The sequence below is a fragment of the Nocardioides marmorisolisilvae genome (assembly GCF_003725775.1).
In the GTDB taxonomy this organism is placed as follows: Bacteria; Actinomycetota; Actinomycetes; order Propionibacteriales; family Nocardioidaceae; genus Marmoricola; species Marmoricola marmorisolisilvae.
In genome coordinates this window covers 1,894,729-2,010,071 of the sequence record NZ_RJSG01000002.1, presented here as the reverse complement: position 1 = coordinate 2,010,071, position 115,343 = coordinate 1,894,729, and the positions used below count along the sequence as shown (strand labels likewise).

Sequence of the window (115,343 nt, the reverse complement as noted above, 5' to 3'; positions counted from 1 at the left end):
GGTCGCCGGTGCCTACGCCCCGACGATCACCGCCACCGCCACGTCCACCAGCACCGGGACCTCGCTCAAGGCCACGATCAAGAACAAGGCGAACGGCACCGCGACCGACGCGACCGGCACCCTGCAGTTCGCCCAGGTCATCGGTGGCGTGGACCAGACCCCGACGTCGGTGCCGGTCTCGGGCGGAGCGGCGACCCTGTCGCTGTCCGGCTTCACCACCGGCTCGCGCACCTACGACATCACCTACGTCCCGGACGCGCCTGCGCAGGCCACCTACCTGACCAGTGCTCCCAAGCGCGTCACGGTCAACCCGACCACGGTCTCGCTGAGCATCACCGGTGGTTCCACCTCCGACACCCTGAAGGCCACGGTCTCCCCGAAGACGGCCGGCAAGGTCTCGTTCAAGGACGGCACCACCACGATCGGCACGGCCACGGTGAGCACCTCGACCGGGATCGCCCAGTACAAGAAGCTGCTCAGCGCGAAGAAGCACACCATCACCGCGACCTTCACGCCGACCAACACCTCGTACACGGTCTCGACGGCGAGCAAGAGCGTCTACAAGCCGACGATCTCGATCACCAAGTCGCCCTCGACCGTCCGGCACGGGACTTCTCCGAAGCTGACGATCAAGGTCGTGGCCACGGGTACCTCGGTGAGCGGGACGATCAAGGTCACCTACGACCCGGCATCCGGGAGCACCAAGACGTACACCCTGACGCTGTCCGGTGGCGCCAAGACCTTCACGCTGCCGAAGGCGGTTGCCGGGACGACCAAGATCACGGTGACCTACAACGGCCACAGCCCGGTCCTGGCCGCGACGAAGACCTACTCCTACAAGGTCACCTGATTCTCGGCGCTGGTGCCGGACGACCCCCAGAGTCCGGCACCAGCGACATCCCCACGAAGTGACTTCCAGTTCTCGGCCGGCGTCACAGTTCGAACGAAAGGCTGGAATGTCGACCACCCTGGTCCGGATCCGCGTCGTCACGGCGCTGGTCGGCCTGGCGATCGCTGCTGCCGGTCTGCCGGCGTGGATCGGCACCTCGAGCGCGGCGGCGGCCGGCGCCGCCGGTGACGGTTCGGACTGGTCCTCGACCGGTCTGTCGAAGAGCTCCAGCGCCGTCACGGTCCGCTGGGACGACCCCGACGACAAGAACCCGGGCGCGGATCGCGTGCCGCGGGACGGTCGTCAGCTGCTGCCGCACACGGGCGGGCAGAACTACGACGCCATCTCCGGCTCGGTGGTCAGCCAGTACTTCGACTACTTCGGCAAGGACAACGGGCTCGGCGGTCTGAAGATGACCGTCTCCCAGACCCGCGACCTGGTGAACCAGTCGGTGAACCTGGACATCTCCGGCGTCAAGGGCGGCGCCCCGTTCGGCATCCCGTCCCCGGTCTCGCTCCAGGTCTTCCAGTGCTGGGGCGGCCTGACCGACAGCGGCAAGCCCGACCCGGGCGCGGCCGACCCGGACCCGGCCACCTGCCAGGTCGGAGCAGGCGACCCCGCCTCCCACGGCCAGGCGTTCGCGCTGTCCAACTCGCGCTACATCAACTCCGACCCGCTGGTGCCCGGAGGCGACTGGGACAAGTACTTCAACAAGGGCGGCAAGAACGACGTCCCCTTCACCGCCCTGACCGGCACGAAGTCGGGCAGCACCAACGGCTCGGACAACCAGTTCTTCAACCCCGCGACCACCAACGAGGTCTCCTCGATCCAGGTCTCCGCCAACGGCACCGCGACGCGCCAGTTCGAGGTGCAGACCTCGCTGGAGTCGGCGGGCCTGGGCTGCGGCCTGCGACGCGGGGTCACCAGCACCCGGTCGTGCTGGCTCGTCGTCGTCCCGCGGGTCTCCGGCGTGCTCGACCAGAACGGGCCGATCGCCCCGTCCCTGTGGGCGCAGCGGCTGCAGGTCAAGCTCGGGTTCCGTGACATCGTCGCGGGCTGCCCGGGTGGCCAGAGCCGCACCCTGACCGTCGGATCCGAGCTGCTCTCGATCGCGGCGGCGTCCTGGACGCCGGGTCTGTGCGCCGCGAAGAACATCGCGCTGGGCTACACCCAGCTCGGGGACCCGGTGGCGCGGACGGAGTTCCAGAACGGCGCCGCGGACGCGGTTCTGACGACGCAACCGGCGGACAAACCGGCGTACTACGTCCCGGCCGGACTCTCGGCGCCCGTCATCGCCTACGCGCTCAGCTACCAGCCGAACTGTGCCGCCCAGGTCGAGCCGTACACCGAGGAGCAGGCGCACACCTGCGGGTACGCGAGCGTCGCCGACCTCGACGCCGACATCCTGCGTTCAGGCACGCTGGTGCGGAACCTCAAGCTCGACGCCCGCCTGGTGGCCAAGCTGCTGACCCAGAGCTACGCGTTCTCGATCTTCGACCAGGAGGGGTTCCGGCGCAGCGGCTGGATGGTGCACCGCCCGGTCTCGATCGCCAAGGACCCCGAGTTCCTCCGCCTGAACCCGGACCTGGCCCACATCAGCCCGACCACGAGCTCGGTGAACAGCCTCGACCACCTGGTGCTGGCAGCGCTGCGCTCGGACGCGGCCTCGGCGGTCTGGGACTGGATCCTCAAGGACCCCGACGGTCGCGCGTTCCTGAACGGCTGCCCGGACCCCGACGGTCTGGTGATCAACCCGTTCTACTCGACCCGCACCTACCAGGGCTGCGAGGACCAACGGGCGGCGCTGGCCGCGCAGGCCGACGCCGACCGGCACGACACCCCGAAGCCGGCCAGCTACGCGGACCTCCCGGTGACCTACCCGCCGGACGGCTCACCGTTCCCGCTCCCCGGGTGGCAGGAGGCGGACGTCCAGGACAACCCGCCGTACACGGTCTTCGACTTCCTGCCGCGCGTGGACTCGATGCCGGTCGCAGGGCGCGACGTCGCGATCGGCTACGTGCCGCGCAGCACGAACCTCTGCCTGACCGTGCTCGACGTCAGCTGCCAGCCGGCTCCGGGCAAGTGGACGGACCCGAAGAGCCGCCAGTCCGGCGACCGGCTCGGCGTCATGGCGATCACCACCGCTGCGACTGCGGCCCGGTTCCAGCTGCCGACGGCCCAGCTCTGCAGCTCGGACGGGTCGCACTGCGTCGGCGCGGACGCGGGCTCGCTCACCCGGGCCGCTGCCCGGTTCGTGGACGGCGACGCGCCCGGGGTGGAGAAGCCCGGGAGCACCGACTACGCCGCCGGCGCGTACCCGCTGGCCCAGCCCGTGTACGTCGGGGTGTCCAAGACACTGCCGCAGGCCGAGCGCGAGGCGTACGCCGACGCCCTGAACTACGTCGTCACCACCGGGCAGAAGCCGGGCTTCGCGCCGGGCAGCCTGCCGCCCGGCTACGCCCCGCTGCCCAAGTCCATGCTGGCCCAGGCGAAGGCGGCGATCGCCGCCCTGCGCGCGGGATCCGGCCAGACGTCCACGCCCGGCTCGAGCGACGGTCCGGGCGGCACCCAGACCGACGCGCCGGCGGACGCACCCTCGGCCCCGGCCGGCGGCCCGACCGCAGCTCCGGTCACCGACGGACCCCAGGCTGCGCCGCAGTTCGTCACCCTCGCGGCCGGCACCGAGCACTGGCCCAAGTGGCCGCTGCCGCTGGGTCTCGGGATCGCCCTGATCGCCGGCCTCGCCGGGCCCCTCATCCGTTTCCGCAACGCTTTCCAGATCGGCTGACCCGTGACCACCGCTACCTACCTCCCGGACTACCCCGTGAACGGGCTCGACGATGCCCAGCCGCGCGAGATCACGGTCTCGCACGCGCCCGTGGACCAGGCGTTCCGCCAGATCACCCGGCTCTCGGGCTCGTTCGTGCTGCTGATCATGCTGCTGGTCGGCACCTTCCTGACCATCAAGGCGGTCCGGGCGATCAAGTCGGTCGGTCTCTGGGACTTCATCACGACCCAGGCCTGGTCGCCGGAGACCAACCACTTCGGCATCGCCGCGCTGCTCTTCGGCACGGTGACCGTCGCGCTGATCGCGCTGGTCGTCGCGCTGCCGCTCTCGCTGGGTGGTGCGCTGTTCATCACCGAGATCTCCAGCGGCTGGGCCAAGAGCATCCTGACCGGGGCGATCGACCTGATGGCCGCGGTGCCCTCGGTCGTCTACGGACTCTTCGGTCTGGTCTTCCTGCAGAAGCACATGGTGCCGTTCGCCTACTGGCTCTCGACGTACTTCGGCTGGATCCCGCTGTTCAAGGTGGACGGGGCCGACCCGAAGAACCCGCTTCCGAACGACGCGCTCTACACGTCCTCGTCGCTGATCGGTGGCGTGATCGTCAGCATGATGATCATCCCGATCATGACCTCGATGATGCGGGAGTCGTTCTCCCGCGCGCCCGCTGGTGAGCGCGAGGGCGCCTACGCCCTCGGTGCCACCCGCTGGGGGATGATCCGGTCGGTCGTGCTGCCCTTCGGCCGCGGCGGCATCATCGGCGGCACGATGCTCGGCCTGGGTCGCGCGCTCGGCGAGACGATCGCGGTCTACCTGATCCTGTCGCCGATCTTCGACATCAACCTCCACGTCCTCCAGAACGGTGGCAACACGGTCGCGATGACCATCGCGCTGCGCTACGGCGAGGCCAACGACTTCACCATGAGCGCCCTGATGGCCGCCGGCCTCGCGCTGTTCCTGATGACCATGGCGATCAACTTCACCGCGTCCGCGATCATCGCCCGATCGCGCTCCGGCGCCGACAGCGAGGCATGATGACGACCGCGACCCCGGACCCCGAGTACATCGGATCCACCGTTATCCCGACGGCGCACCTGACGCCGCGCACGCACGAGCCCGAGCGGGTCCGCTTCTCGGCTCCGATGCACGAACGGCTCGCGCTGCCGGGCGCGATCATCGCTGCCATCGCCTTCGGCCTGCTGGTCGGACCTGTCCTCGGGCTCATCGGTGGCGGCTGGGTCCCGATCACCTCGTTCCTGTGGATGTTGGTCACCTATGCCGTGCTGACCGGCCTGACCGAGGACTTTCAGGCGGTCAAGGACCGGTTCTCCGGCGTGATGATCTCCTCGGCGGGATTCGTCGTGGTCGGCATCCTCGCCCTGGTCATCGGCTTCGTGCTGTTCCAGGCGGCGAAGATCCTGGGCTCGATCCGGTTCAGCTTCCTGACCACGGACATGGGCCTGACCGGCCCGCTCTCGCCACTCACCCAGGGTGGGGTGAAGCACGCGATCGTCGGCACCCTGGAGCAGATCGGCATCGCGCTGGCGATCAGCATCCCGCTGGGCATCTCCACCGCGCTGTTCCTCAACGAGATCGGCGGCAAGTACGCCCGCCTGGTGCGCACGGTCGTCGAGGCGATGACCGCGCTGCCCTCGGTGGTCGCCGGTCTGTTCATCTACGCCTCGGTGATCCTGCTCTTCACCAAGCAGTTCAACGGCTTCGCCGCTGCGCTGGCGATCACCGTGCTGATGCTGCCGATCATGATCCGGTCGGCCGACGTCGTCCTCCGTCTGGTGCCCGGCAACCTGCGCGAGGCCGGGCTGGCACTCGGTGCCGGTCAGTGGAGCACGGTGCGCCGCGTGGTGCTGCCGACGGTGCGCTCGGGTCTGACCACCGCGATCATCCTCGGCACGGCGCACGGCATCGGTGAGACCGCGCCGGTGCTGCTCACCTCGGGTGTCACCAACAACCTGAACTTCAACCCGTTCAACGGCCCGCAGATCTCGCTGCCGCTCGCGGCCCTGGAGTTCATCAAGAGCCCGCAGCCGGACATGCGCACCCGCGGGTACGCCACCGCCGCGCTGCTGCTCCTGCTGGTGCTGATCCTGTTCGTGATCGCCCGCGCGATCGGTGGTCAGCAGGCCGGTGTCCTCAGCGACCGCCAGCTGCGCGGCCGCGCCGACAAGTCGGTCCGGGACCTGTCCCGGATCGAGAACAACCACGCCTACATCAAGGCGCAGCTCGAGGAGCGGCGCCGGTTCCACAACCCGACCGAGGGAGCACCCCGATGACCCGCCGACCCACCCTGGGCCGACTGAGCCTGCGCCGACCCACGCTCCGTCGCTCGACGGCGGCCACCGTCGCCGCGACGCTGATCATCAGCGCCGGAGCCCTGTTCGCGGCCGCGGCGGCGGTCCCGACCGCCCGCATCAGCGGCAACGGCTCGTCCTGGGCCGGCAACGCGATGTCCGACTGGGTCTCTGCGGTGAAGGCGCAGGGCGTCACGGTCGACTTCACGCCGGACGGTTCGTCCTCGGGTCGCAAGAACTTCGCCCAGGGTCTGGCCGACTTCGCCGTCTCCGAGATCCCGTACACCGGTGACACCGCCGACCCCCAGGACTCCGCCCGCCCGAACTTCAAGTACGGCCTGGTCCCGGCTGTCGCCGGTGGTACCTCCTTCATGTACAACCTGCCCGTCGGTGGCAAGCGCTTCACCAAGCTGAACCTGTCGCAGGCCGCGCTGGCGAAGATCTTCTCCGGCCAGGTCACCAAGTGGAACGACCCGGTCATCGCGGCGACCAACCCGGGTGTCGCGCTGCCGGCCCAGCGGATCACCGTGGTCGTCCGTTCGGACGGCTCGGGCGCGACCGCGCAGTTCACGCTGTGGATGCTGCGCCAGTTCCCGGGCGACTACGCGAAGCTCTGCGCCAAGACCGGCTGCAACAAGAGCCACGCGACGTCCTACTACCCGTACCAGGGCTTGTCGAACTTCACCGCCCAGTCCGGCTCGAACGGTGTCACGACCTACACCTCGAACACGCCGTACACGATCAACTACGACGAGTACTCCTACGCGCTCGGTGTGGGCTTCCCGGTCGCGAAGATCAAGAACGCGGCCGGCTTCTACACCGTGCCGACGGACTCGGCCGTCGCGGTCGCGCTCAGCCAGGCCAAGATCAACATGGACAAGACCTCGCTGAACTACCTGTCGCAGGACCTGTCCAAGGTCTACGCCTACAAGGACCCGCGCACCTACCCGATCTCGGCGTACTCGTACCTGATCGTGCCCAAGCAGACCCACGGCAGCTTCAACACCGGGAAGGGCGCCACCCTGGGCTACTTCTCGACGTTCTCGCTGTGCGAGGGCCAGCGGACGATGGGTGCGCTCGGCTACTCGCCGTTGCCGATGAACCTGGTGCTCGCGGCGATGGACCAGGTGCTGGCCATCCCGGGTGTCGACGCGGCCACGAAGAAGCAGATCAACAACACCAAGGCCGGCGTGAAGTCGGGAACCTCGAACCCGTGCAACAACCCGACCTTCAAGCCCGGCGACAGCCCCTCGCACAACATCCTCACCGACACCGCGCCCTTCCCGGCCGGGTGCGACGACGCCTGCGCAGCTCCGTGGGCGCACAAGGGCATCGTCGTGCGCGGTGGTGGTGCCGGCGGTGGGAACACTCCCGGTGCGAACCCGACCGGTGGTGCCTCAGGATCGGACCCGAACAACCCCGGCGTGCCGGGCGGAGGGGGGACCCCGGGAGCGAATCAGGGCTGTGACCCGAACACCGGGGTCTGCAGCGACCCGGCGCAGGCTGCGGGAGGTCCGCTGCCGCAGAACACCTCGGCGGTGATCGACGGGCAGAGCACCTGGGGATCCGTGCAGTGGGCGCTGATCCTGTGCGCGGTGTTCGTCTTCCTGCTGGTGCTGGCCCCGCCGCTGCTGGCCCGCTCGCTGGATTCCCGCCGCAGGTCCGCTGCGCCCGCCGCGCCGGCAGGCTCGATCCCCACCCAGCCGCACGGTCCGGGTCAGGCCTGATCGATGACGACCACGTTCCAGGAGAGCAGGTCCCGGTGGGGGAGGAACAATCCCCTGCCCGGGCTGACCCGCAACCTGCCCAGGGTGACCCGGATCCCGGAGTCGGAGCGGCGGCCCTCGGCCCTCGTCGACGCCTCCTACGGCCTGACCGTGCTGGCGCTCGTGCTCTTCACCTTGCTGCTCAACCTCACGGTGATCAGCCAGATCCAGCACTTCACCGCCCAGCACCGCCTGTACGGCGAGCTGCGCAGGTCGCTGGCCGAGGGTTCGACCCCGATCGGCCAGCTGGACGACAAGAACAACCCGATCAAGCCCGGTACGCCGATCGCGCTGCTGAAGATCCCCGAGCTGGGGATCTCCGAGGTGGTCGTCGAGGGCTCGGCGTCCCGCCAGACGAAGCTCGGGGTCGGCCACCAGCCCAACACCCCCTTCCCGGGCCAGGGCGGCAGCCCGGCCGTGCTGTTCGGTCGCAAGGCGGCCTACGGCGGGGTGTTCGCGAACCTCGACCGGCTGCGGGCCGGGCAAGAGTTCACGGTGCTCACCGGTCAGGGGAAGTTCACCTATCGGGTCATCGGACAGCGCACCGGGGAGAAGGTGCCGGCGATGACCCCGACGAGCGGTCGGCTCACCCTGGTGACCGCCAAGGGCGCAGCGTTCATGCCGCACGGCGTTCTCCAGGTCGACGCCGACCTGGTCTCGAAAACCGTCCCTCGTCCGCCGATCGCGTACTCGAGGGTCGACGCCAACCAAGGGGCTCTCGGCAGCGACCACAGCAGGATGTTCTCGCTGTCCTGGCTGCTGGAGCTGCTGGTGCTGATGGCGGTTGGCTCCGTGTGGGCGTGGAAGCGCTGGAGCCACCCGGCGATGTGGGTCGTCTTCGTCCCGGTGCTCGCCGCGACCGGGTTGGCCTGCGCCGACCGGGTCTGCGACCTGCTGCCGAACTTGATGTGAGCTGAGAGGAACTTCTGATGGTCGACCTCATCGCGAAGCCGCGCGGACGACGTGCCGCCGGCCCGCCGCCGCGCCTGGACGCGCTGGCCGGGTACCTCGAGACCAAGCCTGCGGCCGCCCTCCAGGCCGACAACATCTCGGCCTGGTTCGGGGACCGCAAGGTGCTCGACCGGGTCTCGCTGACGATGCCCGCCGGCCAGGTGACCGCGCTCATCGGCCCGTCCGGCTGCGGCAAGTCGACGTTCCTGCGGATCCTCAACCGGATGCACGAGCTGATCCCGATCGCGAAGCTCAGCGGTGAGGTCAGGATCGGCAACGAGGACATCTACGCGCCGGGGATGCGCGTCACCGACGCGCGCAAGCGCATCGGCATGGTCTTCCAGAAGCCGAACCCGTTCCCGGCGATGTCGATCTACGAGAACACCATCTCGGCGCTGCCGCTGACCGGTGTGAAGGCCAGCCGGGCCGAGAAGGACTTCCTGGTCGAGGAGGCGCTGAAGAAGGCCTCGCTCTGGGACGAGGTCAAGGACCGGCTGCACCAGCCCGGCGGCGGGCTTTCCGGCGGACAGCAGCAGCGCCTCTGCATCGCGCGCGCGATGGCGCTGACCCCCGAGATCCTGCTGATGGACGAGCCCGCCTCCGCGCTCGACCCCAGCTCGACCCGGCGGATCGAGGACACCATCGCCGAGCTGCGCGGGGAGGTCACCATCGTGATCGTCACCCACAACATGCAGCAGGCCCACCGGATCTCCGACCAGTGCGCGTTCTTCCTGGCCTCGCACAACACCCCGGGCGTGATCGTGGAGCACGGCGCCACCGAGGCGATCTTCAACGCGCCCCGTGACCAGCGCACCGAGGACTACGTCAACGGTCGCTTCGGCTGACCGAGGCTCCCGGCCGCGGCGAGCGCCTCGACGATCGCCCGTACGGCGGGGGAGCGGTCCTGGCTGCGTCGCCAGATCGCGATCGCCTCGCGCTCGGGCACGGGATCGGTGACCCGGACCGCCTTCGTCCCGGGCGGCAGCTCCGCCCGGCCCAGGCGTGGGACCAGGGCGATCCCGAGGCCGGCGGCGACCAGCTCGGTGTGCGAGGCGAACTCCATCGAGACGTGCTCGATCTGGGGCAGCCGCCCGGTGCCGGCGTACATCCGGTGCAGCCACTGGCGGCAGATCGTGCTCTCGGGGGTGGCGATCCACCGCTCGTCGACGAGGTCGTGCGGCGTGACCGATCGACGCCCGGCCAACGGGTGGTCCCCGCGCAGGATGACCTCGGCCTCGTCGCGGTGCACCACCCGGCGCTCGAGGTGGTCCGGGATCTCCAGGACGACGTCGCCCCAGCGGTGCACCAGGCCCACGTCCGCCTGCCCGGCGGCGACCTGGTCGACGGCGTCCCACGGCTCGAGCTCGACGAGCCGGATCCGCAGGTCCGCGTGCTCGGTGTCGAGCCGCGCCACGACCGGGCCGATCAGTCCGCGCATCGCCGTCGAGAAGCCGACCAGCCTGATCTCACCGACGACCTCACCGGCATGGGCGTGCAGGTCGCTCTCCAACCGTTCGAGGTCGGCGCTGATCCGGTCGGCCTCGGCGACGAGGAGCCGTCCTGGCCCGCTGAGGATCACGCCCCGGCCGACGCGCTCGAGCAGGTCGACGCCCGACTGCCGCTCGAGGCGCTTGATCTGCTGGGAGACCGCGGAGGGTGTGAACCCGAGCTCGACGGCCGCCGCGACCACCGAGCCGTGCTCGTCCACGGCCTTCAGGGAGCGCAGGGCGACCAGATCGATCATGAAGCGAGAGTACATGGATCTGTGCACTTAATATCGCTGGTGCTTCATGGAGATCGAACCCAGACTGGGTGCCATGACCCGTCGTGACACGCTCCTCGCCGTCCTGGTGCCGGTGATCTGGGGCTTCAATTTCGTGGTCATCGAGTGGGGGATGCACGACGTCCCGCCCATGCTCTTCGTCGCGCTCCGGTTCACCGCGGTGGTGCTGCCGGCGGTGTTCCTGGTGCCGCGCCCCGATGCCGGCTGGCGGACCGTCGCCCTGGTCGGGGTGTTCATGTCGCTGGGTCAGTTCGGGTTCCTCTACACCTCGATGCACCTCGGGATGTCTCCCGGCCTGGCGGCCCTGGTGCTGCAGGCCCAGGTGCTCTTCACGGTGCTGATCGCCGCGTTCTGGTTGCGCGAGCGGCCCACCCGCGGTCAGGTGGTCGGTGTCCTGGTCGGCGCGGCCGGCCTGGTCGTGGTCGGGATCGGGCGCGGCGGCCACATCCCGCTCAGCGCCCTGCTGCTCTGCCTGGCCGGCGCGCTGTCCTGGGGCGTCGGGAACGTCGTGAGCCGGAGCGCCGGGGTGAAGTCGGGCCTGTCGCTGGCGGTGTGGTCGTCCCTGGTGGTCCCGGTCCCGCTGCTCGGGCTCAGCCTGGTGCTCGACGGACCGCACGAGGTCGGCCACGCGCTGGCGCACCTCGGGCCGGAGGCGCTGCTCTCGACGCTCTACACCGCAGGCCTGGCGTCGCTGGTCGGGTACTCGATCTTCAACGGCCTGCTGGCCCGCTACCCGGCGTCCTCGGTGGTCCCGTTCGTGCTGGTGGCGCCGCCGGTGGCCATGGTCAGCGCCTGGGCGCTGCTCGACCAGGTCCCGAACGCCGCCGAGCTGGCCGGCGGCCTGGTGGTGCTGCTGGGCGTCGTGGTGACGACCCGGTCCGCAGCCGGGTCAGCCCCGGCCGCTCTCGGTGTACCCCGGTCCGGGGGTGTCGGTGAGGTTGATGAGGGCCGAGACGATCCGGCGCGCGGTGAAGTCGGCGCAGAGCTCGTGCACCTCCTCGACGGTGCAGAACCGCGCTGACTTGATCTCGCGCTTCTGACGCACGATCTGCTCGACGAGCTCGGGGGCATGCGTGCCGCCGTCGAAGACCAGGCAGACCGCGTCGTCCCAACCGCCCCAGGCGGGCAGCCAGTCGGTCAGCACCAGTCGGCCCGTGTCGAGCTTGAGACCGAGCTCCTCCTCGACCTCGCGGCCGACCGCCAGCTGGGGGGACTCACCGACCTCGACCACGCCGCCGGGCAGGTCCCAGTCCTTCTTGTAGGTGAGCTGGCAGAGCAGCACCCGCTCCTGCGTGTCGCGGATGAGCATCTGGCTGATCGCGCGCTTGCGCGGCAGGAACGAGTTCAGCAGCCGCCGGAACCCGATCGGGTCGTCGACCGGGGTGTCGTCGGCCAATCGGGCGTAGACGATCCGGTCGAAGCCGCTCTCCACGCTCCGCGCCACGCCCTCGCGCATCAGGCCGGAGAAGGTCGCGATCCGCTGGGCGGCTTCGTCGTCGGGATCGACCAGCGCCTCGACGCGCTGGTTCCCGGCCTCGAAGCCACGCACCAGGGCGCCGCGGACGGCCTCGACGGACGGGCCCAGACCCTCGGCCTGGAGCTCCGGTGACCAGCTGACGCGCACGACCCCGGGGGAGACGGGCGTCAGTTCGGTGGCCATGCGTCCACCCTATGCGGTGGCTTCGCGGCTCGGGCTAGCGCGCTCGAACCTCAAGCACCCGGGGACGACGGCCGGAGCCACAGCACGCCCAGCGGCGGGAGCCGGAGCTGGGCGCTCGCCGGCTGGTCGCCGTACGGCTGCTCGGTGGCGGTGACCACGCCGAGGTTGCCGACCCCGGAGCCGCCGTACACCTCGGCGTCGGTGTTGAGCACCTCGTCCCAGGCGCCGGCGAAGGGCAGCGGCAGCCGGTAGGACTCGTGCGGACGTCCGGAGAAGTTGCAGACGCACACCAGCGCCTCGCCGTCCTCGCCCCAGCGCACGAACGCGATCACGTTCGCGCCGCGGTCGTCCGCGGCGAGCCAGGTGAAGCCGGCCGCCACGGTGTCCTGCGACCACAGTGCCGGGTCGGGGACGTAAAGGGCGTTGAGGTCGCGCACGAGGCGCTGCACCCCCTGGTGGTCGTCGTGGTCGAGCAGCCACCAGTCCAGCTGGCCGGACTCGGCCCACTCGTTGTCCTGGGCGAACTCGCAGCCCATGAACAGCAGCTGCTTGCCGGGGTGCGCCCACTGGTAGGCCAGGAACGACCGGACGCCGGCCAGCTGCTTCCACCGGTCACCCGGCATCTTGCGGAGCAGCGAGCCCTTCCCGTGCACGACCTCGTCGTGGCTGATCGGCAGCACGTACTGCTCGGAGAAGGCGTAGACCAGGCTGAAGGTGAGCTGGTCGTGGTGGTGCGTCCGGTACATCGGGTCGCGGGCGACGTACCCGAGCGAGTCGTGCATCCAGCCCATGTTCCACTTGAAGCCGAAACCGAGACCGTCAGCGTCGACGCGGCGGGTGACGCCGGGCCAGGACGTGGACTCCTCGGCGATCACCGTGGTCCCGGGGAACCGCGCGCCGACCGCGATGTTGAGCTCCTGCAGGAAGGCCACCGCCTCCAGGTTCTCCCGGCCGCCGTGCACGTTCGGCGTCCACGACCCCGCGGCACGGGCGTAGTCGAGGTAGAGCATCGAGGCGACGGCGTCCACGCGCAGTCCGTCGACGTGGAACTCCTCGATCCAGTACAGCGCGTTCGCGATCAGGAAGTTGCGCACCTCGAGCCGACCGAAGTCGAAGATCAGGGTGCCCCACTCCGGGTGCTCGCCCCGGGTCGGGTTCGGGTCCTCGTAGAGCGGGGTCCCGTCGAAGCGCGCCAGCGCGAACTCGTCCTTCGGGAAGTGCGCCGGCACCCAGTCCAGGATCACGCCGATGCCGGCCTGGTGCAGCCGATCGACCAGGCGGCGCAGCCCGTCGGGGTCGCCGTAGCGGGCCGTGGGGGCGTAGTAGGAGGTGACCTGGTAGCCCCACGAACCACCGAAGGGGTGCTCCATCACGGGCAGGAACTCGACGTGGGTGAACCCCATCTCGACCACGTACGCCGTCAGCTGGTCAGCGAGGTCGTCGTAGGAGAGCTCCTTGCGCCAGGACCCGAGGTGCACCTCGTAGATCGACATCGGCTTCGTGTCGGGACGGGTGCTGCGCCCGGCGATCCAGTCGTCGTCTGCCCAGGCGTGGGCGCTGGCGAAGACCACCGAGTGCGTCTCGGGCGGGACCGCGGTGTGCTGCGCCATCGGGTCGGCCCGGTCGGTCCAGCGGCCGTCCGCACCGTGCACGACGTACTTGTAGCGCTGACCGGGCACAGCCTCGGTCACGGTGCGCTGCCAGACCCCGGAGCCTTGCAGCCGGGTCATCGGCATCGTCGCCCGGTCCCAGCCGTTGAAGTCGCCGACCAGGCGGACCTCCTGGGCGCTCGGTGCCCAGACGGAGAAGTGCACGCCTCCTTCGGGGAGGACGTGCGCGCCCAACGCCTCCCACAACCGGTGGTGGCGGCCTTCGCCGATCAGGTACAGGTCGACGTCGCCGAGGCTGTCCCGGGTGCCGCTGGTCATCGGTCCTCCTCGGTCAGCCGGGCCAGTGCGGAGAGCGGGATGTTGCGCCACCCGGGGCGGTTCCGCGCTTCGTACACGACCTCGTAGACCGCCTTGTCCGCCACGTACGCCGCCAGCAGGATCTCCTCGCCCGGGGTGAGCGGGTGGCCGCGCTCCTCGGTGTACCCGGCCAGGAAGGCCTGCGTGTTGTGCTCGGTCCACTCACCAGCGCGGTAGGCGATCTGGGTGGCCTCGTCGCCACCACCGAGGTCGCGGGCCACCGCGGAGGCTGCGTAGTCGAAGGACCGGATCATCCCGGCGACGTCGCGCCACGGCGAGTCGGGGCGCCGCCGCTCGGTCAGGTCCTTGGCCGGCTCGCCCTCGAAGTCGACGAGCTTCCAGCCGAGCGAGGTGCGCAACGTCTGGCCCAGGTGCAGGTCGCCGTGCACCCGCTGGACCTCGCCGGTGAGCTCGGCGATCGCGGTGAACCGGTCGGCGAGCGCGAAGTCCGCGAGCTCGGGCACCACCTCGGTCGCAGCGGCCAGCCGTTCCTGCATGACCCGGGCGGTGGCCGGCCCGTCGAACTCGCCGGACCCGAAGGCTTCGACCAGTGTCGCGTGCACGCTGGCCAGCGTCTGACCCAGGCGGTGGGCCTCGGCGGCGAAGTCGCCGCCACGTATCTCATCAGACGCAGCGTCGGCGGGCAGGTCGACCGTTGTGAACAGGTTGCGCGCGCTCGCCAGTGCCAGGTCCCAGCCGTCGCTGGCGGTGCGCAGGAACTGCTGGAGGATCGCGAGCTGGAGGTCCTCGTCGTCAGCCGCGAGGTACCCGTAGAGCGCGGCCACGTGGGTGTTGCCGGCCGTCGTGAGCGCCTCGTGGATCTCGATGTCGGGGTTGGTGCCGCTGGTCAGCCGACGGAAGAACTTCAGCAGGCTGTCCTCGCCGAACGCCAGCGAGGAGTTGCTCTGCTCGCCGCCGAAGAGCGTCGAGTGCGTGCCGGTGTCCAGGTCGTGCCCGGGCAGCCGGTGGAACCGGACGCCCTTCACGTCGGGGCTCTCGTCGAACGCGGCGAGGAAGACGGCCATCGCGTCCTTGTCGTGCACCGCGTCGTAGGTCCACTCACCATCGCCCTCGCGGACCAGCGCGTGGGCCAACCGCTCCTGCGGCTCGTCGTACGCCGAGACGGGCATCTGGTAGGTCTCGGTCGCCGGCACGCCGTGGGCGTAGCGGACCTCGACCAGCTCGACCCGGACGTGCTCGTCGAGCTGCGCGACCACCCTGACCTCGGTGATCGCGAAGTCACGCCCCTTCCCCGCGAACCAGCGCTGGTTCGCCAGGAAGGCCTCCCGCTGGGGGTGGGTCACGCCGGGTTCGCCTCCTCCTCGGGCTGCACGTCCGGCAACCGGATCCAGTAGAAGCCGTAGCCGCCCAGGGTGAGCAGGTAGGGGAGCTCGCCGATCTGCGGGAAGCGCACCCCGCCGAGGAGCTCGACCGGGACGACGCCCTCCCAGCGCCGCAGGTCGAGCTCGACCGGCTGCGGGAAGCGGGACAGGTTGTTCACGCAGAGCACGGTGTCGGCGTGGGAGTGGCCGTCCTCGTCGGTCCAGCGGTGCGTCCGGACGTAGGAGAGCACCGAGGGGTTCGAGCCGCCGAGGTCGTGGAACTCGCCGAGGCCGAAGGCGGGGTGCTGCTTGCGGGTGTGCACCATCCGACGGGTCCAGTGCAGCAGCGAGGAGGAGTTGTCGAGCTCGGCTTCCACATTCACTGACTGGTACCCGAAGACGGGGTCCTGAATCACCGGCAGGTGCAGGCGTCCCGGCGTCGCGGTGGAGAAGCCACCGTTGCGGTCCGAGGTCCACTGCATCGGCGTCCGCACGCCGTCGCGGTCACCGAGCCAGATGTTGTCGCCCATCCCGATCTCGTCGCCGTAGTACAGCACCGGCGACCCGGGCAGCGAGAGCAGCAGCGCGGTGAACAGCTCCATCCGGTTGGTGTCGTTGTCCAGCAGCGGTGCCAGCCGGCGGCGGATGCCGATGTTCGCCTTCATCCGCGGGTCCTGGGCGTACTCGCCCCACATGTAGTCGCGGTCCTCGTCGGTGACCATCTCCAGGGTCAGCTCGTCGTGGTTGCGCAGGAAGATGCCCCACTGGCAGCTCGACGGGATCGCGGGCGTCTGCTCCATGATCTCGGAGATCGGGAACCGGGACTCGCGCCGCACGGCCATGAAGATGCGCGGCATCACCGGGAAGTGGAAGGCCATGTGGCACTCGTCGCCACCGACGGCCGGGTCGCCGAAGTACTCGACCACGTCGGCCGGCCACTGGTTGGCCTCGCACAGCAGCACGGTGCCGGGGTACTTCTCGTCGACGAAGCGGCGCACCTTCTTCAGCATCTCGTGCGTCTCGGGCAGGTTCTCGCCGTTGGTGCCCGGCCGCTCGTAGAGGTAGGGCACGGCGTCGAGCCGGAAGCCGTCCAGGCCCATGTCGAGCCAGAACGCCATCGCGTCCAGCATCGCCTCGTGCACCTTCGGGTTGTCGAAGTTGAGGTCGGGCTGGTGGGAGAAGAAGCGGTGCCAGTAGTACTGCTGGCGCACCGGGTCCCAGGTCCAGTTCGACGGCTCGGTGTCGACGAAGATGATCCGGGCCTCTTCGTAGAGCTCGTCGGTGTCGGACCAGACGTAGAAGTCGCCGTACGGGCCGTCCGGGTCGGACCGGCTCGCCTGGAACCACGGGTGCGCGTCCGAGGTGTGGTTCATGACGAAGTCGATGATCACGCGGATGCCGCGGGCGTGCGCGGCGTCGAGGAAGGCGTGGAAGTCCTCGACGGTGCCGCACTCGGGAAGGATGTTCGTGTAGTCCGCGACGTCGTAGCCGCCGTCGCGCAGGGGAGAGGTGAAGAACGGCGGCACCCACAGGCAGTCGACGCCGAGCCACTTGAGGTAGTCGAGCTTCTCGGTCAGCCCGCGGAAGTCGCCGACGCCGTCCCCGTCGGAATCCTTGAACGAGCGGACCAGCACCTCGTAGAAGACGGCGGTCTTGAACCACTCCGGCTGCTCGGCCAGGTGCTGGGCCTCCTCGGCGAGGCGCTCGAGCTCGGTGGTCTGGTCGGCAGCGGTGTCGCTCACGCGGTCCTCACGCTCAGGATGTGCGCCACCGCGACGTTCGGGTCGAGGCGGACGTAGTTGTCCCGGCTCCACTGCCAGGTCTGGTCGGACAGCTCGTCGTGGACCTCGAAGCGGGCGTCGTCGGGGAGCCCGAGCGCCGCGAGGTCGAGGTGCACCACGGTCTCGTGGGCGGCGTGCGGGTCGAGGTTGAGCACGACGATGACCACATCGTCGTCGTTGGGCGGGCCGTCGTTCTGGGTGGTTGAGCCTGTCGAAACCCTCTTCGAGAAGCAGACGATGTTCTCGTCGTCGCCGCCGTGCACCGTGAGGTTGCGAAGCTGCTGGAGGGCGGGGTGCCGTCGGCGCAGCTCGTTGAGCTCGGTCAGGTACGGCGCCAGCGAGCGGCCCTCGGCCTCGGCGGCGTCCCAGTCGCGGACCTTGACCTCGTACTTCTCCGAGTCCAGGTACTCCTCGCTGCCCGGGCGCACCGCGATCCGCTCGTAGAGCTCGAAGCCGGCGTAGACGCCCCAGCTCGGGGAGCCGGTCGCCGCCAGGGTGGCCCGGACCCGGAAGGCCGCCGGGCCGCCGTACTGGAGGTACTCGTGCAGGATGTCGGGGGTGTTGGTGAAGAAGTTCGGTCGCAGGAAGCTCGCGCTGTCCCGGGCCAGCTCGACCAGGTAGGACTCGATCTCCGGGCGGGTGTTGCGCCAGGTGAAGTAGGTGTAGCTCTGGTGGAAGCCGACCTTGCCGAGCGCGTGCATCATCGCCGGCACCGTGAACGCCTCGGACAGGAAGATCACGTCCGGGTCCTGGGTGCGGACCTCGGCGAGCAGGCGCTCCCAGAACGCGACCGGCTTGGTGTGCGGGTTGTCGACGCGGAAGATCCGCACGCCGTGCTTCATCCAGAACCGGACGACGCGCACGACCTCGGCGTAGATGCCCTCGGGGTCGTTGTCGAAGTTGACCGGGTAGATGTCCTGGTACTTCTTGGGCGGGTTCTCGGCGTACGCGATGGTGCCGTCCGCCCGGGTGGTGAACCACTCCGGGTGCGCCTTGACCCACGGGTGGTCAGGAGCAGCCTGCAGTGCGAGGTCGAGAGCCACCTCGAGGCCGAGGTCGGCGGCCCGCTTCACGAACGCGTCGAAGTCCTTGATCGAGCCCAGGGCCGGATGGACCTTGTCGTGGCCGCCGGCTTTCGCACCGATCGCCCAGGGGGAGCCGACGTCGGTCGGGCTCGGTGTCAGGGTGTTGTTGCGGCCCTTGCGGTTGACCTCGCCGATCGGGTGGATCGGGGGCAGGTAGACCACGTCGAAGCCCATGGCGGCGACCGCGTCGAGACGCTTGGCCGCGGTCGCGAACGTCCCCGGGACGATCACGCCGTCCTTGTCGACGTACGCGCCCTCCGAGCGGGGGAAGAGCTCGTACCAGCTGCCGGTCAGCGCCCGCTCGCGGTCGGCGAAGAACGGGTACGGGCCCTCGGTGGTGAGCAGGTCGCGCAACGGGTGCGCGGTCAGCACCTCGACCAGCGCCGGGTCCTCCGCGGCGGCCAGCCGGGCCTCGACCGGGCGGTCGGTGTCGCGCAGCGCGCTGATCGCGTCCAGCACGCGCTTGCGCTCGGCCTTGGACGCCTGCACTTCGCGACCCCAGCGCTCCAGCAGCAGGGTGCCCTCGAGGAACATCAGCTCGACGTCGACCTCGGCACGGATCTTGATGGCCGCGTCGTGCAGCCAGGTGCCGAGGGTGTCGCTCCAGGACTCGATCGAGAACGACCACGCCCCGACGAGATCCGGCGTCACCGGCGCACTGCGGCGGGCGGTCTCGAGCGGGAGCGACCGCATCCGCACCGGGTCGCGCCGCTGGCCGGCCGGGTCCACGAGCACCACGTCGGCGCCGAGCTGGTCGTGACCGTCGCGGAAGACCAGCGCGGAGACGTCGAAGGTCTCACCGACGCAGGCCTTGGCCGGGTAACGCCCGTGCTCGACCACGGGCGCCACGTCCATCACGGGGATGCGACCCACCATGGGACAACCCTTGCGGGTCTGCAGCCCGGACGCAAACCCGGTCGCCTCGCTGGTTGAGCTTGTCGAAACCCGGGTAGCTGTGTTGGTTGAGCTTGTCGAAACCTGGTTCCGCGTCGCGCTCAGTCCGGCGTCGTGCTGGTTGAGCTTGTCGAAACCTGATCCGGGTCGCGCTCAGTCCGGCGTTGTGCTGGTTGAGCCTGTCGAAACCTGATCCGTGGACGGTTCGGCGGAACACCGCGACAGTCCGGGCAGGTCCGCATACCTGCCGTCGATCACCGCTTGCCGCTTGGCTCGGGACCATCCCTGAAGCTGTTTCTCGAACGCAAAGGCGTCCGGCATCCGTTCGAATTCGCCGGCCCACGCCAGCCGGACAGGACGGCGTTTGGCTGTGTACCTGGCGCCGACGCCCAGGTTGTGCTCGTTGAGGCGCCGCTCGAGGTTCCACGTGCTGCCGACGTAGAGCGACCCGTCGGAGCACTCGAGGATGTAGGTGAAAGGCATGCCTGGAACCCTCAACGGTTCCGCCTTCAGCCCGCACAGCTGCCGGTCGGACCTGTGGACGAACCGGGTTTCGACAAGCGATACCCGATCTGGGGAGCGGGCGCCCAGCACGAACTGGCGGGCGCCCAGCACGGACTGGCGTCCAGCGCCTGGCCGTACCCCGTGCTGGTCACCTGGTTTCGACAGGCTCAACCAGCACGGGGTCTGACCTAGGGGAGCGCCAGCGTCGCGGTCTCCAGGTCGCTGCGGTTGTCGTGGGACATCACCATCACGCCCTTCGGCGGCGCCAGCAGGTACTGGGCCGGGTCGAGCGTGACGACCTGCTTGACCGTCTTGTACGGCGCCACCGTGTTGAACATCCCGGTGCTGATGGCCGGGTGCAGCACGTTGAACGTCGCCATCTGCTCAGGTGCGTCCGTGGTTCCGTCGGGGCCGAAGGAGACCGTGTAGTAGCGGATCTTCCCGCTGCCGGCGGTGAGGCACGGCGAGCCCGGGTCGCAGAGCTGGTCGAACAGCACCGGCACCGCCATCGACTGGCTGTCGGTCGGGGCGTCAGCGAGGAAGTCCTCGGTGCCCTCCCCGGTGGCGAGGTTGAAGACGAACACGGCTGCGACACCGTTGGCGTCGCCCGCGGTCACCTGACCCTCGTCGGCCACGACCACCACGTAGTCGTCGTTGCCGTCACCGTCGACGTCGACGTAGGTGTCGAACTCGTTGGCAGCGGCGTTCGACCAGCGCTTGTAGGTCGAGATGCCGAACGCCAGCACGCCGTCGTCCGGGAACGTCTGGACCCCGGTGGCGCGGATGTCGTCGGAGCCGAGATCGGCTTCCTTGACGTCCGAGGTGCCCCAGGCGTACCAGTCCGCGTTCCCGGCGATGGGCGCCGGGTTGTTGGTGATGCTCGCGGTGGAGGTGTGCTTGGTCTTCAGCGTGGTCATGTTCAGGCTGAGCTTCAGGTTCGAGTCAGCCCGCGGGACCAGGTAGTAGGCCATGCTCAGCGCCACGTTGCCGTTCTGGCCCGTCGTCGGCGTCAGCCGCACGATGCCGGAGGCGTCGCGGAAGTCGGTGGCGTCACCGACGGTCTTGGCCGGCACCTTGAGGGTGACCCCGAAGGACTTGGTGCCCTTCGCCGGGACGGTGACCGAAGCCATCGACGAGGTGAAGGTGTGCGGGCTGCCCGCGTCCAGCAGGTGGGTGACCTTGAAGGTGACCGCAGTGCTGCCGAAGTTGCGCAGGGTGATCAGCCGCTGCCGGCTGAAGTCCTGGGCGAGGTCGGCGAAGCCGTAGCTCAGCGTCGCGGTGCCGTCGTCGGCCGCCGTGGCGATCACCTGGGTCTTCACCGCCTTCTGCACCTGGGCGGCACCCGTTCCGTTGCTGCGGGTGCTGTAGTCGGACACCAGGGTCGGGTCTCCGGTGTTCACCAGCGCGGCCTTCCAGTAGGCCACCTTGCCCCAGGTCGGGTGCGCCTGGCGGACCAGGGCAGCAGCTCCGGCCACGTGCGGCGAGGCCATCGAGGTGCCGGAGATGGTGGCCGGGCCGTTGCCGGTGCCCATGCCTGCGGACACCACGCTCACGCCGGCAGCGGTCACGTCCGGCTTCAGGGCGCTGTCGCCCGACCGCGGGCCGGCCGAGCTGAAGCTCGCGGTGCCCAGGAAGGTCGGGTTGGCGATCTGGTTGTCGGTCGTGGTCGCGATGGCGCCGTCAGCGGCCACCAGGGCACCGGCGTCGCTCGACTTCACGCCCAGGAACGGGATCGTCACGTCGTACGGCACCCCGGTGTCGGGGTTCGAGGTGATCTGGCCCTCGGCCGGCGGCAATGCGTCGACGTTGTTCACCATCACGACCGCCGCGGCACCGGCCTGCTGGCCGAAGATCGCGCGGGCCACGCGGGCGCAGGTGCCGCGCTTGACCACGACGATGGTGCCGGTCACGTTCGCTGCGGTGTACTCGGCCGGGTCGCAGCCCAGCGAGATGTTCGCGGCGGTGTGCGGACCGGGGTTGTAGAGCACCTTGATCGGGGCGCTCAACCCGTTCGCCGCGACGTCGTTGGCCAGGATCGCCTGGACGTGACCGCCCGGCAGCGCCAGGTCGACCCCGGCGTAGGACGGGGTGGCGTCCTCGGCGGCGACGCTGATGGTGCTGGTCGCGCTGCCCGGGCTACCGGTCATGTACGGGTTCGGTCCCTCGTTGCCGGAGGAGGTGACCACGATCGTGCCGGCAGCGGTGGCGTTGTCGACCGCGACCGCGTCCGGGTCGTCCGGTCCACCGAACGGCGAGCCGAGCGACATGTTGATCACGTTCATGCCGTGGTCCACGGCCCACTCGATGGCGTCCACGACCACGTCGGTCGAGCCCGCGCAGCCGAAGACCCGGATCGCGTACAGGTCGGCCTTCGGCGCGACGCCCGGTCCGACCTTCCAGCTGTTGTTGGCGACCGTGGTCGCGTTGTAGGTGCCGTTGTAGGTGCTGCCGTTGGCGAGCACACCGGAACCGGCCGCGGTGCCGGCCACGTGGGTGCCGTGGTCGGTGCAGTCCAGCGGGTTGCTGTCCGGGTGCGGAACCGGCTGGTACAGGGCCGGGTCGGTCGGGTCGGCGTTGTAGCTGTCACCGACCAGGTCGGTGCCGCCCTTGACGCGCGGTGCCGCCGGACCGAACAGCGCCGGGTTCGGCGCCTGGTCGTCGGTGGCCAGCGCGGCCTGGTACGCCGAGACGGTTCCCGGGCCGCCGAAGTCGGCGTGGGTGTAGTCGATGCCGGTGTCGATGATGCCGATCTTGATGCCGGTTCCGTTGAAGCCGTTGACGCCGTCCCAGGCGGCGGGGGCGCCGATCAGCGGGACGCCGTGGATGTTGTCGAAGGACTTGGGCGTCAGCTTGCGCACGCCCACCACGCCGGGGATGTCGGCCAGTGAAGCGGCCTTCTTGCTGGCGATCGTCACCTTGAAGCCGTTGTAGGCGTTCTGGTAGCTCGCGCCGACCTTGCCGCCCTTGGCGCGCACCTGCTTCTCGACGCCGGCCTGGCGGTTCTCCAGGTTGCTGCGGATCGCGGCCTTCTCGCTCTTGCTCAGCTTGTGGCCGGCCTTGGCCTGGGCGACGGTGATGGCGTCACCGCTCGTCTGCACCATCACGGTGACGGGCTTGTTGCTGAGGCCGAAGACGTTCGCGTCGGTCACCGCCTGGTGCGCGACGCGAACGAAGCGATGGGCCCCGGTCGGTGGGGAGCTGGCTGCTGTGTTGGCCAGCGATGTGCTGGCCGCTGCGGTGGCGGCGACGACCCCGACCACGAGAGCAGCACGACGAACCCGGATTCCGACCATGACGTACCCCGATCACGTTGGCGCGGCAGAGCACTGCGGATGGGTGCCTACCGCGAATGGTGATCCGCATCATGCGCCTGTCCGGGGGTCCTGCCTAGTACCTGACTAGGCCACCTGTCAGCCGTGGATCAGCGGGGCCATCGCGCGGGCGACCAGGCTCGGTCGCCGGGTCAGCCGCTCCTCGGCGTCGGCAACCTGCATCGCCTTGAGGCCGGCGTTTATGCCGAGCCAGCGGAACGGCTCGGGCTCCCAGGAGGGACTTCGGTGCCCGACCCACGGCAGTGCGACGAGGTCCGACGCCGTGCCGGTGATCAGGTCGGCGAGGGTGCGGCCGGCCAGGTTCGTCGTACCGACGCCGTCGCCGACGTAGCCGCCCGCCCAGGCCTGGCCGGTGGCGCGGTCGAACCCGACGGAGGCGTGCCAGTCGCGGGCGATGCCCAGCGGTCCGCCCCAGGCGTGGGTGAACCGGACCCCGGCGGCCGGCAGCTGGGGGAGCATCCCGTTGAGCGTGCGGCGCAGCGTGGCGAAGACGCGGGGGGCGAGGTCGTACCCGGGCTGGATCCGCGAGCCCAGGTGGTACGGCGCGCCGCGGCCGCCGAACGCCAGCCGGCCGTCCGCGGTGCGCTGGCCGTAGATGATCACGTGCCGCCCGTCGGAGAAGGTCTGCCGGTCGGCGAGCCCGATCGCCGCCCACGTCTCCTCGTGCAGCGGCTCGGTGGCGACCATCAGCGAGTAGACCGGGGCGACCGCGCGTCGGGTTCCGGGCAGTCGCGCGGTCCAGGCCTCGGTGGCGCGGACGACGACGTCGGCGGTGACCCGGCCCGCGGCCGTGCGGACGCCGCCGGGCTCGATGGCGAGAACCGGCGTGGCCTCGTGGATCGTGACTCCCCGACGCTCGACGGCGGCAGCCAGGCCTCGGACCATCTTGGCCGGATGCACGGCCGCGCAGTGCGGCGTGAACAGCCCGCCGACCACGTCGGTGGCGGCCAGCATCGCCGTCGCCTCGCCGGCGTCCAGGAGCCGGTCGTCCGCGGTGGCCGTGAGCTGAAGTCGTTGCCACTGCGAGGGCGACCGGGCCAGCGTCACCGTCCCGCCGCGGTGGTAGTCGGCCTCGATGCCCTCAGCCTCGAGCACCGCGCCGATCTCGACGACGGTGTCCTGCATCGCCCGGGTGAGCTCAGGTCCGGCCGGACTCGGGAACAGTGCGCTGCACCAGCCGCCGTTGCGACCGGAGGCACCGAACCCGGCGTGCTCGGCCTCGAGCACCACGATGCGCAGGCCGGGCTCGGCCTTGGCCAGGTAGTAGGCGGTCCACAGGCCCGTGAACCCGGCGCCGACGATCGCGACGTCGTAGGTCGCCGGTCCGGGCAGAGGTTCGCGTGCGACGAGCGCGGGCGCGGTGTCGGCCCAGAGCGACGGGCTCAGCGCACGCCCCACGAGTAGGTCTGCTTGCGCAGCTTGAGGTAGACGAAGGTCTCGGTGCTGCGGACGCCGGGAACGGTGCGGATCTTCTCGGAGAGCACCTCGAGCAGGTGCTGGTCGCTCTCGCAGACGGCCTCGACCAGGATGTCGAACCCGCCGGCGGTGATCACGACGTACTCGATCTCCGGCATCTCGGCGAGGGCGTCGGCCACCGGTTCGAGGGGACCGTCGACGTGCAGGCCGATCATCGCCTGCCGGGCGAAGCCGAGCTCCATCGGATCGGTGACCGCGACGATCTGCATCACGCCGGAGTCGATCAGCCGCTGCACCCGCTGGCGCACGGCGGCCTCGGAGAGGCCCACGGCTTCGCCGATCCGGGCGTACGGTCGCCGCCCGTCCTGCTGGAGCTGCTCGATGATGGCTTTGGAGACGTCGTCGAGTGCTGGCATGGTTCCCATTCTTTCAGCGGTTTTCGTTGTGAAACAAGATCTTCACAACGGAATCCCTTGTCGAAGACCGGTCATCGTGCCACGATGCGCCTCAAGGACCGGTCCGACTCCTGGGGAGGTTTCGCTTGACGGACAACGGCGGGCTCAGCCGCAGGACGATGCTGAAGGGCGCTGCGGGAACGGCCTTCGGCCTGGGCAGCGTACTGGCGCTCAAGGGCTTCGGGACCTCCGGTCTCAAGCAGGACCCGGCCACCTGCAGGGCGACCGACGAGTCCGCGCACGACAAGAACTTCGTGATCTCGAACTGGCCGCTGTACATCGACGAGCCGGACAAGGGCTACCGCTCGACGCTCCAGGACTTCGAGAAGCAGACCGGCATCAAGGTGCACTACACCGACGACGTCAACGACAACTCGGAGTTCTTCGCGAAGGTGAAGAACCAGCTCGGCGCCTGCGAGTCGACCAAGCGCGACATGTTCGTGCTCACCGACTGGATGGCGGCCCGGATGATCGACGTCGGCTGGATCCAGCCGCTCGACCCGGCCAAGGTGCCGAACCTGCACGAGAACATCATCGACTCGCTGAAGAGCCCGGACTGGGACCCCAAGCGCACCTACTCCGCACCGTGGCAGAGCGGGCTCACCGGGCTGGCGTACAACAAGAAGTACCTGAAGAAGCCGGTCAAGCAGTACGGCGAGCTGCTGACCCGCAAGGACCTGCACGGTCGGGTCACCATGCTCACCGAGCTGCGCGACACGATGGGCCTGATCCTGCTGAGCCAGGGCGTCGACCCGGCGAAGTTCAGCGACGCGCAGTGGAACACCGCGATGGACGCCCTCACGAAGGCGACCAGCGACGGCCAGATCCGGCGCTTCACCGGCAACGACTACGTCCAGGACCTCTCCGCCGGCAACGTGCTGGCGTGCGAGGCGTGGTCCGGCGACATCGCCAACGCCGGCGACGACAACCTGGTCTTCGTCCCTCCGGAGGAGGGAATGATGATCTGGGCCGACAACATGCTGGTGCCCAACCTGGCGACCCGCGAGGGCAACGCGGAGAAGTGGATCGACTTCTACTACGACCCGCACAACGCCGCGAAGCTGGCCGACTACAACCAGTACATCTGCCCCGTGAAGGGCGCCCAGAAGGCGATGGAGAAGGTCGACCCGGACAACGTCGACAACCCGCTGATCTTCCCGACCGACGAGACCCTGAAGCAGACGCACCGGTTCATGGCGCTCAAGGAGTTCCAGACCCGCGAGTACGAGAGGCAGTTCTCCAATGTCACAGGCGTCTGAGGGTTCCCGCAGCCTGCACCTGAGCCAGCTCACCAAGGAGTTCGCCACCTTCACCGCGGTCAAGGCGCTCGACCTCGACGTCCCGCACGGGAGCTTCTTCGCGCTGCTCGGGCCGTCCGGGTGCGGCAAGACCACCACCTTGAGGATGGTGGCCGGACTGGAGACGCCGACCTCCGGTTCGATCCGGCTCGGCGACACCGACATCACCTACGCCAAGCCGTACCAGCGGCCGGTCAACACCGTCTTCCAGAGCTACGCCCTGTTCCCGCACCTGGACATCTACGAGAACGTCGCCTTCGGGCTGCGCCGTCGCAAGTCCGGTGACGTGGACCGGCAGGTCAAGGAGATGCTCGACCTCGTCGAGCTCGGGACGCAGGCACGGAAGAAGCCGCCGCAGCTCTCCGGCGGTCAGCAGCAGCGGGTCGCCCTGGCGCGGGCGCTGATCAACCGGCCCGACGTGCTGCTGCTCGACGAGCCGCTGGGCGCGCTCGACCTCAAGCTCCGCCGGGCGATGCAGATCGAGCTCAAGCGGATCCAGACCGAGGTCGGACTGACGTTCGTGCACGTCACCCACGACCAGGAGGAGGCCATGACGATGGCCGACACGGTCGCGGTGATGAACGCCGGCGTGATCGAGCAGATGGGCGCCCCGGCCGAGCTCTACGAGAACCCGCGGACCACCTTCGTGGCCAACTTCCTCGGCCAGTCCAACCTGATCGCCGGCAAGGTGCTCGGCGCCGAGGGCGACTTCGTCAAGGTCGACATGCACGGCATCACCGTCTCGATCCCGCAGGAGCGCGCGCACGTGAAAACGGGCGACGGCTGGGTCGGGATCCGGCCCGAGAAGGTCCTGATCGCCGCGGTCGGCGAGGACATCGACGCGCCGGGCAACCACCTCGACGGCGGAGTGGTCACCGACGTCAGCTTCGTCGGCGTCAGCACCCAGTACCTGGTCCGGATGCCGTGGGGGCAGGAGCTGCAGGTCTTCGAGCAGAACACCGGGCGGCGCCGTCTGTTCAACAAGGGGGAGAGCGTCGATCTCTCCTGGCGCCCCGAGTACGCCTTCCTGCTCGATGCCAGCCAGGACGTGAACGCCGGGATCGAGGACGACTGATGCCTCGTCAGGGCAAGGGTCGCTACACGGCGTACTGGTTGCTCGCGCCGGGTGCGATCTGGCTCGGGCTGTTCTTCGTCATCCCGTTCTACTCGCTGGTCTCGGCCAGCCTGTTCGACCCGAACGGGTCGGTGCTCACCGGCTACGACGTGACGTACCACTTCGCCAACTTCGGCAACGCGATCAAGAACTACTACCCCGAGCTGCTCCGCTCGCTCTGGTACGCCGGCCTGGCGACCCTGGTCTGCCTGGTCATCGGCTACGTGCTCGCCTACGCGATCGCGTTCAAGGCCGGCCGTTGGCGGAACCTGCTGCTGGTGCTGGTGATCGCGCCGTTCTTCACCAGCTTCCTGCTGCGCACGCTGTCGTGGAAGCTGATCCTCTCCGACCACGGCTTCGTGGTGGACACCCTGCAGAAGGTGCACATCCTCGGCAGCGACGGACGGTTGCTGAACACCTGGTTCGCGGTCGTGGCCGGCATCGTCTACAACTTCCTGCCGTTCATGGTGCTGCCGCTCTACGCCAGCCTGGAGAAGATCGACGGCCGCCTGATCGAGGCCGCCGGTGACCTCTACGCGAACCCGTTCAAGGCGTTCTTCAAGGTGACCTGGCCGCTCTCGCTCCCCGGCGTCGTCGCCGGCACCCTGCTCACCTTCATCCCCGCGGCCGGCGACTTCATCAATGCCCAGCTGCTCGGTGGCCCGGGTCAGCGGATGGTCGGCAACACGATCCAGAGCCTGTTCACCTCGACCCAGGACTACGCGGCCGCGGGGGCGCTGTCGGTGATCCTGATGGCACTCATCGTGGGCCTGGTGATGGTCTACATCCGCAGGGCCGGGACGGAGGAGCTGGTATGAGTCCGCTGGCTCGCACCTGGCGCTGGATCAAGGCGCACGTGGTCCTCGGCCTGGGTCTGCTGGTCCTGGTCTACATGTTCGTGCCGATCGCGGTCGTGGTCCTGATGAGCTTCAACGACCCCGGCAAGTCGAAGAACGTCTACAAGTTCCGCAGCTTCACCCTCGACAACTGGACGAACCCCTGCCACCCGGCCGGGATGTGCCACGCCGTCGGGCTCAGCCTCGGCATCGGGCTGCTGGCGACGGTCGTCGCCACGATCATCGGCACGATGGCGGCGTTCGGCCTGGTCCGCCACGACTTCAAGGGCCGTTCCTTCGCCAACACCGTGATCTTCCTGCCGATGGCGTCGCCCGAGATCGTGATGGGCTCCTCGCTGCTGGCGCTGTTCATCTCGGGCTCGAAGATCATCACCCTGGGTTTCTGGACGATCTTCATCGCGCACGTGATGTTCTGCCTGTCGTTCGTGATCGTGACGGTCAAGGCGCGCCTCGCGGGTCTCGACGACAACCTCGAGCAGGCCGCGATGGACCTGTACGCCAACGAGCGGGAGACCTTCTGGCGGATCACCTTCCCGCTGGTGCTGCCCGGCATCCTCGGCGCGGCGCTGCTGGCGTTCTCGCTGTCGTTCGACGACTTCATCATCACGAACCTGAACGCCGGGCAGGAGACGACCTTCCCGATGTTCGTCTACGGCGCCGCCCAGCGCGGGGTGCCGATGCAGGTCAACGTGATCGGCACCCTGATGTTCCTGATCGCGATCGTGATCGTGCTCGGCGGCGAGCTGAACAACCGGCTCAAGGCACGAGCGCTCGCCTCATGACGCCGGCATGAGAACCGCCGCGTCCCTCATCGACGCGGCGCCGGTGCCGTACTGGCTCGACGACACCGGTCGGCCCGACCAGCTCCCGCCCCTGGCCGGCGACACCGCTGCCGAGCTGGTGGTCGTCGGAGGCGGCTACCTCGGGCTCTGGGCCGCGCTGCTCGCGGTGACCCGCGAGCCCGGGCGCGACGTGCTCGTGCTCGAGGCGGAGACGTGCGGGCACGCCGCCAGCGGGCGCAACGGCGGCTTCTGCGAGGCGAGCCTGACCCACGGCTTCGGGAACGGGCTGGCGCGCTGGCCCGAGGAGCTGAGCGTGCTGCTGCGCCTCGGACGGGAGAACCTCGACGCCATCGAGACCGCGGTGCGCTCCGAGCTGATCGACTGCGACTTCGTCCGCTCGGGAGCGCTGAGCGTGGCGACCCAGCCGGAGCAGGTGGACGAGCTGGCCGAGGAGCAGGCCGAGGCCGCGGCGTACGGGCACGTCCTGGAGCTGGTCGACGCGCAGGCCCTGCGCGGACGCGTCGACTCGCCGACCTACCTCGGCGGTCTCTTCGATCCCGAGGTCGCGATCCTCGAGCCGGCGCGGCTGGCGTGGGGACTGCGCGAGGCCTGCCTGCGACGCGGCGTGCGCATCCACGAGGGCACGAAGGCGACCCGCTTGGGGAGGGCGCCGGACGGCATCGTCCGCGGACGCGTCGAGGTGCGCACCCCCCGGGGAACCGTCACGGCCCGACGGGTGCTGCTGGCGACCAACGCCTTCCGGCCGCTGCTGCGCCGGCTGCGGCTGATGACCGTGCCGGTCTACGACTACGCGCTGATGACCGAGCCGCTCACCGAGGCGCAGCGCGCCGTGATCGGTTGGGCCGGTCGCGAGGGGATCGGGGACCGCACCAATCTCTTCCACTACTACCGGACCACCCGCGACGGCCGGATCCTCTGGGGCGGCTACGACGCGGTCTACCACTACGCGAGCCGGCAGCGGCCCGAGCTCGAGGGGCGGTCGGCGACGCACGAGGTGCTCGCCGAGCACTTCTTCGCGACCTTCCCGCAGCTCGAGGGCCTGCGGTTCACCCACGCCTGGGGCGGGGTGATCGACACCTGCACCCGGTTCACCGCGTTCCACGGCACGGCGTACGACGGGGCGGTGGCGTACGCGCTGGGGTTCACCGGACTCGGCGTCGGCGCCACCCGGTTCGCCGCCGAGGTCGCACTGGATCAGCTCGCTGGCGCGGAGACCGAGCGGACGGCGCTGCGGATGATCCGCGAGCGGCCGCTGCCGTTCCCGCCGGAGCCGCTGCGCTGGACCGGCATCGAGCTGACCCGACGCTCGCTCGCACGTGCGGATGCGAACGGCGGGAGGAAGAATCTGTGGTTGCGGACGATGGACACACTGGGAATGGGGTTCGACTCATGAGCAAGCAGCTGCCGCACTGGATCGACGGTGCCGAGCTCACCGAGGCTGGTGCTCGGACCGGCCCGATCACCAACCCGGCGACCGGTCAGGTGACCGGGGCGGTCGGCTTCGCGTCGGCGGCGCTCGTCGACCGCGTCGTCACCTCGGCGGCCGACGCCGGTGCGGCCTGGGGACGGATGTCGCTGACCCGGCGCACCCAGGTGCTGTTCGCGTTCCGCGAGCTGCTCAACGCCCGCAAGCACGAGGTCGCCGCCGCGATCACCGCCGAGCACGGCAAGGTGCCCTCGGACGCGCTCGGCGAGGTGCAGCGCGGTCTCGAGGTGGTCGAGTTCGCGTGCGGTCTCCCGCACCTGGTCAAGGGCGGGCTGTCCAGCGAGGTCTCCACCGGCGTCGACGTGTCCTCGATCCGGCAGCCGCTGGGCGTGGTCGCGGTGATCTCGCCGTTCAACTTCCCGGCGATGGTGCCGCTCTGGTTCCTGCCGATCGCCCTGGCGGTCGGCAACGCGGTCGTGCTCAAGCCGAGCGAGAAGGACCCGAGCGCCGCGAACCTGATCGCCGCGCTGTGGGCCGAGGCAGGGCTGCCGCCCGGCGTGCTCAGCGTCGTGCACGGTGACAAGGAGGCGGTCGACGCGCTGCTCACCCACCCGGGCATCGCCGCGGTCTCGTTCGTCGGCTCCACCCCGGTCGCGCGCTACGTCTACGAGACAGGCACCGCGCACGGCAAGCGGGTGCAGGCCCTCGGTGGTGCCAAGAACCACATGGTCGTGCTGCCCGACGCCGACCTCGACCAGGCCGCCGACGCGGCGGTCAGCGCCGGCTTCGGATCCGCGGGGGAGCGCTGCATGGCGATCTCGGCACTGGTCGCCGTCGAGCCGGTCGGGGACGAGCTGGTCTCGCGGATCGTCGACCGGATGGGCAAGATCCGGGTCGGCTCCGGGGCGAACGCGGAGGAGCCCGACATGGGTCCCCTCATCACCCGGGAGCACCGGGACAAGGTGGCGGGCTACCTCGACATCGCTTCCGGTGAGGGTGCCACCGTGGTCGTCGACGGGCGCACCGTCGACGCCGCCGGCGAGGCGGACGGCTTCTGGTTGGGTCCGTCGTTGATCGACCACGTGCAACCGGGGTCCCGGGTGCACGCGGAGGAGATCTTCGGCCCGGTGCTGAGCGTGCTCCGGGTGCCGACCTACGACGCGGCCCTGGAGCTGGTGAACTCGCTGCCCTACGGCAACGGGACCGCGATCTTCACCCGCGACGGCGGCGCGGCGCGCCGCTACGTGAACGAGGTCGAGGTCGGCATGGTCGGCGTCAACGTGCCGATCCCGGTGCCGGCCGCGTTCTACTCGTTCGGTGGCTGGAAGGCGTCACTGTTCGGCGACAGCCACGCCTACGGCCCCGAGGGTGTGCACTTCTTCACCCGCGGCAAGGTGGTCACGACGCGCTGGCCGGAGCCGGACGCGCAGACCGGGGTCAACCTGGGGTTCCCGCAGCACGACTAGGTGCTGGTCGGGATCCGGGGCTCGTACAGCTCGATCGGGAAGTGCACGCCCTTCACCATCACCTCGCCGCGCGGCTCGCAGGCGATGGTGTCCTTGACCAGGTGCCAGCTGGTGTTGGAGAGCAGGATGCCGCCGGGCTCGGCCTGCGCCTGGACGCGGGCGGCGATGTTGGTCTGCAGTCCGATGCCGGTGTACGTCGCCCGCACGGCCGAGCCGAAGGTGCCGACCGAGAGGGTGCCGGTGTTGATGCCGATGCGGGCCTGGGCGTCCTCGACGATGCCGTGCTGGTACCAGCCCTGGCTCCACGCCGGCAGGCTGCGTTGCAGCTCCTGGGCGGCCGCGAGGGCTGCGCGGACCTGGTCGGCCGGCTCGAGGTGGTCGGGGGCGCCGAAGATCGCCATGACGCCGTCGCCGGCGAACTCGTTGAGGGTGCCGCCGTGGCGCTCGATGAGGTCGGCGAGCGAGCCGAGGTAGTCGTTGACGATCGCCGCGAGTGCCTCGGGATCGACGCGGTCCGCCATCTCGGTGAAGCCGACGACGTCGGAGAAGAAGACGGTGACCTTGCGCCGCTGCGGTGAGTCGACGGTGGTGTCGCCCTGCTCGATCCGGGACACCACGGTGCTGGGTGCGTAGCGGCGGATCAGCGTGCGCTGGTGCTCGATCGTCTTCTCGGCGGCGTAGATGCTGCGGTTGCCACGCTCCGCGGTCCAGGCCATGGCGAGTCCGATCCCCAGGGTCCCCGCCATGCAGGTCACGAAGACGGCGGTGAACTGGACGTCCCAGTGCTGATCCGGGTGGGTGAGGCTGAACGTCGCCGTGAGGCCGCAGATCAGGACGCCCAGGAAGGCGCACTGGCGCAGCGGGACCTGGGTCATCGGGGCCAGCAAGCCGTAGAACAGGCCGCCGGCCAGGTAGACCATCGGGTCCGCGTCCATCGCCGGGCCGAGGATCGCGATGCTGTCGACCGCCGTGATCCCGATGCCCAGGGTGCCGAGAGCGACGACGCTGCGGCCGTGGTTGCGGCGGGCCCAGGCCGTGCCGACCAGGATGCCGCCGGCGTTGACGCCCCAGCAGACAACCACGACCAGGACGATGTTGAGGTCGTCGCGCGCGAACAGGAAGGCCGCCGGGACCGTCACCAGCCAGGCGACGAGTGAGCTGTACGCCATCGCCAGCGCCAAGGGGTAGAGGTGCAGCTCCAACCAGCGCTGGTAGTCCGCCTCGACGGGCGCGTCGAACCGGCCGAGAAGGCCGTGCCGGTCCAGGGACAGCGCTGCGTCCATGACCGGACGCTACCGCCACCGAAGGTGCCGATGCCTCCGTGTGAGCACGGAGTCCCCGAAAGACTTCGGCAGGCCCGACCACGAGGTCAGGCCTGCCGGAGCTTCACCCCCCAGGGCGTCTTAGAGGTGGTTCTCGGCCTCGGTGAGAACCGTGCGGAGCTTGGCCTCGATCTCGTCGAAGTGCTCCTGCTCGCAGATCAGCGGCGGCGCGAGCTGGACCACCGGGTCGCCGCGGTCGTCGGCGCGGCAGTACAGGCCGGCCTCGAACAGGGCCTTGGACAGGAACCCGCGCAGCAGCCGCTCGCACTCGGCGTCGTTGAAGGTCTCCTTGGTCGCCTTGTCCTTGACCATCTCGATCCCGTAGAAGTACCCGTCGCCGCGGACGTCACCGACCAGCGGCAGGTCGAGCAGCTTCTCCAGGGTGGCCCGGAAGGCGTCCTCGTTCTCGAGCACGTTCTGGTTGAGCTTCTCGCGCTCGAAGATGTCGAGGTTCGCCATCGCCACCGCGGTCGAGACCGGGTGGCCGCCGAAGGTGTAGCCGTGCAGGAACGACTCCCCGGTGTTCTTGAACGGTTCGAAGAGGCGGTCGGTCGCGATCATGCCGCCCAGCGGGGAGTAGCCGGAGGTGAGGCCCTTCGCGAAGGTGATCATGTCCGGCTGGTACTCGTAGCGGTCCGCGGCGAACATGTGGCCGAGCCGACCGAAGGCGCAGATCACCTCGTCGGAGACCAGCAGCACGTCGTACTCGTCGCAGATCTCGCGCACCCGCTGGAAGTAGCCCGGGGGAGGCGGGAAGCAGCCGCCGGCGTTCTGCACCGGCTCCAGGAACACCGCCGCGACGGTGTCCGGCCCCTCGAACTCGATCGCCTCGGCGATGCGGTCCGCGGCCCAGAGGCCGAAGGCCTCCTCGTCTGCGGGGGTGCCTCCCTGGAACTGGTCGGGAGCGCGGTAGAGGTTGGTGTTCGGCACCCGGAAGGTGCTCGGGACCAGCGGCTCGAACGGCGCCTTCATCCCGGGCAGGCCGGTGATCGAGAGGGCGCCCTGCGGAGTGCCGTGGTAGGCGATCGCCCGGCTGACCACCTTGTGCTTGCCGGGCTTGCCGACCAGCTTGAAGTAGTTCTTGGCCAGCTTCCACGCGGTCTCGACGGCCTCCCCGCCACCCGTGGTGAAGAAGACTCGGTTGAGGTCGCCAGGCGCGTACTCGGCGACCCGTCCGGCCAGGTCGATGGCGCCGGGGTGGGCGTAGGACCAGATCGGGAAGTAGGCCAGCTTCTCGGCCTGCTTGGCGGCGGCCTCGGCGAGCTCGGCGCGTCCGTGCCCCGCCTGGACGACGAACAGACCGGAGAGTCCGTCGAGGTACTGGCGGCCGGCGGTGTCGTAGATGTAGGCACCCTCGCCGCGCTCGATGGTCGGGATCTCGGCGTCGGTGTGCCGGGTGAAGTGCATCCAGAGGTGGTCGTGTGCGACCTGCTGGGGGTCGTTCATGGATATCGACTCTTTCGTTGGGTCCCTGCCAGTCTGCCAAGGAGGTACGGGGTCCGGCAAGCGAATCCGTACCTGAAACCGCGATTTCACAACGGATTTCGTTGTGAGTCCTTGACGGTCTTCGTGGGAGTCGTTTGACTTGGGCCATGCCTGAGGCCTTCAAGAACATCGTCAACGGACAGCTGGTGGACGCCGCGGACGGCGCCACCTACGACGTCATCGACCCGACCACGGGGGAGGTGTACGCCGCCGCGCCGATGTCGGGGGCCGAGGACGTCGACCGCGCGTACGGCGCTGCGGCGACCGCCTTCGAGTCGTGGCGCAACACCACGCCCCAGGACCGGGCCTCGGCCCTGCTGAAGATCGCCGATGCCATCGAGGCCCGTGCCGAGGAGCTCAACGCGGTCGAGTGCCGCGACACCGGCAAGCCGCTGCACCTGACGATGAGCGAGGAGATGCCGTACGCCTCCGACCACTTCCGGTTCTTCGCCGGCGCCGCCCGGATCCTTGAGGGCAAGTCGGCCGGCGAGTACATGGCCGACCACACCTCGTGGATCCGCCGCGAGCCCGTCGGTGTGGTCGGCCAGGTGACCCCCTGGAACTACCCGCTGCTGATGATGATCTGGAAGATCGCCCCGGCGCTGGCCGGCGGCAACACCGTCGTGCTCAAGCCGAGCGACACGACGCCCGCGAGCTCGACGTTGCTCGCCGAGCTGGCCCAGGAGTTCCTGCCGCCGGGCGTGCTGAACGTCGTCTGCGGCGACCGGGACACCGGCCGCGCCCTGGTCGAGCACAAGACCCCGGCGATGGTCGCGATCACCGGCTCGGTGCGCGCCGGCATGGAGGTGGCCGCGTCCGCCTCGACCGATCTCAAGCGGGTGCACCTCGAGCTCGGTGGCAAGGCGCCGGTGATCGTCTTCGACGACGCCGACATCGAGAAGGCGGCCGAGGGGATCGCCGGTGCCGGTCTGTTCAACGCCGGTCAGGACTGCACCGCGGCGACCCGGGTGCTCGCCGGGCCCGGCATCCACGACGAGTTCGTCGCAGCCCTCGCCGAGGCCGCCCAGGGCATGCCGACCGGGATGCCGGACTCCGAGGACACCTACTACGGCCCGCTGAACAACCAGAACCAGTTCGACCGGGTCTCCGGCATGGTCGACCGCCTGCCGGACCACGCGAACCTGGTCACCGGCGGCACCCGGAAGGGGTCGGCCGGCTACTTCTACGAGCCGACCGTCGTCTCCGGCCTGCAGCAGGACGACGAGCAGATCCAGTCCGAGATCTTCGGCCCGGTGATGACCGTGCAGCGCTTCTCCGACGAGGCCGAGGCGCTGCGCTGGGCCAACGGTGTCGAGTACGGGCTGTCCTCGAGCGTGTGGACCAAGGACCACGGGCGGGCCATGCGGATGTCGAAGGCGCTCGACTTCGGCGTGGTGTGGATCAACACCCACATCCCCTTCATCTCCGAGATGCCGCACGGCGGTTTCAAGCACTCCGGCTACGGCAAGGACCTCTCGCTCTACGGGCTCGAGGACTACACGCGTATCAAGCACGTGATGTCGTACATCGGCGAGTGACCCGATGAGGATCCTGCTGGTCGGCGCGGGCGGCGTCGGTGGCGCGTTCACCGCGATCGCCGCGCGCCGCGACTTCTACGAGGCCATCGTCATCGCCGACTACTCTGCCGAGCGCGCGGAGAAGGCGGCGGCTGCGGACGAGCGGTTCACCGCCGCCCAGATCGATGCCACCTCGAAGGACGCCGTCGCCGCGCTGTGCCGCGAGCACCGGATCACCCACGTGATGAACGCCGTCGACCCGGTCTTCAACATGTCGATCTTCGACGGCGCGTTCGAGGCCGGTGCCGACTACGTCGACATGGCGATGTCGCTCTCCAAGCCGCACCCGGAGGCGCCGTACGAGAAGACCGGGGTGAAGCTGGGCGACGAGCAGTTCGCCGTGGCGGACCGGTGGGAGGCTGCCGGTCGGCTGGCGCTCGTCGGCATGGGTGTGGAGCCCGGGCTTTCCGACGTGTTCGCCCGGTACGCCGCCGACCACCTGTTCTCCGAGATCGACGAGCTCGGCACCCGGGACGGCGCGAACCTGGTGGTCACCGACGACAACGGGAACGAGATCTTCGCGCCGAGCTTCTCGATGTGGACCACCATCGAGGAGTGCCTGAACCCGCCCGTGATCTGGGAGGACGGGGAGTGGTTCACCACTGCGCCGTTCAGCGAGCCGGAGGTGTTCGACTTCCCCGAGGGCATCGGCCCGGTGGAGTGCGTGAACGTCGAGCACGAAGAGGTTCTGCTGATGCCACGCTGGGTGGACTGCAGACGTGCCACCTTCAAGTACGGGCTCGGCGACGAGTTCATCAACATCCTCAAGGTGCTGCACACGCTGGGGCTGGACAGCACCGAGAAGGTCCGGGTCAAAGGAGTCGAGGTCAGCCCGCGCGACGTGGTCGCGGCAGTGCTGCCCGACCCCGCGACCGTCGGTCCGCGGATGAAGGGCAAGACCTGTGCCGGGCTGTTGGTGACAGGCAAAGGCAAGGATGGACTGCCCCGCAAATCCTATTTGTTCCACGTGGTCGACAACGAGACGGTGATGGCGGACTACGGCCACCAGTGCGTGGTCTGGCAGACCGCGATCAACCCGGTGGTCGCCCTGGAGCTGGTCGCGCGCGGGACCTGGTCGGGCGCAGGGGTCCTCGGGCCCGAGGCGTTCGACGCGGTGCCGTTCCTCGACCTGCTCACCGAGTACGGGTCCCCGTGGGGCCAGAAGGAGCTGTCATGAACGCCGTGAACGCCGGGGGGCCGTCCCTGCCGCAGGAGCGCAAGCTCGTCACCGAGATCCCCGGGCCGCGCTCGCGCGCGCTGCACGAGCGCAGGATCGCCGCAGTCGCCTCGGGCGTCGGCAGCACGCTGCCGATCTACGTGGCGGCCGCGGGTGGCGGTGTCCTGGTCGACGTCGACGGCAACTCGCTGATCGACCTCGCCTCGGGCATCGCGGTCACCAGCGTGGGCAACAGCGCGCCGCAGGTCGTCTCGCGGGTCACCCAGCAGGTCGCGGCGTTCACGCACACCTGCTTCATGGTGGCCCCGTACGACGGCTACGTGGAGGTCTGCGAGGAGCTCACCCGGCTCACCCCGGGTGACCACCCCAAGAAGGCGGCGCTGTTCAACTCGGGCGCCGAGGCGGTGGAGAACGCGGTCAAGATCGCCCGGGTCCGCACCGGGCGGGACGCGGTCGTCGTGGTCGACCACGCCTACCACGGACGCACCAACCTGACGATGGCGATGACCGCCAAGAACATGCCCTACAAGGAGGGCTTCGGCCCGTTCGCCGGCGAGGTCTACCGGGCGCCGATGTCCTACCCGTTCCGCGACGGCCTCTCGGGTACCGACGCTGCCGCTCGGACCATCGACGTCATCGACAAGCAGGTCGGCGCCGGGAACGTCGCCTGCATCGTGATCGAGCCGGTGCTGGGCGAGGGCGGCTTCATCGTGCCGGCGCCCGGTTACCTGGCCGAGCTCGCCGACTACGCCCGGGCCAACGGCATCGTCTTCGTCGCCGACGAGATCCAGTCCGGCATGTGCCGCACCGGTGCCTGGTTCGCCAGCGAGCACGAGGGCGTGGTCCCGGACCTGGTCACGGTCGCCAAGGGAGTCGCCGGCGGTCTGCCGCTGGCAGCGGTGGTCGGCAGCGCCGAGATCATGGACGCGGTGCACGTCGGCGGGCTGGGCGGCACCTACGGCGGCAACCCGGTCGCGTGCGCCGCGGCCCTGGGGGCGATCGCGACGATGCGGGAGCTCGACCTGAACAAGCGGGCGCGCGAGATCGAGGACCTGCTCACCGGTCGGCTGCGCGAGCTGGCTGCGGACCACCCGTGGATCGGTGACGTGCGCGGGCGCGGCGCGATGATCGCCCTCGAGGTCGTCGAGCCCGGTGGCACGGTCCCGGACGCCGCCCGGGCCGGTCGGCTCAGTGCCGGCTGCCACCAGGCCGGGGTGCTCACCCTGACGTGCGGCACCTACGGCAACGTGCTGCGCTTCCTGCCGCCGCTGGTCGCCTCCGACGAGCTGCTGCACGAGGCGATGGACGTCCTCGCCGAGGTCGCTGCGACGGTCTAGGAGACCTCTTCGGCCAGCTTGCGCAGCAGCAGGTCGTCGAGGAACTCGACGATGTCGGGGCGGCAGACCTCGGGGGTCACGTTCCACTCCTCGCAGACCAGCACGACCAGGTCCTCGACGGTGCGCGGCTCGGCCAGGTGGTTCCAGATCGAGGCGGCCACGTCACGCAGGCCGTAGTACTCGCCCTGCTCCTGACCCATCATCACCAGTTCGCCGTCCATCTCGACGGCGTGCAGCGTGGGGCGCCGGATGTAGCTGGCGTCGGGACGGCTGCTGGTCATGCAAACTCCTCGGGCTTCTTCACGGGGCCGGGACGGTGTTGATGTCGGCAAGGATGGCATCTGCGGTGGCTTCTGCGGTCATGGTTTCGACAGGTCGTCGTACCCGGCTCACCCGGGCCACCGACACCAGCCTGGCGCACTGCTGGAGGTGCTGGGCCATCGGACCCGGTCCGTGGACCAGCTCGTTGCGGTAGGTGTGCTCGTGCAGCAGGCTGAACGTGGTCGCCCCGTGGACCGGCTCGATGCTGAGCTCCGTGCCCGCGTGGCGCTCGAGGACGTAGACCCAGCGCAGCGGCAACGGCTCCACCTCGGTGCGACGCAGCGCCAGCTGGAACTTCTCGTGGTCGTCGTTGATCCGTTCCAGGCCCTCGGTGCCGACCCCGAGCCGCTCGAGCGCGTCGCCCCACAGCTTGATCCGGGGGTGGCCCGGGATCGCCATCCCGTCCGGATCCACCGGGACCACGTCGTCGGAGAGCACGTCGTACCCGCGCCGGTCGAGCTCGGCGGCGAGCGTGGACTTGCCGGCCCCGGAGTGCCCGACCACGACAGCGCACGCATCGCCGATCCGGAACGCGTTGCCGTGCAGCACCAGGTGGTCGCGCTGCATCATCACCGCCCCGAGCAGGCTCCCGAGCAGGAACAGCCGGATCGCCTTCGGGTCCGCACCGTCGACGGGGTCGATGACGACCTCGCGACCGTCACGCGCCTCGTAGCGGCCGACGTCCGGGATCTCGACGCCCGCTGAGGTGCCCTCGCGCCACAGCCCGTAGGGGAGCGGGTCGGCGCCGGCCGGGGGGCCGGCGAGGCGGTCGAAGCGGACGACGACGTCGGGATCAGGTTCTCCTGCCAGCGGCTCACCCAGGTCGGGGAGCTCGATCTCGCTGGCCAGGACCAGCCCGTAGCAGGTGTACCGGGTCAGAGCTGCGTTCACTCCGGGCTCACCCGGCGCTCAGGCTCCGTCCGGCGACCAGGAGAACCAGCCGACCTCCGTGTACTCACGACCACTGCCCCCGGTGACCTCGACGTCTCCTGCACGGACCCAAGCATGGGCGATCAGCGCGTCTCCGTCACGGCGAACCCCGAAGACGACCTCGTGCGGGATCCGTCGGAGTGCCAGGAACATGCGCGCGGTGAGCGCCTGCGGGTAGCAGTCCGAGCGCCAGGGGGCGTAGGCGGCGGCGAGCTCGACCACGCGGCCGATGTGCATCGCGCGGATCCGCTGGCCGGCGTCCAGCGCGGGCGGCGGGCGCTCCTGGTCGCTCGCGCGGTTCTCACCGAGGAGGCGGCGGATCACCGTGAACGGCAGCACGATGATCAAAAGCCTCGAGAAACCGAGCAAGGACCAGGCCGCCGTGAAGCGGACCTGGTCCTTGAGTCCTAAACGGACAAAACCCCGCACCGTGTGAACGAGTCGCATGGAACGTGGCCTCGTGACGTCCGGAGACGTCGGTTGAGTGGCGAGAGCCGTCAGCTACCGAGCGGCGGGAACGGGATGGTGATCGATCCGCCGATCGTGATGTCGCTGGTGGCCCGCAGGCTGAGCGACTCCAGCTTCGGAGCGCTGTACGCCTTGTCAGCACCGGTCATCGTTGGAGCTCCTGTCGGTTGTTGCCTTCTCAATCGTGCTGAACGATCGCGGCACACGAAAGGTACGGATCGGCTGCGTGAACTTCGAAAAGATAGTCCTTTTGGACTAGACAGGCCACAACTTGTCCGGTTACGCACCCCTTGGGACCCTTCCTGCTCCTAGGCTTGCCGGGTGCATCCCTCCCCGGCCGCAGTGCGGCGCGTCCGCTCGTGGGTGCGGGGTTCCCTGCGCCTGGAGGCGGGGCAGGAGTGGGCACCGGAACCGGCTCAGGTCCCGACTCCGGGAGCGCCCGGGGAACCGGCTGTCGAGCTGGTCGAGGCCGTACGCCGGCACCGGGTCGCGGAGCTCCTCGACGCCCACGTCGACGCCCTCGGCCTGGACCCGGACGTCGCGTCCGGGATCGCCGAGCTGCGGGCCGTCGGCCGTCGCGGGCTGATGGTGCAGCTGCTCGAGCTCGAGCGGCTGCACAGCGCGTTCGGGGCGGCAGGTCTGCGCAGCCTGGCGATCAAGGGCCCGGCGCTGGCCGCCCAGACGACCGGGGACCCGTCCTCCCGCGGCTCGGGCGACCTGGACCTGGTGATCAGCCCGGTCGACGTCGAGGCCGCCTGCCGGGTGCTGGAGGAGAACGGCTGGCGGATGCGTCTGGGCTCCGAGGTCAGTCCGGGCACCTGGGCCTGGGGCCACGTGATGCGGTCCTTCAACGCGTTCACCTTCGACGGGCCGGGAAGCACGGTCGACCTGCACTGGAGGCTGGACCCGACGCTGCATGCGCTGCCCGACTTCGAGGAGGTCTGGAACCGGCGCGAGGCCGTCGACCTCGGCGCAGTCCGGGTGGACACCCTCTGCCACGCCGATCTGCTCGGCAGCACCAGCCTGCATGCGGCCAAGGACTACTGGCGCTGGTTGCGCAGCCTGGTCGACGTGCACCGCATCGCCGCGGACGCGCGCACCTGGGAGCGAGCCTTCGACCAGGACCCGCTGCGCCGGCTCGAGGTCCAGACCCTGGCGGTGACCCGGTTCGTGGTCGGACTGCCGGCGAACGTCCCGGCCGAGGTGCTCGCCGAGCTCGACCGGGTCCCGGCCTCCGTGCTCACGCGCGCGCTGGCCGCGCAGGAGCGGCCGGTCTATGCGACGTACCCGTTCCCGGGCGTCGAGAGCATGCGTGCGCTGCGCTACATGCTGGCCGCGAGCTCGACCGGGCAAGACCGACGGCACGCGGTCGTCGCGACGGTCCTCCCCGTGAAGACCGTGGTCGGCATCGAGGCGCAGAGCGCGTGGACCGGCGTACCGCTGACCCTGTGGCACCGGGTCCGTCGGCTTCGCCGGCGGAGCGTGGCCTGGGCCCGTCGCGAGCCTGGTGCCCGGGTCGTCGAGCCCGTGATCAGGACGCACCGGTGATCGGACGCGCGCGCACCTGCTTCGGCCTGATGGCCAGCACGGTCGGTGCCGGGAGGGTCGCCGGTCTGATCGTGCTCCAGCTCCTCGTCGCCGTCCTCGAGGGCGCGGGCCTGGTGCTGCTGGTCCCGGTGATGCAGGCGCTCGACGGCGGCCACCGGTTCTCGGTCCCGGCGTTCGACTTCCACCTGAGTCTCGGCCAGGCCTTCGGCCTCGTGTTCGCCGTCTTCGTCCTGCGCGGCATCGCCCAGTGGTACGCCGCCGTCCTCGCTACCGAGATCCGGCTGCTCACGCTGGACCGCCTGCGCCTCGGGCTGATCGACGACCTCTACGGCGCTGACTGGTCCTTCCTCGCCGGGCTGCGGCGCAGCGAGCTGGTGCAGAGCCTGACCACGAACGTGGAGCGCGCCCAGGTCGCGATCGCGATGGTGATCCGTCTGTTCGTCGGGGTGGTGATGCTGCTGGCGACCGCCGCGGTCGGCGTCCTGATCGCCCCGCTGGTCGGCGGCATCGCCGCCGCGGTCGTGCTGGCGGTGCTGCTGGGCTCGGCCCGGTCGACGCGGGGCGCGACCTCGCTCGGGCAGGAGATGAGCGAGCGGCTGGCCGGTTTCGGAGCAGCGCTCTCGGACTCGCTCGCCTCGGTCCGGGTGATGCGCGCGCACGGCGCCGAGGCCGCCTGGCTCGACATCGTCGGGGGAGAGGCGGGCCGGGTCCGCGACGTCCGCCGCAGCTACGTGGCCCGCTCCTCGATGGTGAGCGCCGGCATGGGGGTGGTCGCCGTCGCCGCCGTGCTCGGGCTGATCCTGCTCGGCCGGCACATCGGGCTCTCGACCGCCGAGCTGGTCACCCTGATCGTGGTCGCGATGCGCCTGCTCACCAACGGGCAGGGCGTGCTCGTCTCGGCGCAGCAGTTCGCCAACGACGTACCGGCCGTCGAGGCCCTGGTCTCGCTGCGGTCCGAGGCTCGTGCCCACCCCGAGACCGTGACCGCTGTCGCCAACAGCGCGGCGCCGGTTCCAGGGGCGGCCCTGGTCGAGCTGCGCTCGGTCGGCTTCCGGTACGACGCGGAGGCGGCCCCGGCGCTCGACGGTGTCTCCCTGACGCTGCCCAGGAACGGGGTGCTGACCCTGGTCGGCGCGAGCGGCGCCGGCAAGAGCACGCTCCTCGACCTGATCCTCGGCCTGCTCCAGCCGCAGTCCGGCGCGATGCTCGTCGACGGGGTCCCGGTCGCGGACCTGGCCCACTGGCGCAGCCGGGTCGGGTACGTGCCGCAGGCGACCGTGCTCGTCCCCGGGACGGTCTGGCAGAACCTGGCGTGGTCGCTCCAGCCCGGCCGCTCCCTGACCGAGGAGGCCGCCTGGGCCGCGCTGACCGCGGCCTGCCTCGACGACGTCGTCCGGGCACTGCCCGGGGGACTGCAGGCGCCGTTGCACGAGGTCGCGGAGCTCTCCGGCGGCGAGCAGCAGCGTCTCGCCATCGCCCGGGCGCTCGCCCGTGAGCCGGAGCTGCTGATCCTGGACGAGGCCACCAGCGCGCTCGACGCCGACACCGAGTCGCGCCTGCTGGCCAGCCTGCTCGACGGCAGCCGGGCGGTGCTGATGGTCACCCACCGGGCGGTCGCCGACGGGGCCGGCGCAGTGGTGCGACTCGACGAGGGGCGCGTCGCGAACGCCTGAGGTCCCGTTGTGCTGCCGAAATTGGAACGATCAAGTGGTCGTCGGCTACGGTCGTCGGGTGCGAGCAATTCGACGATTCACGGTCCGCCCCGTCCTGCCGCCCGCGCTGGCGCCGCTCCTGGAGCTGGTGACCAACCTGCGCTGGTCCTGGCACCCGCAGACCCAGGACCTGTTCGCGGAGATGGACCCCGAGGCGTGGGCCGAGGCCGGCCACGACCCGGTCCGCCTCCTGGGCGCGTTGTCCCCGGCCCGGCTGGACGAGCTCGCCGCCGACCAGGTCTTCCTCGCCCGCCTGGCCCAGGCCACGGACGACCTCGACGGCTACCTGACCGGCGAGCGCTGGTTCCAGCGCCGCACGGCGCGCGGCGACCGGCCGATGCCGGCGGCGATCGCCTACTTCTCGCCCGAGTACGGCATCACCTCGGTGCTGCCGCAGTACTCCGGCGGCCTCGGCATCCTGGCCGGCGACCACCTCAAGACCGCCAGCGACCTCGGCATCCCGCTGGTCGGCGTCGGGCTTCTCTACCGGCACGGCTACTTCCGCCAGTCGCTCTCCCGCGAGGGTTGGCAGCAGGAGACCTACCCGGTGCTCGACCCGGACGGACTTCCGATCACACCGCTGCGCGAAGCCGACGGGAGCCACGCCCAGGTCTCCCTGGAGATCCCCGGTGACCACCCGCTGCTGGCCCGGATCTGGGTCGCCCAGGTCGGCCGGGTCCCGCTGCTGCTGCTCGACTCCGACGTCGAGGCCAACCCCGAGTCGCTGCGCGAGGTGACCGACCGGCTCTACGGCGGGACGGTCGAGCACCGGCTGCGCCAGGAGCTGCTGCTCGGCGTCGGAGGGGTCCGGGCGCTGCGGGCGTGGTCGCGGATCACCGGCGCGCCTGAGCCCGAGGTCTTCCACACCAACGAGGGCCACGCGGGCTTCCTCGGCCTGGAGCGCATCCGCGAGCTGTCGGTGGCCGACGGCGGCCCTCGGCTCGACTTCGCCTCGGCGCTCGAGGTCAGTCGAGCCGGCACCGTCTTCACCACCCACACCCCGGTCCCGGCCGGCATCGACCGCTTCCCGCGCGAGCTGATCGCCCAGTACTTCGGGCCGACCAGCCCGGTGGCCGGCATCGAGGTCGACGACGTGCTCGCCCTCGGCGCCGAGGACTACGACGGCGGCGACCCCGGTGTGTTCAACATGGCCGTGATGGGGTTCCGGCTCGCGCAGCGGGCCAACGGAGTCTCGCTGCTGCACGGGCACGTCAGCCGCGGCATGTTCAACGGCCTCTGGTCGGCCTTCGACGAGGCCGAGGTTCCGATCACCTCGATCACCAACGGCGTGCACGGGCCGACCTGGGTCGCCCGTGAGGTCTTCGAGCTCGCCACCAAGCTCGGCGCCGACGTGGAGGCGACGGGGTCTGACGAGGGGGGCGATGAGGTCTGGTCGGTGGTCGACAAGGTCCCGGCCGAGGAGCTCTGGGCGACCAAGCGCGTCCTGCGCGAGCGACTCGTCGCCGATGCGCGGGTGCGGTTGCGCAAGTCCTGGCAGCAGCGCGGCGCCGCGGCGGCCGAGCTCGGCTGGATCGACGACGTCCTGGACCCGGACGTGCTCACCATCGGCTTCGCCCGCCGGGTGCCGTCGTACAAGCGGCTCACCCTGATGCTGCACGACCGCGAGCGCCTAACGCGGCTGCTCCTCGACCCGGAGCGCCCGGTGCAGCTGGTCATCGCCGGCAAGGCGCACCCCGCCGACGAGGGCGGCAAGAAGATGATCCAGGAGATCGTCCGGTACGCCGACGAGGCCGGGGTGCGGCACCGGATCGTGTTCCTGCCGAACTACGACATCGCGATGGCGCAGCCGCTCTACCCGGGTTGCGACGTCTGGCTGAACAACCCGCTGCGCCCGTACGAGGCCTGCGGCACCTCCGGCATGAAGGCCGCGGTCAACGGCGCGCTGAACCTGTCCATCCTCGACGGCTGGTGGGACGAGTGGTACGACGGCGACAACGGCTGGGCGATCCCGTCCGCCGACGCGGTCGGGGACGAGTCCGAGCGCGACGCCATCGAGGCCGCGGCGCTCTACGACCTGATCGAGAACGAGGTCGCCCCGCGGTTCTACGACCACGACTCCGAGGGTCTGCCGATCCGCTGGATCGAGATGGTGCGGCACACCCTGAAGTCGCTGGGGCCGAAGGTGATCTCCACCCGGATGCTGCGCGACTACGTCGAGCGGCTGTACCTCCCGGCGACCGAGGCGGCGCACGCGATCAATTCGTCGTACGACGGTGCTCGTGACCTGGCCGCCTTCAAGGAGCGGGTGCGCACCGGCTGGGACGACGTGCGGATCGACCACGTGGAGTCCGGTGGTGTCTCGGAGTCGCCCGAGGTCGGCGGCGCGCTCGACCTGCAGGTCTACGTCTCGCTCGGGTCGCTGGCGCCCGAGGACGTCGTCGTCGAGGTCGTGCACGGGCGGGTCAAGGGCGAGGACGACATCCTCGACGCGATCGGCACGCCGCTCGCGCACGCTGAGTCCTACGAAGGCGGCCGCCACCGGTTCCACGGCACGCTCGTCCTCGAGCGGGCCGGTTCGTTCGGGTACACGGTGCGGGTGCTGCCGAACCACCCCGCGCTGGCATCGAACGCCGAGCTCGGGCTGGTGGCGCTGGCCTGACGGTTTCCCTAGGCAAGACGTGAAACCGGCGAGACGACCCGATGTTTCGGGTCGGAACTGGATCCTTCGGGTCGGCGAATCTCCACAACCCCATCATGGAGGGGATCGATCAACAGGCGTTGAGCTGGCGTGACTGAAGGCTCGGTGGGCAAGGCAGCCTCCGTTCCATGCTTGAACTGACAGGGCTACATGAGCACGGAGTGTTCCTGCGGCGCGACGCCGTCGGACTCGGGTACGACGATCGCGATCTAAGGCGCTCGATACGAGATGGCGAGATCGTTCGGATCCGGCACGGCGCTTATGCAGCGGCTCAAGTGTGGGCTGATCTCGACGAAGTGGGACGACACGTTCTCCGCGCACATGCGGTCATGCTGACCCATGAATCCGCCGTGGCCCTCAGCCATATCTCCGGTGCCGCCCTCCATGGGATGAAGCTCTGGGATGCCGATCTTCGACGTGTGCATGTGACCAGACTGGGGGCGATGGGATCGCGCAAGCACTCGGATGTCGCTTATCACGACGACCCACGTCTTCCCGGAGTCCTCGAGCTCGCGGGTGCGAAGACCCTGAGTGCCGCTCGGTGTGCCCTTGGTGCCGCGACGACCACCTCGGTCGAGGGTGGCATGGTCCTACTCGATTCGGCCTACCACTTGGGGCTGCTCAGCCAGGACGCGCTCCGCGCGGAGCTCGAGGGCATGAGGCGTTGGCCCGGCACGGCTCGGTTACAGATCACGCTGCGACTCGCATCTCCGGGCGCGGAGTCGGTGGGCGAGTCCCGTGCACGCTTCCTGTTCTTCTTCCACGGCCTTCCCCGTCCGGAACTCCAGTACCCCGTGTACGACGGCGACGTCTTGATTGCCACGACCGACTTCGCCTGGCCCGAGCTCGGAGTGGTCGGCGAGTTCGACGGCAAGATCAAGTACGGCCGCCTGCTCAAACCCGGGGAGACCCCGGGCGACGCCGTCTTTCGGGAGAAGCGACGCGAGGATCGAATTCGAGAGGTGACCGGGTGGCGGGTTGTTCGACTTGTCTGGGCAGACCTAGCCGACCCGCGTCGAACAGCCGCCCGACTCGTCAAAGTCCTCGGGCGCCGAACGACCTGAAGCCATCACTTCCGACCCAAAGCATCGGGTCGTTCTGCCGGTTTCACGTCTTGCCTAGGGAATCCGCCGCCTAGCCGTCCTGCTGGAGGACGACGACCGACTCGGCGGCGAGCGTGAAGGTCTGACCGGCGCGCAGCTCGGTCCCGACGGGCACGGCCGCCGCGGTCGAGAGCACGGCTGATCCCGACTGGACCCACGCGTTCTCGAGCAGGGTGACCTCGCGGTCCTCGGAGCCGCCGTTGAGCCAGATCAGGAACGAGGCGTCGCGCTGCTGCTCGCCCTGGGGCCCGGGGGAGCGCAGCGGGTCGCCGGAGACGAACATGCCGATCACCTTCAGGCCGTCGTCGTGCCAGTCGTCGCCGGCCATCTCGCGGCCGTCCGGGTGCAACCACGCCAGGTCCTTCGGGCCACCCTTGATGGCGGGCCGCCCTTCGAACCAGTGCCGCTGCCGCAGGGCCGGGTGCTCGCGTCGGATCTTCAGCGCCGTCTTGGTGATGTCCCAGAGCCCGAGCCAGGCGTCGTCGGGGCGCCAGTCGACCCAGGAGATCTCGTTGTCCTGGGAGTAGGCGTTGTTGTTGCCGCGCTGGGTGCGCCCGCGCTCGTCGCCTGCGGTGATCATCGGCACGCCGTTGGACATGCACAGGGTGATCATCAGGTTGGCGGCCAGACGCTGGCGCCGCTCGACGATCGCCGGGTCGTCGGTCTCACCCTCGACGCCACAGTTCTGCGACCGGTTGTTGTCGGTGCCATCGGCGTTGTCCTCGCCGTTCGCCTCGTTGTGCTTGGCCTCGTAGGAGACGAGGTCACGCAGCGTGAAGCCGTCGTGCGCGGTGATGAAGTTGACCGAGGCGTACGGCGACCGGCCGTCGTCGGCGTACAGGTCCGAGGACCCGGCCAACCGGGTCGCGACGGTGCGGATGCCGTCGCCGTGCCCGCGCCAGAAGTCGCGCAACGTGTCGCGGAACTGGTCGTTCCACTCCACCCACGGCGGCGGGTACTCGCCGACCTTGTAACCGTCGCCGGACGCGTCCCAGGGCTCGGCGATCAGCTTGGCGTGCCGCAGCGCCGGGTCCTGGCCGATCGTGGTGAGCAGGTGCCCGGACATGTCGACCTCGTAGCCGGACCGGGTCAGCGCCGAGAGCAGGTCGAAGCGGAAGCCGTCGACGTGCATCTCGTTCACCCAGTAGCGCAGCGAGTCGAGGATCAGCCGCAGCGCCTGCGGGTTGGCCGCGGCCACCGTGTTGCCGCACCCGGTGACGTCCCAGTAGGTGTCGTCGAACCGGGCGTGCGCGGGCAGCTCGTCCTCCTCCTCGGTCTGGCCGACCCGGTGGTAGAAGAGGTCGTCGAGGCCGCGGAAGCTCAGCGTCGGGCCGAGGGCACCGGCCTCGGCGGTGTGGTTGTAGACGACGTCGAGGATCACCTCGATGCCGGCCTCGTGGAAGTTCTTGACCATCTGCTTGAACTCGGTGACCTGCTGGCCGCGGTCGCCGGAGGACGAGTACGCGTTGTGCGGGGCGAAGAACCCGATGGAGTTGTAGCCCCAGTAGTTCGTCAGACCGAGGTCGGCCAGCCGCGGCTCGGGCACGTACTGGTGCATCGGCAGCAGCTCGACGGCGGTGACCCCGAGCTCGGTGAGGTAGCGGATCACCTCGGGGCTGCCGAGGCCGGCGTACGTGCCGCGCAGCTCCTCGGGGATCTCCTGGTGCAGCTGGGTGAAGCCCTTGACGTGGACCTCGTAGACGACGGTGTCGCGCCAGCGCCGCCGCTGCGGAGGATCGCCGTCCGGCCCCCAGTCGAAGGCGTTGTCGACGACCACCGAGCGCGGCATCGACGGGGCCGAGTCCTGCGTGCTCGGGCTCTCGGGGTGCTCCAGGTCGTAGCCGAAGATCTCCGGCCCCGGGACGACGGCACCGCTGACCGCGCGGCCGTAGGGGTCGAGCAGCAGCTTGTTCGCGTTGAACCGCAGTCCGCGCGAGGGCTGCCAGGGCCCGTCCGCGCGATAGCCGTACCGGGTGCCGCGGGCCACGCCGGGGATCGCGCCGTGCCAGATGCCGAGGGTGTGCTCGGTGAGCTGGTGCCGGGTCTCGGTCCCGTCGTCGTCGAAGAGGCAGACCCACAGCGCGGTGGCCTCGGGGGCGCTCACCGCGAAGTTGGTGGACTCCTCCGACCAGGTCGCGCCGAGCGGCCAGCCGCGGCCAGGCCACACCTCGGCGCGTTGATCACGTTCAGTCCACTGCCCGGGAGCCACGGGGCCATTGTGTCGGATGGTTGTTACGCGCAGGATGTGCGGATGAAGATCACCGGTCCCGTCACCGCCGTCGCCGCCTCCGCCGCCCTGCTCGCAGCCGTGCTGGTCTCACCACCGGCCGAGGCGACCAAGCCGCGCCCGGGAACCTCGACCGGGACCGCACGGATCTTCATGGTCAACCCGGTGCAGTCGACCGGTGACGAGACGCTCACCGACCAGAAGGACGCCGCCTCGGCGGTGCCGGCGAGCGCCTACACGATCGCCCAGCTGCGCAACCTGGACGGCTCGGGCTACCTGCGCGGGAAGTGGGCGACCGTCTCCTCGGCGACCGGCACCCCGGCGTTCAGCAGCACGAACACGTTCCGCTACTACCGAAACCAGGACCAGTTCGAGCAGGTGATGGCCTACTACTGGGTCAACCAGGCGCAGGAGTACCTGCAGTCGCTCGGCTTCGGCTCGCAGTTCCCCGGGATCGTGAAGCAGCAGTTCTCCGTGAAGGTCGACCAGTACGGCGGCGACAACTCGTACCAGACCGACAAGCCCTACCGGCTGCGCCTGGGCAAGGGTGGCGTGGACGACGGCGAGGACGCCGAGGTGATCGTGCACGAGTACGGCCACGCCGTGCACGCCTCGCAGGTGCCCGGCTTCGGCGCCAGCGAGGAGGCCGGTTCCATCGGCGAGGCCTGGGGTGACTACTTCGGCGTGACCGTGGGCCTGGACGCTGCGAAGACCTACGGCTGGCCGGTCAAGGCCGACCCGTCGTGCCCGATGGACTGGGACTCGACCTCCTACACCGACGCACCGCACTGCATCCGCAGCTTCCACACGGACAAGACCGTCGCCGACAAGACCGGCGAGGTGCACGCCGACGGCGAGATCTGGTCGCAGGCGCTCTGGGAGATCCGCCTGGGGTACGTCGCCCTGGGCAAGACGACCCGCGCCTGGGACACCACGTTGATCGACTCCCAGTTCGACTACGCGCCGGACACCAGCTTCTCCGCGGCGGCGAAGGCGACCTGGGCGAAGGCGAAGGCGCGCGACGGACAGGCCGCGGCGGACCTGGTCAGGGCGCGGTTCGCGGCCCGGGGGATCACCTTCTAGTGCTGCTGCACTAGGTTTCCCGGCATGGGTGAATTCGTACGTCTGGAGGTGGCCGACGGCGTCGGCACCATCCGGCTGGACCGGCCGAAGATGAACGCGATCAGCACCGGTGTGCAGCGCGACCTGCTCGAGGTGGCCGCCGAGGCGACCGAGCGCGACGACGTCCGGGCCCTGGTGCTCACCGGCGGCGAGCGCGTCTTCGCGGCGGGCAACGACGTCAAGGAGATGGCCGACTGGTCCTACACCGACATGGTCGACCACGTCGACCTGGTGCAGGGCTCGGTGACCGCGATCGCCCGCATCCCCAAGCCGGTGGTGGCCGCGGTGAACGGCTACGCCCTCGGTGGCGGCTGCGAGCTGGCGATGGCAGCCGACCTCCGGTTCGCCGCGGACAACGCGGTCTTCGGCCAGCCCGAGGTCCTGCTCGGGATCACCCCCGGCGCGGGCGGCACCCAGCGGCTCGCCCGCCTGGTCGGCCCGAGCCGGGCCAAGGAGCTGATGTTCACCGGCCGGATGGTCAAGGCCGAGGAGGCTCTCGCGATCGGCCTGGTCGACCGGATCTTCCCGGCCGCCGACGTCATCGCCGAGGCGACGGCGTGGGCCGCGCAGTTCGTGAACGCGGCGCCGTACGCGCTGCGGGCGATCAAGGACGCCGTGGACCGCGGCCTGGAGACGGACCTCGAGACCGGGCTGGGCATCGAGCGCCAGCACTTCGCCGGCGTCTTCGCCACCGAGGACCGCACCACCGGGATGAGCTCGTTCATCGAGAACGGGCCGGGGAAGGCTGTGTTCAACGGCCGTTGAGCCCCTCCGCGCAGGTACCGTTCTCCTGTGGCGAAAGTGGTGAAATCAGACGAGCCGATCTCGACCGGCGCGAAGGCCTCGCAGGTCCGCAACGACGAGATCCGCGAGACGATGTCGAAGATCCTGCGCGTGATCTTCCTGTTCTTCGCGGTCGTGCTCGCCCTCGGCGCGTTCCTGATCGCGGCCCGCGACAACGTCAGCCAGAGCAACGAGATCGTGAAGTTCGTCAAGCACTTCGCCGACGCCGTCGACGGCCCGTTCAGCCGGGACAACGGCATCTTCAAGTTCAGCGGCAAGAACGCCGAGACCAAGGACGCCGTGGTCAACTGGGGGATCGCCGCGATCGTCTACCTGGCGATCGGCCGCTACGTGCAGCACCTGCTGGCCCCGCGCAAGCGCCGCTAACTCCAGCAAGCGGTTGTGACTGACTCCATACGAGACGGTGTGGGTGGTTTCGTGACTCGCCGGTAGTCTCATCCGAGTTCACCCACCTGACCTAGGAGGGGCCCCGAGGGGCCGAAACCAGCATGAACATTGTCGTCTGTGTGAAATACGTACCCGACGCGACCGCCGACCAGGCCTTCGAGTCGGACAACACCGTGGACCGCGTCGGCGTCCCGGGTCTGCTCTCGGAGCTCGACGAGTACGCCGTCGAGCAGGCGCTGCAGCTCAAGGAGAAGAACGAGGCTCCTGACTCGGTGACCGTGACCGCGCTGAGCATCGGCCCGGAGGCTGCTGCGGACGCGATCCGCAAGGCTCTGCAGATGGGTGCCGACTCCGGCGTCCACGTCGTCGACGACGCCATCGCCGGCTCCGACGCGCTGGCCACCTCCAAGGTGCTCGCCGCCGCCATCAACAAGATCGGCTCCGTCGACGTGATCGTCTGCGGCATGGCCTCGACCGACGGCGGCATGTCCGTCGTCCCGGCGATGCTGGCCGAGCGCCTCGACCTGCCGCAGGTCACCTTCGCCTCCGTCGTGGAGTCGCAGGGCGACCAGTTCCGGATCAAGCGCGACGGCGACACCGCCACCGAGATCATCGGTGCGACCGCCCCGCTCGTGCTGTCGGTGACCGACCAGACCGGCGAGGCCCGCTACCCGTCCTTCAAGGGCATCATGGCCGCGAAGAAGAAGCCGCTGGAGTCGTACTCGCTGGGTGACCTCGGCGTCGACGCGGGTGAGGTCGGCCTGTCCGCCGCCTGGACCGCCGTGGACAACACCGAGGCCCGCCCGCCGCGGACCGCCGGCACCATCGTGACCGACGAGGACGGCTCGGGCGCCACCGCGCTGACCGAGTTCCTCGCGTCCAAGAAGTTCATCTGAGCCGGGAGAGGTAAGAAGACATGAGTGAGATCCTGGTTCTGGTCGACCACGTCGACGGTGCTGTGAAGAAGCCGACCCTGGAGCTGCTGGCCATCGCCAAGCGTCTGGGCACCCCGGCCGCCGTGTTCATCGGTGCCGGCGACAAGGCCGCCGCTGCTGCCGAGACCGTCGCCAAGTTCGGCGCCGAGAAGGTCTACGCCGTCGACGACGCCGAGATCAAGGGCTACCTGGTGGCCCCGAAGGCCGAGGCGCTGCAGCAGATCGCCGCGCAGGCCAACCCGGGCGCCATCCTGATCGTCTCCTCCGCGGAGGGCAAGGAGATCGCTGGTCGTCTGGCCGTCAAGCTGGACTCCGGCCTGATCACCGACGCCGTCGACGTGCAGGAGGGCCCGGTGACCACCCAGTCGGTGTTCGCCGGAAACTTCACCGTCACCGCGAAGGTCACCCAGGGCACGCCGATCATCACCGTCAAGCCGAACTCGGCTGCGCCCGAGGAGGGTGCCGGCGCCGGCACCGTCGAGAACGTGTCGGTGACCATCTCGGATGCCGCGAAGAAGGCGCAGATCGTGGCCTCGCAGCCGCGTGAGTCGACCGGTCGCCCCGAGCTCAACGAGGCCGCGATCATCGTCTCCGGCGGTCGTGGCACCGGCGGCAACTTCGACCCGATCGACGCCCTGGCCGACAGCCTCGGTGCCGCCGTGGGTGCCTCGCGCGCCGCGGTCGACTCGGGCTGGAAGCCGCACGCCTTCCAGATCGGTCAGACCGGCAAGGTCGTCTCGCCGCAGCTCTACATCGCGGCCGGCATCTCCGGTGCGATCCAGCACCGCGCGGGTATGCAGACCTCGAAGACGATCGTCGCCGTCAACAAGGACGAAGAGGCGCCGATCTTCGAGCTGGTCGACTTCGGCGTCGTCGGGGACCTGCACACGGTGCTCCCCGCCGCGACCGAGCAGATCACCGCTCGCAAGGGCTGAGTACGCAGCTGTTCACCACCGGGCCGGTCAGGGCCGCCACCGCGTGCATCGCGGGCGGCGCCCTGGCCGGTTCGGTCGTTCTCACCCTGCTGCGCCTGCTGACGCCGGACACGTTCTGGTTCGTGCTCGCGACCAGCTTCGCGCCGTACGCGCTGCCGGGTTTCCTGGTCGCCGCCCTCGGCTTCGGCCTGTTGCGACCCGGCACCGAGCCGGCGCTGCGCCGCTGGCTCGCGGTGGTGGTCGCCGGGTCCGTCCTCGGGGCCGGGTTCCACGCGGCTCTGCTGGTGCCGGCGTACGCCGGTGAGCACGCGACCGGGCGGCCGGACCTGGTCGTGATGAACCTGAACCTGCGGAAGGGCCACGCCGACGCCGAGAAGGCGGTGGCACTGGCCCGGCGCGAGCACGCGCAGCTGGTGGTCCTCGAGGAGGTCACCCCGGGCGAGCTCAGCCGGCTGCACGCCGCGGGCATCACCACGACGCTGCCGTACGAGGCGGGCAGCGCCGGGTCCGGGGGATCGGGCACGGTGGTGTTCTCGGTCTACCCGCTCGGCCAGGTCGCCCGGGTGCCGCTGCAGCACGACGGCTACCGGATCGCGGTGGCGGCCCCGGAGCCGTTCTGGCTGGTCGCGGTGCACGTCGCCCAACCGCTGGTCGGCCCGGGCAACTGGCGGGCGGACTGGAGCGTGCTCAACCAGGTGGTGCCGGCCCTCACCGGACGGCCGGTGATGCTGGTCGGGGACTTCAACAGCACCTTGGACCACCGCCCCGTGCGGAACCTCCTCGCCGACGGCTTCGCCGACGCGGCGCGGGCTGCGAACTCCGGCTGGCAGCCCACCTGGCCGAGCACCGGGCTGGGCCTGATCGCGATCGACCACGTGCTCACCCGAGGCGGCTACCGGTCGATCAGCACCAGCACGTTCCACGTTCCCGGGAGTGACCACCGGGCCCTGGTGGCCCGGCTCGCCCGCTGAGCGCCCAGGGCGCCGGTCGTCAGATCTTGGCGAGCGAGGCCAGGATCGCCTCGAGCTGGTCGCCCGCGGCCGAGGCGGTGTGCGCGCTCACGGTGATCAGGACCTGGTCGTCGGACGAGGCGCCGACGGCGAGAGCCTTGCCCGCGACCACGGTGCCGCCGGTCGCCAGGGTGTAGGTGATGGTGACGCCCTTGCCGATCGGGGTGTCGACCGTGCTGGTGTCCGAGGTCTTGCCGCCGACCGCGGCGATCTGGAGCCGCATCTGGCTCTCCGTCGCCTGGCCGGGGGTCAGCGGGACCACGTTCACGTTCTCCAGGAAGCCGCTGTCGGCACCCTGGTCGGTGACCGCCATGACCTCGACGGAGGTCTCGACGTACTGGATGAGCTTCTCCGGGGTCGTCCCGAGCTTCTCGGCCATGTTCTTCATCACCGGGTTCGAGGCGTTGAGGGCGCCGTCCCGGTCGATCTTCGACCAGCCCTTGGGCAGCTGGAAGCTGAAGCCGTGCTTCTTCAGCGCGACGGTCTGGACCTCGACGCCGGAGGAGCTCGTCGTGGACGTGCCTGCCGGTCCGTCCGTCTTCGGTCCGCTCGAACCTCCGCAGCCGGCGGTCAGCCCGAGGGCGAGGACGGCGGTGGCGGTGGTGAGCGTGCGCGTGAGCCGAGACAGAGTGGTCATGGCCGGAGTTTAGGGTCGCGAACCGGACTCGGGACCGGTTTCCACCGGGCGCGCCGTAGTCTTGGACGGACATGACCGTCTATCTCGACCACGCGGCGACCACGCCGATCCTGCCCGAGGCCGCCGCGGCGATGACCGCGCAGCTCGGCAGCGTCGGCAACGCGAACTCGCTGCACGCCTCCGGCCGCGCCGCGCGCCGGGTCGTCGAGGAGTCCCGCGAGACGGTCGCGCGCGCTCTCGGGTGCCGGCCGGGCGAGGTCGTCTTCACCTCCGGTGGCACCGAGGCCGACAACCTGGCGCTCAAGGGGCTGTACTGGTCGAGGCGCGCGAGCGACCCGGCACGGGTCCGCATCCTGTCCAGCGCGGTCGAGCACCATGCGGTGCTGGACCCGCTGCACTGGCTGGCCGAGGAAGAGGACGCCCAGGTCGAGCTGATCGGCGTCGACGCCGTCGGTCGTCTGGACCTGGACGCTCTGCGCGCGAGCATCGAGGCGGACCCGGGCAGTGTCGCGCTGGTCTCGGTGATGTGGGCCAACAACGAGGTCGGCACCGTCCAGCCCATCGCCGAGGTCGTCGCGCTCGCCCACGAGCACGGCATCCCGGTGCACACCGACGCGGTGCAGGCGGTCGGCCAGGTGCCGGTCGACTTCGCCGCCTCCGGCGTGGACGCGATGACGGTGACGGGTCACAAGATCGGCGGCCCGTACGGGATCGGTGCGCTGCTGGTCCGGCGCGAGGTCCAGCTGACCGCGCTGCTGCACGGTGGCGGGCAGGAGCGCGACGTGCGCTCGGGGACCATCGACGCGCCCGCGATCGCCGGGTTCGCAGCGGCCTGCGAGCTCGCCGTCAAGCACCAGCCCGCCCTGGCCGACGGCCTGGCCCGGTTGCGGGACCGGCTCGAGGCAGGAGTGCTCGCGCGGGTCCCCGAGGCCATCTCGAACGGCGACCCGGACGCCGGCGCCGAGCACCGGCTTCCCGGCAACGCCCACCTGACGTTCCCCGGCTGCGAGGGCGACTCGTTGCTCATGCTGCTCGACGCCCGGGGCATCGAGTGCTCGACCGGGTCGGCCTGCAACGCCGGGGTCCCGCAGGCTTCGCACGTGCTGCTGGCGATGGGGTACGACGACGAGCAGGCCCGCGGCTCGTTGCGCTTCTCGCTCGGGCACACCTCGACCGAGGCCGACGTGGACGCGCTGCTGGAGGCGATCGGGCCGGTCGTCGAGCGCGCCCGGGCCGCCGGTCAGACCTCCCGGGCAGGGAAAGAACCGGTCTGATGAAGGTCCTGGCAGCGATGTCGGGCGGCGTGGACTCGGCGGTGGCGGCAGCACGTGCGGCCGAGGCGGGGCACGACGTCACCGGGATCCACCTCGCGCTCTCCCGCAACCCGAAGTCCTACCGGACCGGGGCGCGCGGTTGCTGCACGATCGAGGACTCCAACGACGCCCGTCGGGCCGCGGACGTCATCGGCATCCCCTTCTACGTCTGGGACCTCTCCGACCGCTTCCACGAGGACGTGGTCGAGGACTTCCTGTCCGAGTACGCCGGTGGACGGACGCCGAACCCGTGCCTGCGGTGCAACGAGAAGATCAAGTTCGCCGCGGTGCTCGAGCGCGGCCTGGCGCTCGGGTTCGACGCGGTGGTGACCGGTCACTACGCGCAGCTGCGCACCGGTGCGGACGGCCTGATCGAGATGCACCGGGCGGTCGACGCCGGCAAGGACCAGTCCTACGTCCTCGGCGTGCTCACCCAGGACCAGCTGGCGCACTCGCTGTTCCCGCTCGGGGACACCGCGAAGCCCGAGATCCGTGCCGAGGCCGAGCGCCGCGGGCTCCAGGTCGCCGACAAGCCGGACAGCCACGACATCTGCTTCATCTCCGACGGCGACACCGGCGGCTGGCTGGGGGAGAAGCTCGGCGAGTCAGCGCCGAACACCTCCGGCCCGATCGTCGACTCCGAGTCCGGCGAGGTGCTCGGCGAGCACGAGGGCTCGTGGCGCTTCACCGTCGGCCAGCGCAAGGGCTTGCGCATCGGCACCCCCGCCGCCGATGGCAAGCCCCGGTTCGTGCTGGACATCGAGCCGGTCTCCGGCACGGTCACCGTCGGACCGCGCGAGGCACTCGCGGTGACCGGACTGACCTGCATCCGACCGCTGTGGTGCGGGACCGCTCCGGACGCCCCGCTGGAGTGCACGGTCCAGCTGCGTGCCCACGGGGAAGAGCACCGAGCGGTCGTGGTGCCCTCCACGGACGGCTTCGACGTCACCCTGCGCGACGCCGCTTCCGGGATCGCTCCCGGACAGGCGTGCGTGATCTACGACGGCACCCGGGTGGTCGGCTCGGGCACCATCGCGGCCACCGAGCGCTAACCGGTCCGCTGCTGCGGGACCTGGCTGCGGTGCAGGTGTGCCCGGACGATCTCCTCGAACGAGTCCGGGTCGAGCGGCGTGACCGTGGGCTTGAACCGCGCGCCGATGTCGATCACCACCGCTGTGCGCCGGTTCTGCCGGTGGGTGTCGAGGTTCCACCAGTGGGTCAGGTCCGACGGGCCCCAGAGCAGCGGCTGGAACCCGGCCCAGCCTTTGATCGGGAGCACGGACAGCGATCTGATCTCGTCGTACTTCACCCGCAGGGCGCCCCACGGGTAGTAGCGCTGGATCGCCAGGCCGCTGTCGTCGCAGGCGATGCCACCGTCGTCGTAGTGGGCTCGTGCACTGTCCATGCGTCCCTCCAGAGCATGTCGAGTTTCAACTCGCATCCTGCTCCGGGGTTCCGCGACTCGCCAGAGTCAAAGGTCCTGATTCAGGACCTTCTTCGGAAAGTTCTTCCGGCTCTCAGGTCCGACGACGACGAACAGCGGCGACCGCGAGCACGACCACGAGGCTCTCGGAGAGCACCGAGACAACGCCCAGCGGCTCGAACCAGTTGCCCACGTCGTCGGCCAGCTGGGGGAAGGCGACCAGCCGGGTGGCGGCGTAGGCCAGCACGGCGGCTCCGCAGACGACCGCTGCGGACTGGTAGGCCCAGGTCGAGCTGCGCACGGCGATGACCGCCCCGAGGCTGAGGCAGACAGCGGTGAGGGCGATGAAGAGAACGCCCATGTAGGGGGCTTCCTCCAGGTGCGGAGCGATCACCGGGATGTGCGCGACCGCTGCGACCATGATCGATCCGACCACGGCCCACTGCAGCGCGACGTTCACCCGACCCTTCAGGGCCGACGCGTGGTCGGCCCTGAAGGTGTTCGCGGTGGTGGACATCAGCTGAGCTTCTTGTTCGCGGCGATTCCGCCGGCGAGGATCTTCGCGGTGCCCGGCATGTGCATGGCTGCCATCTCCAGGTCGGAGAAGACCGTGGTCTTCCCGGCGACCAGCGCGTCGATGGTGTCCAGCAGCGTCTGCACGTGCGGGATCAGCTCCTTGGCGACCGCGTCGGCCGGCAGCTCGGGAACGACCGAGTTGATCAGCTGGCCGAACGAGGTGCGGTAGCCGTCGAGGTCCTTCTTCGCCTTGGTCGCCATGGCCGTGTTCTTGGTGGCCTTGCCCAGGGTGTAGTTCACGAAGAACCCGATGTGCTGGCGCCAGGACTCCAGGAACGGCTTCTCGGCGTCGGGGTAGGCCGAGCCGACGGCCTTGGAGAGCGCGACCGAGTTGGCGTCCAGGGCGTTGACCGCGGCGACGACGGACGGGTCCTTGAGGTTGCCGCCCTTCTGCACGGCCTGCACCAGCGCGATGCCGGCCAGGTCGACGTGCGAGTCGAGCAGGTAGGTCAGGCCCGAACGCAGGTTCGACGCGTCGCTGTCGACGTTGCCGGCGAGGTTCTTGTTCTTGGCGATGCCGCCGGCCAGGATGTCCGCGGTCATCGGCATGTGGTCCGCAGCCTTGGACAGCAGTGCGAACGCGTCGCCCTTGCCCGTGACCAGCGCGTCGATGGCGGCGTACAGGGTGTTGACGTGCGGGATGAGCTCCTTGGCGACCGCGTCGGCCGGCAGCTCGGGAACGACCGAGTGGATCAGCTGGCCGAACGAGGTGCGGTAGCCGTCGAGGTCCTTCTTCGCCTTGTTCATCATCGCGGTGTTCTTGGTGGCCTCACCGAGGGTGTAGTTCACGAAGAACCCGATGTGCTGGCGCCAGGACTCCAGGAACGGCTTCTCGGCATCCGGGTAGACCGAGCCGACGGCCTTGGAGAGGGCGACCGAGTTGCCGTCCAGGGTGGTCACCGCGGCGACGACGGCCGGGTCCTTGAGGTTGCCGCCCTTCTCCACCGCGGTCTTCAGGGCGATGCCCGCGAGGTAGACGTGCTGGGTCAGCAGGTCGGTCAGGGCCGCGCGCAGGTCTGCGGACGCGGTCGTGGTCGCGGCTGCGCCGGTGACCTTCGTGCTCGAGTTCGAGCTCGAACCCGACGGGGTGTCGGATGAGCTGCTGCCGCAGGCGGCGACGGATACCGTCAACAGGCTCGCGACCGCGGCTGCGGCCAGGCGAGTCTTGCCGGAAGTGAACATGGTCATGACGTGCTCCTTGCTGAGGTGAAAGGTGAAGGGGTGAAGCGCTCGCGCCCGCAGAACTACGGAGTCACGTCGATCTCGCCTGCCATGCCCTTGTGGATCGAGCAGTAGTAGACGTACTTCCCCGGCTTGGTGAACGTGTAGGACACGTCCTTGCCGGCGCGTAGGGGCTTGTTGATCAAGCCGTCGGGGTTCTCCGCGGTACGTAGTCCGTCGGAGCCCAGGGTGAAGGTGCCGGTGGTCACCGTGTGGCCGATGCCGTCGCCGGCCTTCCAGGTGACCTTGGTGCCGACCTTGACGGTCAGCTTCTCGGGCATGAAGGACAGCAGCTTGGTGGTCACGGTGTCCTTGCTGCTCGAGCCCGAGGACTTCGGGGAGCCCGAGCCGGTGGAACCACAGCCGGCGACCAGCGCCAGGGTCAGAGCGGTCACGCCGAGGGCGCCCGCGATACGTCGTGCCCGAGATGGTGCCGTCGTTGTCTTCACGAGAGTGCTTCGCTCCCACCGTCGCGGGGGATTGGAGACGTGGTGGTGTTTCTGCGACTGCGCAGCACCAGTGCCAGCAGGAGGACGGCGGCAGCGACGGCCGCGATCGCCTGGGCGATGGCAGTGTGCGTCTTGTCGGGGTACCAGGCGGGCTCGTACATCGCCGGCAGCGGGCCGAGGGAACCGAAGTCGTAGTAGCGGTAGACGAGCAGCGGCACCAGACCACCGCCGGCGACCGAGGCCGCGAGGAACGCGGCGATCGGCGTGCGCACGACCAGCACCAGCAGGGCCGCGGCGATCGCGAGCCAGGCCTCGATCCGGAACAGGTCACCCTGGCTGACGGTGCTGCTCTTGATCTGGTCGTACGCCGGCGCGAGGTGGAAGTGGATCTTCGCGTCGTACGCCAGTCCCGCCGCCGCGACGACCTGGAGCAGGAGCAACGGTCCGTGCGTGCGCATCCGGGTGGCGAGGTTCATGCACGGGGTTCGTCGCCGTGCGGCTCGCGGGATTGGGGCCCGCGGTCCTTACGAGCTGCGCTTGGGGGGCAGCGGGAAGAACATCGAGGTGCGGGCTGCGTACTCGGGGTAGCCCGGGCGCTGCATCATCGTGCGCTCCAGGAGCCGGGCGCCGGTGGCGAAGACCAAGAAGTACGTCATGGCGATCGGGGAGAGGATCGTCAGGGGGCCGGGCCAGGCCGAGGCGCCGACCAGGTAGATGCCCCACCAGACGCAGGCGTCCCCGAAGTAGTTCGGGTGCCGGGTGTAGCGCCACAGCCCGCGGTCCATCACCGGACCACGGTCCGGGTCCTGCTTGTACGCCGCCAGCTGGCGGTCACCGACCGATTCGAAGACGAGCCCGGTGGCCCAGAGCGCCAGACCGACCACCATCAGCCAACCGACGCCGTCGCGCGCGACCACGCCGACCTGGACCGGCAGGGAGACGAACCAGATCGCCAGTCCCTGGGGCAGCAGCACCTTGCGGACGATGCCACCAGGCCCGCGTGCCAGGAGCTCCTCGTAGCGGGGGTCCTCCCCGGCGCCGTGCGAGCGCTTGCCGATGTGCGAGGCCAGCCGGACGCCCCAGAAGCTGACCATGGCCAGCAGGATCCAGGCGCGGTCGTTGCGGTCACCGACGGCCTCGACGTCGCTGATCGCGTTGGAGACCAGGACCGAGACCACCGAGACCACGATGAACCCCGGTCCCCAGATGGTGTCGACCACGGAGACCCGTCCGGTGCGCTGGGCGAGCTCGGCGGTGAGTCCCATCAGGGCCGCGACGGCCACCAGGGCCACCAACGTGACGACGAGGAAGTCGCCCACCGAGAACTCGTTCACCAGGTACGCACCGCCGGGAGGTCGTGCGGGGCGCCTGGACGCACCGCGAGGATCTGATCGACCCCCATCCTGCCGTCGCGGAAGGCCATCCCGCCACCGACGAGGTAGAGCCGCCAGACGCGGAGGTACTCCTCGGGGACCAGGGCGCGCAGCTCGTCCTGCTTGGCCTCGAACCGCTCGAGCCAGTGCCGGACGGTGTGCACGTAGTGCTCGCGCATCCCGTGCACGTCGCGGACCTCGAGACCACCGGCCTCGATCAGGTCGACGGTCTCGCCGACCGGGCGCATCGTCATGTCCGGGGCGATGAACGACTCGATGAACGGGCCGCCGCCGGGGTGCTTGCCGCCACTGACGCCGTTGCGCGACATCGCCTGGATCAGCACGCGACCTCCGGGCTTGACCGAGCGGCGCAGCACCTCGACGTAGGTCGGGTAGTTGGCCTGGCCGACGTGCTCGCCCATCTCGATCGAGGCGACCGCGTCGTGCTCACCCTCGGCATCGCGGTAGTCGCAGAGCTGGATGGTGACGAGGTCGCCCAGGCCGCGCTCGGCGATCCGGGCGTCGATGAACTTCTTCTGCTCCGCGGCGATGGTGATGCCGGTGACCGTCGCGCCGAAGTTCTGCGCGGCGTACAGGGACAGCGACCCCCAGCCGCAGCCGACGTCGAGGAACGTGGTGCCCGGGCCCAGCCCGAGCTTGCGGCAGACCAGGTCGAGCTTCGCGTCCTGTGCCTGCTCCAGCGTCATCTCCGGTGAGGAGTAGTAGCCCGAGGAGTAGGCCATGTTGTCGTCGAGAATCGCGTCGTAGAAGTCGTTGGAGAAGTCGTAGTGGTGGCTGATCGCCTCCCGGTCGCGGGACTTGCTGTGCAGCCTGCCCTTGAGCACGGCCTGCGAGACAGGTGCGGCCGGGCGGCGGCCGAGGGCTCCCACCCTCAGTGCCGCCCGGGCCGCCCGCCAGAGGGTGCCGGGCGTCGCGGAAACCCCCGTGAGTCCGCGCTGCGCGATCACCGTCCAGACATGGGTGAGGGCGTCGTCGAGATCGCCCTCCACGTCGAGCTCGCCGGTCACGTAGGCCTGAGCGGCCCCGAGCTCGCCGGGTGCCCAGAGCAGCCGGGTGAGCGCCTGGGACGAGTTCAACCGGACCACCGGGCCGGACCCGGCGACGGACCCGTCCCAGGCGTGCAGCTCGACCGGCAGGTCGCCGCCGACGAACGGGCGCAGCGCCTCCGCGAGCGTGCTTGCGACGCCTTTGGCCGGCTGGTTGAGCTTGTCGAAGCCCGGTGCGCTCTCGACGGTGGTCATCAGGACTCCTCGCGGGTGAACGTCAGCTGCTGCACGTCGATGTACCCGCTGGCGAAGCCGGCACGCGAGTACTCGAGGTAGAAGTGCCAGAGCCGCTCGAAGGTCTCGTCGAAGCCGAGGTCCAGCACCTGCTCGTGCGCGGCCCGGAAGGCGGTGTCCCACTGCCGCAAGGTCTCGGCGTAGTGGCTGCCGAACGTGGTCCGGTGCTCGAGTCGCAGCGCGGTGTTCTTGCGGGTGACCTCGTCGAGCAGCTCGGTCGAGGGCAGGAAGCCGCCGGGGAAGATGTACTTGTGGATCCAGGTCCACGTCCGCCGGGTGGCAAGCATCCGCTCGTGCGGCATCGTGATCGCCTGGATCGCGACCTTGCCGCCGGGCGCCAGCACCGCGTCGATCGTGCGGAAGTAGCTGTCCAGGTACTCGTAGCCGACGGCCTCGATCATCTCGACCGACACCACCGCGTCGTACTGACCCTCGACGGCACGGTAGTCGAGCAGATCCACCTGGACCGCGTCCGCTCGCAGGCCCTCGGCCGCGACAGCGTCGGCGAACCGGGCCCGCGCCAGCGCCTGCTGCTCGCTCGACAGGGTCACCGAACGGACGGTCGCTCCGCGGCGTGCGGCGCGGATCGCCAGCTCGCCCCAACCGGTGCCGATCTCGAGCACCCGGGTTCCCGCCGTCACGCCGGCGGCGTCCAGGATGCTCTCGATCTTGCGGCCCTGGGCTGCGACCAGGTCGGACCCGACGACCGGTGCGGACATCAGCGTGTGCTGGCCGGTGGTCACCGAGTCGGTGTCGAACATCGCCGAGGAGTAGCTCATCGTCGAGTCCAGGAACAGCCCGAACAGGTCGTTGGACAGGTCGTAGTGGTGCGCGATGTTCTTGCGGGTGTTCTTGGCGCTGTTGCGCTGCCGGCGAGGCGGCCGGGAGACGTAGACCGCGCGGAGGCGCTGCATCCACATCGGCACCAGGTCGCCGATCTCGTTGCAGAGCACGGTCAGGGTGCCGCCGAGGTCGTCGGCCTCCCAGGCACCGGTCATGTACGCCTCGCCGAAGCCGATCAGGCCGTCCTGGCCGAGGCGGGCGAAGAACTCGTCCGGGCGGATCAGGCGCAGGTCGGCGGGCGATCCGTCGGTCGACACCGAGATGCCGAGCCGGGAGGTGCCCTTGAAGAAGATCTGGCGCGCGATCGCGACCGAGATCCGGGCTTTCGGTCCCCGCCGGATCGGGGTGATGTCGGACCAGTGGTCGACGGACAGCGGTGTTGCGTCGATGGACGAGGTCATCGGACACCTTCCTGGGTGTGGGCGGGCCGCGGCTGGACCCGCAAGCGGCGGGCCCAGAGCCAGACACCGTGCATTCGGATGAGGACGGCCCCGCGGATTGCAGCCGGGGCGGCGCGCAGCGTTCCCGAACGGGTCGCGTGCCCGCGGAGCGAGGCGTCGAAGACGTCGCCGGACTCGGTGACCAGCCGCACGCAGATGGTCAGCTCGTCGCCCGGGACCGGCACCACGAGCTCGTAGTGCCCGTCGACGCCGTGGAACGGCGAGACGTACATCTCCTTGCCGACCAGCGCCCGTCCCGCCTCGTCGGGGTGCACGAGGTAGGCGTGCCGGTCGCCGTAGGTGTTGTGCACCTCGACGACGCACCCGGCCAGCGAGCCGGAGGAGTCGAAGCACCAGAAGACGCTGATCGGGTTGAAGCAGTAGCCGAAAGCCCGGGCGTTGGCCGCCATCAGGATCCGGCCGCCGGTGACCACAACGCCCTCCGCGGCGAGGAACGCCTCCACGTTGGCGCGGATGGTGCTGGTCGGGTCGCCGAGGTGGTCGCGGGCCTCGAACCGGCCCAGGGGCCCGTGGTCGGGGAGCTCGTCGAGATCGACCAGCCAGAAACGGCTGCGCAGGGTGAACCGGTGCTTGAGCGGCGTACGCCGGGTGTGGCTGATCGTCGTGGCGTAGACCTGCGGGGTCGCGACCGCGGTCGCCGGGGCGAGGTGGGGCCACCGGAAGCCGAGCCGCTCGGCCGCGGCTGCACCCGAGCGCGCGCCGTCCTCGTGGAAACCCCAGCCGTGGTAGGCGCCGGCGAAGACGATCCGGTCGGTGTCGATCTCGGGCAGCCGGCGCTGGGCAGCCACCGAGGTCGGGTTGTAGATCGGGTGCGCGTAGTCGCGCACCGCGATCACCTGGTCGGGGTCGATCGCGTCGGTGGACCCGAGCGTGACGAAGTAGCGGGTGCCGTCGGTGACGGGCAGGCTCATCAGCCGGGTCATGTCGTAGGTGACCGTGACCGCGTCCTGGCCCGGACGGTCCCACTGGTTCCAGGAAGCCCAGGCCTTGTGGTTCCGCGGCATCAGCGAGGCATCGGTGTGCAGCCGGGCCTGGTTCGGCGAGTAGGGCATCGCGGTGAGCAGCTCGGTCTGCAGCGGCGTCGGCTCGGCGAGCATCCCCAGCGCCTGGTCGGGGTGGGTGGCGACCACGACCGCGTCGAAGCGGTGCACCTGGCCGTTCCCGTCGGTGATCTCCGCGCCGTCGGGGGTCTCGACCAGCGAGGTGACCTTGGCGCCGAGCAGGATCGTGCCGCCACGACGCTCGAGCTCGGCAGCCACCTTGTCGACGTACTGGTGGGAGCCGCCGCTGACCGTGCGCCACTGCGGGGAGCCGAAGACGGTGAGCATGCCGTGGTGCTGCAGGAACGAGAACAGGTACCGCGCCGGGTACTCCAGCGCGATGGCCGGGTCGCACGACCAGACGCACGCGACGAGCGGTGTCATGAAGTGCTGGCGGAAGTACGCCGAGAAGTGCCCGTCGGTGAGGAACTGCGCCAACGTCCGGTCGTCGTCCTCGGTCTGCTCGAGCAGACGCTTCGCCTGCCGGTGGAACCGGGGGATCTCGGTGAGCATCCGCAGGTAGCGCGGCCGGAACGCGTTGCGCCACGTGGGGAACAAGCCGGTCGGCCCCAGGGCTCCGGCCCACTCCAGGCCGCGTCCGCGGTGGGCGTCGTCGGAGCGCACCGACATCGACATGTCCGAGGGTTGGGTCTCGACGCCAAGCTCGGCCCACATCCGCAGCAGGGTCGGATAGGTGCGCTCGTTGTGCACGATGAACCCGGTGTCGACCGAGACCGGACCGTGCGGAGTCGACACCTGGTGGGTGTCCGCGTGCCCGCCGAGGCGGTCGTCGGCCTCGAAGAGGGTGACCTCGGCGGAGCGCGAGATGACGTAGGCAGCCGTCAGCCCAGTGACGCCACTGCCGACGATGCCGACGTGACGCGCGTGCCTCGGGGTCACGTCGCCTTCTCGAACTCGATCACGGCGACCACCGGAAGGCTCGGGGTCTGCGACCCGCCGGCCGGTTCGACGGTGATGCCCGCGGCAGTCGCATCGGAGGCGTCACCCTGGAGCACGACCGCGCGGTTGCCGCTGCCGTCCAGCAGGCCGGCGTTGACCATGTGGCCGGCGCGGTTCTGCAGCCAGAGCTGGTAGGTCTTGCCGTTCGGGGCTGCCGGGAGGTGCGAGGTCACCAGGGCGGCCTTGCCGAGTGACGCCGAGCGGTAGAGCGTGGCCTTCGCGCCCTTGCCGAGGTCCTGGGTGACGGCGGTGACGTCCGCCGCGGTCCGGATCTGGTCGACCGCGCTGATCGGAGCCTGGCTGGTCGAGTGGTTCTGCTGCCAGACGGTGACACCGCCGCCGAGGACGGTGAGCACGGCAGCCGCGGCGACCAGGTTGGCCCAGCGTCGCGGACGCCGGGAGTCCAGCCGGGCCACCACCGGCGGCAGCGGCCGCACGGTCTTGATGTCGGCGAGGATCTTGGCGCGCAGGTCCGCGGACGGGGCAGCGGTCGTCATCGAGGAGAAGGACGCAGCTGCGTCCTGCAGGCTGGCCACCTCAGCGCGGCACTCGGCGCAGGCGGCCAGGTGGTCCTCGAAGCGCGCACGCTCGAGGTCGTCGAGCGCGTCGACGGCATAGGCCCCGGAGAGGGCGTGGATCTCGTGAGCGGTCATTGGCCCACTCCTATCGCGTCACGCATCCGGATCAGTCCGTCCCGGATGCGGGTCTTGGCCGTGCCGACCGGTAGGTCGAGCATCACTGCGACCTCGGCGTGCGTGTAGCCGCCGAAGTAGGCGAGTTCAAGCGCCTCTCGCTGGACCGGGGTCAGCTCCGCGAGCGCTGCCCGGACCCGTCGGGCCTCCATCGACTTCTCCGCCGCCTCGGCGGTGCTGTCGTGGTCGACCACGTGGTTGTTCTGGTGGTAGCTGGTGTCCTGCCGGCTGACGGCCTCGGCGGCCCGGACCCGGTCGACGGCGCGGCGGTGCGCCAGCGTCATCAGCCAGGCCAGCGGGCTGCCCTTGGCCTCGTCGAAGCGGGCGGCGGTCCGCCACACCTGGAGGAACACCTCCTGGGTGACCTCCTCGGCCTGGGCGGGATCCCGGATCACCCGCAGCACCAGTCCGTGCAACCGGGCCGAGGTCGCGTCGTACAGCGCGGCGAAGGCCTGCTGGTCCCCCCGGGCCGACTGGCGCAGCAGCGCGCCGAGGTCGGCGACGGGCGCCTGGTCCGGCACCGGGGTGCCGGACGGAACGGGCTGGAGGTGGGACACCGGGCGTTCCTGTCGTTTCGGGGTGCTGTGTTCAGTATCGGTCAGGGAGTGCTTCGTGGCTGCGGCCCAGGCGGATTGGATCCGACTGCTTTTGGGGTCCACTGACCGGCCCCGGCGGCGCCGCACCGCCGGGCGGGTGCACGCCGGAGCCGATCAGGAAGCCCCAGGACGCGCTGCCGGGCGCACCCCGGAGCCGTCGCGGGTCCCTCCAGGGCCCGCAACACTCCGTACCGTGGGTTCGGAGCCGGTCGGGGGGGAGGATTGGAACCGCACTAGGGTCAGCGGGTGAGCACCTCCAGCGGAATCGGCTCGATGCCCGGCGAGGACTTCGCCGAAGCCGTGCGTACCGTGCTCGGTGAGGTCCCCGACCTGCCGTTCCTACCCGAGCTGCCGGCTCGCGGCGCACCCGCCTCGATGACCGGGCGCACGCTCGCCGTCGTCGCCGAGCTCGGGTTCGACCTTCAGCCGGCGGGGTGGCGCCTGACCGATGCTTCCGGTGTCGACCACCGTCGCGCGCGGTCGCTGCTCGCCCAGGACCTCGACGTGCTCGAGGAGCAGACGCAGGGGTACGAGGGTGAGCTGAAGGTGCAGGTCGCTGGTCCGTGGACTCTCGCTGCGACCGTCGAACGGCCGCGTGGTGACCGGCTGCTGGCCGACGTCGGTGCCCGTCGTGAGCTGGCGCAGGCGCTGGCCGAGGGGCTGGGGGAGCACCTGGCCGACGTACGACGGCGGGTGCCGGGCGCGCGGCTGGTGCTCCAGGTCGACGAACCGGCACTGCCGGCGGTGCTGGCGGCGCAGGTACCGACGTCCTCCGGTTTCGGTCGGCACCGCAGCGTCGACCTGCCGCGCGCCTCGGCCGCGCTGGAACCGGTGTTCGCGGCGATCGAGGCTTCAGGGGCGTCGAGCGTCGCGCACTGCTGCGCGGCCGGCATGCCGATCGGGCTGCTCCGCGGAGCGGGGGCGCAGGGGATCTCGCTCGACCTCGACGTGCTCGCGGCCGAGGACTACGACGCCCTGGGCACAGCCTTCGACGAGGAGGCACGGATCTACCTCGGGGTCATCCCCGCGACCGATCCTGCGCGGGTGCCCACTGACCAGCAGGTGGTGGAGCGGGTGCTGCGGTTGCTGGACATGCTCGGCTTCGACCCGGAGGAGGTCAGCGACCGGATCGTGCTGACGCCGTCCTGCGGCCTGGCCGGCGCGAGCCCCGGGTACGCACGAAGGGCACTCTCCCTGGTGCGGGAGAGCGCCCTTCGTCTTGGTGCTGGTTGAGCCAGTTTCCCAGCTGGTTGAGCCGGCTCTGTGCTGGTTGAGCCTGTCGAAACCTCAGTGACCAGCAACCGGAGCGGCGTCGGTCGCCATCTCCTCGTGGCTGACGGACAGGAACGTCCACAACACCACCGAGGCGGTCCAGATCATGAACGCGCCCACCAGGAAGGCGTGGGTGCCGCCGCTGGTGAAGGCCGCCTGGCCGACGAGCGACTTCACCGCGGCCGGATCGGCGTGCGCGCCGCTGCCGTGGATCGCGGCGCCCACGGCTCCGCCGAGCGAGGTCGCCTTCTCGGTGATGTAGTGCGTCGCGATCGTGGACAGCGTCGCCAGACCGAGAGCACCACCGACCTGCTGCATCGTGTTGAGCACGCCCGAGCCGATGCCCGAGTCCTTCTCGTCGACGTGGTGCACAGCAGCCAGCGTCAGCGGGATGAACGTCAGGCTCATGCCGAACGCCATCAGCGCGATGAACGGGAAGATGCTCGACCAGTAGCTGATCGTGTCGCCGAGGAAGGCGCCGCCGTGACCCGAGGCCCGGGCCACGATGTTGCCGGCCGAGGCGTCGACCGACAGACGGTGGAAGTTCAGCAGCGCGATACCGGCGAGCAGCGTGCCGGTGCCGGCCAGGAAACGCGGGTCGATCTTGTTCATCAGCTTCGAGCTCAGCGTCGCGCCGAACACCATCGCGAACGGGAACGGCAGGAACGACAGGCCCGCCTGGAGCGGGGTGTAGCCCATGACGTCCTGGACGAACTGGCTGAGGAAGAAGAACATCGCGAACATGGCCGCCGGGACGATCATCATCGCGACGAACGCCGTCGCCCGGGTGCGGTTGGCCAGGATCCGCAGCGGGAGCAGCGGGTTCTTCACGTTGCGCTCGATGGCGACGAACAGCGCCAGCAGCGCGACGCCGACGACCAGGAAGATGACGGTCCAGGTGTTGCCCCAGCCGTGCTGGCCGGCCCGGTTGATGCCGTAGATCAGTGAGATCAGGCCGAGGGTGCCGGAGACGGCGCCCGGGAGGTCGAGCTGGCCGCGACGCGACTCGGACTCGGCGAGCAGGCGCGGAGCCGCGAACGCGGCGATCAGGCCGATCGGCACGTTGATGAGGAACGTCAGCCGCCAGCCCTCGATGCCGGCCGGGTGCAGGCCGGTCAGCCAGCCGCCGAGGAGCAGACCGATGGCGGCACCGACGCCGGACATCGCGGCGTACACGGAGAACGCCTGGTTGCGGCGGGGGCCTGCCGGGAAGGTGGTGGTGATCAGCGCCAGCGCAGCCGGAGCGGCGAGCGCGGCGCCCAGACCCTGCAGGGCACGCGAGGAGAGCAGCATCGCCTCGTTCTGCGCGAAACCGCCGAGGCCGCTGGCCACGGCGAACAGGGTCAGGCCGGTCATGAAGATCCGGCGGCGCCCGTACAGGTCACCCAGGCGTCCGCCGAGCAGCAGCAGCCCGCCGAAGGCGAGCGCGTAGCCGGTGACGACCCACTGGAGGTTCGCCCGGCTGATGTCCAGGTCCTTGCCGATGAACGGGATGGCGATGTTGGCGATGGTGCTGTCCAGCACCACCATCAGCTGCGCCACGCAGATGAGGACGAGTGCCCAGCCCAGGTGCTTGTGGGTACCGGTCTCGGCGACATCCTCCGTCGACCCTGTGGGGTCGGCGATGGTCGTGTCAGTCATGAGGTCTTCCTTGCCTTGGTGGGTCTCTTCAGGGTGGAGGTGAGCGTGGTGGTGCGCCCGCCGCACGAGGGGTGCTGCACGGCGGGAAGAATCACGTGGTCGACGACGCGCTCGATGGTCGCGTCGTCCGGCGGTACGCCGAGGATGAAGGTGCGGTGCAGCAGGATCCCGGCCAGGGCGGGGCCGATCATCTCCAGGTCCACGTCCGGCCCGATCTCGCCGCGCTCCTGTGCACGCAGGTAGATCGCCTGGGTGATCGCCACCTTGGGGGCGATGAACTTGTCGCGGAACAGCTCGGCGAACTCGGGGTCGGTGGAGAGCGCGGTGATCACCGAGCCGAGCACCTTGGTAGCGGTCTCGTTGATGCCCTGGTTGCCGCAGAAGGTGGAGAGCAGGTCGCCGCGCAGGCTGCCGGTGTCGTGGTCACCGATGTGCGGGGACTGCTTGGCGCGGATCAGCGCCTCGACGACCAGGGAGGCCTTGGACTCCCAGCGCCGGTAGAGCGTCGCCTTGCTGGCGCGGGCGCGCTTGGCGACCGCGTCCATCGTCAGCCGGTCGTACCCGAGCTCGATGACGAGCTCGACGCAGGCGTCGAGGATCTCGTCCTCGCGCTCGCCCTCGACGCGGGGGCGAGTGGGGGTGGCGATGGTCATCATCGGGCTCGCCTCCTGGGGTGGTTTCGGTCAGATGAAACGGAACGGTTTCGTTTCATCAACAGAGTACGCGCCAAGGCCATTCCCGCAAAATCAAAAAAAGTTCAAGGACTTTGGCGAAACGGATCTGACCGGTCCACTAACTGGTCTATTTCGAAACCGGACATAACAGGTACGTGTTCCATTTTCGTTGTGGCTGTCACATCAGTCCGCTAGAACAACATCCGCCACTGACCTCCCACAGTGGTCACTCACAGTTGAACAAGGGGCTTCGAAATGCGTGCACCCGGCACTTCAGGCAATTCCACGAGGAAGCGTTCTCGGCGCGCTCTCGCCAGCATCGTCACGGTCCTGTCCTTGGGCACCGTGGCACTGGTCAGTGCAGCCCTGCCCGCGCAAGCGGTGCAGGCGCCCGGCAACGACGTCGTCGCGTGGAACAACGGCTGGTCGTGGACCTACGCCACCGTCTTCAACTACGACGACGGCAACGGCACCACCGCCACGATCAACGAGAACGCGACGTACACGGTCCTCGACCGCGAGACGTTCGACGGGCAGGACGCCTACAAGCTCGGGCTGACCGGCACGATCACGGGAGGCAGCGGCAAGGTCAAGATCGACCCGCCGCAGGCCGGCATCAGCTCCGCGACCCTGGACAGCTTCAGCGGCAGCGTCTCCGGCGAGCGCTACGTCCGGGTCTCCGACCTGGCGCTGCTCCAGGAGCACCAGACCCAGAACCTGAAGGCCACCGCCCACGCCAGCTTCCTGTCTGTGGGCGTCACCGCCAACATCGATCTCACCCTGAAGCCCAACCCGAGCTGGAAGGTGCACGACTTCCCGCTCAACTCCGGTGACAACTGGACGACGAACACCAACATCGACTACTCCGGCGGCTTCACCTACGACGCCGGTTCGCTGGGCGGCACCGGCTCCTCCCCGTTCGGACCGGACACCCTGCCCTTCAACGGCCCGTCCAACGTCACGAACGAGACCGTGAACGTGCCGATCAACGCGAGCACCGCGACCAACAAGGTCAGCACCTCGAACGCCGACGGCTCGATGTCCGACCTGACCTGGTGGGCACCGCAGTACAAGAACCAGGCCAAGGAGATCCTGACGCTCCCGCTGAACGGCGCGACGCTGATCATCACCCGCAACCTGGCCTCCGCCTCGACTCCGGGCGGCGCGACCTTCTCGGCCACGGCGACGCCGTCGCTCACCTGTGCCGGTGGCACCATCACCGTCTCCGGCGCGTTGAGCACCGGTGCTGTCGGCGTGCCGGTCCGGGTCCAGCTCGACCAGTCCCAGATCAACCACGGCGCCGGCCCCGTCGCGACCACGACCACGGGTACCAACGGCGCCTACTCGGTGACGCTGCAGACCCCGGGCGACAGCGACGGGCTCGCCAAGAACGGCTCGCGTGCCAACTGGGGCATCGAGGTCACCTCGAGCGCGACCACGGCGACCGGCGCCACGACTGCAGTGATCACCCCGGTCGACTGCTCCACGATCTCGTATACCGGTGCCACCTCCGCGCCGGTCTCGGGGTCGGCTGCGGTCAGCGCACAGCTCACCGACCTGACTGGCGTCAGCGCCGCCGGCCGGACGATCACCTTCACCCTCGGCGGCGGTGGTTCGGTCAACGCGACCACCAACGCCAGTGGTGTCGCCACGGCGACCCTGCCGATGAACGGTCCGGTGCGCACCACCACGATCACCGCGTCGTTCGCCGGCGCCGCCAACCTGGCGGCCGCCTCAACCTCCCCGGCGTTCTCGGTGACGGTGAACCCGACGACCACCACGGTGCTGCCTTCGCAGCCGCAGGTCGAGCAGGGCAACAACGTCACCTTCTCGGCGACCGTCACCCCGGGTGTCGGCTCGAACCCGGGTGGCACCGTCCAGTTCCTGGTCGACGGCGCCGCGTTCGGAGCCGCCGTTCCCGTCTCCGGCGGGACCGCGACCTCGAGCGCGCTGAACACAGGCTCGATGGCGCTCGGTGACCACACCGTCCAGGCCGTCTACAACGGCGATGCGAACTTCGGGCCCAGCTCCACGGGCAACGTCATCTGGAAGGTGCGCGTGCCGCTGCTCGCTTCGTCGGCCTCGCTCTCGGCGTCGCCGAGCAGCACGGTCTACGGCCAGGGCGTGACCCTGTCCTCGCACATCACCACGACCTCCGGTTCGGGGCACCCGACCGGTTCGGTGACCTTCAGCGAGGGCGGCACCACCTTCGGCACCGCCGCGGTGGACGGGTCCGGTGACGCCTCGGTGGTCGCCACCACCATCCCGGTCGGCAGCCACTCGATCGTGGCCACCTACTCCGGTGACGACGAGTACAACGGCGCCACCTCCTCGCCGAGCACGGTGACCGTCGCCAAGGCGGACGTGAATGCGGTGCTGTCGTCCTCCGACACCACCACGGTCACCGGCGAGGCCGTCGACTACAGCGTCTCCGTCGGCGCGCAGGCTCCGGGCTCGGGCGTCCCGTCCGGGACCGCGCAGCTGACCATCGACGGCACCGACGTCGGTTCCCCGGTCGCGCTGTCGGGCGGGGTTGCGAACTTCGACCCGGTCTCGAACCTGCTGGCCGGCAGCCACACCGTGAAGGTCACCTACGGCGGTGACGCTAACTTCAAGGGTGGTTCGGACACGCTGACCCAGACCGTGACCAAGGCCGACACCACCACCGTGGTGACGATCGCACCGTCGCCGTCCTCGGAGGACCAGGTCGTCAACATCTCCGCGAACGTCGGTGCGGTCGCGCCGGGTTCGGGTGCGGCCACCGGCCTGGTGAGCTTCACCTCCGACGGAGACCCGATCGGCTCGGCCTCGCTCAGCCCGTCCTCGGGCGGCGCGAAGGCGACCCTGCAGATCTCGACGCTCGCGCCGGGTTCGCACACGATCGTGGCCTCCTACGAGGGTGACGACGACTACAACGCCAGTGAGTCGGCTCCGAGGGCGCACCAGGTGATCCCCGGTGCCGCCGTGGTCGGGACCTCGGTGGTGGCCAGCTCGACGGCCAACCCGTCGACGTACGGCCAGATCATCCGCTTCACGGCGCAGGTCACCGCGGACGACGGGTCCAGCCCGTCCGGCGCCGTCCAGTTCTCCGTGGACGGCACCGACGTGGGCGACCCGGTCGAGGTGGTGGACGGTTCGGCCCAGAGCCCGGTCCTGGCCTCGCCCGAGCCCGGTGACCACACGGTCATCGCCGCATTCGTCGGCAACCCGGGTTACTCGAACAGCGGTGACTTCCTGTCCCAGACGGTCGCGGACGCCGGCGTCAGCATCGACCTGACGTCCTCGCACCCGTCGAGCAGCTACGGCCAGGGCGTGACGTTCACCGCGCACGTCAACGCCGACGACTCGACCCTGGATGCGCCCACGGGCCACGTCCAGTTCCGGGTCGACGGTGTCGCCCTCGGGGGAGCAGTGGCTCTCTCCGACGGCTCGGCCACCAGCCCGTCGGTGACGAACCTGGCGCCGGGTGACCACACCGTGACCGCGGTGTACTCCGGCAGCGAGCTGTTCGAGGGCGAGACCGCGTCCCTGACCCAGTCGGTCGGCAAGGTCTCCACCACGACGTCGTTGAACGCGACGCCGAGCTCGGTGAACTTCGGCCAGTCGGTCCAGCTGACGGCTACCGTCACGCCGGGCTCCACCGGTCTCGGTGCGCCGACCGGCACGGTGACGTTCACCGACGGTTCGACGACGCTGGGTCAGGTCGTGGTCGGGGCGTCCGGCAGCAACGGCACCGCCAACCTGGTGGTGACGCTGGCCGGTGGCTCGCACTCGATCAAGGCGACCTACTCCGGTTCGTCGGCCTTCAGCGGCAGCGTGTCGGCGACCTCGCCGGTGACCGTGGCCAAGCTGCCCACGACCATCACCGCCCAGGCAGCGCTGGTCAGGTTGCTGCCACCGCTCGCACTCCCGCTCGGCCAGCTCAAGGCGACCCTGAACTCGCCGCTGGGACCGGTCGGCGGGGTGCCGGTCGTGTTCACGGTCGGGACCACCACGGTCTGCACCACCACGACCGACGCCTACGGCGTCGCGACCTGCAACGCCGCCAGCCAACTGGTGAGCCTGGTGCTGTTCAACGGCTACAAGGCCACCTTCGCGGGCAACGGCGACTACCTCGGGTCCAACGCCAGCGCCGGGATCATCAAGTGAGGACGACAGTGACGACTCGAGAAGGAAGTCCCATCGTGCGCAAGCTCACCGCGGCCTTCGCCGCACTCGCCGCAGGCGTGGGTCTGGCCCTCGTGGTCAGCCCCGCCGAGGCCAGCATCACCACTCCGTCCTCGGGGGCGACGGTGGCCGGCATCGTCAACATCACCAGCACCGGAGGTGACGACACCTCGACCCTGGACCACTGCGGCGGCAACACCTCCACCAAGATCGAGCTGATCACCACCGGCGGCGCCCAGGTGAGCCCGGCGTTCAACAACACCAAGAGCGGTTCGGGCTCCTACACGGTCCAGCTCAACACCAGGAGCTACGCCAACGGCAGCTACCAGATCCGGGTCACCGAGACCGACGGAAAGAACGGCAGCTTCCTGATCAACTGCGCTTCGGCCACCCCGCGGGTGTTCACGCAGCCGGTCACGATCACGAACGTCTCGGCGGCGGCCTACACCGGCACGGTGTTCTCCGCGCCGCAGAACACCTCGGTGCCGGTGGAGGCAACCTTCACGGACCCGAACAACACCAACGCAGGGATCCCGAACCTGCCGGTCACGTTCTCGCTCACCGGCGGGGGCTCGGTCACCGCGACGACCAACGCCAGCGGTGTGGCCTCGGCCTCGCTCCCGGTCAGCGGTCCGCCGCGGACCGGCGCGACCCTGACCGCCTCGACCACCGGTAACACCTTCTTCGCGGGCAGCAGCACCACCAAGTCGTTCGACGTCACCAAGAACTCGACCTCGACGACGCTGAGCCAGCCGGTGACGATCGTGCACGGCCAGTCGACGAGCTTCACCGCGACCGTGGCGCGCACGAACGGCAGCACGGGGACGCCGACCGGAACCGTCCAGTTCAAGCTCGACGGCAACGACTACGCCCTGGTGACTCTGGACGGCTCGGGCGTGGCCACGACGAGTCCTGACGCCGGGCTGAGCACCGGCTCGCACACCATCACCGCGGTCTACAACGGTGACAGCAACTTCATCGGCAGCACGGCCGCCGACAAAACGCTCACGATCAACAAGGCGAGCACCACCACGTCACTGACCGACGCCCCCTCTCCGACGGTCAGCGGCCAGGGGGTGACGTTCACCGCGCACGTGGACATCGTGTCCCCGGGCGTCGGCACGCTTGGCGGTGCGGTCCAGTTCAACATCGACGGACAGCCCTTCGGCACGGCGGTCGCGCTGGGTGCTGGTGACAACGCCACCCTGACGGTCAGCAACCTGTCGACGGGCAACCACAACGTCGTCGCGGTCTACAACGGCAACGCCGACTTCGCGACCAGCTCCTCGGCAACGGTGACGCACGGTGTCAACAAGGCGGACACGACCCTCGACCTGACCACGTCGAACCCGAACGCGGTCTCGGGCGAGCCGCTGACCTTCACGGCGCAGGTCGCCCCGGTCTCCCCGGGTGCGGGCACGATCACCGGAACGGTGCAGTTCGCCGTCGACGGCGTGAACCTGGGTGCTCCGGTCACCGTCTCGGGCGGACAGGCGGTCTCGCCGGTCACGCACCTGACGGTCGGTGACCACAACGTGACCGCGAACTACTCCGGCGACGACAACTTCGCCGGGCAGTCCGACGCGCTCACCCAGAACGTCGACGCGGCGCACACCACCACGTCGATCAGCTCCAGCCCGAACCCGTCGGTGCACGGCCAGAACGTGACCGTGCACGCGGAGGTGACGCCGATCGCCCCGGCGACCGGTCACCCGACCGGCACGATCAAGTTCATCGTGGACGGCGCGAACTACGGCTTCGTCGACATGGTGAACGGCGCGGCCGACATCACCGTGACGGGCCTGTCGACCGACAGCCACACCATCAAGGCGGTCTACCTCTCCGACGACCTGAACTTCTTCACCAGCACCTCGGAGACGATCACCCAGGTCGTGAACAAGGCCTCGACCAAGACGACCCTGACCAGCTCGTCCCCGACGGCCGTCTTCGGCCAGCCGGTGACGTTCACGGCCAGCGTCTCGGTGCTGGCCCCGGGAGCGGGTTCGCCGTCGGGCACGATCGTGTTCAAGGACGGCAGCACGGTGATCGGCACCCAGCCGGTCAGCTCCGCCACGGGTGAGCAGGCCTCGATCACGGTCTCGAACCTGTCGGTCGCCCAGCACGCGATCTCGGCTGCGTACTCCGGTGACGACGACTTCAACGCCAGCACCGGCAACGTCTCGCAGACGGTGACCCGGGCGCAGACCTCGACGGTGATCAGCTCCTCGGCCAACCCGGCCGCGTCGGGCCAGGGCGTCCAGTTCACGGCCACCGTGACCCCGGTCGCCCCGGGCGCGGGCAACCCGACGGGTACGGTCCGGTTCTTCGTCAACGGCGCGAACCTGGGTTCCCCGGCCGCGGTCGTCGACGGCGTCGCGACCAGCCCGAACTTCGCCTCGCTCACGCCGGGCATCTACAAGATCACCGCCACCTACTCCGGTGACGGGAACTTCGTGGGCAGCGACGGTGTGCTCGACCAGGGCGCCGGGCAGAACGTGACCAAGGGCAACACCTCGATCACGGTCTCGTCCGGACCGGCAGCGGCGGCGTACGGGTCGGCCGTGACGGTGACCACCGACGTCACCGCGGTCGCTCCGGCGCAGCGCAAGCCCACCGGCGTGGTGCAGATCTGGGAGGGCGACGAGCTGCTCGGTTCGAGCAGCCTGGCGCCCACCTCGGCGGCCACCACCTCGGAGGCGACGTTCGTGACGACCGGACTGTCCGCGGGAGCGCACTCGCTGACGGCGGTCTACGTCGGGAACTTCAACTTCAACGGTTCCTCGGCGTCGACCACCCAGACCGTCGGGCAGATCCCGACCGTCACCGGGATCGCGTCCTCGGGCACCCCGGCTGTGTACGGCGACACGATCAGCTTCACCGCGACCGTGAACACCAGCGCCGGCACGCCGACCGGGTCGGTCACCTTCAAGGAGGGCAGCACCGTCCTCGGTACCGCTCCGGTGGGTGACGGTGGTCAGGCCACGCTCTCGGTGGCCGGGCTGCACACCGGTACGCACACGGTGAAGGCGACCTACTCCGGCGACGTCTCGCACTCCGGTTCCACCTCGGGCGGATTCGACCAGGTGATCACCAAGGCCCCGACGACGATCGTCGCGGCCGACACCAACAACCCGGGCAACGGGGTGCCGCCGCGGCAGAACTGGATCCGGGCGAAGCTGACCGACCGCTACGGCAACCCGATGCCGGGTCGCACGGTGAGCTTCTCCTCGGCCCCGATCCCGGCCCGTCCGGCCCAGCACCTGTGCGACGCGGTGACCGATGCCAACGGCATCGCCGAGTGCAACGACCAGGTGTTCATGCTGGACATCAACCTCACCCCGGGGGAGACGTTGCTCGACATCGTCTCCGCGTACGACGCCACGTACGCCGGTGACGCCGACACCATCGGCGACACCGCTCGCGGGCACGAGTACTGATCCACTCGATGGAACGCACTGCGGCCCCCGGCTCTGCCGGGGGCCGCAGTGTTTCCCCGGGGCGTCGGCCGCGGGATCAGGGAGCGGCCGGGGTCGGCGTCGTGGTGGCCGTCGGGTCGCTCGTGGGGGTGGCGGTCGGCTCCGTGGTCGGTACCGATGTGGGCGTGCTCGTCGGCTCCGGGGTGGGCTGACCCGACGGTTCGCTGGTCGGCTCGCTGCTCGGGGTCGGGGTCGGCACCGCGGGGGTCGTGGTGCTCCCGTTGCCCGGGTCGGCCTTCGACGAGGTGGCGCTGGGGTGCGAGCCGCCACCCACGGCGCTGGTCAGGCTGGTCCCCGAGGCGTCCGAGCCGCCGAGAAGAGCCGAGAGCGGCTTGCCGAGTGCTGCCTCGAGCCCGGTCAGCCCGGCCAGGGTGACGCCGAGGACGAGGGCGGCCGCCAGAGCGGTCCGCCGCCACGCTCCGGGCGCACGCAGCGGCGGAGGTTCCGGGGCTATCTCCAGCACCCGGGTGTGCTCGAGGTCGGGCGTCGCCGGCTCGGGGTCGGTGCCGCCGACCGGGCGCACCAGCTGGGCCGTGCGTCGCACCGCGTCACTGCTGCGGCGGAACGAGCTGTGCACCAGCGCACTGCCCACCGTGACGATCACGCTCGCGACGGCGGCGCCGATGATCGTGCCGGCGACACCGAGGTAGGAGGCGGCGAAGGCGGCTGCGGACGCGGCCAGGGCACTGGCGACGACCTGGCTGGGACTGATCGGGGAGTGGTTCGGGCGGGACATGAGGTGCTTTCTGCAGGAGACGGTCTCCTGGGTTGAACGCACCGCGTCCGGGCCGGGTTGCGGAAACCGGACGTGATGCCGGGCACGTCGCGGTTCAGGCGGGAGTCAGGCGGGAGTCAGGGCGCGGGTCAGCGGTCCTCGCGCACCCGGTCGAGGATCGCGCGGGACTGGCTCACCGCGACCTGGTTCCAGCGGTTGATCCCGCGCAGCATGTAGTGACCGAGACCACCCATGTCGATGAACTCCACCGAGTCCGCCACTCCCGCCGCACGTTGCACGAAGATCCGGGTCGCCTTGGCACTGGTGATCCGGTCGCGGCGGCCGTGCGCAGCCACCAGGTGCTTGCCCGCCAAGGCGTCCACCGGGTCGTCGTGGGGGAACCACGGGGCGAGTCCCACGACGCCGACCACTCCCGGCTGGTCGGCCACCCAGGCCGCCGTCCGAGCACCCATCGAGTGTCCGAGCAGGACGATGGGCTGGTCGGGGAAGTCCGCGTGCAGGTCGGCCAGGGCCGCCCGGGCGTCGGCCACCGGTGCCGGGACCCGGCCGGGCGCCGCGTTCCAGCCCTTGACCCGGAACTGCAGCAGGCCGACGCCGATCCCGGCGGAGACGAGGTCGTCGGCGACGGAACCGAACATCGCGCGCGTACGCCGGAAGGCGAGGCTGCGCTCGTCGACCGGTTTCGTCCCGCGCTCGGCCCCGCCGTGCAGCATCAGCACCAGGCCGTGCTGCACCTCCGGCAGCGCGCTGAGGGTGAGGCGGTCGATCATGTCTTCATCCTTGCAGGAGGCAGTGCGCCGCGGCGGCGCGACGACTTCTCTTCGGAGCCGACCGGGCCCGCGGATTGTCGGTCCGGGTTGGCAAGATAGCCCTGTGAGCGCACCGGACGAGGCCACCCACGACGCCGAGCTGAGGGCTGAGCACCAGCTGATCGCCGAGCAGGTCGAGGAGGCCCGGTTCCGTTACTACGTCCTGGACGACCCGACGCTCTCCGACGCAGACTTCGACGTCCGGCTGCGGCGGCTGGAGGCGATCGAGGAGGAGATCCCCGAGCTGCGCACCCCGGACTCGCCGACCCAGAAGGTCGGGGGTGCGGTCTCGACGCAGTTCACCGCCGTCGACCACCTCCAGCGGATGGAGAGCCTGGACAACGCCTTCTCGACCGAGGAGCTGGAGTCCTGGGCCGCCCGGATCGCCCGCGACGGCATCACCGACCCGGCGTACCTCTGCGAGCTGAAGGTCGACGGCCTGGCCATCAACCTGCTCTACGAGGACGGCAAGCTGGTCCGTGCGCTGACCCGCGGCGACGGCCGGACCGGGGAGGACGTCACCCCGAACGTGAAGACCATCGCTGCCGTGCCGCACGCGCTGACCGGCAGCAAGACGTTCCCGGTCCCGAGGCTGGTCGAGGTCCGCGGCGAGGTCTTCCTCCCGGTGGCTGCCTTCGAACGGCTCAACGCCTCGCTCGCCGAGGCGGGCAAGGCGATGTTCGCCAACCCGCGCAACTCGGCCGCCGGGTCGCTGCGGCAGAAGGACCCGCGGGTGACCGCGTCCCGCGAGCTCGGCATGGTCTGCCACGGCATCGGCGCGCGCGAGGGCTTCGAGCCGACGGCGCAGTCGCACGCCTACGAGGCGCTCGCCGCCTGGGGCCTGCCGGTCTCGGAGCAGGTGAAGGTCGTCGGCTCGCTCGCCGAGGTCGAGGCGTACATCGCCAACGCCGGCGAGCACCGGCACACGATCGTGCCCTACGAGATCGACGGCGTGGTGGTGAAGGTCGACGACGTCGCGCTGCAGCGCCGCCTCGGCTCGACCTCGCGCGCCCCGCGCTGGGCGATCGCCTTCAAGTACCCGCCGGAGGAGGTCAACACCAAGCTGATCTCCATCGAGGTCAACACCGGTCGCACCGGCCGGGTCACCCCGTACGGCGTGATGGAGCCGGCCAAGGTCGCCGGGTCGACCGTGGTCAACGCGACGCTGCACAACGGCTACGAGGTCAAGCGGAAGGACGTCCGCCCCGGCGACACCGTCATCCTGCGCAAGGCCGGCGACGTGATCCCCGAGATCCTCGGACCGGTGCTCGCGCTCCGTCCGAAGGGCCTGCCGGAGTGGGTGATGCCGACCGAGTGTCCGTCGTGCCACACCACGTTGGTGGAGCAGAAGGAGGGCGACAAGGACCTGCGCTGCCCCAACCACGAGCACTGCCCGGCCCAGGTCACCGAGCGCGTCTTCCACGTGGCCGGCCGGGGATCCTTCGACATCGAGGGTTTGGGTTACGAGGCGGCCCAGGCCCTGCTCGAGGCCGGGGCGATCGCGAACGAGGGCGACGTGTTCGACCTCGACGAGTCGACGTTGCTCCAAGCCGAGCTGTTCACCCGTGCTCCCAAGAAGGGCGAGGAGGGGCCGCAGCTCAGCGCCAACGGCCAGAAGCTGCTCGCCAACCTGGACAAGGCGAAGGCCGTCCCGCTCTGGCGGGTGCTGGTCGGCCTCTCCGTGCGCCACCTCGGTCCGAGTGCGGCGCGGGCGCTGGCCACCGAGTTCGGCTCGATGGAGGCTCTACGCGCGGCGAGCGAGGCGCAGGTCGCGGCCGCGGAAGGCGTCGGACCGACGATCGCCGAGGCGGTCATCGAGTGGTTCGCCGTCCCGTGGCACGTCGCGATCGTGGAGAAGTGGCAGGCCGCCGGCGTCGCGATGGCCGACGAGCGCGACGACTCGGTCGAGCGGACCCTGGAGGGCCTGACGGTGGTGGTCACCGGCTCGCTGGTCGCCTTCAGCCGGGACTCGGCCAAGGAGGCGATCCTGTCGCGCGGCGGCAAGGCGGCCGGGTCGGTCTCGAAGAACACCGACTACGTGGTGGTGGGGGAGAACGCCGGGTCCAAGGCCGACAAGGCCGAGCAGCTCGGCGTCCCGGTCCTGGACGAGGCCGGTTTCGCCCGGCTCCTCGAGTCCGGTCCGTCCGGCCTCTGACAGAACCGGGCGACGAGCGTCCTCGGCCGCACCACCCGGGCGGGTGCGGCCGAGTCCGGAAGCGTCCCCCAGCACGCTCCCGGTTCGCGCGCGTCAGGCAGCCGGCGGCGCGAAGAACTCGAGCGCGACGTTGTCCGGGTCGCGGAACGACAGCCCGGACCCGTAGTGCGCGTCGACGATGCCCCCGTGGCGGTAGCCGAGGTCGTCCAGGCGCTTGACCCAGCCCTCGAGCTCGTCGCGGTCGGTGCACGCGAACGACACGTGGTCCAGCCCGGACCGACGCTCGTCGAAGCTGCCCGCCGGGGCGCTCTCGTGCTGGTGCAGCCCGAACAACTGGCCACCGTCGAGGGCGAACACCGTGTGGTGGAACCCGCCGTCGGTGTCCTCGTCGAGCACCGGGTCGCTGCCGAACAGGGCGGCGTACCAGGGGGTGCTGCGCTTCAGGTCGCTGACGGTGACGGCGACGTGGGTGATGCCGGGGAACACAGACATTCTTCTTCTCTCCTCGTTGGCTTGTACTGCTCCTTCATGTCGGTGCCTACGGGCTCGCGCCGCGTTCGGTTCCACGACGGAACCCGGATCCGGCAGCCTGCGTAAGCAGGAGGTGGGGCGGATCACTGCAGCCGAGGACGAACCCGGGAAGACGCCGGTCGGGGCGCCGGAAACTCGGGAGACGGCTGCGCGTCCCTGGGCTACCGTGACGCGCGTGGCGCCTGACGAGGCGGACCTGGCCCAGAGGTTCGCAGCCGGTGACCCGGACTCGATCAGGGTCGTCTACCAGTCCTACGGACGGCTGGTCTTCTCGATCGCGTACCGGGTGCTGCGTGATGCCGGTCTGGCCGAGGACGCGACCCAGCAGACGTTCGTCCAGGCCTGGCGCGCCGCTGCCAGCTACGACCCGACGCGCCCGCTCGGAGCGTGGCTGACGACCATCGCCAAGCGGGTCACGATCGACGTGCACCGGCGAGAGCGCCGGCACCGCGGCCACGACGACATCGACGGGACCGCCGCGTCCGAGCTCATCACCCTGCCGCCGTCGGTCGACCACCTCGACGACGTCGCGGAGGTGCACAGCGCGCTCGACGAGCTGTCCAGCCAGGACCGTACGATCATCCGGTTGCAGCACTTCGACGACCTCACCCACCACGAGATCGCCGACCGGCTGGAGATCCCGCTGGGCACGGTGAAGTCGCGCAGCCACCGGGCGCACCGGCGGCTGGCCGGAGTGCTGGTGCACCGACGCACGGTCAACGGGACCATCGACGGGGGAGGAGGGTCCGATGAACGAGGATGACCTGACCCCCGAGGAGATCGCCGAGCTCGAGCGCGTCGACGCGCTGCTCGCGGACCCGTCGCTGTGGACCGAGCCGCCGGCCGAGCTCCAGGAGAAGGTGGTCGAGGCGATCGCCCAGGAGTCCGGCCGGCTCCGGCGTCGCCGTCGCACCCGGTACGCCCTGGCTGCGGTCGCGGCCTCGGTGGTGCTGGCGGTGGGCGTCACCGTCACCGTCCAGCAGGTTCACGACGACCCGGTGCAGTTCTCCGCGACCGTGGCGCCGACCGAGCTGGCGCCCCAGGCGCACGGCGACGTGTCCCTGACCCGGACGCAGAGCGGCTGGCGGATCACCCTGAAGGTCGAGGACCTGCCGCGGCGTGACGGGGATGAGTACTACGAGGCCTGGCTCCGCAACGAGGCCGGCCAGCGGGTCTCGATCGGCACCTTCAACGAGGGCGACTACGTGACGCTCTGGGCCCCGGTCAGCCCGGCTGAGTTCGACACGCTGACGGTCACCCGCGAGGTCCTCGACGACGACCCGGGTCCGTCCGGCGAGGTCGTGCTCACCGCGCACCCGCAGCGTCGCTGAAACGCGACCCGGATCACCCCGCGGACGCCTCGCGCGGTCGTGAGGCGGAGCCCTAGCCTGTGCCCATGACGAACATCGACCCCGCCGCCCCGGTCCTGGTCACCGGCGGCAGCGGCTACGTCGCCAGCTGGCTGGTGCGCTACCTGCTCGAGGACGGCCACACGGTACGGGCGACCGTCCGGGACCCGCAGAAGAAGAAGGGTCTCGAGCACCTGCACGCCCTGGCCGAAGCGCACCCCGGTCGGCTCACGCTGCACCGCGCCGAGCTTCTCGAGCCGGGCAGCTACACCGAGGCGATGGCCGGGTGCGAGCTGGTCATGCACACCGCGTCGCCGTTCCTCATCGGCAAGGTCCGGGACCCGCAGAAGCAGCTGGTCAGCCCGGCGCTCGAGGGCACCCGCAACGTGCTCACCAGCGTGAACGAGACCGAGTCGGTCAAGCGGGTGGTACTGACCAGCAGCGTCGTCGCGATCTGCGGGGACAACATCGACATGGTCGGCAAGGACCAGTTCACCGAGGACGACTGGAACACCACCAGCAGCCTGGACCACCAGCCGTACCCGTACTCCAAGACCGTGGCCGAGCGCGAGGCGTGGGACATCGCCGGCGCGCAGGACCGCTGGGACCTGGTCACGATCCACCCCGGACTGGTGCTCGGCCCGTCGCTGACCACGGCCAGCAAGTCCGGGACGTTCCGGACCATGGGCAGCTTCACCGACTTCTCCCAGGCCGCCGGAGCGCCGCCCCTGGAGATGGGTGTCGTCGACGTCCGCGACGTGGCCCGCGCGCACATCGCCGCGGGCTTCACCCCCGCTGCCCACGGTCGCTACATCACCAACTCCGAGACGATGAGCATGCTCGACATCGGCAAGGCACTGCGGGCGAAGTTCGGCTACCGGCCGTCCTTCCCGCTGATGGAGGCCCCCAAGGCCGCGATCTGGCTCGCCGCTCCGGTGGCCGGGCTGACCCGCGAGTTCGTGAAGCTGAACGTGGGCTACCCGCTGCGGTTCGACAACAGCCGCACGGTCGCCGAGCTGGGCATCACCTTCCGCCCGGGAGCGGAGTCGGTGACCGAGCACTTCCAGCAGATGATCGACGACGGGCTGGTCAGGGGCTGAATCCACGGTGGTTGAGGTGCGAGGAGCGCAGCGAGGAGCCTCGAAACCCGGTTCGTAGGGCAGGGACCCAGCCACCTAGGATTCAGGCATGCCTGAAATCACCCGAGACGAGGTCGCCCACCTGGCGAACCTCGCCCGGATCGACCTCGACGACGCCGAGCTCGACCACCTCGCACCCCAGCTGTCCGTGATCCTGGAGTCGGTGGCCTCGATCAGCGGCGTCGCCGGTGACGACATCCCGCCGACCTCGCACGCGATCCCGCTGACCAACGTGTTCCGCGAGGACGTCGTCGAGCCGTGCCTGACCCCGGAGCAGGCGCTCTCGGGCGCACCGGCCGTCGAGGAGCAGCGCTTCTCCGTGCCGCGGATCCTGGGGGACGAGCAGTGAGCCTCATCAAGAAGACGGCCGCCGAGCTGGCCGAGGCGCTGGCCGCCGGCGAGACCACCTCGGTGGAGATCACCCAGGCCTACCTGGACCGGATCGCCGAGGTCGACGGCGCCGTGCACGCGTTCCTGCACGTCGACGGCGAGGGTGCGCTGGCGCAGGCCGCCGCGTCCGACGCCCGCCGCGCCGCCGGCACCCTCAAGTCCGCACTCGACGGCGTCCCGATCGCGGTCAAGGACGTGCTCGCGACCCAGGGTCTGCCGACCACGTGCGGCTCGAAGATCCTCGAGGGCTGGATCCCGCCGTACGACGCGACCGTGGTCGCCCGGCTCAAGGCGGCCGGCCTGCCGATCCTCGGCAAGACCAACATGGACGAGTTCGCGATGGGCTCCTCGACCGAGCACTCGGCGTACGGGCCGACCCACAACCCGTGGGACCTGGACCGCATCCCCGGCGGCTCCGGCGGCGGCTCGGCCGCGGCCGTCGCCTCCTTCGAGGCGCCGCTCGCGCTGGGCACCGACACCGGCGGCTCGATCCGCCAGCCGGGTGCGGTCACCGGCACCGTCGGCGTGAAGCCGACCTACGGCGGGGTCTCCCGCTACGGTCTGGTGGCCCTGGCCAACTCGCTGGACCAGGTCGGCCCGGTCACCCGCACCGTGCTCGACTCCGCGCTGCTGCACGAGCTCATCGGCGGGCACGACCCGCGCGACTCCACCAGCATCGACCAGCCGCTGCCCGACCTGGTCGCCGCGGCGAGGCAGGGTGCGACCGGTGACCTGAGCGGGGTGCGCATCGGCGTGATCACCGAGCTCGCCGGCGACGGCTGGCAGCCCGGCGTGATGGCGCGGTTCACCGAGTCGGTCGAGCTGCTGGTCAAGGCCGGCGCCGAGGTCGTCGAGGTCTCCTGCCCGAACTTCGTGCACGCGATGGCCGCCTACTACCTGATCCTCCCGGCCGAGGCCTCCAGCAACCTCGCCAAGTTCGACGCCATGCGGTACGGCCTGCGGGTCGTCCCCGACGGCGACCCGAGCGCGGAGGAGGTCATGCGCGCGACCCGCGACGCCGGCTTCGGCGACGAGGTGAAGCGACGGATCATCCTCGGCACCTACGCCCTGTCCAGCGGCTACTACGACGCGTACTACGGCCAGGCGCAGAAGATGCGCACGCTGATCTCGCGCGACTTCGAGGCCGCGTTCGCCTCCGTCGACGTGCTGGTCTCGCCGACGGCGCCGACCACCGCGTTCAAGCTCGGCGAGAAGCTGGACGACCCGATTGCGATGTACCTCAACGACCTCGCGACCATCCCGGCCAACCTCGCGGGCGTCCCGGGCATCTCGGTGCCCAGCGGCCTCGCCGACGAGGACGGGCTGCCGGCGGGATTCCAGATCCTGGCCCCGGCCCTGGCCGACGACCGCTGCTACCGGGTCGGTGCGGCCCTCGAGGCCGCGCTGGCCTCGCAGTGGGGCGGCCCGCTGCTCGACAAGGCCCCTGAACTCGGCTCGCTGGTTGAGCCTGTCGAAACCCTCGGAGGGACCGCATGACCGACACCCTGGTTGCGTTCGACGACGTGCTCGCGACGTACGACCCGGCGATGGGCCTGGAGGTCCACGTCGAGCTGAACACCGCCTCGAAGATGTTCTGCGGCTGCCCGACCGAGTTCGGCGCCGAGCCGAACACCCAGGTCTGCCCGACCTGCCTGGGCCTGCCCGGTGCGATGCCGGTGGTCAACGCGAAGGCCGTCGAGTCGGCGATCCGGATCGGGCTGGCGCTGAACTGCGAGATCGCGGAGTGGTGCCGGTTCGCCCGGAAGAACTACTTCTACCCGGACATGCCGAAGAACTTCCAGACCTCGCAGTACGACGAGCCGATCTGCTTCAACGGCTACATGGACGTCGACGTCGACGGTGAGGTCTTCCGGGTCGAGATCGAGCGCGCCCACATGGAGGAGGACACCGGCAAGTCCACCCACGTCGGTGGCGCCACCGGCAGGATCCAGGGTGCCGACCACTCGCTGGTCGACTACAACCGCGCCGGGATCCCGCTGATCGAGATCGTCACGAAGCCGATCCTGGGCGCGGGCGCGAAGGCTCCCGACGTGGCGCGCGCGTACGTCGCCCAGCTGCGCGACCTGATCGTCGCGCTGGACGTCTCCGACGCCCGGATGGACCAGGGCTCGATCCGGGCCGACGTGAACCTGTCGCTGTCCCCGAAGGGTTCGGACCAGCTCGGCACCCGGACCGAGACCAAGAACGTGAACTCGTTGCGCTCGGTCGAACGAGCGGTCCGCTACGAGATGTCGCGGCACGCCGCGGTGCTCGACGGCGGCGGGTCGATCCTCCAGGAGACCCGGCACTGGCACGAGGACACCGGCATCACCACCAGCGGCCGGGAGAAGTCAGACGCCGAGGACTACCGGTACTTCCCGGAGCCCGACCTGGTGCCGGTGGCGCCGAGCCGCGACTGGGTCGAGCAGCTGCGCGGAACCCTGCCGGAGAACCCGACCGCCCGGCGCAACCGCCTCCAGGAGTCCTGGGGCTTCTCCGACCTGGAGATGCGCGACACCGTCGGCGCGGGTGCGCTCGACGCGATCGAGGAGACCATCGCCGCGGGGTCCACGCCGCAGGCCGCCCGCAAGTGGTGGCTCGGTGAGCTGGCCCGGCGCGCCAACGAGGACGGCGTCGAGGTGACCGAGCTCGGCATCACGCCGGTCCAGGTGGCCGCGGTGCAGGCGCTCGTCGACGGCGGCAGCATCAACGACAAGCTGGCCCGCCAGGTCTTCGACGGTCTGTTCGCCGGCGAGGGCACCCCGGAGGAGATCGTCGCGGCCCGCGGCCTGGCGATCGTCTCCGACGAGGGCGCACTCAGCGAGGCCGTCGACGCCGCGATCGCGGCCAACCCGGACGTCGCCGAGAAGATCCGCGACGGCAAGCTCGCCGCCGCCGGGGCCCTGATCGGTGAGGTCATGAAGGCGATGCGCGGCCAGGCCGACGCCGGCCGGGTCCGCGAGCTGATCCTGGAGAAGCTCTCCTGACCTGCGGTGTTACTGTCAGGCGTTCCCTCGGGGGAGCGCCTGACAACCACCACGTCGGTGGACGGGGAAAGCCGGTCGAAGTCCGGCGCTGACCCGCAACCGTAGGTCGTGCCCGCAGGGGTACGGCGAGCCGGAGCACCCGCCTCTCGACGTCCTCGCAACTCATCGCTGTCGTGGAACGCAGCGGGCGGCGGACCGCCTCCCGCTCATGCAGCGGGAAGGAACCCGATGTCCGTCCTCCGTCGTGGCGCCGCTCTGGTCGCCGCTGCCGCCCTCTCCGGTGCCGGCCTCGCCGTCGTCACCACCGCCCCCGCCGAGGCCGCGGGCACCGACCCGCGCCCGGTCAGCGTCGGCGCCTCCTGGCTCGCCGACCACCTGGTCAACGGTGTGATCAGCGACAGCTACGTCGACAACACCGACCCCGAGAACCCGGTCCCGGTCGCCTTCGACGACCTGGGCCTGACGATGGACACCGCGATGTCGCTGGTCGCTGTCGGCGGGCACGCGAGCACCGTGTCGACGATCAAGAGCGCGATGGACGCCCGGATCACCGAGACCTACGACTCCTTCGGCACCACCTACACCGGCTCGGCGGCCAAAGCCGCGGTCTACGACCGGCTGGTCGGGGGAGACCCGACCGACGTCGGCGGTGACCACACCGACCTGGTGAAGGTGGTCGAGGACAACACCGACGACGCCGCGCCCGTGGCGGGCCGGATCGAGAACGTCAACGACTCCTTCGGCGACACCAACACCTTCGGTCAGGCCTTCGCTGCTCGTGCGCTCGCCGAGGCCGGGTCGGACAAGGCCGCTGACGCCGAGGCGTTCCTCCTCGACCAGCAGTGCGACGCCGGCTTCTTCCGGCTCAACCCGAACCCCGACCGCGCCGCCGAGGACCAGACCTGCCAGGCCGAGGTCGGGACCGACGCCAGCGCGCCGGACACCGACGCGACCGCGATCGCGATGCTCCAGCTCGAAGCCCTGGCCACCAAGAGCCAGGCGGTCACCGACGCCCTGACCGCGGCCCGGGATTGGCTGCTCGACGCCCAGCGCGCCGACGGCAGCTTCGGCGGAGGCCCGTCCACCTCGGACCCGAACGCGAACAGCACGGCCCTGGCAGGCCAGGCGCTGGCCGGTCTCGGCGAGACCGCTGCTGTCAAGGCTGCCGCGATCTGGGTGCGCGCGCTCCAGGCCGACGAGGTCGGCGCCTGCACCAGCCAGCTGTCGAGCGAGACCGGCGGGATCGGCTACGACGCCAGCACGGTGGCCGACGGCCGGGCCGATGGCATCACCGCCTCGACCAAGGACCGCTGGCTGCGCACCACCGCGCCCGCCCTGCCGATCCTGAAGTACGCACCTGCGGTGACGCCCGACCTGAACATCACCGGTCCCGCCGGCTACGTCAGCGGTGGCCACCTGGCGACGTACAGGATCAGCGGGATCGTCCCCGGCGACAAGGTCTGCGTGGCCGGGTTCGGTCGTCACAAGGTCGCCGTCGGGCGTGCCGACGGCACCGCGACGGTCTACCTGACTGCCCCGAACAAGTCGGAGAGCACCACGGTGCGGGTCAGCGACCGCGGCGGGAACTCGTCCGGGGTGCGCACGAACATCCTCACCGCGACGACCCTCACGGTCGCGCCGTCGCCGAGCGTGGCGAAGCGCAACAGCTACATCACGGTCACCGTCAGCGGCCTGGCCGCGGGCGAGTCCGCGAAGGTGGTCTTCCGCGGGGCGTCGCACTCCGGGCACGCCGACCCCAAGGGTGTCTTCCGGGTCCGCGTGGGCGTGGGCTCGGTCGTTATGTCCCGCACCGTCGCCGCCTACGGGCAGTTCACCAACCGCAAGGGTTCACACCTGGTCAAGGTCGTCCGCTAGCCGCAGTGATCGAGAACGACCTCAGCCTCCTGGGCTCACCAGCAGGATCCGGTCGTCCTGGGTCTTCGGGTCACCACGTCCGTCGCGATTGGACGTGGTGACCCACAGGTTGCCGCCGGGGGAGACCGCGACGGTCCGCATCCGGCCGTACTTCCCGACGAAGAACGCGACCGGGTGCGAGGCCTTCCGGCCGTGCACGTCGACCCGCCAGAGCCGCTCGCCGCGCAGGGAGGCGAGCCAGAGGTGCCCGTCGAGGAAGGCCAGACCCGAGGGCGAGGCCTCCGACGTCGGCCAGACGACCTGCGGATCGCGGTAGCGCGAGCCGCCGCCCTTGCCCTCGACGCGGGGCCACCCGTAGTTGTGGCCGCGGGCGATCAGGTTGAGCTCGTCCCAGGCGTGGTCGCCGAACTCCGAGGCCCACAGTTTGCCGTCGGCGTCGAACGCGAGGCCCTGGACGTTGCGGTGCCCGAGCGTCCAGACCGGTGAGCCCGGATCCGGGTTCCCGGGGGCTGGCCGGCCGTCCTGCGTGATCCGCAGGATCTTGCCCGCCAGGCTCCCGCGGTCCTGCGCGAGCGACTCCTGGCCGGTCTCCCCGGTGGAGACGTACAGGCGGCCGTCCGGGCCGAACGCGAGGCGACCACCGTCGTGGCGGAAGCCCTGCGGGATGCCGGTGAGGATCGGCGTCGGCCGGCTGAGCCGTCCGTCCCGGAACGTCAGCCGCAGCACCCGGTTGTCCCGCGGCGTCGAGGCGTAGAGGAAGATCCGCTGGTCGTGGCTGAAGTCGGGCGAGACCGCCAGCCCGAGCAGACCGGACTCGCCCCCGCCGTACGTGGTGGCGTCGATCCGACCGACGGTGCTGACCTTCCGGCCGACGATGTGCAGCACCCGGCCGCTGTCGCGCTCGGTGACCAGCGCGGATCCGTCGGGGAGGAAGCCGAGGCCCCAGGGCACGGACAGGTGGTCCGCGACCGTGCCGATCACCTTCGGTGGCCCGGACCTCGGCGTCGGAGTGGCTGCGGTCGGCTCCGAGGCGCTCGGAGTGGGCCCGGACGGGGCGCTCGACGTGGTCCTCCCGGTCGGCGTACCGGTTCCGGACGGGCTCGACCCACCTCCGCACCCGGACAGGAGCGCGGCGACGAGTGCCGCGAGCAACAACGAGGAGGACAGCGCCGAGGAGCGTCTCACCCGGCCCACGTTAGCCCGGGACCCGAGACACGGGCTCCGCGGACGTGGCGCCCGTCAGGGGACGCGGTCGAGCAGGTCGAGCAGCAGCTCGTGCACCTCGGCCGGCTTCTCCATGGCGACGAAGTGGCTCGCGCCGAGCTCGACGTACTCGGCGCCGTCGATCCGCTCGGAGGCGGTGCGCATGTCCTCGGAGGAGGCCAGCACGTCCCAGTGGCCGGCGACGAACGTCGCCGGGACGTCGATGTCGCGCAGCGAGACCCGGACGTGCTTGGAGGTCTCGACCGCCAGGTGCATGTACCAGTCGACCGGTGTGCGCAGCATCTCCCGCACGGTCTCGGCGGTCAGCTCGACGTCGGCGACCGGAAGCATGAAACCGCTGTGGCTGAGCACGGCGACCGCCTTGGGCCCGATGGGCAGGTTGCGGGCGAGCAGGCTCAGCGGCTTGCCGAGCGTGCGCATCGCCCGTGCGGCGTTGACGGTGATCGCGGCGCGGGCGAAGCGAGGCACGCCCAGCGGCGCGAGCATCGAGGAGAACGTGCCGCCCGGTACGCCGGCCACGGCGAACAGGCCGGTGACCCGGTCCGGGTGCAGGAAGGCCAGCTCGAACGCGGTGTTCACGCCCATCGACCAGCCCATCACCGGGCAGGCGTCGATGCCGGCGTCGTCCATGACCGCGATCGCGTCCTCGACGAACGCCTCGATGCCCACGTGCGAGGGGTCCTCGGGTCGTCCGGAGCCGCCGGTCCCGCGGTGGTTCCAGGAGATCACCCGGACGCCGCAGTCGGGGTCGAGCAGGGCGGGCCAGGCGTACGGATTGGTGCCCAGGCCGTTGCAGAGCAGCACGGTCGGGCCGTCCACGTCGTTGGTCCAGGCCTGCAGCTCGGTGCCGTCGTGGGCGGTCACGGTGTAGAAGCGCAGCGCGAGGGCGTCGTCCGGCTCAGGGACGACGCGCAGGGTGACGGCGTTGGCCGCGGCAGCGTTCGACATGGAGCGAGTGTGCCCCAGCCCCGCTGCGTAAGGGGGCGTTTGTCGTCGAAGTCACGCGCGGCGCGGCGCGCCGTTCATCGGTTCAGGAGACGTTCCGGACAGGTGCTGCGGGTGCTGCTTCGGTGCTGGCGGCACGCTCGGCCAGGTAGCCGGCGACGTACTCCTCGACCTCGACACGTTCCAGACGGCGGGCGGCCAGAACCGTGCAGGCGGCCATCGCGTTGCGACGGGCCTGCTCCTGGCTGCGGGTCGACCAACGTGCCACGAGGCCCAGCGGCGATGCGGTGATCAGTGCGTTCATCGGGCCCTCCCTCCGTGTTGGTTGAGTCAGAAATCTGTCAGCGGACGGCTACGGGACGGTCACCGCCGTGTGACGTCTGTGTGAACTACGTCTCACAGGTGCATGCTGGTTCCATGACCGCAACCGTGCTGATGGTGGGGACCCGCAAGGGTCTGTGGATCGGCTCCTCGGACGCCCGGCGCGCCGAGTGGAGCTGGACCGGGCCGCACTTCGACATGATGGAGGTGTACTCCTGCCTCGTGGACACCCGCGGTGGAGCGCCGCGGTTGTTCGCGGGGGCCTCGTCGCCCTGGACCGGCCCGCAGATCCAGGTCTCCGACGACCTCGGCGAGACCTGGCAGGTCACCGGCGGTGCGCACTTCCCGGACGACGTGGACGCCTCGGTGGAGCGGGTCTGGCAGCTGGTGCCGGGCACCCGTGACGGCGTCGTGTACGCCGGGACCGAGCCGGGCGCGGTCTTCCGCTCCGAGGACGGCGGTGCCACCTTCGCGCTCGAGCGTGGCCTCTGGGACCACCCGCACCGGGAGCAGTGGGATGCCGGGTTCGGCGGGCAGGCGTTCCACACGATCCTGCCGCACCCGACCGATCCCGACTCGGTGACCGTCGCGATCTCCACCGGTGGCTGCTACCAGACCGACGACGGCGGCGCGACGTGGCAGCCGCGCAACGTCGGCATCCGCGCCGAGTTCCGGCCCGAGGGGGACCAGTACCCCGAGTTCGGCCAGTGCGTTCACAAGGTCGCCCGGCACCCCGACGTGCCCGACCGGCTGTTCCTGCAGAACCACGGCGGCGTCTACCGCTCCGACGACCACGCGGCGACCTGGAAGTCGATCGCGGACGGGCTGCCCGCCGAGTTCGGGTTCTCGATCGTGGTGCACCCGCACGAGCCCGAGACCGTGTTCGTGTTCCCGATCAACGGCGGCGACCGGCGCTACCCACCGGACGCGCACGCGGCGGTGTGGAGGTCCCGGGATGCCGGCGAGACCTGGGAGCAGCTCGATCAGGGGCTCCCCGAGGACTTCTACGTCGCGGTGATGCGCGATGCGATGTGCACCGACGACCACAAGCAGCCCGGGGTCTACTTCGGGGCCCGGAACGGAGCCGTCTGGGGATCCCCGGACGGCGGCGAGAGCTGGAGCCAGGTGGTTGCCAACCTGCCCGACGTGATGACGGTCCGCGCATCCGCCATCTGAGCGGGCGCGGGCGGCAGTTTCCCTAGGCAGGACGTGAAACCGGCCAAACGACCCGAAACTTCGGGTCGGAAGTGACTCCTTCGGGTCGGCCGTCCAGGCCGAACTACGGAACGCGAGGCGAAACCGCTGGCGTGGTCGGGAAGAATGCAGGCATGACGCAGACCCCTGACATGAAGCCCCGCAGCCGCGATGTCACCGACGGCCTGGAGCGGGCCGCCGCGCGAGGCATGCTGCGCGCGGTAGGCATGGGCGACGAGGACTTCGCCAAGCCGCAGATCGGCGTCGCGTCGAGCTGGAACGAGATCACCCCCTGCAACCTGTCGCTCGACCGGCTGGCGAAGGCCGTGAAGAACGGCGTGCACGCGGCCGGCGGCTACCCGCTGGAGTTCGGCACCATCTCGGTCTCCGACGGCATCTCGATGGGCCACGAGGGGATGCACTTCTCCCTGGTCAGCCGCGAGGTCATCGCGGACTCGGTGGAGACGGTGATGATGGCCGAGCGCCTCGACGGCTCGGTGCTGCTCGCCGGCTGCGACAAGTCGCTGCCCGGCATGCTGATGGCCGCGGCCCGCCTCGACCTCGCCAGCGTGTTCCTGTACGCCGGCTCGACGATGCCCGGGTCGGTGGACGGCCACGACGTCACGATCATCGACGCCTTCGAGGCGGTCGGCGCCTGCCTGGCCGGGAAGATCACCCGCGAGGAGGTCGACAAGATCGAGCGGGCCATCTGTCCGGGCGAGGGAGCCTGCGGCGGCATGTACACCGCGAACACGATGGCCTCGGTCGCCGAGGCCCTGGGCATGTCGCTGCCGGGTAGCGCCGCTCCGCCGGCGGTCGACCGTCGCCGCGACGGGTTCGCGCACCGCTCCGGCGAGGCCGTGGTCGGGATGCTCAAGCAGGGCATCACCGCGCGCCAGATCATGACCCGCGAGGCGTTCGAGAACGCGATCGCCGTGGTGATGGCGCTCGGCGGCTCGACCAACGCGGTCCTGCACCTGCTCGCCATCGCCCGCGAGGCCGAGGTCGAGCTGACCATCGACGACTTCAACACGATCGGCGACAAGGTCCCGCACCTCGGCGACCTGAAGCCGTTCGGCAAGTACGTGATGAACGACGTCGACAAGATCGGCGGCATCCCGGTCGTCATGAAGGCGCTGCTCGACGCGGGCCTGATGCACGGCGACACCCTCACGGTCACCGGGAAGACGATGGCCGAGAACCTGGAGGCGCTGGCGCCGCAGGCGGTCGACGACGACGTCATCCGCGCGCTCAGCCGCCCGATCCACGCCACCGGCGGCATCACCATCCTCAAGGGTTCGCTGGCACCGGAGGGTGCCGTGGTCAAGAGCGCCGGCTTCGACGACACGACCTTCACCGGCACGGCCCGGGTCTTCGACGGCGAGCGGGCGGCACTCGACGCGCTGGCCGAGGGCACGATCGTCGCCAACGACGTCGTGGTCATCCGCTACGAGGGCCCCAAGGGCGGCCCGGGCATGCGCGAGATGCTCGCCATCACCGGCGCCATCAAGGGCGCCGGGCTCGGCAAGGACGTGCTGCTGGTGACCGACGGCCGGTTCTCCGGCGGCACCACCGGCCTCTGCGTCGGGCACATCGCGCCGGAGGCGGTCGACGGCGGTCCGATCGCGTTCGTGCGCGACGGTGACCCGATCACCCTGGACGTCGCCAACAAGACGCTCGAGGTGACCATCGACGAGGCCGAGCTGGCCGCCCGCAAGGACGGCTGGACGCCGAACCCGCCGAAGTACACCCGGGGCGTGCTCGGCAAGTACGCCAAGGTCGTGCAGTCGGCCGCGCACGGAGCCGTCTGCGGCTGACCCACCGCTGTTCCGTGTCGGTGCCGCGGGGTAGGAACAGATCCATGGACCAACGGATCAGCTTCATCACCCTGGCCGTCGCCGACCTCGAGCGGAGCCGCGCCTTCTACCTCGACGGTCTCGGGTGGAGCGCCGAGCTCTTCGTGCCCGGCGAGGTGCTCATGATCAGGGCGGGGGAGCACCTGGTGCTCTCGCTGTGGGCGGAGTCCGGCTTCGAGGGCGAGGTCGGGCCGATCCGGCGCGGCGACGGCATCGTGCCGATCACGATCGCCCACAACGTGCGCACGTCGGCCGAGGTCGACGAGATCCTCGAGCTGGCCCGCACCCTCGGCGCCGACCCGGTCTCGCCCGGGCAGCAGCGCGACTGGGGCGGCTACACCGGGTACTTCGCCGACCCGGACGGCTACCGGTGGGAGATCGCGGTCAACGAGGGCATGGAGCACCTGGTCATCCCGTGACCTCCCACCGGAGGATCAGCCGAGCAGATTGATCATCAGGCTCAGGAACGGCGGCGGCGCCACCGACCAGTCACCGTCCAGCGTGGTGATGGAGATGTTGTTCGCGGCGAGCGCGGTGGTGTCCGCGTTCTTGCGGGTCTCCGCGGCCGGCGTACCGGCGCTGAGCTGGTAGGTGCCGCCCGTGCGCGGGACCTCGCCGGCGAAGGTCAGCCCGATGTCGTTCGAGGTGCCGGCCACGGTGTTGACCGGCTTGCCGAGGGTCTCGCCGGCGCCGACGAACGGGTAGTTCACGTTGAGCACCAGCCCGGGCTTGAGCTGCTTGGCCCCGATGGTCTTCTTCAGCAGCTCGACGGCGAACGCGGCGGTCTTGGCGAACGGAACGAACGGGATCTGGGACAGGTCGCGGGGCACCTCGGCGCTGAACGCCAGCGCGGGCACGCCGTACTCGCGCGCGGTCACCGCGGCGCCGACCGTGCCGGAGTGGTTCAGGGTCGAGCCGACGTTCTGGCCGAAGTTCACCCCGGACAGCACCACGTCCGGACCGTTGGTCCAGTAGGTCTTCGCGAACCGGCTCAGCGCCACGTTCACGGCGTCGGCCGGCGAGGCGGTCGGCGTGGAGGACGTGCACGGCGCAACGGCGGCGCACACGCCGAAGACAGCACCGCCGGTCGAGCTCGTCGCGCAGTCGCCGCTGTAGGCAGCGGGCGGGGTGACGGCCTGGACGGTCAGCGGGACCGGGGCGAAGCCCGGGCTCGTCATCCGGGCGCCGGCGCCGCTCTGCTGGCCGTATGGCGCCACCACCAGCACGTCGGCACCGGCCGCGCACAGTGCCTTGCGCAGCTCGTAGAGCCCCTTGCCGTCGGTGCCGAAGCTCGAGTCCAGGCCGCGGGCGCTGTCGTCGTTGGTGATGAGCACCTTCAGGCCGGCGAGGTTGGCCGGGGTGGCGGCGTCCGCGGTGGCCGGGCCGACCAGGACGCTGGCGAGTACGCCGAGCAGGACGCCGACGGCGACGCCCGCGCGGCGCGGGAACGGGATGGATCGCATGGTTCTCCTCGATGGAAGGATCAGGTGCACCTAGATTCGGCGCGGACCTCCACCAGGGTCCAAGACCTTTTCGGCATGGACCGACCAGGAGAGCGATGAACATCCAGCAGCTGCGCTACGTCGTGGCCACCGTGGAGGCCGGCAGCATGACCGCCGCCGCCACGGCGCTGTTCGTCGCGCAGCCGGCCCTGAGCCGTGCGGTCCGTGCCCTGGAGCGCGAGCTCGGCACCGACCTGTTCGCCCGGGCCGGGAGAGGTGTGGTGCTCACCGCGGCCGGGGAGTCCTTCGTGGCGCGAGCCCGTTCGGTACTGCGCAGCATCGACCGGCTCCGCGACATCGGCGACAGCGCCGAGGCGGAGCTGGTCATCGCCGCGACCGCGACGCTGCAGGCCTCGCTCGCCCTGCCGCTGCTCGAGGAGCTGCGCAACCAGGGGATCACGCTGCACACCCGGCTGCGCGGCTGCACCGGAGCCCGCGAGGTGCACGACGTCGTCGCCGCAGGCGGAGCCGCGCTCGGGCTGTGCGACCAGGCGATCGACTCCGAGCTGGCCGTGGTGCCGATCGGGGTGGCCGAGGTGCGCCTGGTCTCACCGCCGGGCCTGGATCTGCCCGAGGTGATCACCGTCGCCGACCTCGACGGCGTACCGCTGGTGATGCCGACCGCCGGCACCGACCGCAGGGCCGCCCTCGACCGGTTCTACGAGGCCTGCGGCATCACGCCCACCGTGGCGATCGAGAGCGACGAGCGCAGCGTCTGGATGGAGGCCGTGCTGCGCGGCCTGGCGTCCTGCATCTGGCACAGCGTCGAGGCGCTGAAGGTGCCGCAGGACGGGGTGGTCTTCCGCAGCTTCGAACCGCGGATGTTCCAGGACCTCAGCGCCGTGCACCGCAAAGACGACCGGACGCCCGCGACCGTGCTGCTGCTCGAAGCGCTTCGCGAGTTCGCCGAGCTCGGACCGGGCGCCCCGGTCAGCGGGTCGCGCTGACGATCGAGTACTCGCCGGGCCAGCCGTCCGCGCTGCTCGGGACGAGCAGGCCGCACCCGGTGCGCAGGTCCTCGCAACGGACCCGGCCACCGCCCTGGCCGGCAACGTCGAGGCGCGAACGGAAGTGCCAGGAGAACAGGTTCGCGTCCGCCACCGGATCGAGGGTCCCGGTCGTGGCGTCGTGCTGCCAACGATCGGTCAGCAGCATCGCGTCCGCGCCGGGCCGGTTCTGGAGGTACTTGGCGAACCAGGCGGTGGTGTACCAGTCGATCATGTCGATCGCCCGCAGTGAGCCCGGCACCAGGAACGGGATGTCGGTGAAGGACAGGTGTGTCCCGCCGCGGACGAGCACCTGGCCGGTGTCGACCCCGGCGGCGGTGTAGGCCAGCGAGGCCCGCGACTTGCCCAGCGGGTTGGGCGGGAGCAGGTAGGGGACCGGGTTCAGCAGGTAGTCCCCGGCGATGCCGAGAGCGGGCTTGGTGATCCACGGTGCCGGGCCGGCCGGGGTCGAGAAGCAGTCCCGGGTCAGGGCGTAGGTCGCTGAGGGCAGGTTGGAGAAGTCCGGGTTGGGGTAGCCGACGCTCTGCTCGCTCGGCGCCGGGCTCACCGGGACGCAGAGCGAGTCGAGCGCGACCACGGCGTCGATCCGCGGGTCTGCTTGGCCGAGCCAGGAGGCAGCCTCGGCCCCGTAGGAGTGCCCGGTGATGCCGATGCTGGTCGGGTCGAGGGTGCTCCACAGCGGGTTGTACGCCGCGTCCAAGCCGGCCGCGACCCGGCGGGACTGCTTCGCCGCGTGCGAGGTCCCGGTCGTCCGGCTCGGCCGCGGCACGTAGGGGTGCGCCGGCGTCGAGAGCAGGAAGTCGAGGGCGTCCTGGCCGCCGTCGTAGAACGGGTAGCCGTTGCCGCCGAAGACGTCCTGCGCCGGGCGCGGGCCGATCAGTCCGAGCAGCGGGGTCCCGGCCAGGGCGTCCTCGAGCTGGTCCGGGAACTCACCGAGCTGGTCGGACATGCCCTCGCCCTGGGCATCGAAGGTCATCACCACGAAGCCCGCCTTGGCCAGGCTCTGCGCCAGGAACCAGTAGGTCTCCTCGAACCCGACGACCGAGCCGTTGACGATCACGATCCCCGGCCGCTTCGCGGGGCCGGCGACGGTCGCCCACACGTGCCCGGACATGGTCGCCCCGGAGCGGGAGGTGTAGAGCACGGGCTTGACGATGCCGCCGCGGGAGGCGAAGTCGTTCATCCGCGGGTCGATCGGGCAGAGCAGCACCGTGGTGCACGAGTTCGGGTTCGGCTGGCGCTCCGGATCCGCGGCGAGGGCCGCGGCCCGCGCCAGCTGGTAGGCCTGGGTGGCCGCGATGATCCCCGGCGTCGGGTCGGGCTTCCGGCTCTGGTTCTGGCCGGTGATGGTCAGGTTGCGACCCTCGCAGGAGTTGTACGCCGGGGACAGCGCGGTCGCGGTGGCGCAGTCGACCGGTGCAGCTGCTCCGCTCACCGGACCGGCGAGCGCGCAGGCCAGGGCCAGGGCTGTCACGGGGAGGAGGGCACGGCGGAGCGGCGACGGGAGGGTCATGCGCCGAGTCTGGATGCTGCCAGCCCAGACGCGCCATGACCCGGGCCGTCGAGTTCCTTGACCCGGACGCGCACGAAAACCGTGCGGAGCCGCGGACCGGTGCGTGGTCGAATGAACCCATGCCGTCCGAGGAGCCGCGCCGCAACGAGTTCGGCCAGACGATCGGCCGGCCCGTCACCTGGACGGTGCGCCCCGCGGTGGTGCCGGTGACCCTGGTGGGGGAGCACGTCCGGCTCGAGCCCTGGGGCCCCCGGTTCCTCGAGGACCTGTACGCCAGCACGGTGACCGGATCGCCGGCGAGCACCTGGACCTACCTGGCCACGCCGCCGCTGGACAGCCCGGACGGGCTCGGGCAGTGGCTGGACGGGCTGGACGCCGACCCGGGCGCCGTACCGCTGGTGCTCTGCCGCCCGGACGGCCGTGCGGTGGGCACCGCCAGCTACCTGCGGCTGGACCACCTGAACGGGTCGGTCGAGGTCGGTGCGATCGCGTACGCCGCGGAGCTGCAGCGCACCACCGCCGCCACCGAGGCGATGTACCTGATGATGCGGCACGCCTTCGACGACCTCGGCTACCGCCGCTACGAGTGGAAGTGCGACTCGATGAACGCGCCGTCGCGGCGGGCCGCCCAGCGGCTGGGATTCACCTACGAGGGCACCTTCCGCAACGCCCTGGTCTACAAGGGCCGCAACCGGGACACCGACTGGTTCTCGATCACCGACGACGAGTGGCCGGCGGTCCGTTCCGCGCTCGAGGGCTGGCTCGCCCCGGACAACCAGCCGGGTGGCACCCAGGAGCGCTCGCTGGAGCAGTTCCGCGCCTGAAACACGCTCACGTCGCCGCCAACATGCGGGACCGGTGTCCCAGATCATGGGACGGCTGGCAAACTGGGTTGAGCGCCGAGAGGCACGAGGGGCAGTATGTGCCCATGCGTTTTGAGATTCTCGTACGCACGCGACGCGTGAGCTGAAGCCCCGGCTTCTGCGCTCCCGCGTCGACCCCTCGCTGCCAGTGCTGGCCGAGGGGTTTTTGTTTGCAGCACCGATCGACCACGACGAAGACAGAACACGAAGGACTGAGATGACAGAGCAGGGCGGCAACGGGACGCAGGTCACCGGTGCGCAGAGCCTGATCAAGTCCCTGGAGAGCGCGGGAGTCGAGAACATCTTCGGCATCCCGGGCGGGGCGATCCTCCCGGCGTACGACCCGATCTTCGACTCCTCGATCCGGCACATCCTCGTACGGCACGAGCAGGGCGCGGGCCACGCGGCCCAGGGCTACGCCGCGGCGACCGGCAAGGTCGGCGTCTGCATGGCCACCAGCGGTCCGGGTGCGACCAACCTGGTCACCCCGATCGCCGACGCCTACATGGACTCGGTCCCGATGGTCGCCGTCACCGGTCAGGTCCCCGCGGCTGCGATCGGCACCGACGCCTTCCAGGAGGCCGACATCCGCGGCATCACGATGCCGATCACCAAGCACAACTTCCTGGTCACCGACCCGGCCGAGATCCCGCGCACCGTCGCCGAGGCCTTCTACCTGGCCTCCACCGGCCGCCCGGGACCGGTGCTGGTCGACGTGGCCAAGTCCGCGCTCCAGGCGATGACCACCTTCGAGTGGCCGACCGAGCTGAACCTGCCCGGGTACCGCCCGGTGGCGCGCCCGCACGCCAAGCAGATCCGCGAGGCGACCAAGCTGATCCTGGAGTCCCGCCGCCCGGTGCTCTACGTCGGTGGCGGTGTGATCCGGGCCGGCGCCAGCAAGGAGCTGCGCGTCCTGGCCGAGATGACCGGCATGCCGGTGGTCACCACCTTGATGGCGCGGGGTGCGTTCCCCGACAGTCACGCCCAGCACCTCGGCATGCCCGGCATGCACGGCACCGTGGCCGCGGTGGCGGGTCTGCAGAAGAGCGACCTGATCATCAGCCTGGGTGCGCGCTTCGACGACCGGGTCACCGGCAACCTGGACTCCTTCGCGCCGGGCGCGAAGATCATCCACGCCGACATCGACCCGGCGGAGATCGGCAAGAACCGTGCGGTCGACGTCCCGATCGTGGGGGACTGCCGCGAGGTGATCGCCGACCTGATCGTCGCCCTCCAGGCCGAGCAGGACGCCGGCAACACCGGCGACTTCGAGGCCTGGGTGGCGTTCCTGGCCGGGGTGAAGTCGCAGTACCCGCTGGGCTACGACGCCCCGCCGGACGGCGCGCTCGCTCCGCAGTACGTGCTCGAGCGGCTGGGCAGCATCTCGGGGCCGGAGTCGATCTACTGCGCCGGCGTCGGCCAGCACCAGATGTGGGCCACCCACTACGTCGGCTTCGAGAACCCGAACACCTGGATCAACTCCGGGGGCCTGGGCACGATGGGCTTCGCGGTCCCGGCCGCGATGGGTGCCAAGGTCGGCCGTCCGGACACCACGGTGTGGGCCATCGACGGCGACGGCTGCTTCCAGATGACCAACCAGGAGCTGGCCACCTGCACGATCGAGGGCATCCCGATCAAGGTCGCCATCATCAACAACGAGTCGCTCGGCATGGTGCGCCAGTGGCAGACGCTGTTCTACAACAGCCGCTACTCCAACACCGACCTGCACACGGGTCCTGCCCGACGGGTGCCGGACTTCGTGAAGCTGGCTGACGCCTACGGCGCGGTGGGACTGTCCTGCGACAACCCGGCCGACGTCGACGCGACCATCAAGAAGGCGATGGAGATCGACGACGTCCCGGTGGTCGTGGACTTCCGGGTGCACCGCGACGCCATGGTCTGGCCGATGGTGGCTGCCGGTACGTCGAACGACGACATCAAGTACGCCCGCGACCTGGCGCCCGAGTTCGAGGAGGACGAGCTCTAATGAACGAGCGCAGCGAGTTCATCAACAAGCACAGCCGTTCGGAACGCTCCTCGTCGGCCGATGCGAAGCGAGGCCGTCGATGAGCGTTCACACCCTGTCGGTTCTCGTCGAGAACAAGCCCGGCGTGCTCGCCCGCATCGCGGGCCTGTTCAGCCGCCGTGGCTTCAACATCGACTCCCTGGCCGTCGGCCCGACCGAGCACCCGGACATCTCCCGGATGACGATCGTGGTCAACGTCGAGGAGTCCCCGCTCGAGCAGGTCACCAAGCAGCTGAACAAGCTGGTCGAGGTGATCAAGATCGTCGAGCTCGACGACCGCGAGGCCATCGAGCGCGAGCTGCTGCTGGTGAAGGTCAAGGCCGACGTGGAGAGCCGCTCCCAGGTGCTCGACGTCGTCCAGCTCTTCAAGGCCCGCGTGGTCGACGTCGCCACCGACGCGATCACCATCGAGGTCACCGGCAACTCCGACAAGCTCGCCGACTTCCTGCGGGTGCTCGAGCCGTTCGGCATCCGTGAGCTGGTGCAGTCCGGCCTGGTGGCGATCGGCCGCGGTGGCCGTTCGATCACCGAGCGCACGCTGCGGCCCGTCCCGGTGCCGGTCAGCCAGCACTACGCCTGAAACGTCACTCCCCACCACAACCAGAAGGAGCCCTCGTGGCTGAAATGTTCTACGACGACGACGCCGACCTGTCCCTGATCCAGGGCAAGCAGGTCGCCGTGATCGGATACGGCAGCCAGGGCCACGCGCACGCGCTCAACCTGCGCGACTCGGGCGTCGACGTCCGGATCGGTCTGAAGGCCGGCTCGAAGAGCATCGCCAAGGCCGAGGAGGAGGGCCTGCGCGTCCTCACCGTCGCCGAGGCGGTGCAGGAGGCCGACGTCATCGTCATCCTCGCGCCGGACCAGCACCAGCGGAAGATCTACGCCGACGACATCGCCCCGCACATCACCGCGGGCGACACCCTGGTCTTCGGCCACGGCTTCAACATCCGCTTCGGTTACATCCAGGCGCCCGCGGGCGTCGACGTGATCATGGTCGCCCCGAAGGCTCCGGGGCACACCGTTCGCCGCGAGTTCGTCGCCGGCCGCGGCATCCCGGACATCATCGCCGTCGAGCAGGACGCCTCGGGCACCGCGTGGGACCTCGCCAAGTCCTACGCCAAGGCCATCGGTGGCACCCGCGCGGGCGTCATCAAGACCTCGTTCACCGAGGAGACCGAGACCGACCTGTTCGGTGAGCAGTCCGTCCTCTGCGGCGGTGTCTCGCAGCTGGTCATGTACGGCTTCGAGACCCTGACCGAGGCCGGCTACCAGCCGGAGGTCGCGTACTTCGAGTGCCTGCACGAGCTCAAGCTGATCGTCGACCTGATGTGGGAGGGCGGCATCGCCAAGCAGCGCTGGTCGGTCTCCGACACCGCCGAGTACGGCGACTACGTCTCCGGCCCGCGGGTGATCGACCCGTCGGTCAAGGAGAACATGAAGGCCGTCCTCGCGGACATCCAGTCGGGTGCCTTCGCGAAGCGCTTCATCGACGACCAGGACGCCGGCGCGCCGGAGTTCCTGGCGCTGCGCGAGAAGGGCGCCGCCCACCCGATCGAGGAGACCGGGCGCCAGCTGCGCGGCCTGTTCGCCTGGAAGCAGCAGGACGCGGACTACACCGAGGGTTCCGCCGCCCGCTGATCGAGCCACCGAAGCCCCGCCTGCCGTTCGCAGGCGGGGCTTCGTCGTTTGGCTCCCACGGGAAGCGGGGTACTCCTGGACCATGGACCCGCTCGACCTCTACACCCGCGCCAGCGACTGGACCCTCGACCAGGTGAGCGTCGCGGCGACCGACCTGGACGCCCCCACGCCCTGCGCGGGCTGGGACGTGCGCACCCTGATGAACCACCTGCTGCAGACCCAGGCCTACTTCGCGGGCGCCGCCGCAGGCCGGGACGGCACTCCGCCCGGGCAGGAACCTCCCGCGCTGCTCACCGACGACCCGACCGCGGACTTCGTGCGGGCGCGCCGCGAGGTGCTGCAGGCCTTCTCCGGCGACGGGGTGGTGGAGAAGACCGGACCGCTGCTCGCCATCGCCTTCGCCGACCAGCTCGTGCACGGCTGGGACCTGGCGCGCGCCGCCGGGCAGGGCGCGACCATGCCCCCGGACCTGGCCGAGGCGGCGTACGAGGCGATCCACGGACGGTTCACCGACGAGCAGCGGGCGGGCACCTTCGGACCGGAGCTCCCGGTGGCGGACGACGCCTCCTTCCAGGACCGGTTGCTCGCGTACACCGGGCGTGAACCGGGCTGACTGAAGGCACCTTCAACCTCGCGAAGAACCGTTCCCAACAACTAGAACACGTTCTAGAGTGCTGCCATGGACCTCGCCAGCATCGAAGAAATCCGCCAGCTCAAGTACCGCTACTTCCGCACCCTGGACATGAAGGAGTGGGACGAGTTCGGCGACTGCCTCGCCGAGGACGTCGTCGCGCGCTACGGCACCCAGGCGATGGACAAGCCACTGCACTTCGACAACCGCAAGGACGTCGTGGAGTTCATGTCCGGCAACCTCGGCACCAGCATCATCTCGATCCACATCGCCAGCCACCCGGAGATCGCCGTCGACGGTGACACCGCGACCGGGTCGTGGGGCTTCGAGGACACCGTGATCGTGCCGGACTTCAAGGTCATGATCCGCGGCGGTGGTTACTACAAGGACGAGTACCGCAAGGACGCTGACGGCCGGTGGCGGATCTCCGCGACCAAGTACGAGCGGATCTACGAGGCGATGACCTCGCTCGAGGACACCCCGAGCTTCAAGCTGATCGCCAACCGCTGGGACCCGGACCTCGCGCACTAGTCCGTCCCACGCTGCAGGTGTAGGACGACGGGCGGCGGGGTAGGGATCGAGTCCCTCCCACACGATCGCGAGGTTCTCTCGTGAAACTCCTCCGCCGTAGACGTCACGTCCGCACCGGCAACCCGGTGGACGACGACCTGCTCGCCCGGATCCAGGCCAAGGCCGACCTGCACCAGCCGAGGCACTGGACGCACTACTTGTACGTCGCCGACGAGTCGACTGCCCGCGCGGCGGCCGACGAGGTCCTCTCCGACGGTTGGGACCTGGACCGGGTCGAACCGGTCCAGGGCAGCCGCGGCTGGGTCGTCGTGGCCGAGCAGCACGACGCCGTGCTCAGCCCGGACCGGGTCGCGGCAGCCCGACGCTTCTTCGAGAGCCTCGCCGACCGCTGCCGCGGGGGCGACTACGGAGGCTGGCAGACCGAGGTCTGATTCCCCAGGACGCGCCACGACGGTCCGACTCCCACCGGGGAGCCGGACCGTCGTCCGGGGAGCCTGACTACTTGACCTCGGAGCGCAGCGCGAGCCACAGGCCGACGACCAGCGGGATCACCAGCCAGTACGAACCCGAGACGGCCAGGTGCGCCCAGTCGGACTTGGCCAGGTCGCCGTCGTAGAGCCGCGTCGAGCTGAACTGGAAGTCGAACCAGCCCTGGCGGTCGGCGAACCAGTCCTTGAACGAGGCGAGCGTCCCGAACGCCGCCGGCAGCACCAGTGCGTAGACGAAGTACCCGACGATGGCGCCGGCCGAGCTGCGCACCAGCACGCCGATCGTGAAGCCCATCAGCATGCCGAGGGCGTCGGCCAGGAAGATCAGCCCTGCATCGCCGAGCGGGATGTTCCAGCTGGTGTCGACGCCGGCGATCGCCGACCCGACGACGTTGCCGACCGCGCCGACCGCGAACGCGAGGGCGATCGAGGCGGCCCCGGCGATCAGGGTCGCGGCGAGCTTGGCGCTGATCACCCGGCCCCGGTGGGGCACCAGGGTGAAGGTGGTCAGGCCCGAACGCTGGCTCCACTCGCTGGTGATCGACAGGATCGCGATCATCGGCAGGATCACCGACATCGGGAAGCCCACCGCGGCGGCGAAGTTGCCGTAGTTCAGCGAGTCGTCCGGCGCGAACAGGATGGTCGCGATCGTCGCGATGGTCGCGGTGATCCCGACGCTGGTCATCAGCCAGAAGCCGGAGCGGGTGTCGAACATCTTGGAGATCTCGACGCCGATCAGCCGGGTCATCGGGATCGGCTCGATCCGCTTGGCCGCGTGGCTCGCCCGTGCCGGGCGTTCGAGTGTTGCTGCTGCGGTGCTCATGCCGCGGTCCTCTCGGTGTGGGTTCGGGTCTCCCGCTGGGTCTCAGCGGTGAGCTCGAGGAACATCTCTTCCAGCCCGGCCCCGTCGGCCGAACGCAGCTCGGTCAGCGCCACCCCGGCGTCCAGGGCGATCCGACCGACCTGGGCGGCGTCGACCTCGGTGCGCAGGGTGCCGTCGGGGTCGAGATTGCAGGTCTGGCCGGTGCCGCGGATGGCGGCGGCCAGGTCCAGCGCGCGATCGGCGCGAACGACGGTGCCGGCCGCGGCGAGCAGCTCGGCCTTGGTGCCCTGGGCGACGATCCGGCCGTTGCCGATGACCACCAGGTCGTCGGCGATGACCTCGATCTCGTGCAGCAGGTGCGAGGAGAGCAGCACGGTGCCGCCCTTGTCGGCGTACTCGCGCAGCAGGTCGCGCATCCACCGGATGCCCGCCGGGTCGAGGCCGTTGGCCGGCTCGTCCAGGATCAGCACCTCCGGGTCGCCGATCAGCGCGGTGGCGATGCCGAGGCGCTGACGCATGCCGAGCGAGTAGTTCTTCACCCGCCGCTCGGCCTCGGCGTCGGTGAGGCTCACCTTGTGCAGCATCTCCTCGACCCGGCCCTTCGGAAGGCCCATGGTGCGCTGGGCGATGCCGAGGATCTCCCGGCCCGTTCGCCCCGCGTGCTGGGCGGAGGCGTCCAGCAGGACGCCCACCTCCAGGCCCGGGTTGGGGAGGTCTGCGAAGGAGCGCCCCGAGATGGTTGCGGTCCCCGACGTCGGCGAGGTGAGGCCGACCATCATCCGCATCGTGGTGGACTTCCCGGCGCCGTTCGGGCCCAGGAAGCCGGTGACCCGCCCGGCGCGTGCCGAGAACGAGACGTCGTCGACGGCTGTGAAGCCGCCGTAGGTCTTGGTCAGGGATTCGACTGTGATCATGGGTGGAAGCCTCGCCCGCGCGGGCCTGCGCCCGCATCGGGGAGAACGCTGGACCCGACCCTGAGATCGGCCTCGGGGTTCTCGGGGTCAGGCGGAACAAGATGAACGCTCAACGTGTTGTGGCGGGCGTGCGCATCGAGATCTGGAGTGACGTCGTCTGCCCGTGGTGCTACATCGGCAAGCGCCGGTTGGAAGCCGCGATCGAGCAGTCGGGTCTCCCGGCTGAGGAGCTGGAGATCGTGTGGCGCTCCTTCGAGCTCGATCCCTCGGCCCCCCAGGAGCCGGTCGAGACGGTCGCCGAGGCGCTGGGACGTAAGTACGGCGGCGGGCCGGAGGCTGGCCTGGGCATGGTCGACCGGGTCCAGGCGGTCGCCGCGCAGGAGGGCATGACCTGGCGCCACCACGAGTCGCTGCGGGTGCGCACGGTCGACGCGCACCGGGTGCTGCACCTCGCGCTGGAGGAGGGCGGTCCGCAGCTGCAGGGCCGGCTCAAGGAGGCGCTGCTCTCGGCGTACTTCGAGCAGGTCGCGAACGTGGCCGACGCTGCGACGCTGACCCGGATCGCGACCGAGGTCGGCCTCGACGCCGACCGGGTGCGTGCGGTGCTCGCCAGCGACGAGTACGCCGACGCGGTCGAGGCAGACGTGCGTGAGGCGGTCTCGCTGGGCGCGACCGGGGTCCCCTTCTACGTGATCGACCGCACGTACGGCGTCCCGGGAGCGCAGCCGGTGGAGACCTTCGTCCAGGTGCTCGAGCGGGCATGGGCCGATTCCCACCCGACGCTCGACCTCGTCGCCGGGGGAGACGTGTGCGGCCCGGACGGGTGTGCGGTCTGAGCCGTCAGCAGGCGTCCTGGAAGGCGTAGAGCACCCGGCCGGCGCCGACCTGGATCTGCCGCACGACGGTGCTCTCGCCGATGGCGGCGCGCTTGCCGAGACCGAACGCGATCCAGCGCGTTCCGCTTCGCACGTTCACCCAGCCCCCGTCGTAGTCGTCCGGCAGGACCGGCGACAGCCGTGACCCGTAAGCGGCCTTGAGCGCACGGTAGGTGCTGCCCACGTGGACACCCTCGGCGGTGCGAAGACCCGGTTTCGTGGTGCCGAGGTAGTCGATCGTGCCGCGGGCGTCGGCCAGGACCTGCAGGTCCCGGGGGACCTTGCTCGTCCACCGCCAGGAGGGGCCCTCGCACGGCGGGGTCGGGTCCTTCTCGAGGTACCCCGCCCGGGTGTACTCGCTGGCCCGGTGCCCGACCCGCACCGGCAGGAACCCGCCGGGGACGATCGGGCCGATCTTCAGACCGGGAGTGGCGCTTGCGGGGGTCGGGAGCACAACGGGCTCGATCGCGGTGGGGGTCGTGCGCGGCGCGGCCGCGGGGGAGTCGTCCCCACCGGAGCACCCGGTGAGGGCCAGGGCGACCAGGACGGTCGCGATCGCAAGCAGGTGGGCACGCCTCATGAGGACCTCCTCGGCTGCACCCGCGGCAGCCCTTCTGCAGGGAGAGACGCTTCAGGACGTCATCGGGTTGTGCTCGGGGGCCAGCGAGATTTTGCATGATCATGCAGGGTCATGCATACTTTCCCCGTGTCCAAGGTCCTCACCTCCCTGCCCGTCGGCGAGCGCGTCGGCATCGCCTTCTCCGGGGGTCTCGACACCTCCGTCGCGGTCGCCTGGATGCGCGAGAAGGGTGCCGTTCCGTGCACCTACACCGCTGACATCGGCCAGTACGACGAGCCGGACATCTCCGGGGTCCCGGGCCGCGCCCAGGAGTACGGCGCCGAGATCGCCCGCGCCGTCGACATCAAGCCCCAGCTCGTCGAGGAGGGCCTGGCCGCGCTCGCGTGCGGCGCCTTCCACATCCGCTCCGGCGCCAAGGCCTACTTCAACACCACGCCGCTCGGACGCGCCGTGACCGGCACCGTCCTGGTCCGGGCGATGCAGTCCGACGACGTCAACATCTGGGGCGACGGCTCGACCTACAAGGGCAACGACATCGAGCGGTTCTACCGCTACGGCCTGATGGCCAACCCCGAGCTGCGCATCTACAAGCCGTGGCTGGACGCCGACTTCGTCACCGAGCTCGGCGGGCGGCACGAGATGAGCCAGTGGCTCCTGGAGCGCAACCTGCCGTACCGGGACAGCCAGGAGAAGGCCTACTCGACCGACGCCAACATCTGGGGCGCCACCCACGAGGCCAAGACGCTGGAGCACCTCGACGTCTCGCTGGAGACCGTCGAGCCGATCATGGGCGTGAAGTTCTGGGATCCCTCCGTCGCGATCGAGACCGAGGACGTCGCGATCACGTTCGCCGCGGGACGGCCGGTGGCCATCAACGGTCGTGAGTTCGCCGACCCGGTGGCGCTCGTGCTCGAGGCCAACGCGATCGGGGGTCGGCACGGTCTCGGCATGTCCGACCAGATCGAGAACCGGATCATCGAGGCCAAGTCGCGCGGCATCTACGAGGCCCCGGGCATGGCGCTGCTGTTCGCGGCGTACGAGCGGCTGCTCAACGCGATCCACAACGAGGACACCCTGGCCAACTACCACCTCGAGGGCCGCAAGCTCGGCCGGCTGCTCTACGAGGGCCGGTGGCTGGACCCGCAGGCACTGATGCTGCGCGAGTCCATCCAGCGCTGGATCGCCTCGCTGGTCACCGGCACCGTCACGCTGCGGCTGCGCCGGGGCGACGACTACACGATCGTTGCGACCGAGGGCCCGAACTTCTCCTACCACCCGGAGAAGCTCTCGATGGAGCGCGTCGAGAACGCCGCCTTCGGCCCGGTCGACCGGATCGGGCAGCTGACCATGCGCAACCTCGACATCGCCGACAGCCGGGCCAAGCTCGAGCTGTACGCCGGGCAGCCGTTGGACCAGGGCACCGTCCTGGTCGAGCACGGCACCCTGTTCGGCGAGCTGCCGGCCGGCGGCTTCGACCAGATCGCTGTCGTCGCTGAGGTCGATGCGGACGCCGAGGCCGTCCTGGACGACGTCGCGATGGAGTCCGGCACCGACTGAAAATCCACAGACGCCGGTCTGGTTCTGTGGAGAACTCGGGCTTTCTGTGGACGGCGACCGCCGTTCTGTGGAGGACACGCCGAGCGACGAGAATTCCCCAAAATAGTTGGGGAAACCCTCTTGCCAAGGGGTCCGCGACGGACGTAGAAATCTCTCACGCAAACCCTTCGGGGGATGCGGGATCGGACCGAAACGAAGATCTGGTTGCGGGGCAACTCGCAGCAGCCGACGAGGTGACAGTCGGTGGATCGGAGCAGAGGACCGGTCGATCGGAAGAGTCACCGTGATCCGGTCACAGAAGGCCCCCGCAACTCATACTTGCGGGGGCCTTCGTCCATTCTCGGGCACCTTCTCGGATGCGGGAACCCCCGGAAGCGGACGCACCAGGTCCGGTACAGTCGTGCCTCGGGCACAGCGTCGTGCACGGCGCCCAGCACGTGGGCCGCCCGCCATGCAGACTCGCCAACTTCGCAAGGACTCCAGTCACGTGAGCAAGCCCGTCGTACTCATCGCCGAAGAACTCAGCCCCGCGACGGTCGAGGCGCTCGGCCCGGACTTCGAGATCCGCACCTGCAACGGTGCCGACCGCGCCGAGCTGCTGCCGGCCATCGCCGACGTCGACGCCGTCCTGATCAGGTCCGCGACCCAGATCGACGCCGAGGCGCTGGCCGCGGCCAAGAAGCTGCGGATCGTCGCCCGCGCGGGCGTCGGCCTGGACAACGTCGACGTCAAAGCCGCCACCCAGAGCGGTGTGATGGTCGTCAACGCGCCCACCTCGAACATCGTCAGCGCCGCGGAGCTCGCGGTCGCGCTGATGCTCGCCGCCGCCCGCCACGTCAGCCCGGCGCACGCTGCGCTGCGCAACGGCGAGTGGAAGCGCTCGAAGTACACCGGCATCGAGCTCTACGAGAAGACCGTGGGCATCGTCGGCCTCGGCCGGATCGGCGTCCTGGTCGCCCAGCGGCTCTCGGCCTTCGGCATGAACGTGATCGCGTACGACCCCTACGTGCAGGCCGGCCGGGCCGCGCAGATGGGAGTGCGGATGGTCTCGCTCGACGAGCTCCTCGCCGAGGCCGACTTCATGAGCGTGCACCTGCCGAAGACCCCGGAGACCGCCGGCCTGATCGGCGCCGAGCAGCTGGCCCGGGCCAAGTCGAACCTGGTCCTGGTCAATGCGGCCCGCGGCGGCATCGTCGACGAGGCCGCCCTGTACGACGCCCTGAAGACCGGGCAGATCGCCGCAGCCGGCCTGGACGTGTTCGCCAAGGAGCCGTGCACCGACTCGCCCCTGTTCGAGCTGGAGAACGTCGTCGCGACCCCGCACCTCGGCGCCTCCACCGACGAGGCCCAGGAGAAGGCCGGCATCGCGGTGGCGAAGTCGGTCCGCCTGGCCCTCGGCGGCGAGCTGGTCCCGGACGCGGTCAACGTGCAGGGCGGGGTCATCGCCGAGGACGTCCGCCCGGGCATCCCGCTCACCGAGAAGCTCGGCCGCATCTTCACCTCGCTGGCCGGCGAGGTCGCCCAGTCGATCGACGTCGAGGTCCGCGGTGAGATCACCGAGTTCGACGTGAAGGTGCTCGAGCTGGCCGCCCTCAAGGGCGTGTTCGCCGATGTCGTCGAGGAGCAGGTCTCCTACGTCAACGCCCCGCTGCTGGCCGCCGAGCGCGGCGTGGCGGTCCGCCTGGTCACCGACCCGGAGAGCCCGGACCACCGCAACCTGATCACCATCCGCGGCACGCTCGCCGACGGCTCGCAGTTCTCGGTGTCCGGGACGCTGGTCGGGATCAACCAGCGCGAGCGCCTGGTCGAGGTCAACGGGTTCCTGGTCGACCTCGAGCCGACCGAGCACCTCGCGTTCTTCCGCTACGAGGACCGCCCCGGCATGGTGGGCACGGTCGGCCAGATCCTGGGGGAGGCGAACGTCAACATCGCCGGGATGCAGGTCGCCCGCGACGAGAAGGGGGGCCAGGCGCTGGTCGCCCTGTCGGTCGACTCCGCGGTGCCCGGCGAGGTGCTCGAGCAGATCCGGACCGCGATCGAGGCGGAGACCGTACGCGGGGTCGACCTGTCGGAGTGACCCAGGTCGCACCGGAATTCCACCCGAACCGCGTCACGAGTTCCGGGTCCGGCCGTTTCCTGTCTGAATCTGTGAATACCTATCAACCCCTATACATGAACTAACGGGGTCCGGTAGTTTTTGCGGCGTTCTGGTGGAACAGTCCGGATTGCACCTCTGGACTGGCTCGGAAGTTGTTCCTAAGTGGGAAGGAACCTCATGTCCTCTCGTCCTGCGCGCCTGCGCGCGCTCACCGCTCTCGGGGCTGCGTTCGTCGTGGCCGTGACGCTGCTGGCGATGCAGCAGGGCTCCGCCGATGCGGCCCCCAAGGCACGGGCTGCCGCCGCCGCACCGGACTGCGGCCCCCGGGTCGCGAAGAACTTCCTCAACGCCTGGAAGTGCACCTTCTCCGACGACTTCGACGGCACCGCGCTGGACACCACCAAGTGGATCGCCCAGACGACCGCCGCCAGCGCGTTCACCAGCGGCAAGGACTGCTTCGTGGACTCGCCGAACAACGTCTCGGTCTCGGGGGGCACGCTGAACCTCACGGTCCGCCGTGAATCCGCGCCGTTCACGTGCGCCAAGCCGGGCGGCAGCTTCAGCACCGATGTCACCGCCGGCAGCGTGAGCACGTTCAACCGGTTCTCGCAGACCTACGGCCGCTTCGAGATCCGGGCCGCGTTCCCGGCGGTCACCACGGCCGGCGTGCACTCGGCGTTCTGGCTCTGGCCCACGACGATCACCGAGGCCTGGCCGGGTTCGGGCGAGATCGACGTCGCGGAGTACTACAGCAAGTACCCGGACCGGGTGATCCCGTTCCTGCACTACGCGCCGACCAAGTACGACGCGAACATGACCAACAACAACTGCCTGGTCAGCAACCCGAGCGCGTTCCACACCTACACGCTCGAGTGGACCAGCTCGGCCATCACGATCAGCTTCGACGGCAAGGTCTGCCTGAAGGACTCGGCCTGGTCGCCGGTGGGGCACAAGAAGCCGTACCCGTTCAACAGCCCGTTCATGGTCGCCCTCACCCAGGGCCTCGGCTCCACCGGCAACGACTACGTCGCCGGCACCACGCCGCTGCCCGCCACGATGAAGGTGGACTACGTACGGGCCTGGTCCTGATCTAGGACATTCCGGCGGACGCAGGCGGGGGGTCGCCTCAAACGCCGGACACACCCGAATCGCGCCGGGTACGTTGCGCGAACCTCTCGGGACGAGCCGCTCGCACCGCGGCCCGAACGAGACACGAGTGGGGGAACAAGGAATGAGCAGGTTCAACAGGCGCAAGCTCGCGGCGCTCGGCGTCGCCGGGCTGATCGCGTTCGGGTTCGCGCTGGCCGAGGCGCCGGCCGGCAACGCTGCGACGACCGCGCCGGACTGCGGCGCGACGGTGCGGAAGGCGGACGGGACCGCCTGGCGCTGCTCGTTCGCCGACTACTTCGACGGGACCAAGCTGAGCACCGCGCGGTGGAAGGTCGTCACCAGCAACGACGCCGACTACCGCAGCCGCAAGGACTGCTTCGTCAACAGCTCCAAGAACGTCTCGGTCTCCGGTGGCATCCTGCGGCTGACGACCCGCCGGACCGCGCCGTTCTCCTGCGGCACGGGCATGAACAAGTACACCGCGACCGGCACCTCCGGCATGGTCAGCACGATGGGCCGTTTCTTCCAGACCTACGGGCGCTTCGAGATGAAGGCCAAGTGGCCGTACACCAAGCAGATCGGGCTGCAAGGCGCGTTCTGGCTGTGGCCCGAGGGTGCCAGCGGGATGACCTGGCC

The 115,343-nt window shown here is 70.0% G+C and carries 96 protein-coding genes and 1 pseudogene (2 of these 97 only partly in view); 56 read left to right on the top strand and 41 right to left on the bottom strand.

What is annotated here, in order from left to right:
• The 7 genes from EFL95_RS13770 to EFL95_RS13740 all read left to right on the top strand — a co-directional run.
• Window positions 1-850, top strand: partial view of an Ig-like domain repeat protein gene (locus tag EFL95_RS13770; RefSeq protein WP_148045051.1) — the 3' portion only. The gene continues 824 nt to the left of window position 1, outside the view; 850 of the gene's 1,674 nt are visible here — the last part of the coding sequence; its start codon lies off the left edge, out of view; its stop codon occupies window positions 848-850.
• Between the two features lie 106 nt (window positions 851-956).
• Complete coding sequence (locus EFL95_RS13765) at window positions 957-3,677, top strand: hypothetical protein (RefSeq protein ID WP_123234486.1); 2,721 nt, start codon at window positions 957-959, stop codon at window positions 3,675-3,677.
• A gap of 3 nt (window positions 3,678-3,680) precedes the next feature.
• Complete coding sequence (pstC, locus tag EFL95_RS13760) at window positions 3,681-4,709, top strand: phosphate ABC transporter permease subunit PstC (RefSeq protein WP_221176386.1); 1,029 nt, start codon at window positions 3,681-3,683, stop codon at window positions 4,707-4,709.
• Complete coding sequence (locus EFL95_RS13755; RefSeq protein WP_123234485.1) at window positions 4,709-5,965, top strand: PstA family ABC transporter permease; 1,257 nt, start codon at window positions 4,709-4,711, stop codon at window positions 5,963-5,965. Before pstC ends, EFL95_RS13755 begins: the two co-directional genes overlap by 1 nt.
• Window positions 5,962-7,710, top strand: a complete 1,749-nt coding sequence (locus tag EFL95_RS13750) for a substrate-binding domain-containing protein (protein WP_123234484.1) — start codon at window positions 5,962-5,964, stop codon at window positions 7,708-7,710. The genes EFL95_RS13755 and EFL95_RS13750 overlap by 4 nt, the downstream gene beginning before the upstream one ends.
• Before the next feature lie 3 nt (window positions 7,711-7,713).
• Window positions 7,714-8,661: a sortase gene (locus tag EFL95_RS13745; protein ID WP_123234483.1), complete on the top strand. Its 948-nt coding sequence runs from the start codon at window positions 7,714-7,716 to the stop codon at window positions 8,659-8,661.
• A gap of 17 nt (window positions 8,662-8,678) precedes the next feature.
• A complete protein-coding gene (locus EFL95_RS13740; protein ID WP_123234482.1) occupies window positions 8,679-9,545 on the top strand; it encodes a phosphate ABC transporter ATP-binding protein in 867 nt (288 codons plus the stop codon).
• On the opposite strand, the gene EFL95_RS13735 is transcribed toward EFL95_RS13740, so the two are convergent.
• A complete protein-coding gene (locus EFL95_RS13735; RefSeq protein ID WP_123234983.1) occupies window positions 9,521-10,444 on the bottom strand; it encodes a LysR family transcriptional regulator in 924 nt (307 codons plus the stop codon). The genes EFL95_RS13740 and EFL95_RS13735 overlap by 25 nt on opposite strands.
• A 46-nt stretch (window positions 10,445-10,490) precedes the next feature.
• Here EFL95_RS13735 and EFL95_RS13730 point away from each other — a divergent pair.
• Window positions 10,491-11,345, top strand: a pseudogene (locus EFL95_RS13730) (EamA family transporter); the annotation flags it as partial.
• Window positions 11,346-11,372: 27 nt separating this feature from the next.
• Here the strand turns inward: EFL95_RS13730 and EFL95_RS13725 are convergent.
• From EFL95_RS13725 to EFL95_RS13685, 9 genes are all read right to left on the bottom strand, one after another.
• Window positions 11,373-12,143 carry an NUDIX hydrolase gene (locus EFL95_RS13725; RefSeq protein WP_221176385.1) on the bottom strand — a complete coding sequence of 257 codons (771 nt, stop codon included), beginning with the start codon at window positions 12,141-12,143 and terminating at the stop codon, window positions 11,373-11,375.
• A gap of 50 nt (window positions 12,144-12,193) precedes the next feature.
• On the bottom strand, window positions 12,194-14,071 hold the full coding sequence (glgB, locus tag EFL95_RS13720) for a 1,4-alpha-glucan branching protein GlgB (RefSeq protein ID WP_123234481.1): 1,878 nt from the start codon (window positions 14,069-14,071) through the stop codon (window positions 12,194-12,196).
• The gene (locus tag EFL95_RS13715; protein WP_123234480.1) at window positions 14,068-15,414 is read right to left on the bottom strand and encodes a maltokinase N-terminal cap-like domain-containing protein; all 1,347 of its coding nucleotides are present in this window, start codon (window positions 15,412-15,414) and stop codon (window positions 14,068-14,070) included. The genes glgB and EFL95_RS13715 overlap by 4 nt, the downstream gene beginning before the upstream one ends.
• Window positions 15,411-17,174, bottom strand: a complete 1,764-nt coding sequence (gene treS / locus EFL95_RS13710; RefSeq protein WP_123234479.1) for a maltose alpha-D-glucosyltransferase — start codon at window positions 17,172-17,174, stop codon at window positions 15,411-15,413. The genes EFL95_RS13715 and treS overlap by 4 nt, the downstream gene beginning before the upstream one ends.
• Complete coding sequence (locus EFL95_RS13705) at window positions 17,171-19,174, bottom strand: alpha-1,4-glucan--maltose-1-phosphate maltosyltransferase (RefSeq protein ID WP_123234478.1); 2,004 nt, start codon at window positions 19,172-19,174, stop codon at window positions 17,171-17,173. The genes treS and EFL95_RS13705 overlap by 4 nt, the downstream gene beginning before the upstream one ends.
• A gap of 171 nt (window positions 19,175-19,345) precedes the next feature.
• On the bottom strand, window positions 19,346-19,675 hold the full coding sequence (locus tag EFL95_RS13700; RefSeq protein ID WP_123234981.1) for a GIY-YIG nuclease family protein: 330 nt from the start codon (window positions 19,673-19,675) through the stop codon (window positions 19,346-19,348).
• A 209-nt stretch (window positions 19,676-19,884) separates the two neighbouring features.
• Entirely contained in the window at window positions 19,885-22,989 is a 3,105-nt protein-coding gene (locus tag EFL95_RS20065; RefSeq protein ID WP_123234477.1) for a S8 family peptidase, read from the bottom strand.
• Between the two features lie 117 nt (window positions 22,990-23,106).
• Window positions 23,107-24,426 carry an NAD(P)/FAD-dependent oxidoreductase gene (locus EFL95_RS13690; protein ID WP_123234476.1) on the bottom strand — a complete coding sequence of 440 codons (1,320 nt, stop codon included), beginning with the start codon at window positions 24,424-24,426 and terminating at the stop codon, window positions 23,107-23,109.
• Complete coding sequence (locus EFL95_RS13685; RefSeq protein ID WP_246004948.1) at window positions 24,411-24,860, bottom strand: Lrp/AsnC family transcriptional regulator; 450 nt, start codon at window positions 24,858-24,860, stop codon at window positions 24,411-24,413. The genes EFL95_RS13690 and EFL95_RS13685 overlap by 16 nt, the downstream gene beginning before the upstream one ends.
• A 125-nt stretch (window positions 24,861-24,985) precedes the next feature.
• Here EFL95_RS13685 and EFL95_RS13680 point away from each other — a divergent pair, with 125 nt between their 5' ends.
• From EFL95_RS13680 to EFL95_RS13655, 6 genes are read left to right on the top strand one after another with little or no spacing between them, the layout of a single operon-like run.
• Window positions 24,986-26,158 (top strand): polyamine ABC transporter substrate-binding protein, encoded by a 1,173-nt coding sequence (locus EFL95_RS13680; RefSeq protein ID WP_246004947.1) that lies wholly within the window; start codon window positions 24,986-24,988, stop codon window positions 26,156-26,158.
• A complete protein-coding gene (locus tag EFL95_RS13675; RefSeq protein ID WP_123234473.1) occupies window positions 26,142-27,272 on the top strand; it encodes an ABC transporter ATP-binding protein in 1,131 nt (376 codons plus the stop codon). Before EFL95_RS13680 ends, EFL95_RS13675 begins: the two co-directional genes overlap by 17 nt.
• On the top strand, window positions 27,272-28,129 hold the full coding sequence (locus EFL95_RS13670) for an ABC transporter permease (RefSeq protein WP_123234472.1): 858 nt from the start codon (window positions 27,272-27,274) through the stop codon (window positions 28,127-28,129). Before EFL95_RS13675 ends, EFL95_RS13670 begins: the two co-directional genes overlap by 1 nt.
• Window positions 28,126-28,950 (top strand): ABC transporter permease, encoded by an 825-nt coding sequence (locus EFL95_RS13665; RefSeq protein ID WP_123234471.1) that lies wholly within the window; start codon window positions 28,126-28,128, stop codon window positions 28,948-28,950. The genes EFL95_RS13670 and EFL95_RS13665 overlap by 4 nt, the downstream gene beginning before the upstream one ends.
• 7 nt (window positions 28,951-28,957) lie before the next feature.
• Window positions 28,958-30,364, top strand: coding sequence for an NAD(P)/FAD-dependent oxidoreductase (locus tag EFL95_RS13660; protein ID WP_123234470.1), 1,407 nt, complete (start codon window positions 28,958-28,960; stop codon window positions 30,362-30,364).
• Window positions 30,361-31,863, top strand: a complete 1,503-nt coding sequence (locus tag EFL95_RS13655) for a CoA-acylating methylmalonate-semialdehyde dehydrogenase (RefSeq protein ID WP_123234469.1) — start codon at window positions 30,361-30,363, stop codon at window positions 31,861-31,863. Before EFL95_RS13660 ends, EFL95_RS13655 begins: the two co-directional genes overlap by 4 nt.
• On the opposite strand, the gene EFL95_RS13650 is transcribed toward EFL95_RS13655, so the two are convergent.
• Window positions 31,860-33,146 carry an adenylate/guanylate cyclase domain-containing protein gene (locus tag EFL95_RS13650; RefSeq protein ID WP_123234468.1) on the bottom strand — a complete coding sequence of 429 codons (1,287 nt, stop codon included), beginning with the start codon at window positions 33,144-33,146 and terminating at the stop codon, window positions 31,860-31,862. The two genes, EFL95_RS13655 and EFL95_RS13650, sit on opposite strands and share 4 nt — an antisense overlap.
• 120 nt (window positions 33,147-33,266) lie before the next feature.
• Window positions 33,267-34,631 carry an aspartate aminotransferase family protein gene (locus tag EFL95_RS13645; protein ID WP_123234467.1) on the bottom strand — a complete coding sequence of 455 codons (1,365 nt, stop codon included), beginning with the start codon at window positions 34,629-34,631 and terminating at the stop codon, window positions 33,267-33,269.
• A gap of 146 nt (window positions 34,632-34,777) precedes the next feature.
• Between EFL95_RS13645 and EFL95_RS13640 the strand changes: the two genes are divergently transcribed.
• Genes EFL95_RS13640 through gabT form a run of 3 tightly spaced genes read left to right on the top strand, consistent with a single transcriptional unit; the run spans window position 34,778 to window position 38,761 of the window.
• Complete coding sequence (locus EFL95_RS13640; RefSeq protein WP_123234466.1) at window positions 34,778-36,208, top strand: gamma-aminobutyraldehyde dehydrogenase; 1,431 nt, start codon at window positions 34,778-34,780, stop codon at window positions 36,206-36,208.
• A 4-nt stretch (window positions 36,209-36,212) separates the two neighbouring features.
• Complete coding sequence (locus EFL95_RS13635) at window positions 36,213-37,424, top strand: saccharopine dehydrogenase family protein (RefSeq protein ID WP_123234465.1); 1,212 nt, start codon at window positions 36,213-36,215, stop codon at window positions 37,422-37,424.
• On the top strand, window positions 37,421-38,761 hold the full coding sequence (gene gabT, locus EFL95_RS13630) for a 4-aminobutyrate--2-oxoglutarate transaminase (RefSeq protein WP_123234464.1): 1,341 nt from the start codon (window positions 37,421-37,423) through the stop codon (window positions 38,759-38,761). The genes EFL95_RS13635 and gabT overlap by 4 nt, the downstream gene beginning before the upstream one ends.
• On the opposite strand, the gene EFL95_RS13625 is transcribed toward gabT, so the two are convergent.
• From EFL95_RS13625 to EFL95_RS13615, 3 genes are read right to left on the bottom strand one after another with little or no spacing between them, the layout of a single operon-like run.
• Complete coding sequence (locus EFL95_RS13625) at window positions 38,758-39,042, bottom strand: PqqD family peptide modification chaperone (protein ID WP_183407155.1); 285 nt, start codon at window positions 39,040-39,042, stop codon at window positions 38,758-38,760. The genes gabT and EFL95_RS13625 overlap by 4 nt on opposite strands.
• Window positions 39,043-39,061: 19 nt before the next feature.
• Window positions 39,062-39,973: a hypothetical protein gene (locus EFL95_RS13620; RefSeq protein ID WP_123234462.1), complete on the bottom strand. Its 912-nt coding sequence runs from the start codon at window positions 39,971-39,973 to the stop codon at window positions 39,062-39,064.
• 18 nt (window positions 39,974-39,991) lie between these two features.
• Entirely contained in the window at window positions 39,992-40,459 is a 468-nt protein-coding gene (locus tag EFL95_RS13615) for a lasso peptide biosynthesis B2 protein (RefSeq protein ID WP_123234461.1), read from the bottom strand.
• 342 nt (window positions 40,460-40,801) lie between these two features.
• On the opposite strand from EFL95_RS13615, the gene EFL95_RS13610 reads away from it, so the two are divergent.
• From EFL95_RS13610 to EFL95_RS13595, 4 genes are all read left to right on the top strand, one after another.
• Window positions 40,802-42,028: a nucleotidyltransferase family protein gene (locus EFL95_RS13610; RefSeq protein ID WP_123234460.1), complete on the top strand. Its 1,227-nt coding sequence runs from the start codon at window positions 40,802-40,804 to the stop codon at window positions 42,026-42,028.
• On the top strand, window positions 42,025-43,701 hold the full coding sequence (locus tag EFL95_RS13605) for an ATP-binding cassette domain-containing protein (protein WP_123234459.1): 1,677 nt from the start codon (window positions 42,025-42,027) through the stop codon (window positions 43,699-43,701). Before EFL95_RS13610 ends, EFL95_RS13605 begins: the two co-directional genes overlap by 4 nt.
• 58 nt (window positions 43,702-43,759) lie before the next feature.
• Window positions 43,760-46,360 (top strand): alpha-glucan family phosphorylase, encoded by a 2,601-nt coding sequence (gene glgP / locus EFL95_RS13600; protein ID WP_123234980.1) that lies wholly within the window; start codon window positions 43,760-43,762, stop codon window positions 46,358-46,360.
• A 167-nt stretch (window positions 46,361-46,527) separates the two neighbouring features.
• The gene (locus EFL95_RS13595) at window positions 46,528-47,463 is read left to right on the top strand and encodes a type IV toxin-antitoxin system AbiEi family antitoxin domain-containing protein (RefSeq protein WP_123234458.1); all 936 of its coding nucleotides are present in this window, start codon (window positions 46,528-46,530) and stop codon (window positions 47,461-47,463) included.
• A 70-nt stretch (window positions 47,464-47,533) separates the two neighbouring features.
• Here EFL95_RS13595 and glgX read toward each other — a convergent pair whose 3' ends face one another.
• Window positions 47,534-49,711 carry a glycogen debranching protein GlgX gene (glgX, locus tag EFL95_RS13590; protein WP_123234457.1) on the bottom strand — a complete coding sequence of 726 codons (2,178 nt, stop codon included), beginning with the start codon at window positions 49,709-49,711 and terminating at the stop codon, window positions 47,534-47,536.
• Between the two features lie 42 nt (window positions 49,712-49,753).
• Between glgX and EFL95_RS13585 the strand changes: the two genes are divergently transcribed.
• The 6 genes from EFL95_RS13585 to EFL95_RS13560 all read left to right on the top strand — a co-directional run bounded on the left by EFL95_RS13585 (window position 49,754) and on the right by EFL95_RS13560 (window position 54,883).
• The gene (locus EFL95_RS13585; RefSeq protein WP_123234456.1) at window positions 49,754-50,812 is read left to right on the top strand and encodes a M36 family metallopeptidase; all 1,059 of its coding nucleotides are present in this window, start codon (window positions 49,754-49,756) and stop codon (window positions 50,810-50,812) included.
• A 24-nt stretch (window positions 50,813-50,836) separates the two neighbouring features.
• On the top strand, window positions 50,837-51,616 hold the full coding sequence (locus EFL95_RS13580; RefSeq protein WP_123234455.1) for an enoyl-CoA hydratase/isomerase family protein: 780 nt from the start codon (window positions 50,837-50,839) through the stop codon (window positions 51,614-51,616).
• Window positions 51,617-51,655: 39 nt separating this feature from the next.
• Window positions 51,656-52,021, top strand: coding sequence for a hypothetical protein (locus tag EFL95_RS13575; RefSeq protein WP_246004946.1), 366 nt, complete (start codon window positions 51,656-51,658; stop codon window positions 52,019-52,021).
• Between the two features lie 140 nt (window positions 52,022-52,161).
• Entirely contained in the window at window positions 52,162-52,938 is a 777-nt protein-coding gene (locus tag EFL95_RS13570) for an electron transfer flavoprotein subunit beta/FixA family protein (RefSeq protein WP_246004945.1), read from the top strand.
• Between the two features lie 20 nt (window positions 52,939-52,958).
• On the top strand, window positions 52,959-53,912 hold the full coding sequence (locus EFL95_RS13565; RefSeq protein WP_123234453.1) for an electron transfer flavoprotein subunit alpha/FixB family protein: 954 nt from the start codon (window positions 52,959-52,961) through the stop codon (window positions 53,910-53,912).
• 122 nt (window positions 53,913-54,034) lie between these two features.
• Window positions 54,035-54,883, top strand: coding sequence for an endonuclease/exonuclease/phosphatase family protein (locus EFL95_RS13560; RefSeq protein ID WP_123234452.1), 849 nt, complete (start codon window positions 54,035-54,037; stop codon window positions 54,881-54,883).
• Window positions 54,884-54,902: 19 nt separating this feature from the next.
• Here the strand turns inward: EFL95_RS13560 and EFL95_RS13555 are convergent, their stop codons facing one another.
• Window positions 54,903-55,559, bottom strand: a complete 657-nt coding sequence (locus tag EFL95_RS13555; RefSeq protein WP_123234451.1) for a hypothetical protein — start codon at window positions 55,557-55,559, stop codon at window positions 54,903-54,905.
• A 71-nt stretch (window positions 55,560-55,630) separates the two neighbouring features.
• Here EFL95_RS13555 and EFL95_RS13550 point away from each other — a divergent pair, with 71 nt between their 5' ends.
• Complete coding sequence (locus tag EFL95_RS13550) at window positions 55,631-56,833, top strand: cysteine desulfurase family protein (RefSeq protein WP_123234450.1); 1,203 nt, start codon at window positions 55,631-55,633, stop codon at window positions 56,831-56,833.
• The gene (mnmA, locus tag EFL95_RS13545; RefSeq protein WP_123234449.1) at window positions 56,833-57,924 is read left to right on the top strand and encodes a tRNA 2-thiouridine(34) synthase MnmA; all 1,092 of its coding nucleotides are present in this window, start codon (window positions 56,833-56,835) and stop codon (window positions 57,922-57,924) included. The genes EFL95_RS13550 and mnmA overlap by 1 nt, the downstream gene beginning before the upstream one ends.
• Here the strand turns inward: mnmA and EFL95_RS13540 are convergent.
• The 11 genes from EFL95_RS13540 to sigK form a co-directional block, all read right to left on the bottom strand.
• Window positions 57,921-58,277: a hypothetical protein gene (locus tag EFL95_RS13540; protein ID WP_123234448.1), complete on the bottom strand. Its 357-nt coding sequence runs from the start codon at window positions 58,275-58,277 to the stop codon at window positions 57,921-57,923. The genes mnmA and EFL95_RS13540 overlap by 4 nt on opposite strands.
• A 112-nt stretch (window positions 58,278-58,389) precedes the next feature.
• Window positions 58,390-58,812, bottom strand: coding sequence for a hypothetical protein (locus tag EFL95_RS13535; RefSeq protein ID WP_123234447.1), 423 nt, complete (start codon window positions 58,810-58,812; stop codon window positions 58,390-58,392).
• A complete protein-coding gene (locus EFL95_RS19560; RefSeq protein ID WP_183407154.1) occupies window positions 58,812-60,059 on the bottom strand; it encodes a hypothetical protein in 1,248 nt (415 codons plus the stop codon). Before EFL95_RS19560 ends, EFL95_RS13535 begins: the two co-directional genes overlap by 1 nt.
• 56 nt (window positions 60,060-60,115) lie before the next feature.
• Window positions 60,116-60,487 (bottom strand): cupredoxin domain-containing protein, encoded by a 372-nt coding sequence (locus EFL95_RS13525; protein WP_221176384.1) that lies wholly within the window; start codon window positions 60,485-60,487, stop codon window positions 60,116-60,118.
• A gap of 50 nt (window positions 60,488-60,537) precedes the next feature.
• Entirely contained in the window at window positions 60,538-61,017 is a 480-nt protein-coding gene (locus tag EFL95_RS13520) for a hypothetical protein (RefSeq protein ID WP_183407153.1), read from the bottom strand.
• Window positions 61,018-61,065: 48 nt separating this feature from the next.
• Window positions 61,066-61,860: a DUF1295 domain-containing protein gene (locus EFL95_RS13515; RefSeq protein ID WP_246004944.1), complete on the bottom strand. Its 795-nt coding sequence runs from the start codon at window positions 61,858-61,860 to the stop codon at window positions 61,066-61,068.
• Window positions 61,861-61,871: 11 nt separating this feature from the next.
• On the bottom strand, window positions 61,872-63,176 hold the full coding sequence (locus tag EFL95_RS13510) for an SAM-dependent methyltransferase (RefSeq protein WP_123234445.1): 1,305 nt from the start codon (window positions 63,174-63,176) through the stop codon (window positions 61,872-61,874).
• Window positions 63,176-64,459, bottom strand: coding sequence for an SAM-dependent methyltransferase (locus EFL95_RS13505; RefSeq protein WP_123234444.1), 1,284 nt, complete (start codon window positions 64,457-64,459; stop codon window positions 63,176-63,178). Before EFL95_RS13505 ends, EFL95_RS13510 begins: the two co-directional genes overlap by 1 nt.
• The gene (locus EFL95_RS13500) at window positions 64,456-66,459 is read right to left on the bottom strand and encodes an FAD-dependent oxidoreductase (RefSeq protein ID WP_221176383.1); all 2,004 of its coding nucleotides are present in this window, start codon (window positions 66,457-66,459) and stop codon (window positions 64,456-64,458) included. Before EFL95_RS13500 ends, EFL95_RS13505 begins: the two co-directional genes overlap by 4 nt.
• Window positions 66,456-67,172: an anti-sigma factor gene (locus tag EFL95_RS13495; protein WP_123234443.1), complete on the bottom strand. Its 717-nt coding sequence runs from the start codon at window positions 67,170-67,172 to the stop codon at window positions 66,456-66,458. The genes EFL95_RS13500 and EFL95_RS13495 overlap by 4 nt, the downstream gene beginning before the upstream one ends.
• A complete protein-coding gene (gene sigK, locus EFL95_RS13490) occupies window positions 67,169-67,768 on the bottom strand; it encodes an ECF RNA polymerase sigma factor SigK (protein WP_123234442.1) in 600 nt (199 codons plus the stop codon). Before sigK ends, EFL95_RS13495 begins: the two co-directional genes overlap by 4 nt.
• A gap of 285 nt (window positions 67,769-68,053) precedes the next feature.
• Here sigK and EFL95_RS13485 point away from each other — a divergent pair, with 285 nt between their 5' ends.
• Complete coding sequence (locus EFL95_RS13485) at window positions 68,054-69,040, top strand: uroporphyrinogen decarboxylase/cobalamine-independent methonine synthase family protein (protein ID WP_246004943.1); 987 nt, start codon at window positions 68,054-68,056, stop codon at window positions 69,038-69,040.
• 54 nt (window positions 69,041-69,094) lie between these two features.
• Here the strand turns inward: EFL95_RS13485 and EFL95_RS13480 are convergent, their stop codons facing one another.
• On the bottom strand, window positions 69,095-70,720 hold the full coding sequence (locus EFL95_RS13480) for a DHA2 family efflux MFS transporter permease subunit (protein WP_123234441.1): 1,626 nt from the start codon (window positions 70,718-70,720) through the stop codon (window positions 69,095-69,097).
• Window positions 70,717-71,376, bottom strand: a complete 660-nt coding sequence (locus tag EFL95_RS13475) for a TetR/AcrR family transcriptional regulator (protein ID WP_123234440.1) — start codon at window positions 71,374-71,376, stop codon at window positions 70,717-70,719. Before EFL95_RS13475 ends, EFL95_RS13480 begins: the two co-directional genes overlap by 4 nt.
• A 363-nt stretch (window positions 71,377-71,739) precedes the next feature.
• On the opposite strand from EFL95_RS13475, the gene EFL95_RS13470 reads away from it, so the two are divergent.
• Entirely contained in the window at window positions 71,740-75,543 is a 3,804-nt protein-coding gene (locus tag EFL95_RS13470) for a beta strand repeat-containing protein (protein WP_246004988.1), read from the top strand.
• Between the two features lie 35 nt (window positions 75,544-75,578).
• Complete coding sequence (locus EFL95_RS13465) at window positions 75,579-78,998, top strand: beta strand repeat-containing protein (protein ID WP_148045050.1); 3,420 nt, start codon at window positions 75,579-75,581, stop codon at window positions 78,996-78,998.
• A 76-nt stretch (window positions 78,999-79,074) separates the two neighbouring features.
• Here the strand turns inward: EFL95_RS13465 and EFL95_RS13460 are convergent, their stop codons facing one another.
• Entirely contained in the window at window positions 79,075-79,773 is a 699-nt protein-coding gene (locus tag EFL95_RS13460) for a hypothetical protein (RefSeq protein WP_123234437.1), read from the bottom strand.
• Between the two features lie 128 nt (window positions 79,774-79,901).
• A complete protein-coding gene (locus EFL95_RS13455; RefSeq protein ID WP_123234436.1) occupies window positions 79,902-80,543 on the bottom strand; it encodes an alpha/beta fold hydrolase in 642 nt (213 codons plus the stop codon).
• On the opposite strand from EFL95_RS13455, the gene ligA reads away from it, so the two are divergent.
• Window positions 80,542-82,737, top strand: coding sequence for an NAD-dependent DNA ligase LigA (gene ligA, locus EFL95_RS13450; RefSeq protein WP_123234435.1), 2,196 nt, complete (start codon window positions 80,542-80,544; stop codon window positions 82,735-82,737). The two genes, EFL95_RS13455 and ligA, sit on opposite strands and share 2 nt — an antisense overlap.
• A 93-nt stretch (window positions 82,738-82,830) precedes the next feature.
• Here the strand turns inward: ligA and EFL95_RS13445 are convergent, their stop codons facing one another.
• On the bottom strand, window positions 82,831-83,229 hold the full coding sequence (locus EFL95_RS13445; protein ID WP_123234434.1) for a VOC family protein: 399 nt from the start codon (window positions 83,227-83,229) through the stop codon (window positions 82,831-82,833).
• Between the two features lie 214 nt (window positions 83,230-83,443).
• Here EFL95_RS13445 and EFL95_RS13440 point away from each other — a divergent pair, with 214 nt between their 5' ends.
• From EFL95_RS13440 to EFL95_RS13410, 7 genes are all read left to right on the top strand, one after another.
• Window positions 83,444-84,031 carry an RNA polymerase sigma factor gene (locus tag EFL95_RS13440; protein WP_183407151.1) on the top strand — a complete coding sequence of 196 codons (588 nt, stop codon included), beginning with the start codon at window positions 83,444-83,446 and terminating at the stop codon, window positions 84,029-84,031.
• Window positions 84,018-84,599 carry an anti-sigma factor gene (locus EFL95_RS13435; RefSeq protein ID WP_123234433.1) on the top strand — a complete coding sequence of 194 codons (582 nt, stop codon included), beginning with the start codon at window positions 84,018-84,020 and terminating at the stop codon, window positions 84,597-84,599. The genes EFL95_RS13440 and EFL95_RS13435 overlap by 14 nt, the downstream gene beginning before the upstream one ends.
• A gap of 65 nt (window positions 84,600-84,664) precedes the next feature.
• Window positions 84,665-85,717: an NAD-dependent epimerase/dehydratase family protein gene (locus tag EFL95_RS13430; RefSeq protein ID WP_221176382.1), complete on the top strand. Its 1,053-nt coding sequence runs from the start codon at window positions 84,665-84,667 to the stop codon at window positions 85,715-85,717.
• 88 nt (window positions 85,718-85,805) lie between these two features.
• A complete protein-coding gene (gene gatC, locus EFL95_RS13425) occupies window positions 85,806-86,105 on the top strand; it encodes an Asp-tRNA(Asn)/Glu-tRNA(Gln) amidotransferase subunit GatC (protein ID WP_123234432.1) in 300 nt (99 codons plus the stop codon).
• Complete coding sequence (gene gatA / locus EFL95_RS13420; protein ID WP_123234431.1) at window positions 86,102-87,643, top strand: Asp-tRNA(Asn)/Glu-tRNA(Gln) amidotransferase subunit GatA; 1,542 nt, start codon at window positions 86,102-86,104, stop codon at window positions 87,641-87,643. Before gatC ends, gatA begins: the two co-directional genes overlap by 4 nt.
• The gene (gene gatB / locus EFL95_RS13415) at window positions 87,640-89,133 is read left to right on the top strand and encodes an Asp-tRNA(Asn)/Glu-tRNA(Gln) amidotransferase subunit GatB (RefSeq protein ID WP_123234430.1); all 1,494 of its coding nucleotides are present in this window, start codon (window positions 87,640-87,642) and stop codon (window positions 89,131-89,133) included. Before gatA ends, gatB begins: the two co-directional genes overlap by 4 nt.
• A 228-nt stretch (window positions 89,134-89,361) precedes the next feature.
• The gene (locus EFL95_RS13410) at window positions 89,362-91,008 is read left to right on the top strand and encodes a prenyltransferase/squalene oxidase repeat-containing protein (RefSeq protein WP_123234429.1); all 1,647 of its coding nucleotides are present in this window, start codon (window positions 89,362-89,364) and stop codon (window positions 91,006-91,008) included.
• Between the two features lie 21 nt (window positions 91,009-91,029).
• On the opposite strand, the gene EFL95_RS13405 is transcribed toward EFL95_RS13410, so the two are convergent.
• The 3 genes from EFL95_RS13405 to EFL95_RS13395 form a co-directional block, all read right to left on the bottom strand.
• A complete protein-coding gene (locus EFL95_RS13405) occupies window positions 91,030-92,193 on the bottom strand; it encodes a PQQ-dependent sugar dehydrogenase (RefSeq protein WP_123234428.1) in 1,164 nt (387 codons plus the stop codon).
• Window positions 92,194-92,247: 54 nt separating this feature from the next.
• Window positions 92,248-93,180 (bottom strand): alpha/beta fold hydrolase, encoded by a 933-nt coding sequence (locus EFL95_RS13400; RefSeq protein ID WP_123234427.1) that lies wholly within the window; start codon window positions 93,178-93,180, stop codon window positions 92,248-92,250.
• 82 nt (window positions 93,181-93,262) lie between these two features.
• Window positions 93,263-93,481, bottom strand: a complete 219-nt coding sequence (locus EFL95_RS13395) for a hypothetical protein (RefSeq protein WP_123234426.1) — start codon at window positions 93,479-93,481, stop codon at window positions 93,263-93,265.
• A gap of 113 nt (window positions 93,482-93,594) precedes the next feature.
• On the opposite strand from EFL95_RS13395, the gene EFL95_RS13390 reads away from it, so the two are divergent.
• From EFL95_RS13390 to EFL95_RS13380, 3 genes are all read left to right on the top strand, one after another.
• Window positions 93,595-94,674 carry a WD40/YVTN/BNR-like repeat-containing protein gene (locus tag EFL95_RS13390; RefSeq protein ID WP_123234425.1) on the top strand — a complete coding sequence of 360 codons (1,080 nt, stop codon included), beginning with the start codon at window positions 93,595-93,597 and terminating at the stop codon, window positions 94,672-94,674.
• Window positions 94,675-94,826: 152 nt separating this feature from the next.
• Window positions 94,827-96,509 (top strand): dihydroxy-acid dehydratase, encoded by a 1,683-nt coding sequence (gene ilvD / locus EFL95_RS13385; protein ID WP_123234424.1) that lies wholly within the window; start codon window positions 94,827-94,829, stop codon window positions 96,507-96,509.
• Window positions 96,510-96,553: 44 nt separating this feature from the next.
• Complete coding sequence (locus EFL95_RS13380; RefSeq protein ID WP_123234423.1) at window positions 96,554-96,967, top strand: VOC family protein; 414 nt, start codon at window positions 96,554-96,556, stop codon at window positions 96,965-96,967.
• A 15-nt stretch (window positions 96,968-96,982) separates the two neighbouring features.
• On the opposite strand, the gene EFL95_RS13375 is transcribed toward EFL95_RS13380, so the two are convergent.
• Window positions 96,983-98,011 (bottom strand): 5'/3'-nucleotidase SurE, encoded by a 1,029-nt coding sequence (locus EFL95_RS13375; RefSeq protein ID WP_123234422.1) that lies wholly within the window; start codon window positions 98,009-98,011, stop codon window positions 96,983-96,985.
• Between the two features lie 95 nt (window positions 98,012-98,106).
• Between EFL95_RS13375 and EFL95_RS13370 the strand changes: the two genes are divergently transcribed.
• Entirely contained in the window at window positions 98,107-98,997 is an 891-nt protein-coding gene (locus EFL95_RS13370; protein WP_183407150.1) for a LysR family transcriptional regulator, read from the top strand.
• Here EFL95_RS13370 and EFL95_RS13365 read toward each other — a convergent pair.
• Window positions 98,981-100,570, bottom strand: coding sequence for an alpha/beta hydrolase family protein (locus EFL95_RS13365; protein ID WP_148045049.1), 1,590 nt, complete (start codon window positions 100,568-100,570; stop codon window positions 98,981-98,983). The two genes, EFL95_RS13370 and EFL95_RS13365, sit on opposite strands and share 17 nt — an antisense overlap.
• 119 nt (window positions 100,571-100,689) lie before the next feature.
• Here EFL95_RS13365 and EFL95_RS13360 point away from each other — a divergent pair, with 119 nt between their 5' ends.
• The 7 genes from EFL95_RS13360 to EFL95_RS13330 all read left to right on the top strand — a co-directional run bounded on the left by EFL95_RS13360 (window position 100,690) and on the right by EFL95_RS13330 (window position 106,693).
• Entirely contained in the window at window positions 100,690-101,394 is a 705-nt protein-coding gene (locus EFL95_RS13360) for a GNAT family N-acetyltransferase (RefSeq protein WP_123234973.1), read from the top strand.
• Window positions 101,395-101,650: 256 nt separating this feature from the next.
• The gene (locus EFL95_RS13355; protein ID WP_123234419.1) at window positions 101,651-103,420 is read left to right on the top strand and encodes an acetolactate synthase large subunit; all 1,770 of its coding nucleotides are present in this window, start codon (window positions 101,651-101,653) and stop codon (window positions 103,418-103,420) included.
• 79 nt (window positions 103,421-103,499) lie between these two features.
• Entirely contained in the window at window positions 103,500-104,039 is a 540-nt protein-coding gene (gene ilvN / locus EFL95_RS13350; protein ID WP_123234418.1) for an acetolactate synthase small subunit, read from the top strand.
• Between the two features lie 35 nt (window positions 104,040-104,074).
• Entirely contained in the window at window positions 104,075-105,100 is a 1,026-nt protein-coding gene (gene ilvC / locus EFL95_RS13345) for a ketol-acid reductoisomerase (RefSeq protein ID WP_123234417.1), read from the top strand.
• A gap of 82 nt (window positions 105,101-105,182) precedes the next feature.
• Window positions 105,183-105,713: a TIGR03086 family metal-binding protein gene (locus tag EFL95_RS13340; RefSeq protein WP_123234416.1), complete on the top strand. Its 531-nt coding sequence runs from the start codon at window positions 105,183-105,185 to the stop codon at window positions 105,711-105,713.
• A 66-nt stretch (window positions 105,714-105,779) separates the two neighbouring features.
• Window positions 105,780-106,262 carry a nuclear transport factor 2 family protein gene (locus tag EFL95_RS13335; RefSeq protein ID WP_123234415.1) on the top strand — a complete coding sequence of 161 codons (483 nt, stop codon included), beginning with the start codon at window positions 105,780-105,782 and terminating at the stop codon, window positions 106,260-106,262.
• A gap of 80 nt (window positions 106,263-106,342) precedes the next feature.
• On the top strand, window positions 106,343-106,693 hold the full coding sequence (locus EFL95_RS13330) for a ribonuclease E inhibitor RraB (protein WP_123234414.1): 351 nt from the start codon (window positions 106,343-106,345) through the stop codon (window positions 106,691-106,693).
• Window positions 106,694-106,760: 67 nt separating this feature from the next.
• On the opposite strand, the gene EFL95_RS13325 is transcribed toward EFL95_RS13330, so the two are convergent.
• Entirely contained in the window at window positions 106,761-107,573 is an 813-nt protein-coding gene (locus EFL95_RS13325; RefSeq protein ID WP_246004941.1) for an ABC transporter permease, read from the bottom strand.
• Complete coding sequence (locus tag EFL95_RS13320) at window positions 107,570-108,487, bottom strand: ABC transporter ATP-binding protein (RefSeq protein WP_123234413.1); 918 nt, start codon at window positions 108,485-108,487, stop codon at window positions 107,570-107,572. Before EFL95_RS13320 ends, EFL95_RS13325 begins: the two co-directional genes overlap by 4 nt.
• 128 nt (window positions 108,488-108,615) lie before the next feature.
• Between EFL95_RS13320 and EFL95_RS13315 the strand changes: the two genes are divergently transcribed.
• Complete coding sequence (locus EFL95_RS13315) at window positions 108,616-109,323, top strand: DsbA family oxidoreductase (RefSeq protein ID WP_123234971.1); 708 nt, start codon at window positions 108,616-108,618, stop codon at window positions 109,321-109,323.
• 4 nt (window positions 109,324-109,327) lie between these two features.
• On the opposite strand, the gene EFL95_RS13310 is transcribed toward EFL95_RS13315, so the two are convergent.
• On the bottom strand, window positions 109,328-109,942 hold the full coding sequence (locus EFL95_RS13310) for a hypothetical protein (protein ID WP_123234412.1): 615 nt from the start codon (window positions 109,940-109,942) through the stop codon (window positions 109,328-109,330).
• Between the two features lie 126 nt (window positions 109,943-110,068).
• Between EFL95_RS13310 and argG the strand changes: the two genes are divergently transcribed.
• From argG to EFL95_RS13290, 4 genes are all read left to right on the top strand, one after another.
• The gene (gene argG / locus EFL95_RS13305) at window positions 110,069-111,499 is read left to right on the top strand and encodes an argininosuccinate synthase (protein ID WP_123234411.1); all 1,431 of its coding nucleotides are present in this window, start codon (window positions 110,069-110,071) and stop codon (window positions 111,497-111,499) included.
• 487 nt (window positions 111,500-111,986) lie between these two features.
• Window positions 111,987-113,576, top strand: a complete 1,590-nt coding sequence (gene serA, locus EFL95_RS13300) for a phosphoglycerate dehydrogenase (RefSeq protein ID WP_246004940.1) — start codon at window positions 111,987-111,989, stop codon at window positions 113,574-113,576.
• A gap of 198 nt (window positions 113,577-113,774) precedes the next feature.
• Window positions 113,775-114,686: a glycoside hydrolase family 16 protein gene (locus EFL95_RS13295; protein WP_123234409.1), complete on the top strand. Its 912-nt coding sequence runs from the start codon at window positions 113,775-113,777 to the stop codon at window positions 114,684-114,686.
• Between the two features lie 142 nt (window positions 114,687-114,828).
• On the top strand, window positions 114,829-115,343 hold the 5' portion of the coding sequence (locus EFL95_RS13290) for a glycoside hydrolase family 16 protein (RefSeq protein ID WP_123234408.1). Its footprint extends 349 nt past the window's final position; 515 of the gene's 864 nt are visible here — the first part of the coding sequence; its start codon is at window positions 114,829-114,831; the stop codon falls past the right edge of the window.

Bases quoted from the DNA above. Each gene is read 5' to 3' on its own strand.
- EFL95_RS13765 (WP_123234486.1), top strand. From the start codon at position 957: ATGTCGACCACCCTGGTCCGGATCCGCGTCGTCACGGCGCTGGTCGGC.
- EFL95_RS13755 (WP_123234485.1), top strand. From the start codon at position 4,709: ATGACGACCGCGACCCCGGACCCCGAGTACATCGGATCCACCGTTATC.
- EFL95_RS13750 (WP_123234484.1), top strand. From the start codon at position 5,962: ATGACCCGCCGACCCACCCTGGGCCGACTGAGCCTGCGCCGACCCACG.
- EFL95_RS13745 (WP_123234483.1), top strand. From the start codon at position 7,714: ATGACGACCACGTTCCAGGAGAGCAGGTCCCGGTGGGGGAGGAACAAT.
- EFL95_RS13740 (WP_123234482.1), top strand. From the start codon at position 8,679: ATGGTCGACCTCATCGCGAAGCCGCGCGGACGACGTGCCGCCGGCCCG.
- EFL95_RS13735 (WP_123234983.1), bottom strand. From the start codon at position 10,444: ATGATCGATCTGGTCGCCCTGCGCTCCCTGAAGGCCGTGGACGAGCAC.
- EFL95_RS13725 (WP_221176385.1), bottom strand. From the start codon at position 12,143: ATGGCCACCGAACTGACGCCCGTCTCCCCCGGGGTCGTGCGCGTCAGC.
- glgB (WP_123234481.1), bottom strand. From the start codon at position 14,071: ATGACCAGCGGCACCCGGGACAGCCTCGGCGACGTCGACCTGTACCTG.
- EFL95_RS13705 (WP_123234478.1), bottom strand. From the start codon at position 19,174: ATGGTGGGTCGCATCCCCGTGATGGACGTGGCGCCCGTGGTCGAGCAC.
- EFL95_RS13700 (WP_123234981.1), bottom strand. From the start codon at position 19,675: ATGCCTTTCACCTACATCCTCGAGTGCTCCGACGGGTCGCTCTACGTC.
- EFL95_RS20065 (WP_123234477.1), bottom strand. From the start codon at position 22,989: ATGGTCGGAATCCGGGTTCGTCGTGCTGCTCTCGTGGTCGGGGTCGTC.
- EFL95_RS13685 (WP_246004948.1), bottom strand. From the start codon at position 24,860: ATGCCAGCACTCGACGACGTCTCCAAAGCCATCATCGAGCAGCTCCAG.
- EFL95_RS13675 (WP_123234473.1), top strand. From the start codon at position 26,142: ATGTCACAGGCGTCTGAGGGTTCCCGCAGCCTGCACCTGAGCCAGCTC.
- EFL95_RS13670 (WP_123234472.1), top strand. From the start codon at position 27,272: ATGCCTCGTCAGGGCAAGGGTCGCTACACGGCGTACTGGTTGCTCGCG.
- EFL95_RS13665 (WP_123234471.1), top strand. From the start codon at position 28,126: ATGAGTCCGCTGGCTCGCACCTGGCGCTGGATCAAGGCGCACGTGGTC.
- EFL95_RS13660 (WP_123234470.1), top strand. From the start codon at position 28,958: ATGAGAACCGCCGCGTCCCTCATCGACGCGGCGCCGGTGCCGTACTGG.
- EFL95_RS13655 (WP_123234469.1), top strand. From the start codon at position 30,361: ATGAGCAAGCAGCTGCCGCACTGGATCGACGGTGCCGAGCTCACCGAG.
- EFL95_RS13650 (WP_123234468.1), bottom strand. From the start codon at position 33,146: ATGGACGCAGCGCTGTCCCTGGACCGGCACGGCCTTCTCGGCCGGTTC.
- EFL95_RS13645 (WP_123234467.1), bottom strand. From the start codon at position 34,631: ATGAACGACCCCCAGCAGGTCGCACACGACCACCTCTGGATGCACTTC.
- EFL95_RS13640 (WP_123234466.1), top strand. From the start codon at position 34,778: ATGCCTGAGGCCTTCAAGAACATCGTCAACGGACAGCTGGTGGACGCC.
- EFL95_RS13635 (WP_123234465.1), top strand. From the start codon at position 36,213: ATGAGGATCCTGCTGGTCGGCGCGGGCGGCGTCGGTGGCGCGTTCACC.
- gabT (WP_123234464.1), top strand. From the start codon at position 37,421: ATGAACGCCGTGAACGCCGGGGGGCCGTCCCTGCCGCAGGAGCGCAAG.
- EFL95_RS13625 (WP_183407155.1), bottom strand. From the start codon at position 39,042: ATGACCAGCAGCCGTCCCGACGCCAGCTACATCCGGCGCCCCACGCTG.
- EFL95_RS13615 (WP_123234461.1), bottom strand. From the start codon at position 40,459: ATGCGACTCGTTCACACGGTGCGGGGTTTTGTCCGTTTAGGACTCAAG.
- EFL95_RS13595 (WP_123234458.1), top strand. From the start codon at position 46,528: ATGCTTGAACTGACAGGGCTACATGAGCACGGAGTGTTCCTGCGGCGC.
- EFL95_RS13585 (WP_123234456.1), top strand. From the start codon at position 49,754: ATGAAGATCACCGGTCCCGTCACCGCCGTCGCCGCCTCCGCCGCCCTG.
- EFL95_RS13580 (WP_123234455.1), top strand. From the start codon at position 50,837: ATGGGTGAATTCGTACGTCTGGAGGTGGCCGACGGCGTCGGCACCATC.
- EFL95_RS13565 (WP_123234453.1), top strand. From the start codon at position 52,959: ATGAGTGAGATCCTGGTTCTGGTCGACCACGTCGACGGTGCTGTGAAG.
- EFL95_RS13555 (WP_123234451.1), bottom strand. From the start codon at position 55,559: ATGACCACTCTGTCTCGGCTCACGCGCACGCTCACCACCGCCACCGCC.
- EFL95_RS13550 (WP_123234450.1), top strand. From the start codon at position 55,631: ATGACCGTCTATCTCGACCACGCGGCGACCACGCCGATCCTGCCCGAG.
- mnmA (WP_123234449.1), top strand. From the start codon at position 56,833: ATGAAGGTCCTGGCAGCGATGTCGGGCGGCGTGGACTCGGCGGTGGCG.
- EFL95_RS13540 (WP_123234448.1), bottom strand. From the start codon at position 58,277: ATGGACAGTGCACGAGCCCACTACGACGACGGTGGCATCGCCTGCGAC.
- EFL95_RS13535 (WP_123234447.1), bottom strand. From the start codon at position 58,812: ATGTCCACCACCGCGAACACCTTCAGGGCCGACCACGCGTCGGCCCTG.
- EFL95_RS19560 (WP_183407154.1), bottom strand. From the start codon at position 60,059: ATGACCATGTTCACTTCCGGCAAGACTCGCCTGGCCGCAGCCGCGGTC.
- EFL95_RS13520 (WP_183407153.1), bottom strand. From the start codon at position 61,017: ATGAACCTCGCCACCCGGATGCGCACGCACGGACCGTTGCTCCTGCTC.
- EFL95_RS13510 (WP_123234445.1), bottom strand. From the start codon at position 63,176: ATGACCACCGTCGAGAGCGCACCGGGCTTCGACAAGCTCAACCAGCCG.
- EFL95_RS13505 (WP_123234444.1), bottom strand. From the start codon at position 64,459: ATGACCTCGTCCATCGACGCAACACCGCTGTCCGTCGACCACTGGTCC.
- EFL95_RS13495 (WP_123234443.1), bottom strand. From the start codon at position 67,172: ATGACCGCTCACGAGATCCACGCCCTCTCCGGGGCCTATGCCGTCGAC.
- EFL95_RS13480 (WP_123234441.1), bottom strand. From the start codon at position 70,720: ATGACTGACACGACCATCGCCGACCCCACAGGGTCGACGGAGGATGTC.
- EFL95_RS13475 (WP_123234440.1), bottom strand. From the start codon at position 71,376: ATGATGACCATCGCCACCCCCACTCGCCCCCGCGTCGAGGGCGAGCGC.
- EFL95_RS13460 (WP_123234437.1), bottom strand. From the start codon at position 79,773: ATGTCCCGCCCGAACCACTCCCCGATCAGTCCCAGCCAGGTCGTCGCC.
- ligA (WP_123234435.1), top strand. From the start codon at position 80,542: ATGTCTTCATCCTTGCAGGAGGCAGTGCGCCGCGGCGGCGCGACGACT.
- EFL95_RS13455 (WP_123234436.1), bottom strand. From the start codon at position 80,543: ATGATCGACCGCCTCACCCTCAGCGCGCTGCCGGAGGTGCAGCACGGC.
- EFL95_RS13445 (WP_123234434.1), bottom strand. From the start codon at position 83,229: ATGTCTGTGTTCCCCGGCATCACCCACGTCGCCGTCACCGTCAGCGAC.
- EFL95_RS13435 (WP_123234433.1), top strand. From the start codon at position 84,018: ATGAACGAGGATGACCTGACCCCCGAGGAGATCGCCGAGCTCGAGCGC.
- EFL95_RS13430 (WP_221176382.1), top strand. From the start codon at position 84,665: ATGACGAACATCGACCCCGCCGCCCCGGTCCTGGTCACCGGCGGCAGC.
- gatC (WP_123234432.1), top strand. From the start codon at position 85,806: ATGCCTGAAATCACCCGAGACGAGGTCGCCCACCTGGCGAACCTCGCC.
- gatB (WP_123234430.1), top strand. From the start codon at position 87,640: ATGACCGACACCCTGGTTGCGTTCGACGACGTGCTCGCGACGTACGAC.
- EFL95_RS13410 (WP_123234429.1), top strand. From the start codon at position 89,362: ATGTCCGTCCTCCGTCGTGGCGCCGCTCTGGTCGCCGCTGCCGCCCTC.
- EFL95_RS13400 (WP_123234427.1), bottom strand. From the start codon at position 93,180: ATGTCGAACGCTGCCGCGGCCAACGCCGTCACCCTGCGCGTCGTCCCT.
- EFL95_RS13395 (WP_123234426.1), bottom strand. From the start codon at position 93,481: ATGAACGCACTGATCACCGCATCGCCGCTGGGCCTCGTGGCACGTTGG.
- EFL95_RS13390 (WP_123234425.1), top strand. From the start codon at position 93,595: ATGACCGCAACCGTGCTGATGGTGGGGACCCGCAAGGGTCTGTGGATC.
- ilvD (WP_123234424.1), top strand. From the start codon at position 94,827: ATGACGCAGACCCCTGACATGAAGCCCCGCAGCCGCGATGTCACCGAC.
- EFL95_RS13380 (WP_123234423.1), top strand. From the start codon at position 96,554: ATGGACCAACGGATCAGCTTCATCACCCTGGCCGTCGCCGACCTCGAG.
- EFL95_RS13375 (WP_123234422.1), bottom strand. From the start codon at position 98,011: ATGCGATCCATCCCGTTCCCGCGCCGCGCGGGCGTCGCCGTCGGCGTC.
- EFL95_RS13370 (WP_183407150.1), top strand. From the start codon at position 98,107: ATGAACATCCAGCAGCTGCGCTACGTCGTGGCCACCGTGGAGGCCGGC.
- EFL95_RS13365 (WP_148045049.1), bottom strand. From the start codon at position 100,570: ATGACCCTCCCGTCGCCGCTCCGCCGTGCCCTCCTCCCCGTGACAGCC.
- EFL95_RS13360 (WP_123234973.1), top strand. From the start codon at position 100,690: ATGCCGTCCGAGGAGCCGCGCCGCAACGAGTTCGGCCAGACGATCGGC.
- EFL95_RS13355 (WP_123234419.1), top strand. From the start codon at position 101,651: ATGACAGAGCAGGGCGGCAACGGGACGCAGGTCACCGGTGCGCAGAGC.
- ilvN (WP_123234418.1), top strand. From the start codon at position 103,500: ATGAGCGTTCACACCCTGTCGGTTCTCGTCGAGAACAAGCCCGGCGTG.
- EFL95_RS13340 (WP_123234416.1), top strand. From the start codon at position 105,183: ATGGACCCGCTCGACCTCTACACCCGCGCCAGCGACTGGACCCTCGAC.
- EFL95_RS13335 (WP_123234415.1), top strand. From the start codon at position 105,780: ATGGACCTCGCCAGCATCGAAGAAATCCGCCAGCTCAAGTACCGCTAC.
- EFL95_RS13325 (WP_246004941.1), bottom strand. From the start codon at position 107,573: ATGAGCACCGCAGCAGCAACACTCGAACGCCCGGCACGGGCGAGCCAC.
- EFL95_RS13320 (WP_123234413.1), bottom strand. From the start codon at position 108,487: ATGATCACAGTCGAATCCCTGACCAAGACCTACGGCGGCTTCACAGCC.
- EFL95_RS13310 (WP_123234412.1), bottom strand. From the start codon at position 109,942: ATGAGGCGTGCCCACCTGCTTGCGATCGCGACCGTCCTGGTCGCCCTG.
- EFL95_RS13295 (WP_123234409.1), top strand. From the start codon at position 113,775: ATGTCCTCTCGTCCTGCGCGCCTGCGCGCGCTCACCGCTCTCGGGGCT.